Annotated in this window: 109 protein-coding genes and 5 tRNA genes (2 of these 114 running past the window's edge); 65 read left to right on the top strand and 49 right to left on the bottom strand. The window is 66.4% G+C overall.

Annotated elements, in window-relative coordinates; genetic code table 11:
* The 4 genes in view from QNO10_RS01695 to QNO10_RS01710 are tightly spaced (each overlapping or abutting the next) and all read left to right on the top strand, a layout consistent with a single transcriptional unit that may run on beyond the window.
* Positions 1 to 537, top strand: partial view of an ABC transporter substrate-binding protein gene (locus QNO10_RS01695; RefSeq protein ID WP_229951110.1) — the final stretch only. 612 nt of this gene lie to the left of the window's left edge; only the last 537 of its 1149 coding nucleotides appear in the window; its start codon lies off the left edge, out of view; the stop codon is at positions 535 to 537.
* A complete protein-coding gene (locus QNO10_RS01700) occupies positions 512 to 1672 on the top strand; it encodes a FecCD family ABC transporter permease (protein WP_229951108.1) in 1161 nt (386 codons plus the stop codon). Before QNO10_RS01695 ends, QNO10_RS01700 begins: the two co-directional genes overlap by 26 nt.
* Complete coding sequence (locus QNO10_RS01705) at positions 1669 to 2583, top strand: ABC transporter ATP-binding protein (protein ID WP_229951105.1); 915 nt, start codon at positions 1669 to 1671, stop codon at positions 2581 to 2583. The genes QNO10_RS01700 and QNO10_RS01705 overlap by 4 nt, the downstream gene beginning before the upstream one ends.
* The gene (locus QNO10_RS01710) at positions 2580 to 3992 is read left to right on the top strand and encodes a hypothetical protein (RefSeq protein WP_229951103.1); all 1413 of its coding nucleotides are present in this window, start codon (positions 2580 to 2582) and stop codon (positions 3990 to 3992) included. The genes QNO10_RS01705 and QNO10_RS01710 overlap by 4 nt, the downstream gene beginning before the upstream one ends.
* 43 nt (positions 3993 to 4035) lie before the next feature.
* Here the strand turns inward: QNO10_RS01710 and QNO10_RS01715 are convergent, their stop codons facing one another.
* Entirely contained in the window at positions 4036 to 4632 is a 597-nt protein-coding gene (locus tag QNO10_RS01715; RefSeq protein ID WP_229951101.1) for a LysE/ArgO family amino acid transporter, read from the bottom strand.
* 69 nt (positions 4633 to 4701) lie between these two features.
* Between QNO10_RS01715 and QNO10_RS01720 the strand changes: the two genes are divergently transcribed.
* Positions 4702 to 5568 carry a LysR family transcriptional regulator ArgP gene (locus QNO10_RS01720; RefSeq protein WP_229951099.1) on the top strand — a complete coding sequence of 289 codons (867 nt, stop codon included), beginning with the start codon at positions 4702 to 4704 and terminating at the stop codon, positions 5566 to 5568.
* A 51-nt stretch (positions 5569 to 5619) separates the two neighbouring features.
* Here QNO10_RS01720 and QNO10_RS01725 read toward each other — a convergent pair whose 3' ends face one another.
* From QNO10_RS01725 to QNO10_RS01750, 6 genes are all read right to left on the bottom strand, one after another.
* Complete coding sequence (locus QNO10_RS01725) at positions 5620 to 6414, bottom strand: Fpg/Nei family DNA glycosylase (RefSeq protein ID WP_229951097.1); 795 nt, start codon at positions 6412 to 6414, stop codon at positions 5620 to 5622.
* Between the two features lie 44 nt (positions 6415 to 6458).
* Positions 6459 to 11381 carry an ATP-dependent helicase gene (locus QNO10_RS01730; protein WP_229951095.1) on the bottom strand — a complete coding sequence of 1641 codons (4923 nt, stop codon included), beginning with the start codon at positions 11379 to 11381 and terminating at the stop codon, positions 6459 to 6461.
* Between the two features lie 69 nt (positions 11382 to 11450).
* Complete coding sequence (locus QNO10_RS01735) at positions 11451 to 12107, bottom strand: DUF4232 domain-containing protein (protein WP_229951093.1); 657 nt, start codon at positions 12105 to 12107, stop codon at positions 11451 to 11453.
* A gap of 126 nt (positions 12108 to 12233) precedes the next feature.
* Complete coding sequence (locus QNO10_RS01740) at positions 12234 to 12962, bottom strand: YcnI family copper-binding membrane protein (protein WP_229951091.1); 729 nt, start codon at positions 12960 to 12962, stop codon at positions 12234 to 12236.
* A 74-nt stretch (positions 12963 to 13036) separates the two neighbouring features.
* Positions 13037 to 13663 carry a hypothetical protein gene (locus QNO10_RS01745; RefSeq protein WP_229951089.1) on the bottom strand — a complete coding sequence of 209 codons (627 nt, stop codon included), beginning with the start codon at positions 13661 to 13663 and terminating at the stop codon, positions 13037 to 13039.
* 88 nt (positions 13664 to 13751) lie between these two features.
* Positions 13752 to 14207: a 23S rRNA (pseudouridine(1915)-N(3))-methyltransferase RlmH gene (locus tag QNO10_RS01750; protein WP_229951086.1), complete on the bottom strand. Its 456-nt coding sequence runs from the start codon at positions 14205 to 14207 to the stop codon at positions 13752 to 13754.
* A gap of 110 nt (positions 14208 to 14317) precedes the next feature.
* On the opposite strand from QNO10_RS01750, the gene QNO10_RS01755 reads away from it, so the two are divergent.
* The gene (locus QNO10_RS01755; protein ID WP_229951084.1) at positions 14318 to 15184 is read left to right on the top strand and encodes a patatin-like phospholipase family protein; all 867 of its coding nucleotides are present in this window, start codon (positions 14318 to 14320) and stop codon (positions 15182 to 15184) included.
* Between the two features lie 4 nt (positions 15185 to 15188).
* Here the strand turns inward: QNO10_RS01755 and QNO10_RS01760 are convergent, their stop codons facing one another.
* The 6 genes from QNO10_RS01760 to tadA all read right to left on the bottom strand — a co-directional run bounded on the left by QNO10_RS01760 (position 15189) and on the right by tadA (position 18140).
* Positions 15189 to 15512 carry a hypothetical protein gene (locus tag QNO10_RS01760; RefSeq protein WP_229951078.1) on the bottom strand — a complete coding sequence of 108 codons (324 nt, stop codon included), beginning with the start codon at positions 15510 to 15512 and terminating at the stop codon, positions 15189 to 15191.
* 63 nt (positions 15513 to 15575) lie between these two features.
* Positions 15576 to 15893, bottom strand: coding sequence for a hypothetical protein (locus QNO10_RS01765; protein WP_229951076.1), 318 nt, complete (start codon positions 15891 to 15893; stop codon positions 15576 to 15578).
* A 124-nt stretch (positions 15894 to 16017) separates the two neighbouring features.
* On the bottom strand, positions 16018 to 16833 hold the full coding sequence (locus QNO10_RS01770) for a GAF and ANTAR domain-containing protein (protein ID WP_229951073.1): 816 nt from the start codon (positions 16831 to 16833) through the stop codon (positions 16018 to 16020).
* 115 nt (positions 16834 to 16948) lie between these two features.
* Positions 16949 to 17038 (bottom strand) — tRNA-Ser (locus QNO10_RS01775).
* 76 nt (positions 17039 to 17114) lie between these two features.
* On the bottom strand, positions 17115 to 17600 hold the full coding sequence (locus QNO10_RS01780; RefSeq protein WP_229951071.1) for a pyridoxamine 5'-phosphate oxidase family protein: 486 nt from the start codon (positions 17598 to 17600) through the stop codon (positions 17115 to 17117).
* 69 nt (positions 17601 to 17669) lie between these two features.
* Complete coding sequence (gene tadA / locus QNO10_RS01785; RefSeq protein WP_229951069.1) at positions 17670 to 18140, bottom strand: tRNA adenosine(34) deaminase TadA; 471 nt, start codon at positions 18138 to 18140, stop codon at positions 17670 to 17672.
* Positions 18141 to 18236: 96 nt separating this feature from the next.
* On the opposite strand from tadA, the gene upp reads away from it, so the two are divergent.
* From upp to QNO10_RS01800, 3 genes are all read left to right on the top strand, one after another.
* Complete coding sequence (upp, locus tag QNO10_RS01790) at positions 18237 to 18869, top strand: uracil phosphoribosyltransferase (RefSeq protein ID WP_229951067.1); 633 nt, start codon at positions 18237 to 18239, stop codon at positions 18867 to 18869.
* A gap of 549 nt (positions 18870 to 19418) precedes the next feature.
* Entirely contained in the window at positions 19419 to 20276 is an 858-nt protein-coding gene (locus QNO10_RS01795) for a winged helix-turn-helix domain-containing protein (protein WP_229951065.1), read from the top strand.
* Between the two features lie 142 nt (positions 20277 to 20418).
* Positions 20419 to 20943, top strand: coding sequence for a SixA phosphatase family protein (locus QNO10_RS01800; protein WP_229951063.1), 525 nt, complete (start codon positions 20419 to 20421; stop codon positions 20941 to 20943).
* Here QNO10_RS01800 and QNO10_RS01805 read toward each other — a convergent pair whose 3' ends face one another.
* Positions 20944 to 22368, bottom strand: a complete 1425-nt coding sequence (locus QNO10_RS01805; RefSeq protein WP_229951061.1) for a dihydrolipoyl dehydrogenase family protein — start codon at positions 22366 to 22368, stop codon at positions 20944 to 20946.
* Positions 22369 to 22515: 147 nt separating this feature from the next.
* Positions 22516 to 22591: transfer RNA gene (locus QNO10_RS01810), tRNA-Arg, on the bottom strand.
* Between the two features lie 314 nt (positions 22592 to 22905).
* Between QNO10_RS01810 and QNO10_RS01815 the strand changes: the two genes are divergently transcribed.
* Positions 22906 to 24792, top strand: coding sequence for a phosphoenolpyruvate carboxykinase (GTP) (locus tag QNO10_RS01815; RefSeq protein ID WP_229951059.1), 1887 nt, complete (start codon positions 22906 to 22908; stop codon positions 24790 to 24792).
* 85 nt (positions 24793 to 24877) lie between these two features.
* Here QNO10_RS01815 and QNO10_RS01820 read toward each other — a convergent pair whose 3' ends face one another.
* Together QNO10_RS01820 and QNO10_RS01825 are read right to left on the bottom strand one after the other, a co-directional pair.
* Positions 24878 to 25336, bottom strand: a complete 459-nt coding sequence (locus QNO10_RS01820) for a hypothetical protein (RefSeq protein ID WP_229951054.1) — start codon at positions 25334 to 25336, stop codon at positions 24878 to 24880.
* A gap of 2 nt (positions 25337 to 25338) precedes the next feature.
* Entirely contained in the window at positions 25339 to 26745 is a 1407-nt protein-coding gene (locus QNO10_RS01825; protein ID WP_229951052.1) for a phosphomannomutase/phosphoglucomutase, read from the bottom strand.
* A gap of 95 nt (positions 26746 to 26840) precedes the next feature.
* Here QNO10_RS01825 and QNO10_RS01830 point away from each other — a divergent pair, with 95 nt between their 5' ends.
* Both QNO10_RS01830 and QNO10_RS01835 read left to right on the top strand, forming a co-directional pair.
* Complete coding sequence (locus QNO10_RS01830; RefSeq protein WP_442860287.1) at positions 26841 to 29000, top strand: RecQ family ATP-dependent DNA helicase; 2160 nt, start codon at positions 26841 to 26843, stop codon at positions 28998 to 29000.
* Between the two features lie 217 nt (positions 29001 to 29217).
* Complete coding sequence (locus QNO10_RS01835; protein WP_229951048.1) at positions 29218 to 30201, top strand: LysR family transcriptional regulator; 984 nt, start codon at positions 29218 to 29220, stop codon at positions 30199 to 30201.
* Here the strand turns inward: QNO10_RS01835 and QNO10_RS01840 are convergent.
* The 10 genes from QNO10_RS01840 to QNO10_RS01885 form a co-directional block, all read right to left on the bottom strand.
* Positions 30168 to 31367: a thiolase family protein gene (locus tag QNO10_RS01840; protein WP_229951046.1), complete on the bottom strand. Its 1200-nt coding sequence runs from the start codon at positions 31365 to 31367 to the stop codon at positions 30168 to 30170. The two genes, QNO10_RS01835 and QNO10_RS01840, sit on opposite strands and share 34 nt — an antisense overlap.
* 45 nt (positions 31368 to 31412) lie before the next feature.
* Positions 31413 to 32633, bottom strand: coding sequence for an acyl-CoA dehydrogenase family protein (locus tag QNO10_RS01845; protein WP_229951045.1), 1221 nt, complete (start codon positions 32631 to 32633; stop codon positions 31413 to 31415).
* Positions 32634 to 32674: 41 nt separating this feature from the next.
* Positions 32675 to 34075 carry an MFS transporter gene (locus tag QNO10_RS01850; RefSeq protein WP_229951042.1) on the bottom strand — a complete coding sequence of 467 codons (1401 nt, stop codon included), beginning with the start codon at positions 34073 to 34075 and terminating at the stop codon, positions 32675 to 32677.
* On the bottom strand, positions 34072 to 34587 hold the full coding sequence (locus QNO10_RS01855; protein WP_229951039.1) for an acyl-CoA thioesterase: 516 nt from the start codon (positions 34585 to 34587) through the stop codon (positions 34072 to 34074). Before QNO10_RS01855 ends, QNO10_RS01850 begins: the two co-directional genes overlap by 4 nt.
* Complete coding sequence (locus QNO10_RS01860; protein WP_229951036.1) at positions 34584 to 35795, bottom strand: CaiB/BaiF CoA transferase family protein; 1212 nt, start codon at positions 35793 to 35795, stop codon at positions 34584 to 34586. The genes QNO10_RS01855 and QNO10_RS01860 overlap by 4 nt, the downstream gene beginning before the upstream one ends.
* A gap of 37 nt (positions 35796 to 35832) precedes the next feature.
* On the bottom strand, positions 35833 to 36720 hold the full coding sequence (locus tag QNO10_RS01865) for a 3-hydroxyacyl-CoA dehydrogenase family protein (protein ID WP_229951034.1): 888 nt from the start codon (positions 36718 to 36720) through the stop codon (positions 35833 to 35835).
* Between the two features lie 89 nt (positions 36721 to 36809).
* Positions 36810 to 37607, bottom strand: coding sequence for an enoyl-CoA hydratase/isomerase family protein (locus tag QNO10_RS01870; RefSeq protein ID WP_229951032.1), 798 nt, complete (start codon positions 37605 to 37607; stop codon positions 36810 to 36812).
* An 18-nt stretch (positions 37608 to 37625) separates the two neighbouring features.
* Positions 37626 to 39659, bottom strand: coding sequence for a TRAP transporter permease (locus tag QNO10_RS01875; protein ID WP_229951030.1), 2034 nt, complete (start codon positions 39657 to 39659; stop codon positions 37626 to 37628).
* Positions 39649 to 40797 (bottom strand): TAXI family TRAP transporter solute-binding subunit, encoded by a 1149-nt coding sequence (locus QNO10_RS01880; RefSeq protein WP_229951028.1) that lies wholly within the window; start codon positions 40795 to 40797, stop codon positions 39649 to 39651. The genes QNO10_RS01875 and QNO10_RS01880 overlap by 11 nt, the downstream gene beginning before the upstream one ends.
* Positions 40798 to 40850: 53 nt before the next feature.
* Entirely contained in the window at positions 40851 to 41651 is an 801-nt protein-coding gene (locus QNO10_RS01885; RefSeq protein ID WP_229951026.1) for an enoyl-CoA hydratase/isomerase family protein, read from the bottom strand.
* A 181-nt stretch (positions 41652 to 41832) separates the two neighbouring features.
* On the opposite strand from QNO10_RS01885, the gene QNO10_RS01890 reads away from it, so the two are divergent.
* A complete protein-coding gene (locus tag QNO10_RS01890; RefSeq protein ID WP_229951024.1) occupies positions 41833 to 43011 on the top strand; it encodes an acyl-CoA dehydrogenase family protein in 1179 nt (392 codons plus the stop codon).
* A gap of 131 nt (positions 43012 to 43142) precedes the next feature.
* On the opposite strand, the gene QNO10_RS01895 is transcribed toward QNO10_RS01890, so the two are convergent.
* Positions 43143 to 43985, bottom strand: coding sequence for an alpha/beta fold hydrolase (locus tag QNO10_RS01895; RefSeq protein WP_229951023.1), 843 nt, complete (start codon positions 43983 to 43985; stop codon positions 43143 to 43145).
* A gap of 95 nt (positions 43986 to 44080) precedes the next feature.
* Between QNO10_RS01895 and QNO10_RS01900 the strand changes: the two genes are divergently transcribed.
* Complete coding sequence (locus tag QNO10_RS01900) at positions 44081 to 44650, top strand: TetR/AcrR family transcriptional regulator (RefSeq protein ID WP_229951022.1); 570 nt, start codon at positions 44081 to 44083, stop codon at positions 44648 to 44650.
* Between the two features lie 102 nt (positions 44651 to 44752).
* On the opposite strand, the gene QNO10_RS01905 is transcribed toward QNO10_RS01900, so the two are convergent.
* Positions 44753 to 45589 carry a crotonase/enoyl-CoA hydratase family protein gene (locus tag QNO10_RS01905; protein WP_229951021.1) on the bottom strand — a complete coding sequence of 279 codons (837 nt, stop codon included), beginning with the start codon at positions 45587 to 45589 and terminating at the stop codon, positions 44753 to 44755.
* Positions 45590 to 45679: 90 nt separating this feature from the next.
* Between QNO10_RS01905 and QNO10_RS01910 the strand changes: the two genes are divergently transcribed.
* Positions 45680 to 46252 (top strand): hypothetical protein, encoded by a 573-nt coding sequence (locus QNO10_RS01910; RefSeq protein WP_229951020.1) that lies wholly within the window; start codon positions 45680 to 45682, stop codon positions 46250 to 46252.
* A gap of 68 nt (positions 46253 to 46320) precedes the next feature.
* Here QNO10_RS01910 and QNO10_RS01915 read toward each other — a convergent pair whose 3' ends face one another.
* From QNO10_RS01915 to QNO10_RS01930, 4 genes are all read right to left on the bottom strand, one after another.
* Positions 46321 to 47355, bottom strand: a complete 1035-nt coding sequence (locus tag QNO10_RS01915) for an aldo/keto reductase (protein WP_229951019.1) — start codon at positions 47353 to 47355, stop codon at positions 46321 to 46323.
* Between the two features lie 78 nt (positions 47356 to 47433).
* Positions 47434 to 48009: a GNAT family N-acetyltransferase gene (locus QNO10_RS01920; RefSeq protein WP_229951018.1), complete on the bottom strand. Its 576-nt coding sequence runs from the start codon at positions 48007 to 48009 to the stop codon at positions 47434 to 47436.
* An 82-nt stretch (positions 48010 to 48091) separates the two neighbouring features.
* Positions 48092 to 48179: transfer RNA gene (locus QNO10_RS01925), tRNA-Ser, on the bottom strand.
* Positions 48180 to 48263: 84 nt separating this feature from the next.
* Complete coding sequence (locus QNO10_RS01930; RefSeq protein WP_229951017.1) at positions 48264 to 50378, bottom strand: prolyl oligopeptidase family serine peptidase; 2115 nt, start codon at positions 50376 to 50378, stop codon at positions 48264 to 48266.
* Between the two features lie 108 nt (positions 50379 to 50486).
* Between QNO10_RS01930 and QNO10_RS01935 the strand changes: the two genes are divergently transcribed.
* Positions 50487 to 52490, top strand: a complete 2004-nt coding sequence (locus QNO10_RS01935) for an FAD/NAD(P)-binding protein (RefSeq protein ID WP_229951016.1) — start codon at positions 50487 to 50489, stop codon at positions 52488 to 52490.
* Between the two features lie 124 nt (positions 52491 to 52614).
* Here QNO10_RS01935 and QNO10_RS01940 read toward each other — a convergent pair whose 3' ends face one another.
* Positions 52615 to 54108 (bottom strand): aldehyde dehydrogenase family protein, encoded by a 1494-nt coding sequence (locus QNO10_RS01940; RefSeq protein WP_229951012.1) that lies wholly within the window; start codon positions 54106 to 54108, stop codon positions 52615 to 52617.
* A gap of 273 nt (positions 54109 to 54381) precedes the next feature.
* Here QNO10_RS01940 and QNO10_RS01945 point away from each other — a divergent pair, with 273 nt between their 5' ends.
* Entirely contained in the window at positions 54382 to 55041 is a 660-nt protein-coding gene (locus QNO10_RS01945; RefSeq protein ID WP_229951010.1) for a hypothetical protein, read from the top strand.
* Between the two features lie 78 nt (positions 55042 to 55119).
* On the top strand, positions 55120 to 56094 hold the full coding sequence (locus QNO10_RS01950; protein WP_229951000.1) for a DUF2382 domain-containing protein: 975 nt from the start codon (positions 55120 to 55122) through the stop codon (positions 56092 to 56094).
* Between the two features lie 120 nt (positions 56095 to 56214).
* On the opposite strand, the gene QNO10_RS01955 is transcribed toward QNO10_RS01950, so the two are convergent.
* Positions 56215 to 57159: an alpha/beta fold hydrolase gene (locus QNO10_RS01955; RefSeq protein ID WP_229950998.1), complete on the bottom strand. Its 945-nt coding sequence runs from the start codon at positions 57157 to 57159 to the stop codon at positions 56215 to 56217.
* Between the two features lie 154 nt (positions 57160 to 57313).
* Here QNO10_RS01955 and QNO10_RS01960 point away from each other — a divergent pair, with 154 nt between their 5' ends.
* A complete protein-coding gene (locus tag QNO10_RS01960; RefSeq protein ID WP_229950996.1) occupies positions 57314 to 58423 on the top strand; it encodes a carboxylate-amine ligase in 1110 nt (369 codons plus the stop codon).
* Between the two features lie 82 nt (positions 58424 to 58505).
* Here QNO10_RS01960 and QNO10_RS01965 read toward each other — a convergent pair whose 3' ends face one another.
* A complete protein-coding gene (locus QNO10_RS01965) occupies positions 58506 to 62993 on the bottom strand; it encodes an ExeM/NucH family extracellular endonuclease (RefSeq protein ID WP_229950982.1) in 4488 nt (1495 codons plus the stop codon).
* Between the two features lie 482 nt (positions 62994 to 63475).
* Positions 63476 to 63563: transfer RNA gene (locus QNO10_RS01970), tRNA-Ser, on the bottom strand.
* 61 nt (positions 63564 to 63624) lie between these two features.
* Here QNO10_RS01970 and QNO10_RS01975 point away from each other — a divergent pair.
* From QNO10_RS01975 to QNO10_RS02000, 6 genes are all read left to right on the top strand, one after another.
* Entirely contained in the window at positions 63625 to 64602 is a 978-nt protein-coding gene (locus QNO10_RS01975) for an NAD(P)H-quinone oxidoreductase (RefSeq protein ID WP_229950979.1), read from the top strand.
* Positions 64603 to 64776: 174 nt separating this feature from the next.
* A complete protein-coding gene (locus QNO10_RS01980) occupies positions 64777 to 67071 on the top strand; it encodes a carbon starvation CstA family protein (protein WP_229950978.1) in 2295 nt (764 codons plus the stop codon).
* The gene (locus tag QNO10_RS01985) at positions 67068 to 67268 is read left to right on the top strand and encodes a YbdD/YjiX family protein (RefSeq protein WP_229950975.1); all 201 of its coding nucleotides are present in this window, start codon (positions 67068 to 67070) and stop codon (positions 67266 to 67268) included. The genes QNO10_RS01980 and QNO10_RS01985 overlap by 4 nt, the downstream gene beginning before the upstream one ends.
* 210 nt (positions 67269 to 67478) lie before the next feature.
* Complete coding sequence (locus QNO10_RS01990) at positions 67479 to 68171, top strand: bacterial proteasome activator family protein (RefSeq protein WP_269437882.1); 693 nt, start codon at positions 67479 to 67481, stop codon at positions 68169 to 68171.
* A 7-nt stretch (positions 68172 to 68178) separates the two neighbouring features.
* The gene (locus tag QNO10_RS01995) at positions 68179 to 68655 is read left to right on the top strand and encodes a hypothetical protein (RefSeq protein WP_229950973.1); all 477 of its coding nucleotides are present in this window, start codon (positions 68179 to 68181) and stop codon (positions 68653 to 68655) included.
* Positions 68656 to 68754: 99 nt separating this feature from the next.
* Entirely contained in the window at positions 68755 to 69591 is an 837-nt protein-coding gene (locus QNO10_RS02000; RefSeq protein ID WP_229950971.1) for an aldo/keto reductase, read from the top strand.
* Positions 69592 to 69652: 61 nt separating this feature from the next.
* Here the strand turns inward: QNO10_RS02000 and QNO10_RS02005 are convergent, their stop codons facing one another.
* Genes QNO10_RS02005 through QNO10_RS02020 form a run of 4 tightly spaced genes read right to left on the bottom strand, consistent with a single transcriptional unit; the run spans position 69653 to position 72841 of the window.
* On the bottom strand, positions 69653 to 70045 hold the full coding sequence (locus tag QNO10_RS02005; RefSeq protein WP_229950969.1) for a flagellar assembly protein FliW: 393 nt from the start codon (positions 70043 to 70045) through the stop codon (positions 69653 to 69655).
* Positions 70042 to 70932 carry a flagellar hook-associated protein FlgL gene (gene flgL, locus QNO10_RS02010; RefSeq protein ID WP_229950968.1) on the bottom strand — a complete coding sequence of 297 codons (891 nt, stop codon included), beginning with the start codon at positions 70930 to 70932 and terminating at the stop codon, positions 70042 to 70044. The genes QNO10_RS02005 and flgL overlap by 4 nt, the downstream gene beginning before the upstream one ends.
* 3 nt (positions 70933 to 70935) lie before the next feature.
* Positions 70936 to 72336 carry a flagellar hook-associated protein FlgK gene (flgK, locus tag QNO10_RS02015; RefSeq protein WP_229950967.1) on the bottom strand — a complete coding sequence of 467 codons (1401 nt, stop codon included), beginning with the start codon at positions 72334 to 72336 and terminating at the stop codon, positions 70936 to 70938.
* A gap of 19 nt (positions 72337 to 72355) precedes the next feature.
* Positions 72356 to 72841, bottom strand: coding sequence for a flagellar protein FlgN (locus tag QNO10_RS02020; protein WP_229950957.1), 486 nt, complete (start codon positions 72839 to 72841; stop codon positions 72356 to 72358).
* 286 nt (positions 72842 to 73127) lie between these two features.
* Here QNO10_RS02020 and QNO10_RS02025 point away from each other — a divergent pair, with 286 nt between their 5' ends.
* The 30 genes from QNO10_RS02025 (at position 73128) to csrA (ending at position 98320) form a co-directional block, all read left to right on the top strand.
* Positions 73128 to 73994: a sigma-70 family RNA polymerase sigma factor gene (locus QNO10_RS02025; RefSeq protein WP_269437881.1), complete on the top strand. Its 867-nt coding sequence runs from the start codon at positions 73128 to 73130 to the stop codon at positions 73992 to 73994.
* A 133-nt stretch (positions 73995 to 74127) separates the two neighbouring features.
* The gene (locus tag QNO10_RS02030) at positions 74128 to 75021 is read left to right on the top strand and encodes a flagellin N-terminal helical domain-containing protein (protein WP_229950954.1); all 894 of its coding nucleotides are present in this window, start codon (positions 74128 to 74130) and stop codon (positions 75019 to 75021) included.
* A 225-nt stretch (positions 75022 to 75246) separates the two neighbouring features.
* On the top strand, positions 75247 to 76581 hold the full coding sequence (gene fliD, locus QNO10_RS02035) for a flagellar filament capping protein FliD (RefSeq protein ID WP_229950952.1): 1335 nt from the start codon (positions 75247 to 75249) through the stop codon (positions 76579 to 76581).
* A 2-nt stretch (positions 76582 to 76583) separates the two neighbouring features.
* Positions 76584 to 77021, top strand: coding sequence for a flagellar export chaperone FliS (gene fliS / locus QNO10_RS02040; RefSeq protein ID WP_229950950.1), 438 nt, complete (start codon positions 76584 to 76586; stop codon positions 77019 to 77021).
* A complete protein-coding gene (locus QNO10_RS02045; RefSeq protein ID WP_229950948.1) occupies positions 77011 to 77355 on the top strand; it encodes a hypothetical protein in 345 nt (114 codons plus the stop codon). The genes fliS and QNO10_RS02045 overlap by 11 nt, the downstream gene beginning before the upstream one ends.
* 185 nt (positions 77356 to 77540) lie before the next feature.
* A complete protein-coding gene (locus QNO10_RS02050; RefSeq protein WP_229950946.1) occupies positions 77541 to 77882 on the top strand; it encodes a flagellar basal body rod protein FlgB in 342 nt (113 codons plus the stop codon).
* Positions 77882 to 78274 carry a flagellar basal body rod protein FlgC gene (gene flgC / locus QNO10_RS02055; protein WP_229950944.1) on the top strand — a complete coding sequence of 131 codons (393 nt, stop codon included), beginning with the start codon at positions 77882 to 77884 and terminating at the stop codon, positions 78272 to 78274. Before QNO10_RS02050 ends, flgC begins: the two co-directional genes overlap by 1 nt.
* Positions 78274 to 78579, top strand: a complete 306-nt coding sequence (gene fliE / locus QNO10_RS02060) for a flagellar hook-basal body complex protein FliE (protein ID WP_229950942.1) — start codon at positions 78274 to 78276, stop codon at positions 78577 to 78579. The genes flgC and fliE overlap by 1 nt, the downstream gene beginning before the upstream one ends.
* Positions 78579 to 80171, top strand: a complete 1593-nt coding sequence (fliF, locus tag QNO10_RS02065) for a flagellar basal-body MS-ring/collar protein FliF (protein ID WP_229950940.1) — start codon at positions 78579 to 78581, stop codon at positions 80169 to 80171. Before fliE ends, fliF begins: the two co-directional genes overlap by 1 nt.
* Before the next feature lie 59 nt (positions 80172 to 80230).
* A complete protein-coding gene (fliG, locus tag QNO10_RS02070) occupies positions 80231 to 81268 on the top strand; it encodes a flagellar motor switch protein FliG (protein WP_229950990.1) in 1038 nt (345 codons plus the stop codon).
* Entirely contained in the window at positions 81258 to 81869 is a 612-nt protein-coding gene (locus QNO10_RS02075; protein WP_229950938.1) for a FliH/SctL family protein, read from the top strand. Before fliG ends, QNO10_RS02075 begins: the two co-directional genes overlap by 11 nt.
* A complete protein-coding gene (locus tag QNO10_RS02080; protein ID WP_229950934.1) occupies positions 81866 to 83197 on the top strand; it encodes a FliI/YscN family ATPase in 1332 nt (443 codons plus the stop codon). Before QNO10_RS02075 ends, QNO10_RS02080 begins: the two co-directional genes overlap by 4 nt.
* The gene (locus tag QNO10_RS02085; RefSeq protein ID WP_229950932.1) at positions 83197 to 83628 is read left to right on the top strand and encodes a flagellar FliJ family protein; all 432 of its coding nucleotides are present in this window, start codon (positions 83197 to 83199) and stop codon (positions 83626 to 83628) included. Before QNO10_RS02080 ends, QNO10_RS02085 begins: the two co-directional genes overlap by 1 nt.
* Complete coding sequence (locus QNO10_RS02090) at positions 83628 to 84281, top strand: C40 family peptidase (RefSeq protein WP_229950930.1); 654 nt, start codon at positions 83628 to 83630, stop codon at positions 84279 to 84281. Before QNO10_RS02085 ends, QNO10_RS02090 begins: the two co-directional genes overlap by 1 nt.
* A complete protein-coding gene (locus QNO10_RS02095; RefSeq protein ID WP_229950928.1) occupies positions 84278 to 85804 on the top strand; it encodes a flagellar hook-length control protein FliK in 1527 nt (508 codons plus the stop codon). The genes QNO10_RS02090 and QNO10_RS02095 overlap by 4 nt, the downstream gene beginning before the upstream one ends.
* A gap of 14 nt (positions 85805 to 85818) precedes the next feature.
* Positions 85819 to 86265, top strand: a complete 447-nt coding sequence (locus QNO10_RS02100; RefSeq protein WP_229950926.1) for a flagellar hook assembly protein FlgD — start codon at positions 85819 to 85821, stop codon at positions 86263 to 86265.
* A 40-nt stretch (positions 86266 to 86305) separates the two neighbouring features.
* Positions 86306 to 87502, top strand: coding sequence for a flagellar hook protein FlgE (locus QNO10_RS02105; RefSeq protein ID WP_229950923.1), 1197 nt, complete (start codon positions 86306 to 86308; stop codon positions 87500 to 87502).
* A gap of 168 nt (positions 87503 to 87670) precedes the next feature.
* Positions 87671 to 87976: a flagellar FlbD family protein gene (locus QNO10_RS02110; RefSeq protein ID WP_229950922.1), complete on the top strand. Its 306-nt coding sequence runs from the start codon at positions 87671 to 87673 to the stop codon at positions 87974 to 87976.
* The gene (locus QNO10_RS02115) at positions 87976 to 88797 is read left to right on the top strand and encodes a motility protein A (protein WP_229950920.1); all 822 of its coding nucleotides are present in this window, start codon (positions 87976 to 87978) and stop codon (positions 88795 to 88797) included. The genes QNO10_RS02110 and QNO10_RS02115 overlap by 1 nt, the downstream gene beginning before the upstream one ends.
* The gene (locus QNO10_RS02120) at positions 88794 to 89612 is read left to right on the top strand and encodes an OmpA/MotB family protein (RefSeq protein WP_229950918.1); all 819 of its coding nucleotides are present in this window, start codon (positions 88794 to 88796) and stop codon (positions 89610 to 89612) included. The genes QNO10_RS02115 and QNO10_RS02120 overlap by 4 nt, the downstream gene beginning before the upstream one ends.
* A gap of 74 nt (positions 89613 to 89686) precedes the next feature.
* Positions 89687 to 90556, top strand: a complete 870-nt coding sequence (locus tag QNO10_RS02125) for a flagellar motor switch protein FliM (RefSeq protein WP_229950917.1) — start codon at positions 89687 to 89689, stop codon at positions 90554 to 90556.
* A gap of 2 nt (positions 90557 to 90558) precedes the next feature.
* Entirely contained in the window at positions 90559 to 91260 is a 702-nt protein-coding gene (fliN, locus tag QNO10_RS02130; protein WP_229950915.1) for a flagellar motor switch protein FliN, read from the top strand.
* The gene (gene fliO / locus QNO10_RS02135; protein ID WP_229950913.1) at positions 91260 to 91766 is read left to right on the top strand and encodes a flagellar biosynthetic protein FliO; all 507 of its coding nucleotides are present in this window, start codon (positions 91260 to 91262) and stop codon (positions 91764 to 91766) included. Before fliN ends, fliO begins: the two co-directional genes overlap by 1 nt.
* A complete protein-coding gene (gene fliP, locus QNO10_RS02140; RefSeq protein ID WP_229950910.1) occupies positions 91763 to 92614 on the top strand; it encodes a flagellar type III secretion system pore protein FliP in 852 nt (283 codons plus the stop codon). Before fliO ends, fliP begins: the two co-directional genes overlap by 4 nt.
* Positions 92614 to 92889, top strand: a complete 276-nt coding sequence (fliQ, locus tag QNO10_RS02145; RefSeq protein WP_229950908.1) for a flagellar biosynthesis protein FliQ — start codon at positions 92614 to 92616, stop codon at positions 92887 to 92889. Before fliP ends, fliQ begins: the two co-directional genes overlap by 1 nt.
* Positions 92890 to 93648: a flagellar biosynthetic protein FliR gene (locus tag QNO10_RS02150; RefSeq protein WP_229950906.1), complete on the top strand. Its 759-nt coding sequence runs from the start codon at positions 92890 to 92892 to the stop codon at positions 93646 to 93648.
* Positions 93649 to 94776 carry an EscU/YscU/HrcU family type III secretion system export apparatus switch protein gene (locus QNO10_RS02155; protein WP_229950904.1) on the top strand — a complete coding sequence of 376 codons (1128 nt, stop codon included), beginning with the start codon at positions 93649 to 93651 and terminating at the stop codon, positions 94774 to 94776.
* Positions 94773 to 96830 carry a flagellar biosynthesis protein FlhA gene (locus QNO10_RS02160; protein ID WP_229950902.1) on the top strand — a complete coding sequence of 686 codons (2058 nt, stop codon included), beginning with the start codon at positions 94773 to 94775 and terminating at the stop codon, positions 96828 to 96830. The genes QNO10_RS02155 and QNO10_RS02160 overlap by 4 nt, the downstream gene beginning before the upstream one ends.
* Positions 96805 to 97980 (top strand): hypothetical protein, encoded by a 1176-nt coding sequence (locus QNO10_RS02165; protein ID WP_229950899.1) that lies wholly within the window; start codon positions 96805 to 96807, stop codon positions 97978 to 97980. Before QNO10_RS02160 ends, QNO10_RS02165 begins: the two co-directional genes overlap by 26 nt.
* A gap of 88 nt (positions 97981 to 98068) precedes the next feature.
* Positions 98069 to 98320: a carbon storage regulator CsrA gene (csrA, locus tag QNO10_RS02170; protein WP_229950897.1), complete on the top strand. Its 252-nt coding sequence runs from the start codon at positions 98069 to 98071 to the stop codon at positions 98318 to 98320.
* A gap of 244 nt (positions 98321 to 98564) precedes the next feature.
* Here csrA and QNO10_RS02175 read toward each other — a convergent pair whose 3' ends face one another.
* The 5 genes from QNO10_RS02175 to tmk form a co-directional block, all read right to left on the bottom strand.
* Positions 98565 to 98900: a hypothetical protein gene (locus tag QNO10_RS02175; protein WP_229950895.1), complete on the bottom strand. Its 336-nt coding sequence runs from the start codon at positions 98898 to 98900 to the stop codon at positions 98565 to 98567.
* Between the two features lie 182 nt (positions 98901 to 99082).
* Positions 99083 to 99155, bottom strand: a tRNA-Thr gene (locus tag QNO10_RS02180).
* Between the two features lie 95 nt (positions 99156 to 99250).
* Positions 99251 to 100807 (bottom strand): alpha/beta hydrolase, encoded by a 1557-nt coding sequence (locus QNO10_RS02185; RefSeq protein ID WP_229950893.1) that lies wholly within the window; start codon positions 100805 to 100807, stop codon positions 99251 to 99253.
* 62 nt (positions 100808 to 100869) lie between these two features.
* A complete protein-coding gene (locus QNO10_RS02190; protein ID WP_229950892.1) occupies positions 100870 to 102012 on the bottom strand; it encodes a DNA polymerase III subunit delta' in 1143 nt (380 codons plus the stop codon).
* Positions 102009 to 102611: a dTMP kinase gene (gene tmk / locus QNO10_RS02195; protein WP_229950988.1), complete on the bottom strand. Its 603-nt coding sequence runs from the start codon at positions 102609 to 102611 to the stop codon at positions 102009 to 102011. Before tmk ends, QNO10_RS02190 begins: the two co-directional genes overlap by 4 nt.
* 172 nt (positions 102612 to 102783) lie before the next feature.
* Between tmk and QNO10_RS02200 the strand changes: the two genes are divergently transcribed.
* Positions 102784 to 103929: a trans-sulfuration enzyme family protein gene (locus tag QNO10_RS02200; protein ID WP_229950890.1), complete on the top strand. Its 1146-nt coding sequence runs from the start codon at positions 102784 to 102786 to the stop codon at positions 103927 to 103929.
* Between the two features lie 18 nt (positions 103930 to 103947).
* Entirely contained in the window at positions 103948 to 104271 is a 324-nt protein-coding gene (locus QNO10_RS02205) for a DUF2516 family protein (RefSeq protein ID WP_229950986.1), read from the top strand.
* 132 nt (positions 104272 to 104403) lie between these two features.
* Here the strand turns inward: QNO10_RS02205 and QNO10_RS02210 are convergent, their stop codons facing one another.
* Complete coding sequence (locus QNO10_RS02210; protein ID WP_229950889.1) at positions 104404 to 105165, bottom strand: class I SAM-dependent methyltransferase; 762 nt, start codon at positions 105163 to 105165, stop codon at positions 104404 to 104406.
* Between the two features lie 155 nt (positions 105166 to 105320).
* On the opposite strand from QNO10_RS02210, the gene QNO10_RS02215 reads away from it, so the two are divergent.
* Positions 105321 to 106073 (top strand): phosphoglyceromutase, encoded by a 753-nt coding sequence (locus tag QNO10_RS02215; protein ID WP_229950888.1) that lies wholly within the window; start codon positions 105321 to 105323, stop codon positions 106071 to 106073.
* 92 nt (positions 106074 to 106165) lie between these two features.
* On the opposite strand, the gene phoU is transcribed toward QNO10_RS02215, so the two are convergent.
* Complete coding sequence (phoU, locus tag QNO10_RS02220; protein WP_229950887.1) at positions 106166 to 106828, bottom strand: phosphate signaling complex protein PhoU; 663 nt, start codon at positions 106826 to 106828, stop codon at positions 106166 to 106168.
* A 208-nt stretch (positions 106829 to 107036) separates the two neighbouring features.
* On the opposite strand from phoU, the gene QNO10_RS02225 reads away from it, so the two are divergent.
* Both QNO10_RS02225 and QNO10_RS02230 read left to right on the top strand, forming a co-directional pair.
* Entirely contained in the window at positions 107037 to 108197 is a 1161-nt protein-coding gene (locus tag QNO10_RS02225; RefSeq protein ID WP_229950885.1) for a sensor histidine kinase, read from the top strand.
* On the top strand, positions 108194 to 108874 hold the full coding sequence (locus QNO10_RS02230) for a response regulator (RefSeq protein ID WP_229950883.1): 681 nt from the start codon (positions 108194 to 108196) through the stop codon (positions 108872 to 108874). The genes QNO10_RS02225 and QNO10_RS02230 overlap by 4 nt, the downstream gene beginning before the upstream one ends.
* A 75-nt stretch (positions 108875 to 108949) precedes the next feature.
* Here QNO10_RS02230 and QNO10_RS02235 read toward each other — a convergent pair whose 3' ends face one another.
* Complete coding sequence (locus QNO10_RS02235; protein ID WP_229950880.1) at positions 108950 to 109492, bottom strand: hypothetical protein; 543 nt, start codon at positions 109490 to 109492, stop codon at positions 108950 to 108952.
* A gap of 256 nt (positions 109493 to 109748) precedes the next feature.
* Between QNO10_RS02235 and QNO10_RS02240 the strand changes: the two genes are divergently transcribed.
* The 5 genes from QNO10_RS02240 to rlmB form a co-directional block, all read left to right on the top strand.
* Entirely contained in the window at positions 109749 to 110231 is a 483-nt protein-coding gene (locus tag QNO10_RS02240; RefSeq protein ID WP_066300159.1) for a CarD family transcriptional regulator, read from the top strand.
* A gap of 87 nt (positions 110232 to 110318) precedes the next feature.
* Positions 110319 to 111077: a 2-C-methyl-D-erythritol 4-phosphate cytidylyltransferase gene (gene ispD / locus QNO10_RS02245; RefSeq protein ID WP_229950878.1), complete on the top strand. Its 759-nt coding sequence runs from the start codon at positions 110319 to 110321 to the stop codon at positions 111075 to 111077.
* Position 111078: 1 nt separating this feature from the next.
* Positions 111079 to 111576, top strand: coding sequence for a 2-C-methyl-D-erythritol 2,4-cyclodiphosphate synthase (ispF, locus tag QNO10_RS02250; protein WP_229950875.1), 498 nt, complete (start codon positions 111079 to 111081; stop codon positions 111574 to 111576).
* A 29-nt stretch (positions 111577 to 111605) separates the two neighbouring features.
* Positions 111606 to 113030 (top strand): cysteine--tRNA ligase, encoded by a 1425-nt coding sequence (gene cysS, locus QNO10_RS02255; RefSeq protein ID WP_229950873.1) that lies wholly within the window; start codon positions 111606 to 111608, stop codon positions 113028 to 113030.
* 81 nt (positions 113031 to 113111) lie between these two features.
* A protein-coding gene (gene rlmB, locus QNO10_RS02260; RefSeq protein WP_229950871.1) for a 23S rRNA (guanosine(2251)-2'-O)-methyltransferase RlmB crosses the window boundary here: on the top strand, positions 113112 to 113129 show its start. The gene runs 987 nt beyond the window's last position; only the first 18 of its 1005 coding nucleotides appear in the window; it begins with the start codon at positions 113112 to 113114; its stop codon lies off the right edge, out of view.

Raw genomic sequence — 113129 nt, forward strand, 5'->3', positions numbered from 1 at the left:
CGACTGGAGGATGAGCTGGCCGCTGTTCCCACCCGCGTCCGGGTCGTCCACCTCGGCCAGTCCGGCGACGGCTATTCGGCGTCCAACAAGTCCTCCTACATGCACTACTGGATGGAGTTGGCCGGTGGGCAGAACATGGCGGCGGAAAACCTTTCAGCCGAGAACGTGGTCAGCGCCGAGCAGCTGATCGAATGGGATCCCGAAGTCATCACCCTGGGCGGTTTCGATACCCGCACGCCGGCCGACGTCTATGCGGATCCGTCCCTGGCGTCCGTGTCCGCCGTTCAAAACCGCCGGGTCTACAAGGCGCCGCTGGGCGGGTACCGCTGGGAGGTGCCCTGCGCCGAATCCCCGCTGATGTGGCAGTGGGCCGCCGAGCTATTCCATCCGGGCCGCGCCAGGAACACCCTGCGCACCGATATGAAGGAAAAGATTGCGTACCTCTACGGGTACGACGTGAGCGAAGCCCAGATTGACGCCGCCCTGCGCCTGGACCTGAACGGGGCCAGCCTTGGCTACGACGTCTTCCGGGGCTGAGATGGCGGCTCTTCGCCGGTCCGGCGCCGGTGCACGCACCCGGCCCGCCGGACCGTCGTCGTCGGCCAGGCCGTCGTCTGCCAGCGCTCCGCCGTCACCGGCGCGGCGCCGACTGATCCTGCCGCTTTGCGTCCTGATCCTGTGCGCGGTGGCCCTGGTCTCCATGGCGGCCGGCCGGTACTGGGTGCCGCCGAACGAAATCCTGCGCATCCTCTTCAACGAAGTCACCGCTCTCTTCGGCGGCGAAGGCATCGTCCGCCGGACCTGGACCGAGCAGGAAGCCACCGTGGTCCTGGATGTACGGCTGCCACGCGTGCTCCTGGCCTTCCTGGTGGGCGGTGCGCTGTCGCTCGGCGGTGCGTGCCTTCAGGCGTTGTTCCGCAATCCGCTGGTCAGCCCGGACATCATCGGCGTCACTGCCGGTGCGTCCTTCGGCGGCGTACTGGTACTGACCCTCGGGCTGTCCGGCGGCTGGATGGTCGGGGGTGCCTTCGGGTTCGGGCTGGCGGCCCTCGCCGGCGTGCTGCTGCTTGGCCGGCTGGGCGGACGGGACAACGCCATGCTGATGATCGTCCTGGGCGGGATCGTGGTGGCGGCGTTCTTCAACGCCCTGGTCTCCTTCATGACCTACCTGGCCGACCCGTACTCCGAACTGCCCTCGATTGTGCACTGGCTGCTCGGTTCCATTGCCGCGGCCAGTTACGACAAGGTGCTCACCGCCCTGGTCCCGGTGGCCATCGGCGCGGCGGTCGTCCTGGCCCTGCGCTGGCGGCTGAACGTCCTGTCGCTGGGGGACGACGACGCCGCCGCCCTGGGCGTGAACCCGCACCGCTCCCGGGTGGTGCTCTTGTGCGCCGTCGCCCTGATGACTGCCGGCACGGTCGCCGTGGCCGGGGCCGTCGGATGGGTGGGACTGGTGGTTCCGCACCTTGCCCGGCTCTGGGTGGGGCCGGACCACCGGACCCTGCTGCCGGCGTCGTTGCTGCTGGGCGGCACCTACCTGATGCTCATTGACACGATCAGCCGCTCCATCAGCAGCAGCGAACTGCCGCTGGGCATCCTCACCGCCATCATCGGCGCCCCCGTTTTCGTGGTGCTGCTGGCCCGTTCGCAGAAGAAAGCCGAGCTCTCATGACCGTCCTTTCCCGGGCACGCCCTGTTTCGAATGCTCCGGTTCCGTCTGCTCCGGTGCCGGACAGCCCGGCCGCGGGCTCCGGACCCCTGATGCAGGCCACCGGCCTCGGTTTCCGCTATTCCCGGCTGCGTCCGTGGCTTTTCCGGGACCTCGGCTTTTCGCTGGAGCGCGGGGAAATCCTGTCCATCCTGGGCCCCAACGCCCGCGGTAAAACCACGCTGCTCAAGTGCCTCTCCGGGCTGCTTGCCCCACGCGAGGGAACGGTTCACGGCGCGCCGGGCATCGGCTATGTGCCGCAGGACCACGGCGCAGGCCCGTCCTTCACCGTCGCCGACATGGTGCTGATGGGCTGCACCCGGCACCTGCGCACCTATCAAACCCCGCGCCCCGAGGACCACGCCGCCGCCGATGCGGCGATGGAACGGGTGGGCGTGGCGGACTGGGCCGCACGCGACTATTCCACCCTCTCCGGCGGGCAGCGGCAGCTGGTGCTGATTGCCCGGGCCGTGGCGTCCGGCTGCGAACTGCTGATCCTGGACGAACCGGCGTCGGCACTGGACCTGAACAACCAGTCCCGCGTACTGAGCGTGCTCACCGGACTGGCCGCGGAGGGCATGGGCGTCATCATGACCACCCATCATCCCGACCATGCCCTCCATGTATCCCGCAACGCACTGCTGTTTGTCGGCAGCCACGACGTCCGCTGGGGCCCCACCGAGGAGCTGCTGACCGGTCCGGCCCTCTCCGAGGTCTATGGACTGCCGATCTGCACCCCGACCGTGGGCACGGTGTCCGGTGACCGCGTCATCGCGGTGCCCGACTTCGGTCCGTCCTGCCGTGCCTGCCCGGTCCCGGAAGCCGTTGGGGCACCGGCTGTATCCCTCCACGAATCCCGAAAGGACCATCCGTGATTGTCCGCTTGATCGGCGGGACGCCGATGCTTGGCCAGACCGACACCACCTGGCGCGGCGCCTTCGAGGACGTCGACGCCTATGACCTCGACGACGACGCCGCCCGCGCCCGGATCTTTTCGGCCGACGGCCTGGTGATCGGCGGCGGGGTGGACCATCTCCTGCTGGGCCGGCACCGCGAAGCGCTCACCGGATTTGTCCGCGCCGGCGGACGGGTGCTGGTCAACGGCCAGGTAGTCCGGCCGTTCATCGACGGACTGGCGGTCTGGCGGAAGCTGGAATTCCGCGGCGCGCAGGACGTCCGCCCGCATCCGGTCTCACCGCACCCGGTGTGGGACGGCATCGACTACCGGGACCTGCACTACCGCACCGGGGTGCCCGGAATGCACAGCTACGAGCGGTTGGAGGAGATCGGCGTCGCCGGTTTCTACGGCCGCGGCTACCACCTGGACCTGCCCGAGGGCGCGACCGTGGTGACGGGCATCGGCCAGTACCGGCTCCCGCTGGACTACAGCTACCGGCTGGGGGACGGGGAGGTGCTGGTGCACGGCGGCAATGACCTGGAGAGCTTCAGTGACGATCAGTATTCCACCCGGGTGCTGGGCCCGAACCTGGTGCAGTGGCTCGAAGGCGGAACGCGGCCGGCTGCTGAACCGGTGTCATGGGCTGCGGGCGTCACCGTGCCCCCTGCGGCCGCTGCCACCCGTGCCGCTGCCCGCCCTGTGGCCGCCGGCGCTGGGGCTGCCGGCCCTGCTGGTTCAGCCCCGCGTGCCGCTGCCCCCCGGATCGGGTTGCTGCACTGCGGCACGTTCCAGCCCCTGCGGACCCTGGCCGACCCGGCTCTGGCCCCGTACCGGCTGGAATCCGTTTATCTTCCGGACGCTGATCCCGCTGTGCTCGCGGACCTGGACGTGGTGATTGTCAGCGACCGGCTGCATCAGGGCCAGCTGGCCCGCTTTGTTCCCGCGCTTCTGGAGGCTTTGTCGGACCCGGGGAAAACCGTGATCGTGCTGGGGGAGAACAAGGTGGAACAGTGGCTGCCCGGCGTCGGCTACAGCTTCCGCCCCACGGTGTTCTGGATGTGGCGCACCGGCGAGGACAACGGCACCCGGCTGCGGCTGCCGGAGGACCCAATGTGGGAATTCCTCACGCCGTGGTCCGTGTCCTGGCATCACCACGGGCTGCTGCATCCGCGCCCCGGTGCCCGTTCGCTGGTGGTGATGGAAGAAGACGGCGCCGAGTCCGGCTCGCTGCTGTATCTGGACGAGGTGAACCAGCCGGCCCGCCTGCTGGTGACCACGATGGACCCGGTCTACCACCACGGATCCGGCTTTATGCCCGGTGCTTCGCAGCTGCTGTACTCCCTGCTGCGCTGGGCCACGGCTACACACGCAACCGGCGGGCGCTAGCGGGGCCGGACGGCAGCAGAAGATCAAAAGGGACTGAGGCCGGTCAGCCGAGCACCAGGCGGACGGCCAGAACCAACATGACGACGCCGATGAGCAGATCAACCACCTGCCAGGTCCGTGGCCGGTTCAACACTCCAGACAGCGAGCGGGCACCGTAGCCCAGGGCCATGAACCAGAGGAAGCTTCCGACGGCGGCGCCGGCGGCGAAGATCCAGCGGGTGTCCGGACCGTACTGGTTCGCCAGGCTGCCCAGCAGCACCACCGTGTCCAGGTAGACGTGCGGGTTGAGGAAGGTCAGGGCAAGGGTGGTCAGGATGACGGTGCCCTTGGCGCGCGGTGCCTGTGCTTCCAAGACGGAAGGCTTAGTCGCGGAGATCAGGGAGCGGATGCCCCACCAGGTGAGATACGCTGCCCCGCCCCAGCGGAGGATTTCCAGTACTGCCGGGAAGCGGGACACCAGTGCCCCGATCCCGGCGGTGCCGCCGAAGATCAACAGGGCATCGCTGATGATGCAGAGGGCAACTACGACGCCGATGTGTTCCCGCCGCAGGCCCTGCCTCAGCACAAACGCATTCTGCGCCCCGATGGCGACAATCAATCCCAGTCCGGTGACCATGCCGGTCGCCCAAATACTTCCCATTCCTCGACGGTAACCAGCTCAAAGGGTTCAGACAAACGAATGATTCGAAGGATGCATTAGGTTTGCTTCATGAACTTCGAGCATCTCCGCGCGCTGTCCGCCGTCGTCGACGAGGGAACGTTTGAAGCAGCGGCGGATCGGCTGCACATCAGCCCGTCGGCCGTCAGCCAGCGCATCAAGGCACTGGAAAGTTCCGTGGGCCAGGTCGTCGTCCGCCGCGGGATGCCCTGCACGCCGACGGAGGCTGGCGCGGTTCTGCTGCGCATGGCCCGGCAGGTAGAGCTGCTGGAGGGGGAAACCCGGTCGGCGCTCTCCGGCGGCATGTCACCGCGGACGCCGACGCCGGTGGCCGTCAACGCGGACTCCCTCGCCACGTGGTTCGTGCCGGTCCTTGCCGACGCAGCCGGGTGGACGGACAGCACCCTAAACCTGCACGTGGAAGACCAGGACCACAGTGCCCAGCTGCTGCGCCAGGGGGACGTCATCGGCGCCGTCACTGCCGATCCGGCACCGGTCAACGGCTGCAGGGTTGAGGCGTTGGGTGCCATGCGCTATCTCCCGGTCTCGACGCCGGGCCTGCAACAGCGCTTCACGCGGGACGACGGCGTCGACTGGGCAGCCATGCCGGTGGTTCAGTTCAACGCCAAGGACGATCTGCAGCGCCGCTTCCTGCAGGCGCGGGGCGTCGGCGGGCATCCGCCCCGGCACACCATTCCATCCTCGGAGGCATTCCTGGCGGCGGTCCGTGCCGGACTTGGCTGGGGCATGCTGCCGGAACTGCAGCTGGGCAATGACCTCAAGGACGGGACGTTGGTACTGCTCGACGAGCATGCGTATGAGGACGTGCTGCTGTACTGGCAGGCCTGGAAACTGGACTCGGAACGGCTGGACCGCATCCGTGCTTCCGTCCGGCGGGCCGGCGGGCAGCTCAGGTAAGGAGGTCTGAGCCCGGAGCAGGGAGGCCTGAGCCAGGAGTGGTCGAGGGTTTTAGGGGAACGGCTGGCAGTGCGGGCAGTAGTACAGGTCCCGCATTTCCATTTCGTTGTCGCCGAGCAGCTCGTGGGCCACTTTGGTGCCGCAGCGCAGGCAGCCCCGCCGTTCCCGGTTATAGACCCAGAGCTGGTCCCGTCCCATGGCGCCGGTGGTGATCCGGCGGGACCGGGCCTTGTTGACCTCCAGCAGGCGCTTGGACAAGTCCACCAGCCGCGGCAGGTCCGGCACATCGGAGACCGGGGTCAGCGGGTGGATGCCGGCCAGGAAGCACAGCTCGCACCGGTAAATGTTGCCGATCCCAGCGAGGTTCCGCTGGTCCAGAAGTGCCAGACCGATGGGCCGCTCCGGCTGGGCCGAAATCCGGCGCAGCGCCTCGTCCGCGTCCCAGTCTGGTCCCAGCAGGTCCGGGCCGAGATAGCCGACAGCGTCGTTCTCCTCCGGGCGGGACAGCACCCGGAGGAACCCGAGGTCGAATCCCACCACCTGGTGGGTAGCGGTCTCGAGGATGCAGCGGGCCTTGAAGGCCGGGCGGCGCCACTTCTCTCCACGCGCGTACACGTGCCAGAGTCCCTCCATTTTCAGGTGGGAATGCAGGATCCATCCGTCCACGGGGTCACCGCCGCGGATCAGCAGATGCTTGCCGCGGGACACGACGTCCTGCACCGTGGACCCGGTGAAATCGGTGGTGGCGAACTTCGGGACCCGGATATCGCACCGGGTCAGCTCCTGGCCGGCCAGGACAGCGTTGAGGTCCCGTGCCGCCCGCCAGATGGTATCGCCCTCAGGCACGGCTCCTCCTCACTCCGTCGGCACCGAGGTGCGGGGTCCGCAGCTCACACACGGTAACGCAGCCCCTTTGGCGTGGTGTAGAAACCGGCGGCGGTCAGCGCCCGCGCCGCCTCCGTGTCGAGGATATCGGTTCCGTTGACCTTCTCGATGGCCATCTTCTCCGCCGCACCGCGTTGGATGATCCGGACCAGGGCGGCCGCGGACAGCTCCAACGCAGCGGGTTCCTCCGTGAAGGTCAGGAGGGTTTTGCCGCCACGTTCGGCGTACAGCGCCAGGTCGCCGTCGACCAGCACCACCAGCGCACCGGCCTTCCGACCGGGCCGGTGCCCGCCTTCCAGAGTGGGCCAGGGCAGGGCAGCGCCGTAGGGGTTCGCCGGATCCGTGGCAGCCAGCGCGACGGCGGTCGGTTCAGGCTGCTTCAACTGGGCGTCTTCGGAGAAGGAACGCAGCCGGTCCACCGTGGCCGGCACGGCAAACTGGGCGGCACCGAGCTGTTCAATAAAGTAGCCGCGGCGGCACCGGCCCATCTCCTCCAGCCGGGCCAATACCCGGTACAGCAGGGCGAAACCTCCCGGCGTTCCTTCGCTGGCCACGGACCCACGGGTCACTACTCCGTAGCGGTCCAGCATCAGCTCAGCCGTGGCATGGGCATGAAGAGTGGTGTCGGTTTCCACCTCGGGGAGCATGCTCCACCGCCCGGCGACCAGGGGCGGAGCGTTGCGCAGTGCGGGCGCCGACGCGCCGCCGGCGGCCAGACGCATGGAACTGCCCGTCAGTGATGCTCCGGGTGCCCGTCCGAGCCGTCCCATCCGTGCGGTGCGGGCACGGGGAGTTGCCGCCCGCTGCTTATGCGCGGTTTTCCCACCCGAGAGCAGGGACCGGACCGGAGTGAAGGTGTCATTGCTGATCCGCCCGGCCCAGACGAGTTCCCAAAGGGCGGAAATGATGTTCGCATCCGTTTCGGCCACGCCGTCTGCGGCCAGGCCGTCGCCGAGCTGGCGGAAGAAATACGCACCGCCGTTGCCCAGCAGTTCCAGGACCCGCTGGTGCAGGCCGGTGGGCTCGAAATCCGGGGAGGGATTAAGCGTCAGTGGGGCGTTTTCGGCCAGGTGCAGGGCAATCCAGCCGTCGTTTCCCGGCAGGGAGCCGCTGCCGGACCACACCACTTCCCCGGTGGCCGTCAGCTCGTCCAGCATGGCCGGGGCATAGTCCCGCACCCGGGAGCCCAAAATGAGCGGTTCCCAGGCCGAGGCCGGGATGGGCACGCCGGAAAGCTGGTCGATCACGGTGGCCACGCCGTCGAGCCCGCGCAGCGAGGAACCCACATTCTGCCAGGCCGGCAGGAACCGTCCGTAGGTGGCGGGGTCCACCGGTTCCACCTCGGAACGCAGGGCGGCGAGCGAGCTGCGGCGCAGCCGGCGCAGTACCTCGACGTCGCACCATTCGGTCCCGCCGGGAGTGCTGGGGACGGTGACGGTGGCCGGGGGAGTGGCGTCGACGCCGTCGGCCGCGTCCAGCGGCAGCGTTTCCGAGGGACGGAATTCGCCTTCAACCACCCGCCCTTCACCGGCCAGCCGCTGCAGGGTGCCGGTGACGACGGCGACGCCGAGTCCCAGCCGGGCGGCAGCTTCGGCTGCGGTGAAGGGCCCGTGGGTGCGGGCATACCGGCCCACCAGGTCCCCGAGGGGATCCGCAACAGGTTCGATGAAGGCCAGCGGCACGCCCATGGGCAGCGGTACGCCGAGGGCATCGCGCAGCCGGGCGGCGTCTTCGATGGCGGCATACCGGCTGCTGCCGGCGATGCCGGTCTTCAGGGCACGGTTGGACCGCACCAGTTGTTCCAGCAGCTCTTCGGCGTCGGCAGGGGTGGCGGTGGACGGTACCGGTTCCACCGCGCTCCCGGCCCCGTCCGTAAGGAGCTCCACCGGCTGCAGGCGGGCGGCGACCTCCGTAACGGACAACGGCCCGAGCAGCCGCAGCAGGTCCGCCACGCCTTCCAGTCCGCGGGCATGGCGGTCCGGCGCCAGGCGCTGGAGTTCACTCTCGATCCGGGCGATGATCCGCGCATCCAGCAGCTCGCGCAGTTCGGCCCGGCCCAGCAGCTCATTGAGCAGCGTCGGGTCCAGGGACAGTGCGGCGGCCTTGCGTTCGGCCAGCGGCGAATCGCCCTCGTACAGGAAGGCACCCACGTAGCCGAACAGCATGGAGCGGGCGAACGGTGACGGCGAGGGAGTGGTGGTTTCCACCAGCCGGATTTCACGCCGCTCGATTCCGGCCGCAATGTCTTTCAAGGCCGGCAGATCGTAGACGTCCTGCAGGCATTCCCGCACTGTTTCCAGCAGGATCGGGAACGTGGGGTACTTCTTGGCGACGTCCAGCAGCTGCGCCGACCGCTGCCGCTGCTGCCAGAGCGGGGAGCGCTTGGACGGGTTCTGCCGCGGAAGCAGCAGCGCGCGTGCCGCGCATTCCCGGAACCGGGACGCGAACAGCGCGGAGCCGCCCACCTCGGCGGTGACGATCGAGTCGAGCTCCTCGGGGTCGAAGAGGAACAGCTCGGCGCCGGGGGGTTCGTCCTCCATCAGCGGCACGCGCAGCACTATGCCGTCGTCGGAGGCCATCGCCGAACCGTCCAGGCCGTACCGTGCGTGCAGCCGCGCCCCGACGGCGAGGGCCCAGGGCGCGTGGACCGGCATGCCGTAGGGGCTGTGCAGGACCACCCGCCAGTCACCGAGTTCGTCGTGGAAGCGTTCCACCACCAGCGCGCGGTCGTTGGGCACCACGTCGGTGGCCTGCTGCTGGTCGCGCAGATAAGTGATCAGATTGCCGGCGGCCCAGTCGTCCAGCCCGACGGCGGTGAGCCGTTCCCGCGCCGCGGCGTCATCCGCTGCGGCCATCTCGCGGACGAACGCGCCCAGGGCGCGGCCCAGCTCCACCGGACGGCCCAGGGTATCCCCGCGCCAGAACGGCAGTTTGCCCGGCTGCCCGAAGGCGGGGGAGACGAGCACCCGGTCGTGGGTGATGTCTTCGATCCGCCAGCTCGTGGCGCCCAGGGCGAAGATGTCCCCGACCCGGGACTCGTAGACCATTTCCTCATCGAGTTCACCGACCCGGCGGCTGTTTTTACCTTCGGAATCGCCCACCAGATAGACGCCGAACAGGCCGCGGTCCGGAATGGTGCCGCCCGAAGTCACGGCCAGGCGCTGCGCCCCCGGCCGGCCGGTAATGGTGCCTTCGGTTCGGTCCCAGACAATGCGCGGCCGCAGTTCCGCGAATTCATCCGACGGGTAGCGTCCGGACAGCAGGTCAAGGGTGGCGTCGAATGCAGAACGCGGCAGGCCGGCAAACGGCGCGGACCGGCGGACGACGTCGAACCATTCCTCCACATCAATGGAGCCCAGTGCGGCGGCGGCCACGGTCTGCTGGGCGAGGATGTCCAGCGGGTTGGCCGGGATGGCCAGCGGCTCGATCTGCCCGGCGAGCATCCGTTCGGCGGTGACGGCGGAGTTCAGCAGGTCCCCGCGGTGCTTGGGGAACATGACACCCTGGGAGATTTCCCCGACCTGGTGCCCGGCCCGGCCCACGCGCTGCAGGCCGCTGGCCACCGACGGCGGCGATTCGACCTGCACCACCAGGTCCACCGCACCCATGTCGATGCCCAGTTCGAGGGAACTGGTGGCCACCACGCAGCGCAGCCGCCCGGATTTCAGGTCGTCTTCGATCAGTGCGCGCTGGTCCCGGGACACCGAGCCGTGGTGCGCCCGCGCCAGCACGGGATTGTCGTCCTCGACCGCGAGGTCCGCACGCCGCAGCACGGACACCCCGGCCTGGGCCATGACCTGGGCCGGCGGATGCGCCGGTGCTGCTGGCGCTGCCGGAGCTACCGGCACGGAGGTTCCGTCGGTGCCCGTCGCGGCCTGTGCAGATTCCAGCCGGAAGGCGTGGATCTCGTTCAGGCGGGCGGTAATGCGTTCGGCCAGGCGCCGGGAATTGGCGAACACAATGGTGGAGCGGTTGGCCTCGATGAGGTCGACGATCTTCTCCTCCACATGCGGCCAGATGCTGGCCTGCGGAGCGTAGCCGCCCTCCACGGTGTCCTCGGTGGTGGGCGCGTTGCCCAGATCCGTCATGTCCTCCACCGGGACGGTGACGGTCAGGTTCCAGTTCTTCCGGGACTGGGGTGCCACAATCCGTACCGGTGCGTTGCCGCCCAGGAACCGGGCCACGGTTTCATGCGGCTCCACCGTGGCAGAGAGTCCGATCCGCTGGACGGGCTTCTCCAGCATGGCGTCCAGCCGGGCCAGGGTCACGGCCAGGTGTGCGCCGCGTTTGGTGCCGGCCACGGCGTGGACCTCGTCCACAATGACGGTTTCCACCTCTGACAGGGTTTCCCGTGCCTGAGATGTGAGCATCAGGAACAGCGATTCCGGTGTGGTGATGAGGATGTCCGGCGGCCGGGTCAGCAGGGCACGGCGCTCGTTCTGCGGAGTGTCACCGGAACGGACACCCACGGTGATGGACGGCGCCGGAAGGCCCAGCCGTTTTGCGGTCTGGGTAATACCGATCAGCGGGGAACGGAGGTTGCGTTCCACGTCAACGCCCAGCGCCTTCAACGGGGAAATGTACAGAACCTTGGTCTTGCGTTTCGGTTCCGTATTCCGCTTCCGGCGCGGAGGTTTCGACCCGGGTTCCGTCAGCTCCGGCAGGGGCAGCTCCGCCGGAACCGCAGGAACCGCAGGGCCTGAGGCGGCGGAAGCGATAAAGCTGTCCAGCGCCCAGAGGAACGCTGCCAGGGTTTTACCAGAACCGGTGGGAGCGACCACCAGGGCATTGGCCCCCTCGGACACGGCGTCCCACGCCCCGACCTGCGCGGGTGTGGGCGCGGCAAAAGCCCCCTCGAACCATTCCCGAGTGGCGGGGGTGAACTTGCCGAGCACCAATTGTTCCTGCACCGAGGACGCCGATGTCATGGCACTATTCTTCCCCACCCCGGTGACACTTTCTCCGCGGCCGTGGGAGGTTCGGCTGCAGGCCGAAAATCAGCGGGCCTGCAGGATCCCCACGTGCAGCAGTTCGATGTCCGCGTTCGTGCATCCCGTGGAGGGGTAGGCAATGGTCAGGGAAGCGGTGTCCTCAGGCGGGTACACCAGCAGGGACGCTGTGCCCTGGACCTGGCAGTCTCCGTACTTCTGGGCCACGGTTTCCTGCAGCTCGGCGGCCGCGGCCTGGCCCGGTGCCAGCGTGACGGGAATTGCTTCGCCGCCTTCGGCCCGCGCAGCCGGCGCTCCCACCTGTGCACCGGAGGCATCGAGGTAGGAGACTCCGGGGTAGCCGGTGACGGTGCAGGTGCCGTCGGCGGACGTGTTGGTCAGTACCAGGGCACGGTAGACGCCGCCCGGAGCAGCACCGCCGGGAACGTCTTCGACGGAGCCGGCCAGCATGCCGGCCGTGCAGGGAAGGGGGCCGGTGGCCGCGCCGCCCGTTGCTGCGGGCGGGGTGGACGACGCCGATGACGACGCCGATGTTGACGGTGATGCGGATGGTGCAGTCTCACTCGCCGAGGGGGACACCGAAGCGTCATCATCGTCCCGGGAACCGCATCCGGCAAGCGCCGATCCGGAGAGGGTCAGCAAAGCCACAAGGGCGAGGGCCCGGCGGGCCGGGGAGGGTGTTCGGGAGGCTGAGACAGTGATCATGCTCTCACCCTCCCCGCCGGGCGGGGGCGCGTCAATCCGCCCCGCCCGGCGGAACGGATCGACGCAGAACCGTTACGGGGCGCCGGCCCGGCGGAAACGAGCCCGGCAGGGACAGCCGGTCAGTGACTAGGCCTTGCTGCGGCCCCGCGTACGGATCAGGGCGGTTACGCCTGCGGCCAGGCCCAGCAGGCCCGCACCCAGACCCACGTAGCCCGCGATTTCGGCGGCCTCGCTGTCGTTGTCGTCCTGCCGGTCGGAAGCGCGTTCCTGCGACGCGCCGGCGGCGCTGCCGTGACCCGCGCCGTCCCCGTGCCCGTCGTCGTCCGCTTCAGTGATGGTCACGGCCGGTGCGGGGGAATCAAGGTCATGGCCGGACTGGCCTTCGGCGGGGATCTGGGACCAGTCCGTTTCGCCTTCCGCGCAGGTCTGCCGGACGGGGAAGGCGAGGGTGGTGTCTTCGGCGTCGGGCAGGACCACACTCAGTGCGATGGTGTCCCGGACGCCGTCAGCCAGGGGTTCCTTGGCGGTGTAAACAATTTCACTGGTCCGCGAGCTGACCTGCGAGCCGTTGGGCAGGGTCTGCGGTTCTGCCAGTTCCTCGGTGACCTTCTTGATCTCCCAGCCCGCATGCGCCGTGGGGGTGGCGTCCACGAGTGCGTCCGGGAGGGTGAAGGTCAGGGCGGTGGTGGGTGAGCCCTCGCAGCCGTGCGAGAGATCGAAGGTCAGCAGTGCGGTCTCGCCGGCGCCGGTGGTGTCGGGCGTGACGTGGACGTGGGCGGCGGCAGGTGCCAGGCCGAGTGCCATCAGGGCGGCGGTGCCGCCGGCGGCAAGGAGGATGGAGGAGGAATTGCGCATGGAAGAGCCTTTCGATGGCATGGTGCCACGTAACCGCGCTGGAGGCGGTCAGGAGTGAAGTGCAGGGAAAGTGATCAGGCCAGTGCGAGCGACGGCGGCCCACGCAGCGGAGTTGCGGGGCAGTAGCGCGTGCGGGTGGTTCCGACGGCTGGACGGGGAGCCGCGGTGGGGCGGACGGTCCGGAACCGCACCGGCGCGGGCACCGTGAACAGCGGCCGCAGCCAGGCCGCCGTGGCGTGCAGGGCGTCCTCGCCGCGCGCCAGAGCCAGCGCCGAGAGCACCACGGCGGCCAGATGGGCGAGGAAAAGTGCCGTGCCGGCGTCGTGCTGGAGAGTGTGGAGGCCGGACAGCTGGTGCGCTCCAAGCTCCTGCACCCCCGCAGCCGGGGCCGGGCAGACCATGGCAACGCCGTGGTGGGTGGAGGCGCCCGGCAGGCAGCGGACACCGGAGGTCAGGACGCGGAACGCGCCGTGCAGGCCGAGCTGGGCGGCCGCAAGCACCAGGAAAAGGCTGCCGGCAGGCAACCGGCGTCCGGCGGAGGCACTGGTGCCGGCCAGGGTAAAGGCGGCCAGGGCCAGCAGCAGGACCGGTTCGGGCAGGACTCCGCCGCCGGCCACATGGGCACCGGCCGCCAGCGCGAAAATCACCGCGGCAACGACGGCGGAGCGCAGCAGGCGGAAGGGGTCGGTGCGCTGGGGCATGCTTCCCTTCCCGGTCCCGCCGGCCGTGGCCTGGACCCGCCGGACTGCTGAAAAACTGCTCCTACTTTACCCGTACGCGGGCCCTGTCCTATTCGTGGTGGTACGGGCGTCCGCCGGCGATCTCCTGGGCCCGGTATACCTGTTCGGCAAGGATCAGGCGGACCAGCTGGTGCGGAAAGACCAGGGGGGAGAGGGACCAGATGAAGTCGGCGCGGTCGTGGACGCTCGAGTCCACGCCGTAGGCCCCGCCGATGATCAGGGTGACGTTGCGCGAGGAATCCAACGGCCGCTGCAGGGTCTGTGCCAGTGCCGGCGAGGTGATGGCCTTGCCGCGCTCGTCCAGCAGGATGACGTAATCGGATCCGACCTTCGCCAGCAGGCGTTCGGATTCCTCGCGGCGGGCGGCGTCCCCCTCGCGTGCCGAATGCGGAATCGGCACCCAGGTCAGGTCGAAGGGCTTCTTCAGCCGCTTTTCGTACCGGCGGATGCCGTCCACGACCCAGTCCTCGTGCTTGCGTCCGACCATTAGAACTTTCAATGCCATAGGACCATTCAAGCCCGGAACGGGTCCGGTCCGGTAACCGGACGCAGTGCGGGCCTACACTGCGGGGACAGGGAACAGCACTTCGATGGCGTCAGCCAGGGGGTAACAACGTGTTCGAATCGCGGGCAGTGGTATTGGGTGGCGGCGGAGTTGCCGGAATTGCGTGGGAAATCGGTCTCCTGGGAGAACTGCTGGACCAGGGCATCGACCTGAACGAGGCGGATCTGGTGGTGGGGACCTCTGCGGGGTCGGTGGTCGGCGCGGCGCTGCGTTTCGGCCAGGTCGCCGCGGCGGTGGCCGCCCAGCAGGGTGCAGCGGACCGCACTGCGTCACCGGATTACCAGGAGCCCGACACGTTCGACGGCGAACGGTTTATGAACCTGATCGGCGCCGCAGGTTCCGGCGGGGGCGGAGAGAAAGCTGCCCGGGCACGGCTGGGGCAGGTGGCGCTCAAAGCTGACACTGCGCTCAGCGAAGACGCCTGGGTGGGCAGCATCCGGTCGCTGGTGCCTTATCCGGTCTGGCCGGACCGGGCCTTCGGAGTCACTGCCGTGGATGCCGAAGACGGCAGCTTCCGGGTGTTCGACGCCGGCTCCGGGGTGGATCTGGCGCTCGCGGTGACGGCCAGCTGCACGGTGCCCACGGTGTGGCCGCCGGTGCATATCGACGGCCGGGCTTACATGGACGGCGGGATGCGGTCGGGGACCAACGCCGACGTAGCCGAGGGGAACGACAGGATTTTGGTTATTTCCTGCGGCATCGAGGCACCGCAGAGCCCGTTTGGGCCAACGCTGCCGCAGGCCATAAAAACACTGGAAAAGAACGGCCAGGTGTTCCTCATCGAAGCGGATGCGTACGCACTGCAGGCCTTCGGCACCAACATGCTGCTGGATTCCACCCGCCGGCCCTCGCTGGAAGCCGGCCGGCGGCAGGCCAAGGGGATTGCCGAAGCCCTGCGGAGGTTCTGGGAGGGGTGAGCGGCTAGCGGTTGTCGCGGTCGACGTCGGCCTCGAGATCGGAACCCGGCTCAATCACCACGCCGTCCTCACGCTGCTCGACGCCGTCGGCCTGCGGTGCCGTGTCTCCGGAGGGGGAGGGAGAGGGGGCGGCAGCTGAGGCGGGGGCTGCAGCCGCAGCGGCGGCCTCGGCCTCTTCGCGTTCCTTGATGTATTTGACGAGGTACTCGAGTTCGTCGCTGTACTGCTGCAGGCGGTCGGTGCGGGACTCGGTAGCCAAAGCCATCACGAGGTCGGTCTGCCGTGCACGCAGCTGGGCGATAGTGGGCTGTGATTCGTTGGTGTCCATGCTTCATCCTACAAAGGCCTGCCCGCCCTTAGTCGCACGGCCGGGACGGGAACCGTAGCGGCACTAGTCCCCGCCAGCGTCTCCCGGGTGCCGCTTCGAGGTGTCATCTTCGCCGGGGGTCCGCCTCACGTCAGCGCCATACGGTGCCCGCCGGCGCGGAGGCAGTAAGTCGATGAGTTCGTTCGCGGCATGGGCCAGGATGTCCCGCTGCAGGAGAGGGAGGGAGAGGGAGCCATTGATATAGGCGTCCACCTCGTATTCACCGGCTGCACCGCCGAAACGGAAGTATTGCAGCCAGACCTCGGGCACACTCAGCTGCGCGTCATCCAACGCCTTTTTGAGCAACTGCCGTTGCTGCGGCTCAACTGCCTCGAAACCCATGATCCATCCCTCATCATGTACGCACGTGTATCCGCCCAAGTGTTTCCTGCTTAGCGTCATCCTATTACTAAGTTTGCTTATAAGTGACCTGCTGCGAATGTCGTGGAAAAGGTTTGCAGGCGGCCTACTGCCGGAAATGCGTCTGTGCTTCGGCCTCCGAGACCGAAGCCACGACCTGCTCGGCTATCTGCCGAAGTTTTATGTTCCGGCTGCCGGAAGCGGAAACCAGAATATTGAACGCCTCATCCTGGTTGCACCGGTTCTGCGCCATGACTATCCCGACAGCCAGGTCAATGACCGTTCGGGAATCCATCGCGGCACGAAGGTTCGCGGAGTGCTCGCCGCCGGACACCAGACGGGCAGCGAGGCGAAGAGGCTTGGTGATGCGCCGGGAATAGTCCCGAACCTGTTTTATTGTCGCTGCGTCGAAATAACCCGGTCGGGTGCTGTAAAGGCTGAGGGTGGCCGCGCCGTCCGACTCCAGATCCATCGGAAACACGAGCACGGAATGCAGGCCGGCCTGGTTCAACATCTCTACGTACTGCGGCCACCGCTTTTCCCGCTGCAGGTCCGGAATGTGCACCGCGGCCTGCTCCAGGACCGCGGTGGGGCAGGGTCCCTCGATGAAGTCGTACTTGATGTCTCCCAAGGAATGGGCGGCGGCGATGCTGGAGGCCGCAAGTACAGGTTTACGCTCCCGAAGAAGGGTCATCGCGCACTGCACAGGGCTGTCCGGGAGGGAAAACGCCTCGGCCGTCAGGCAGGACAAATCGTGGAGGAACTCCTGGACGGTGACGCTGGCGAGAGTCAGATCCTGCAGGCGCTCGACGAGGAAGAGGTCCACCTCGTCCGCAGTGCTCTTCCGGTCCACTGCGGAACGGCCCGTGGGGGTTTCCGGTCGAGCTTTGGCGTCTTGTGCACTTGCTCCGGTTCCGGTCATCCCTACTTTGTACACCATCCGGCAGTGGTAAGTTGGCTTGCTATTTCTGCCCCGTTCCCCGCAAAGCAAAAGGCCCCGATTTCCTTGGATTCCAAGGGAAACGGGGCCTTCTAGTTGGCGGTGACGGTGGGATTTGAACCCACGTTGGCTTTTACACCAAACAACATTTCGAGTGTTGCACCTTCGGCCGCTCGGACACGTCACCAACGCGTCAACCTTACCGGGTTGAAGGCCGAACCCCCAAAAGCAGTCCCGCCGGCACCCCGGGGTGCACACCGGAACTAAAGGTCGACGACGTCGTTCTTGCCGATGTCGGGGGTGCCGCCGGTCACCGCGGCCTTGCCGATCTTGAACAGGCTGGCGACCTTGGGTTCATCCGACGCCCAGTACTCGGCAGTGTGGGAGTCCACCTTCAGCAGCGCCACGGAGGGGTCTTCGCGGCCCTTCTCGAACCAGCCCTCCACGGAGGTCTTCCACAGGGAGGAGATCTTGCCCTGATCCTTTGTCAGCGTGGCGGTGCCGCTGATGGACAGGAAGCCCTCGGAGTCGTTGATGGCCACATTCACGTGCGGATTCGCACGGACCTCGTCGGCCTTGGGGGAGGGGTCCGGAGTGAAGAACCACAGGTTGCCGTCCGCATCGGCCTCCTGCAGCTGCAGGGGCCGGCTGACCAGGTTGCCCTGCAGGTCCACAGTGGTCAGCGTGGCGATCTTGGCCTTTTCGAGAATCTTGACGACGGTGTCGCGTCCATCCTGCTCTGATGCCATTACGGACTCCTTCAGTCGTAGCGTTCCGGAGTTAGTAAGCCTACGTACAGATGATCGCGGGCGGAACGGTTAGGAGTTGCGCTTTGAGCCGAAGAAGTCCCGCAGCAGGCGGGCCGATTCCTCCTCGCGGACCCCGGGAAAAACCTCCACCCAGTGATTCAGGCGACGCTCGCGCAGGATGTCGAACACAGAGCCGGACGCGCCGGCCTTCTCGTCCCAGGCTCCGAAGACCACCCGGGGCACCCGCGCAAGGACTATCGCACCTGCGCACATTGCACAGGGTTCCAGTGTCACCACGAGGGTGCAGCCTTCCAGCCGCCATTCCCCGACTGCAGCCGCGGCCGCCCGGATGGCCAGGACCTCGGCATGGCCCGTGGGATCCCCCGTGGCCTCACGCTCGTTGCGCCCGGTTCCCAGCACCTCGCCGTCGGGCCCCAGGACGACGGCGCCAATCGGCACGTCGCCGGTCTGCAGTGCCTTACGTGCCTCGGACAGGGCAAGGTCCATCCAGGCCTCATGTGTTCGGGAAAGGGACTCCATGCCTGCCATCGTCCCCCATCCGCGCACACGCGGGCGAACGCAGGCGAACGCAGCCGAACGCAGAGAGAGGGCAGGGGGCAATGGTAGTTTTGAAGCATGCGCGTACTTGTAGTGGATCACCCCCTCGTTGCCCACAAACTCACCGTTCTCCGCGACAAGGACACCCCGTCACCGATCTTCCGGCAGTTGACGGAAGAACTGGTTACCCTGCTGGCCTACGAAGCCACCCGGACCGTCCACGTGGAGCCGGTTCCGATCGAGACTCCCGTCACCTCCGCCGTCGGCACGGGTCTGGTCAAGCCGACCCCGCTGGTCGTCCCCATCCTGCGTGCCGGTCTCGGCATGCTCGAAGGCATGACCCGCCTGGTCCCCACCGCCGAGGTCGGATTCCTGGGCATGGCCCGGAATGAAGAAACACTCGAAGCAATCACCTACGCCGAGCGTCTTCCGGATGACCTCACCGGCCGTCAGGTCTTCGTCCTGGATCCGATGCTGGCCACCGGCGGCACCCTGCGCGAAGCCATCAAGTTCATGTTCCAGCGAGGCGCGGCGGAGGTCATCTGCATCTGCCTGCTCGCCGCTCCGGAAGGACTCTCGGTGCTGAAGGAAGAGCTGCAGGACGCCAACGTCACCATCGTGCTGGCCTCCATTGACGAGCGCCTCGACGAGAACGCCTACATTGTTCCGGGCCTGGGTGACGCCGGCGACCGGCTCTACGGCATCGTCTAAACGCATCGAACGACGGCGGCTCCGCCGTCACCATTCCGCCCCCGCACGGACCCCGCGGTCTGTCCAGCATGTGGACAGACCGCCGCTACGGTAAACGCACCCGCTCTGTAGGCACCCTTACAGAGCGGGTGTTCTTTTTCCTGGACTGTATCCATGTGGACCGCCTGGACTCCGAATCTACGCGAAATTTATTTAGGGCTTATACATATTCACGCATAGCTATTCATCGTCGTTTTATGTGAACTGCGTCACAAAACGACACTTTTCGTCCACAATGTGAGACGACGGGCCCATTGTTACTTGCGCTTATCCCTTTGTTACATGCAATAATCCGAAGTGTGAACACCAACACGACAGCATCAGTCGCAGTCTTTCCGGGTGGCCTCCGCGCCGCGCAGGAGACTGGCTGCTGTCGAACGCATGCCTCTGGAACCACCCCCATCCAGAGGTAAGACTCAGGCCCAAGCATGGGCATAATAGGCGCCGTCTCGACCGGGCACACCCCCAGCAATCGAGCCGTGATGACGTCAAGTCACGATGAGGTCCCACATGTCAGTAGCATCCGGTTACGTCCACATCTCACTGCGCAACGCGCAGAACCGCGCCGGATCAGGTTCCCAGCGCCAGCCCGCAGCCGGCCGCTCCTACGGTGTCCAGCCGTTCGGGAACCAGTCCTATGCACTTCAGGCCGCCAACGGAAGCGGAGAGCGTCCGCTCCGCGCCGTTACCGGCCAGGAGGCCAACCCCATGACCGCCCCCATGTCGGTGGTCACACCCAATGGCATCCCCGGACCGCAGGCGGTCAGCAGTGACACCGCTGCCCGAGGGTTCGTTATTTATGTGGGCCTCGATGAGGACACCGCAGCGGCCAACGGCACGTCCCTGAGCAAGCTGGCACAGGAGATCCGGGCACATGTCCAGACCCTCGTACCGTGCGCCCAGAGCCACGCAGCGGTGGCCCTTGCCCCCGCCGGCGCCAGCGGCTCGGACATTGACGTGGTCCGGCAGGCGCTGGGGGACCCCACCGTCGCCCGGCGGCAGCCCGCGCCCCAGCCGGTGCCGGCACCCGCCGCTGCCATCCGCCCCTCCGGCGTCCTGATCGACCTGTCCCGCCGCGAGGTGCACCTTGACGGGGACACGCTGAACCTGACGTTCAAGGAATTTGAGCTCCTGAACTACCTGGTCGAGAACGCCAGCAGGACCGTCGGGCGTGAAGAGCTGCTGGCGGGACTGTGGCGCAACGCCGAAGAGGTGCCCAACGAGCGCACCATCGATGTCCACATCCGGCGCCTGCGCTCCAAGCTGGGCCGGCTTGCCAACACCGTCCGCACGGTCCGCGGCCAGGGGTACCGCTTCTATGAGCACCCCGAGGTAGTTGTCTGGGCCGCGCCGGAATACAGCATCTAGCCGGAACGCAACATCCGGCAGTAGGCGGAGCAGCAAAGTTCGACCCAGGTGCCGGTCCGGAGGACCTCCTCCGGACCGGCACCGACTGCTCCTGCCACTCCTGCGGCGGAGCGGGGGCTGCGTCCGCGGCTAAACTGAGCCAATGACCGGCCACCACCTCAAAACACTCCAGCTCCTGCGCCATGCCAAGGCGGACTGGCCGCGCGACGTGGCAGACCACGAGCGGCCGCTCTCCGGCCGCGGGCACCGGGATGCACCGCTGGCCGGGGAATGGATGCGCGAGCACGGGACGATTCCCGACTTCATCCTGTGCTCCTCGGCCCTTCGCGCCCGGCAGACCTGCACCTGGGTCTGCAAGGAACTGGGGGACAAAGCGCCCACCGCCAAGCTCGAAGACCGGCTGTACGCCGCCTCGCCGGAACAGATCCTCAGCCTCATCAACCACGTGCCGGACACTGTCACCAGCCTGCTCGTTATTGCCCATCTTCCGGGGGTCCAGGACCTGGCCATGCGCCTGGCCTCGGCCGACTCGGATGAAGGCGCCGTGATGGAGATGGCCACCCGGTATCCGACGTCGGGCCTCACCGTCATGGAGCACGCACTGCCGTGGGCCGAACTGGACGGCCGCGACGCGAGGATCACCGACTTCGTGGTGCGCCGGGCCTAGCTACAGCCCGTATTTCTCCAGCAGTCGCAGCCATACTTCGCTGATCGTGGGGTAGGCGGGCACCGCATGCCAGAGCCGGTCCAGCGGGATCTCCCCGGTAACCGCAATGGTTGCCGCATGCAGCAGTTCGGAGACCCCGGGACCGGCAAAGGTCATCCCCACCAATGTGCGGCGGTCCTCGTCCACCACCATCTGCGCCCAGCCGCGGTAGTTGTCCGCATACAGCGAGGACCCGGCGACGGCGATCTCCAGGGACGTCTCGGATGCGTTGATGCCATCCGCCCGGGCCTGCTCGAGGGTCCTTCCGACCATGGCCAGTTCCGGATCGGTAAACACCACCTGCGGCACCGCGGAATGGTCTGCCGTGGCCGTGTAGCGGCTCCAGGCGGCCGGATCCGCACTGCCGGGTTCCTGCCGTGCCCGTGCGGCAATCGCGTCCCCCGTGGCCCGGGCCTCGTACTTGCCCTGATGGGTGAGCAGGACCTTCCCGGCGGCGTCCCCGACGGCATAGAGCCAGCCGCCCGCGCCGGCCACGCGCCCCGTATCGTCGATGTCCAGTCGATGCGGATCCAGTCCCAGGCCCTCCAGCCCCAGTCCGTCCAGGGCGGGCCGGCGTCCGGTGGAGACCAGCAGCCGGTCCCCGGCCACCGTGCCGCCGCCGTCGAGGCCCACCTCCACACCGCCGTCGTCGGACTTCCGCACCGACGAGGGGGAGGCGGACGTGCGCACGTCCACGCCGCTCTCCTTCAATCCTTCCTCCACCAGGGCGCGGGCGGGTTCCGGGAAGGACTTCAGGATGGAACCGCGGGCGAGCAGGGTGACTTTCGCGCCAAGCCGGGCATAGGCCTGGGACAGTTCGACGCCGGAGACTCCGCCGCCGATCACCACCAGCCGGCCGGGAATTTCGGTGGCGGACGTGGCGTCGCGGGTGCCCCAGTAATCCACGGTGTCCAGGCCGTCGATCGGGGGAGTGGATGGCGTGGAGCCGGTGGCGAGGACGACGGTGTGCCGCGCGGAAATGTGCACGCTCCGGCCGTCAGTGGTGGCCACTTCCACCTCGCGTTCACCGGTGAGCCGGGCCCGTCCGCGGACCAGTTCAATGCCGGCCCCTGCGACCCACTCGGCCTGGCCGGCGTCGTCCCAGTTTGAGGTAAACGACGTCCGCCGTTCCAGGACGGCGGAAGTGTCCAACCTGCCGGTGACGGCTTCGCGTGAACCCGCCAGCGACTGTGCCTCCTTCAGGACGGTGCCGGGCCGCAGCAGGGCCTTGGACGGCATGCAGGCCCAGTAGGAGCATTCACCGCCCACCAGGGCCGCTTCCACGAGGACGGCGGAGAGCCCGCCCCGGACCACACGGTCCGCGGCGTTCTCGCCCACGGCGCCCGCACCAATGACAACGACGTCGGTCTGCAGGGTCTCAGTCATGGACCCGAGCCTTGCACTTACCCCGGGGCGGGGCAACCGCAGCGCCCGTGGAGATCGCTTCCGCCGGCAGCGGCCGGCAGCGGAAAACCGGGTTAAACGAAAAACCCGGCCGGATCAGGATTTCTCCTGACCCAACCGGGTTTTCAGTGGTGCGCGCGAAGGGATTCGAACCCCCAACCTTCTGATCCGTAGTCAGATGCTCTATCCGTTGAGCTACGCACGCATAACAACTACTCTATCAAAACCGATTCTCACCGGTGTTTTTCAAGATGTTCTTCAAGTTGTTTCGTGGCTGTTTGGCCGTAGATAACTATAGCGGGCTTTTGGGGGCAGCGCCAATCGGGGTTGTGTCGCAAGGTAAACTAGACCGGTCTACGTGACCTTAGTCACATTGGTCCAACGGGCGGGCCCGGTTTCCCGTGGATTTGTGGGCGCGATCACGATTCCGACCCTAAAGGTGTGATCTTTCGAGCGAAAGCGATCCGGAGGCCGCAACTAGCATCAAAACACACCACTGACCCAACGAAGGGAAGAGTCATGGGCGATGACGCGCGTCAGCTAGTTCTCGACGAGAACGGCGACAAAGCTGCAAGCCAGCCGCAGCACAGCACCACCGGGGGGACAGCTGCCCCCACCACCCACCAGGCCCTCCTTGCATGGGTGAAAGACGTTGCCGAGCTGACGCAGCCTGAGCGCGTGTATTGGGTTGACGGGTCCGTAGAGGAAAACCGGATCCTCACCGATGAACTCGTGGATGCCGGCACCCTGGTGCGGCTCAACCCCGAAACCTTCCCGAATTCCTTCGCTGCCTTCTCAGACCCCAAGGACGTTGCCCGGGTCGAAGAGCAGACGTTCATCTGCTCCGAGAAACGCGAGGACGCCGGCTTCACCAACAACTGGATGGACCCGGGTGAGATGCGGTCCAAGCTCAACGGACTGTTCGCCGGGTCCATGCGTGGCCGCACCATGTACGTCGTCCCCTTCGTTATGGGCCACCTCGACGCGGAGGACCCGAAGTTCGGCGTCGAAATCACCGACAGCGCGTATGTGGTTGCCTCCATGCGGATCATGGCCAACATCGGTACCGATGTACTGCGCAAGATGGAGGAACTGGACGCATTCTTCGTTCCCGCCCTTCACTCCGTGGGCTACCCGTTGGCCGACGGCGCAGACGATGTGCCCTGGCCCTGCAGTGATGACAAGTGGATCGTGCACTTCCCCGAGGACCGGTCCATCTGGTCCTACGGCTCCGGCTACGGCGGCAACGCCCTGCTGGGCAAGAAATGCTATGCCTTGCGCATCGCGTCCATCATGGCCCGGGACGAGGGCTGGCTGGCCGAGCACATGCTCATCCTTAAGCTCACCAGCCCGGAGCGGAAGGACTACTACGTCGCCGCTGCGTTCCCGTCCGCCTGCGGCAAGACCAACCTCGCCCTCCTCGATCCGACCATCGACGGCTGGAAGGTCGAAACCCTGGGCGACGACATCACATGGATGCGGTTCGGCAAGGAAGGCGAACTGCGCGCGGTAAACCCGGAGGCGGGACTCTTCGGTGTCGCCCCCGGCACCGGCTGGAGCACCAACCCCAACGCCATGCGCGCCATCGCCAAGGGCAACTCCATCTTCACCAATGTGGCGCTCACCGAAGACGGCGGCGTCTGGTGGGAAGGCATGACGGACGACGCCCCGGCGCAGCTCACGGACTGGCTCGGCCAGGAATGGACCCCCGACGCCGGCCGCCCGGCCGCGCATCCGAATTCGCGCTTCTGCACCCCGATCGACCAGATCGACATGCTGGCCGACGAGTACCACTCCCCGAACGGCGTCCCCGTCTCCGCCATCCTGTTCGGCGGCCGGCGCAAGACCACCGTTCCCCTGGTGACCGAGGCCCGTGACTGGGCCAGCGGCATCTTCATGGGCTCCACCCTGTCCTCCGAGACCACCGCCGCCGCCGCGGGCCAGGTGGGTGTGGTCCGGCGCGATCCGATGGCCATGCTGCCGTTCATCGGGTATGACGCCGGCGACTACCTGCGGCACTGGATCGAACTCAGCGGCAAGGCCAACCAGGACCTGCTGCCGAAGATCTTCCTGGTGAACTGGTTCCGCCGCACCGCCGACGGCGGATTCGCCTGGCCGGGCTTCGGCGACAACGCCCGGGTGCTCAAATGGGTCATCGAACGGCTGGAAGGCACGGCCGGCGCGGTGGAAACCCCCATCGGCTTCGTCCCCACGGGTGAGTCCATCGACCTGACCGGCCTGGACATGACTCCCGAGGACGTGGAGCAGGCGGTCCGGGTGGATCCGCAGGAATGGGCCACGGAGCTGGACGGTATCGACGAGTGGTACGCCCGCTTCGGCTCCACCCTGCCGCGGGAACTCAAGGACCGGCTGGCGGAACTGAAGGAACGCTTCGCGACCGTCTAGCCGCTGACAGCACAAAAGGGGAGCCCCACCGGTACACCGGTGGGGCTCCCCTTATTTGTGGACTAACTGGCGGGCTAAGGCGCCGTTACGCCTCGGCGTCGTCGGCCCAGACGATGGGCTCTCCGCCCTCCCAGATGGGCTCGTTGAACGTCCATTCGCCGTCCTGTTCCGAGTAGGTCTGGATTGCGGAAATGCAGACCCCGTCGGAGTGTTCGGTGACAACGTGGATGGCGTCGGTGTCTTCCTCCGGCAGGTGGATGTCGGAGAACACGGCGACCGCTCGGTTCTCGCCCTTCTGCTCGGTCAGCACCGTGTACAGGTCCTCGATCATCGCATCTGCGTCGAGGTCCTCGTCGCTGTCCTCGGGAGAGACTGCGATCATCCGCAGCTCGCCGTCGTTCTGCACCACCAGGGCGGCAGGCAGGAAGGCGCCCTGCGCTTCAAGCTGCTCCTGGGTGACGCCAAGGGCGGTCCCAAGCAGGGAATTCAGGTCCTCCTGGACCTGGGCGGACGGCTCGGATCCGTTCAGTTCTACATCAGCCATTGTTATTTCCTTACTAGTGTCAGTACGTGGTCGCGGATGCGCTCCATGGTGGGCAGGTCCTCTGCCTCGGCGTTCAGCCGCAGGAAGGGTTCGGTGTTGGAGGCACGGAGGTTGAACCACCACGTGCCGTCGTTGGACGTGAACGTCACACCGTCGAGTGCGTCGACGGTGACGCCTTCGCGCTCGAACTCGGCGCGGACGCGTGCGACGGCGGCCGGGACGTCCTCCACTCGGGAGTTCACCTCGCCGGAGGAGAAATACGGCTCATACTCTCGGGCCAGGTCCGAGAGGGCGCGGGTCTGCTCACCCAGTGCGGCGAGCACGTGCATGGCGGCAAGCATGCCGGTGTCGGCGTTGTAGAAGTCGCGGAAGTAGTAGTGCGCGGAGTGCTCGCCGCCGAAGACGGCTCCTTCGCTGGCCATTACGGCCTTGATGAAGGAATGGCCCACGCGGGTACGGACCGCGCGGCCGCCGTCGTGCGCCACCAGTTCGGGTACGGCGCGGGAGGTGATCAGGTTGTGGATGATCACGGGTGTCTCTTCGCCGGCCGCCTTGGCGCGGGCGATCTCGCGGCGGGCCACCAGTGCGGTGACGGCGGAGGGGCTGACCGGTTCGCCCTTTTCGTCGATGACGAAGCAGCGGTCGGCGTCGCCGTCGAAGGCCAGGCCGATGTCCGCGCCGTGCTCGACGACGGCGGCCTGCAGGTCGCGCAGGTTTTCCGGCTCCAGGGGGTTGGCCGGGTGGTTCGGGAAGGACCCGTCCAGTTCGAAGTAGAGCGGAACAATGTCCAGCGGCAGCTCGGGCAGGATGGTGTTGCCCAGCACCGCGGGGGTGGTCATGCCGGCCATGCCGTTGCCTGCATCCACCACTACCTTCAACGGGCGGATTCCGGACAGGTCCACCAGGCTGCGCAGGTAGCCGGAGTAGTCGGCCAGGACGTCCCGGACGGAGATCGACCCCTGAGCCTCCGCGGCGGGGATGGCACCGTCGTTGAGGTACTGCTCGGCGAGCGCCTGGATTTCCTTCAGCCCGGTCTCGGAGGAAATGGGGACCGCGCCGGCCTTGGCCATCTTGATCCCGTTGTACTGGGCCGGGTTGTGGCTTGCGGTGAACGTCACGCCGGCGGCATTGAGCACACCACACGCGTAGTAGAGCTCGTCGGTGGAGATTAGGTCCAGCAGCAGGACGTCAGCGCCCCGGGCAGTGGCACCGCGGGCGAAGTCGCGGATGAACTCGGGGGAGGACGGCCGCATGTCACCGCCCACCAGGACAGTCTGGCCGGACAGTCCCTGAACGTCTACAAACGCGGCCCCTACGGCCTCGACGATCTGCGGGGTGATGGTCTCGCCTACGACGCCGCGGACGTCGTAGGCCTTGAAGGACGCGGAGAGGTCGAATGCATTGTTCACGTTGGCTAGTCTATAGGGGCATCCGCCGGCGCGGCCTTGTCCACAGGGCGAATCCGGTGCGGGGGACGTCCCGGCGGGCTGGGATAGTGGATGGTATGGAAAGCACCGATATGCAAGGCACTCCTTCCGGCGACGCTCCTTCCGGGCAGGCGTCCCCGCTGCACGGCGAGGCGGTCCAGCTGCTGCGGGCGCTGGTCGGCAACGACAGCGCCGAGTTCCACCAGGACCAGTTCGAAGCGATCGAAGCACTGGTTTCCGGTGGACGCCGGGCGCTGGTGGTCCAGCGCACCGGGTGGGGGAAGTCCGCCGTGTACTTCGTGGCCAGCCTGCTGCTGCGTGCCCGCGGTGCCGGTCCCACACTGATTGTCTCCCCACTGCTGGCCCTGATGCGGGACCAGGTGGCCGCCGCGGCACGGGCCGGGGTCCGCGCCGAAGCCATCAACTCCGCGAACCAGCTGGAGTGGCAGGACATCTCCGCCAAACTCGAGGCCGACCAGGTGGACGTCCTGCTGGTGTCTCCCGAACGGTTGAACAACCCCGGTTTCCGTGAACAGCACCTGCCGGAGCTGATCCGCCGCTCCGGGCTGCTGGTGATCGATGAAGCGCACTGCATCTCCGACTGGGGCCACGATTTCCGGCCGGACTACCGCCGCATCCGCAGCCTCATCGAGCAGCTGCCCTCCTCCGTGCCGGTGCTGGCGACCACGGCAACGGCGAACAGCCGTGTGGTGAAGGACATTGAGGAACAGCTCGCCGCCGGCGGGGAAGATGTCTTCACCATCCGCGGTCCGCTGGCCCGCAAGTCCCTGCGGCTGGGGGTGCTGCGGCTGCCCAGTCCCAAGGCGCGCCTGGCCTGGCTGCTGACACACCTGGACGAGCTGCCGGGCAGCGGCATCATCTACGCCCTGACGGTGTCCGGCGCCGAAGACACCGCCCGGCTGCTGCAGCAGGCCGGGCACCCCGTCCTGGCGTACACCGGCCGCACCGATCCCGCCGACCGGGAAGAGGCCGAAGCCGCCCTGAAGGAGAACCGGGTCAAGGCCCTGGTGGCCACCAGCGCACTGGGGATGGGCTTCGACAAGCCGGACCTGGGCTTCGTGATCCACCTGGGTGCACCCTCCTCCCCGGTGGCGTACTACCAGCAGGTGGGACGTGCCGGCCGCGGCACTCCGAACGCCGACGTGCTGCTGCTGCCCGGGGCCGAGGACCGCGACATCTGGCAGTACTTCGCCACCTCCTCCATGCCGTCCGAAGGTCCGGCCACAGCCGTGCTCTCCGAGTTGGCTTCCGGGGAAGTGCTCTCCGTCGGTGTGCTGGAAACCCGGGTCAACCTGAAGCGCTCGCCGCTGGAACTGCTGCTGAAGGTCCTGTCCGTGGACGGCGCCGTGGAAAAGGTGTCCGGCGGCTGGCGGGGCACGGGACAGCCTTGGCATTACGACCGGGAACGGTACGAACGCATTGCCGCTGCGCGGGTGAAGGAACAGCAGGCCATGCTCGACTACGAGAGCACCTCCGGCTGCCGCATGCAGTTCCTGTCCCAGCAGCTCGACGATCCGGCAGCCGCACCCTGCGGCCGCTGCGACAACTGCGCCGGGCGCTGGTTCGGCGACGACGTTGCGGCCGAAGCCTCCGACAACGCGGCCCGGGCGCTGGACAAAGTGGGTGTGGAGGTGGATCCACGCGGGATGTACCCCTCGGGCATGGACCGGCTGGGTGTTCAGGCCAAGGGCAAGATCAAGCCGGACCGGGTGGTGTCCGGCGGGCGTGCGCTGGCCCGCCTGACGGACCTGGGCTGGGGCGGCCGCCTACGTGAGATCTTCGCGCCGGGTGCCGAAGATGTTCCGGTGGATCCCGCACTGCTTCAGGGCTGCGTGCAGGTCCTGGCCCAGTGGGGCTGGGCCGAACGCCCGGTCGCCATTGTCTCCATTCCCTCACGGTCCCGGCCCCAGCTGGTGGATTCGCTGGCCCGCGGCCTCTCGGAACTGGGCCGGATTCCCTATCTGGGGGCGCTGCAGCTGCCGCACGGCGGACCCACCGGTGGCCCCGGCGGCAACAGCGCCTTCCGGCTGGCCGCCGTGTGGGACCAATTTGCCGTTCCCCCCGAAGGTGCGGCCTGGTTCGCCGCGAACCCGGGCCCGGTGCTGCTGGTGGACGACTTTGCCGACAGCCGCTGGACCCTCACCGAAGCCGGGCGGGTGCTGCGGGAAGCCGGGGCCGACGCGGTGCTGCCGTTCGTGCTCGCACTGAAGGCCTAGCGCCGCCCTGGGGTGCGCCAGCAGCGGGACGGGTCTCGGCCCGTCCCTCACCACCAAACGCCCCGACGTCAGGCCGTCGTCATTGCCGGCTGACCTGCTTTCCGGAGATGGGTCCGGCTAATCCTCTGGCCGGACCCATTTACCCTGAGGAACTCATCGGGGAATTCACGCGGTCACAAAACCTCCAACGCCAATACGCGGGTAATAGGATGTGGGGATGGAGGTACATAAGGCGGCGGCTTTCCTGGCAGTGGCCGAGGAACTGCACTTTGGGCAGGCCGCCCAGCGCCTGCATATGGCGCAGCCGCCACTTAGTCGTCTGATCCGTCAATTGGAGGCGGAACTGGGAGCGGATTTATTTATCCGCACTACCAGGCACGTCACCCTGACCCCGCAGGGGCAGGCGCTGCTTGAACCTGCTCGGGAACTTGTCCGCCTCGCAGACCAGATGAAGGACGTTGTCCTGAAATCTAAAAACGGGGAAATTGGACGTGTCCGGCTCGGTTTTGCCGGCGCATCCGTGAACCACGCGGTGGGTGAATTGGCCCGCAGGATACGCCGTCAGCGGCCCGGGATTTCCCTCGAGCTCTTCAGCTCGCAGTTTTCCCATCTGGGCCTGCAGAAAGTGCTCGATACCTCCCTCGACCTGGTCATTGGCCGTTGGGATTTCCTCCCTGCCGAAATCAACTCGCGGCTGCTGGCCTACGAGGAGCTGCTGATTGCCCTTCCGGAAAGCCATCGGCTGGCAGGCCAGGAGGACGTCGCGGCCGCGGAGCTGGCAGATGAACCCTGGCTGGTCCTTCCCGGCGGCGCCGGGGCTACCCTGCCGAACCGCCTCAACACGCTGGCCATGACCGCGGGGTTTGTACCCCGGATCGTGCAGGTTGCCCCAGATTCATGGACCCAGGTGGTCCTCGTCGGTGCCGAAATGGGGGTGGCCCTCACACTGTCGAGCGTCCGCGAATACGTTCCCTCGCGGGGCGTGGTCTACAAGCCGCTGCGGCAGGAGCAGAAGCACGTGGAAGTCAGGTTGATCTGGCGGCGTGGAGACCCCAACCCGGCCCTTCGAGCCGTGATCGAGATGTCGAGGAGCGTGTTCCCGAACCCCGAGGAACCCGAGGAGCAGGCAGTACCGGCCCCGGCTGATCCGCCGGGGCCGGTACCAGGTCAGGGACGCTCAAGTAGCAGCGCCGTCCCCTGACCCACCCCCACACACATGGTTGCCAGCCCCTTCTCGGCTCCTTCGCGCTCCATCCGTCCGAGCAGTGTCACCACCAGACGGGACCCGGAGGAACCTAGCGCGTGACCCAGGGCGATGGCTCCGCCGTCGCTGTTGACCACCGCAGGGTCAAGCCCCAGCTGGCGAACGCAGGCGACGGACTGGCTGGCGAACGCCTCATTGAGTTCCACCGCGCCCAGATCCTCCACCTTCCAGCCGGCACGTTCGAGCACCTTCCGGGTGGCCGGGACCGGGCCGATTCCCATAACCTCGGGCCGCACACCGACTGAGGCGCCCTGGACGATACGGGCCCGGGTCCGCAGCCCGTATTTGCGGGCCGCCCGTTCGGACACCACAAGGATCGCGGACGCGCCGTCGTTGAGGCTGGACGAGTTGCCTGCCGTCACCACCGAACCGCCGTCCACCACCGGACGCAGCCTGGCAAGCACCTCCGGGGTGGTGCCGGCGCGCGGACCCTCATCCGTGTCTACGAGGCGGGTGCTGCCCTTCGGACCCGGCACCGTCACAGGAACGATCTCGTCCCGGAACCGGCCCGCCTCGATGGCGGCCAGCGCCCGTTCATGGGAGCTGACGGCAAACGCATCAGCCTCATCCCGGGTCACCCCTTCGACCTCGGCGACCTCCTCAGCGGTCTCCGGCATCGAATACGTCAGCTTGTCCCGTTCCAGGAACCGGGGATTGGTGAAACGCCAGCCGATGGAGGTGTCGAACATCGCTCCGGGCTTGGCGAACGCCGTCGTCGGCTTCTCCATCACCCAGGGTGCGCGGGACATGGACTCGACACCGCCGGCCACCACAACGTCCGCGTCACCGCAGCGAACCATCTGCGAGGCAAGGATGATTGCGGACAGCCCGGAGGCACAGAGCCGGTTCACCGTGATTCCGGGGACGGTATCCGGGAACCCTGCCAGCAGCCAGGACATGCGTGCAACGTTGCGGTTGTCCTCACCGGCGCCGTTGACGTTGCCCATGATGACCTCGTCCACGTCATTCGGGTCGATTCCCGCGTCCTCGACCGCCCGCTGGATGACCAGGGCGGCCAGATCATCGGGGCGGACGCCGGCCAGGGAACCCCCGTAGCGGCCCACCGGGGTGCGGACGCCGCCGGCCAGATATGCTTCCTGCATTTTCGTTTCCAATCCTTAGGTTTGCGTGATGCGTTGGCGTCGGAATCAGTTGAAGGCGGAAATGCCGGTGATGTCCCGGCCAACCAGGAGCGACTGGACGAAGTCGGTGCCCTCGTAGGTGGAGACGACTTCCATGTCCGTCATGTGGCGGGCCACATGATGCTCCAGGAGCAGGCCGTTGCCGGCGAGCAGGTCCCGGGCCTCATTGCAGATCCACTTGCCCTTCTGGGCGGTGGCCATCTTCACCATCGAGGCCTGCGCACTCGTGAGCTGCCCGCGGTCCGCCAGCTCCGCCATGCGGTTGCAGAGCAGCTGCATGGTGGTGAGTTCGCTGAGCATGTTGGCGAGCCGGTTCTGGATTAGCTGGTAGCTGCCAATCGGGTTGCCGAACTGCACCCGGCTCGCGGCGTAGTCCCGGGCGATCTCGAAGGCGGCCATGGCGTGCCCAACGGCTTCCCACGACGCGCCGCCGCGGGTGGCCTTGAGTACGCGGGAGACTCCCTTGAAGGATTCGCACCGCTCGAGCCGGTTCTCCGCAGGGATCCGAAGGTCCTCGATCACGATGTCGGCCTGCTGGATAGCCCGCTTTCCAACCTTGCCGGTGATCACCTCGGGCCGGTAGCCCGCGGGGTGGCCGCCGTCCTCGTCCTTCTCCACCACGAAGGCGTTGACCTGCCCGTCTTCGGTGTTGCGGGCGAAGAGCACAACGACGTCGGCGGCGTGGCCGTTGCCGATCCACCGCTTGTGTCCGTTCAGGACCCAGGTGTCGCCGTCACGGCGGGCCGAGGTTTCCAGGGCCACCGAATCCGAACCATGGTCAGGTTCGGTCAGGGCGAAGGCGCCGGTTTTCTCGAGCCGGGCCATGGCGGGTAGCCAGCGGGCCTTCTGCTCGTCGCTGCCGAGCACATTGATCGCCCCCATGCACAGGTTCCCATGGACCCCGAGGAAGGTATTGATGCTGCCGTCCACACGGGACATTTCCCGTGCAACCATGCCGGCGGCCTTCCGGCTCATGCCAGGGCAGCCGTACCCCTCGATCGTGGTACCGATGATGCCCAGCTCCGCGAGCCCCGGCAGCAGTTCCCAAGGGAACTCGGCACGCTCCCAGTAGTCGTTGATCAGCGGTTTGACCTGCTCCTGGGCGAAGGCCCGCACCTTGTCCCGGATGGCCAGTTCATCAGGTGTTAGGTCCTGGTCCAGCAGGAAGTAGTCGGATGTTGCTGCACCGCGGGATACGGCAGGCGCGGCAGCGGAGAGGGAAGTCATGAAAGGGGTCCTTTCGTTAGGTTCAACAGAAACAGGGAAGGTCAGGGGCGGCCGGGCGCGGGCGGGGCGGTGATCCGCAGCGCGGACAGGAATCCCACGGCCGCCACGCACAGGGCCGGAAAGATGAGCAGGGGCAGGTCAGCGGCGTAGGCGAGCGAAACCAGCGAGTAGCCTGCGGCCATGGCCAGGAAGCGGATCATATTATGGATTCCCACAGCTGTTCCGGATCCTCCGGCGGGGGAGGAAACCAGTTCCGTCGCTGCCGCGCTCTGAGTAAACGCGATGCCGGCGCCGGCGAGGATCAGGCCGGTCAGAACCAGTGGGACGGTCCACTGCCCGCCGGGAACCTGCTTCTCCAGCAGCATCGCCGCAGTGAGGATGACGGCCGCCGCGGTCAGCAACCCCGTTCCGCGGACCAGCTGGCCGCTGGTGCCAACCCGTGCGCCAAGCCGCGCTGCGAGGGGTCCGGCCACGATCATCGTCAGCGCCAGAGGCAGGACCAGCACCCCGATTTCCCCCGGTTCCAGGCCTAGGTCCGAGGCGAGGAACAGGGGAACCGCGACGATGAAGACGGCCAGCGACGCCATGGACAGGCCGGCTCCGGCCGCAGCCAGGGCGTAGCTGCGCCCACGCAGGATGGCGGGATCCAGCAGCGGCCGCAACGCCCCCGGCAGGTCCACCAGACGCAGGCGGCGGCGGGTCAGGCGGGTAAACAGCGTCCAGCAGGCAACGGCGCCCAGTCCGAGCAGCACGGCTCCCAGCCAAACCGCGCCCTGTCCTGCCATGACTGTTGCGGTGGCTGCAGCGCCGCCGCCCGTCACCAGCCAGAACAACGCCGAGGCGTGCACCGGAGGACGCTGCCGCCGGACCGCGGGCACCGAGAGGGTGAGCAGTACCATCATGACCAGCACCGCGGCAGCGTGCAGGATGAAGACGTAGCGCCAGCCGGACGCCTGGGTGACGAACCCACCGAAGGGCGGTCCGATGGCCTGGCCCAGTCCGATCGCAGATGCCCAAGCGCCCATGATCGCCCCGCGCCGGTCCGGCCACAGATGTACAAGGACTGCCTGGACCGCGGGAGGAATGGCGCTGCAGGCTCCTCCCTGCAGGATCCGGGCGCCGATCAGCAGCTCGGTTCCGGTTGCCAGGGACGCCAGCACGTCTGCACTGACCAGCACCCCCAACGCCGTGACCAGCAGCCTGCGGGGGCCGAAGCGGTCGCACAGCCAGCCCGCGAGGGGCACCATCGTGGCCATGGCGACCGTGAAGGCACTGACTGTCAGGACTGCTTCCGGTGCAGTCATGCCCAGCTCGTTCTGGATGCGGTACAGCGGGGCGTTGATCATGTTTGCCGAGAGCGTGCCCAGAGCCGTAGTGGCCAGGAGTGCCGGATAAGCGATGCGTCGTCGCCCCTCCTCCGGCACCCAGTGTGGCCTGCTCATGCACGGCTGGCCCCGGCGTCGGCGGCTACTGCGGAAGCACCGCCGTCGGTTCCCTCCGCGCCGTCTACTTCGTCGGGAACGTTCCCGTCTCCTCCGCCGGATGCGGACGTCCGTGCGCGGAGCCCGTCCAAGGCCACGCGGAGGTGTTCGGGCAGCGGCCGCGGGCGTCCGGTCTGCGCATCCATCTGGACGAGTACGGTGCGGGCCCGGGCAGCTGCCTGGCCGTGTTGGAGCAGGTCGCAGTCCAGGGTGTAGGAAGAGCGGCCGACGGCACCCACTGTCACCTGTGCGGTCAGCTGGGGGCCGTGGTTTATGGGCCGCAAATAGTCCAGGTGCAGTGAGACCACCACGCGGGGCTGGGCCGGGTCGGGAATGCCCTCTGTTCCAAGCCAGTGTCCGAGTGCCGCGAGGCGCGCCTCCTCAATGAGGGTGACTATCCGGGCGTTGTTCACATGGCGGTTGATGTCCTGGTCCGACCAGCGCACGGCTATGTCGGTGGTGAAGGGGTTCATGATGCCTTGGGGACGGCGGTCCGGCCGTCGGCGAGCCAGGCCAGGACCCGGTCCCGATCGCCGTCGAGAACGGGCGGGGCCTGTCCGTAGTCCACCGGCGTCCTGCTGAAGTCCACCGGATGCCGGACAGTGGGAATCCTGCGATCCCCGGACCCCGCGACAGCAACCGGGCGCAGGCCAAGATCCTCGGCCAGCCGGACTCCCTCGTCCACGTTCAGGATCGGGGCGCACGGAACCTTTACGGCCTTGAGCCGCTCAAACCAGTCCTCCGCGTCGCGGGTGCGCAGCTGCTCGATCAGAAGTTTCCGCAGGTCGATGCGGTTGGCGTTTCGGGCTGCGGGGGTGCTGAAACGGCCGTCCGCAGCGAGTTCCGGCACGCCGAGGCAGGCGCAGAGCCGGCCGAACTGGCCGTTGTTGCCCACCGCGATGACGATGTCCTTGTTGCGCGCGGGAAACGGTTCATACGGATAGAGGCTGGGGTGCTCGTTGCCCATGCGGGTGGGCACCGTGCCGCCGGCAACGAATGCCGCCGTCTGGTTGACTAGCCCCGACAGTGCGGAGGACAGCAGGTTCAGCTCGACGTGCTGTCCGAGGCCGGACTCCTGGCGCTCATGGAACGCTCCCAGCACCCCGATGGCCGCATGCAACCCCGTGATCACGTCAAACAACGCGACGCCGGCGCGATACGGTTCGCCATCCTGGCTCCCTGTCAGGCTCATCATCCCGGACAGGGCCTGCGCCAGCAGATCATAGCCGGGCAGCTCGGCGCCGCCGGCGGTGCCGAACCCGGTGATGGATGCATATACAAGGTCCGGGCGCCACGCGCTGACCGATTCATAGTCGAGCCGGTAGCGGGCCAGCCCACCGGGCTTGAAGTTCTCTACCAGGATGTCGGCCCGGGCAATGATTGCCTCGGCAATGTCCCGTTGGCCAGGATCGGTGAAGTCCAGCGCAATGGAGTGTTTGTTGCGGTTGACCGAGAGGAAGAACGTGCTTTCGCCGTCCCGCTGGGGCGGGGTCCAGGCACGTGCGTCGTCTCCCTCCGAGCTCTCGACCTTGATTACGGTAGCGCCCATATCTGCCAGCAGCATGGTGCAGTAGGGACCGGCCAGGACCCGGGTGAAATCCGCCACCACCACGCCGGAGAGCGGCCCCGTGCCGCGCCGGCCAAAGATGGCATGCAGGTCTTCTGCCGCGGAGCTGGGCATGTCAGGTTCCTTCCTTCGAGCGGACGGTGAGAGGGGTTCAGGGCTGGGCTTCGTAGTCATACCAGCCCCGCCCTGTCTTGCGGCCGTAATGCCCCTGTTCGTACATCTTCTTCAGCGACGGGTGCGGCAGGTCCGCCGGGTTCCCGGTCTGCTCGTGTTCGGCAGCCCGGACAAGATAGGCGACGTCGATCCCCACGAGGTCCATCAGCTCGAAGGGGCCCATCGGGTGGCCGAGGGCCGTACGGGCAGCAACGTCGATGTCCTCGAAGCTGGCGATTCCGGCTGCCTCAAGTTCCAGTGCCTCGGCGCGCAGGGCGCGCAGCAGCCGGTTAGCGACAAAACCGGGAATCTCCCGGTTGATGCGGACCGGCTGCTTGCCCAGCTTCTCGGCGAGGGCGACCGTGGTGTCCACCGTGGCGTCCGACGTCTCGGGATTGCGCACGACTTCGACGCAGGCCATGACCAGGGCCGGGTTGAAGAAGTGCATGTTGCACACCCGGTCGGGCCGGGTAGTTGCGTCCATGAGCACTGACGAGGGGATGGTCGAGGAATTGGTGGCCAGGATGGCGTGGTCCGGCGCGGCCGCATCCAGATCCGCGAAGAGCTTCCTCTTGATGTCGATCCGCTCCACGGCGGCTTCAAGGATGAAGTCCGCTTCGCGTGCGGCTGCGAACGAATCCGTGGTGTAGCTCATCCGGGCCAGCGCTGACTCGACCTCTTCGCTGCTGCGCCGGCCCTTCTCGGCGAGCCTGCCCAGGCGGCGGCGCACTTCCTCCCGCGACCGGTCCAGGGCGCTGGCATCCAGGTCGCTCGTGGTGGCGTCGTAGCCGGCCAACGCAAAAAGTGCACCGATCTGGGTTCCCATGGCACCGGACCCCACCACGAGGATGCGGCGGATGGCGTCGATGTTCGGCTGGGGATTCATGTTTCTCCTTGCAATGCGTGTGCGCGTGGTTGGGTGGTGAAGCCTGCACCAGGGGCAGGCCGGAAGTGGGACTGGGTGGCGCTGCGGACTCAGGCGGTGCCGTTGAACCTGGCCGGACGTTTTTCCAGGAAGGCCGCGGCGCCCTCGGACTTCTCATCGGCGGCGTACAGGAGCGATTGGGCGAGGCGCTCCAGCAAAAGGCCGGTGCGCTGGTCGGTTTCCGCGCCGCCGCTGATGACCAGCTTGGCCAGGCGGACTGCCAGGGGGCCCTTGGCGAGGATGGTGCGGGCCGTGTCCCTGGCACTGTCCAGCAGCTGCTCGCCCGGTACGACGCTGGTGACCAACCCGATGCGCAGTGCTTCCTCGGCGTCGATAATCCGACCCGTGAGGATCAGCTCCTTCGCCCGTCCCTGCCCGACCAGCCGGGACAGCCGCTGGGTTCCACCGGCACCGGGGAGGATGCCCAGGTTCGCTTCGGGGAGCCCGAACCGGGCGGTGGTGGAGGCGATGCGGATGTCGCAGGACATGGCCAGTTCGTTGCCGCCGCCGAGCGCGTACCCGTTGACGGCAGCGATGGTGGGCTTATCGAAATCCTGGACGCGGTCATAGAGCCGTTGCATCCGGGCCCGGAGCCCGTCCTGCAGGGTGTACCCGGCAAGCTGGGTGATGTCCGCGCCTGCAACGAAGGCCTTCGTGCCGGCGCCGGTGAAGATGACCGCGCCGACATCGGAGTCGGCCTCAAGGGTGTCCAGTGCGGCGTCGAGGCCGTCCAGCACTGATCGGTTGAGTGCGTTGCGCACATCGGGACGGTTGATGGTGACGACGGCTGTGCGCTCGCTGATCTCGGTGAGTACCGGCGAGCTGGCGCCTGGGTTGGTGTCGGTCATGGTGGATCCTTTCGCGTGTCAGGTGACGGTGCTGGCGGGCGGTGTCGGTATCGGCGCAGTGACGGCCGCTTCGGGGTCGGCATCGTCCCGCGTTTCGGTCTCCGGTGCCTTGACTGGGAGGAGGCTCAGCACCACGCTCGCGGCCACCAGGACAATGCCGCCGACGGCGGTCAAGACCGTGGGCAGGAACAGCAGGAACCCGCCGACCGCGCCAACCAGGCGCAGCGGAATCGGCATCCGCCGGTCAAACCCGACCACCCAGCCTTCTATCGCCGACGCGAGGCCGTACACGCCAGCAATGCTCAGGACGAAGGCCAGCAGGATCCGGCCAGGCGAATCCTGGGCCACCAGCGCCGGGTTGAGCGCGAAGCCGAACGGGACGACGTATTTCACCGCGCCCAGCTTCATGGCCGCGATGCTGGTTGCCATGGCCGGCGCCTTCGCCAGGCCCGCTGCCGCGAAGGCTGCCAACCCCACCGGCGGGGTGATATAGGAAACGGAGGCCCAGTAGATAACGAACAGGTGGGCGGCGAGCGGGTTCACGCCGAGGTCCACCACGGCCGGAACCATAACGATGGCCAGGAAGACGTACGCGGCGGAGATGGTCATGCCCATGCCTAGGATGAAGCAGGTGATGGCCCCGGCGATCAGGATGAGCACTACGTTGTCACCGACCAGCGCCACCAGTTCGCGGGCCAGGGAGAGGCTCACACCGGTCGCGGTGAGCCCACCGACGATCAGCCCAACGCCGGCGATGATGCCGATGATGTTGCTCAGGGTCTTGCCGGAGTCGACGAGAAATTCGGTGAATTCACGGAAACCGAACTTCTGCCCAGGCCGCAGGACGGCCACGAGGAGGAGGAAAAGAATCACCCAGTAGGGAACCTTGGTTTCCGAGTTGGTGATGAACAGCATCCCCGTGAGCAGGACGAGTGCGAGCACATAGGGCCAGCCGCGAAGGAGCGTGGGCAGGGTCCGGGGAAGCGTGTCCACCGGGGCGCCTTTAAGGCCGTTGCGGGCGGAATAGCCGTCCACCTGCAGGTAGATACCCAGGAAATAGAGGAAGGCGGGGATTGTCGCGGCGACGAGGATCTCGGTGTACGGGACCCCGACGAAGGAGACCATCAGGAAGGCGGCAGTGCCCATGATCGGGGGTGTGATGGATCCGCCGGAAGAAGCGGTGGCTTCAACGCCGCCGGCGTAGGTGGCACTGAAACCGCTGCGCTTCATAGCCGGGATGGTCATGGGGCCGGTGGTCAGGACGTTGGAGACGGCGCTCCCGCTCATCATGCCCATGGCGGCGCTGCTGGCCACCGAGACCTTGGCCGCGCCACCGCGGTAGCGGCCGAAAATGGACATCGAGAGGTTGTGGAAAAAATCGGCGCCGCCGGTGTGCTGGAGCGCAACACCGAAAATGAGGAAGCCGATGAGGATGGTCCCCGCGGTCTGCAGTGGAAGCCCGAGGATGCCTTCGGCTCCCATGACGTGAACCTGTGCGAGAGTGGGCAGGTCGTAGGTGACGCCCTGCAGGACCGGGATCGGCAGGTATTTGGCCACCAGTGGGTAGAGCGAAAAGATCAGGGCGATCAGGGTGACCACCAGCCCTCCGGTGCGGCGAAGCGCCTCAAGGGCCACCAGCCAAAGGAGGAAGCTGGCGACCGTGGCGGCATCAGGGGCCATGTACTCCCAGCCGAAGGTCTTGATGCGCGTTCCGTTCACTGCCAGGTAAATGCACACTGCGGCGGTGACCAGCATCAGGGCGACATCGAACCACCGCACCGGGGCCTCGGCGGACGTGTCCGGGTCTTCGGCCTGGGGGCCTTCCGCTTTCTTAGCGACTTTCTCTAAGAGGGGAACCTTCCTGACGGGGTTGACTATGAACACCACAGGCAGGAATACGGCCAGGATCAGGTAGAGGTAGGCGTTAGTCAGCAGCGAGAGGCCGCCCACGTTCCAGAAGAAAACCTGGTTCATGGTGAGCAGCACGCCCAGCAGGGTGAGGGCGATGACCGTGCCTCGCCACGGCGGGGTGAGGCGGGTCTCAGCTTTCATCGTTCTCCCCCTCGGCGTCGAGCTCAGTCTTTTTCCATTCGGTCCAGTTACGTTCCAGCTCCTCCGGCTCGGAGGATTCGAGGATGCCGGGCCATGCCTCGCGCATCCTTTCTCCGCGTTCGATCAGCTCGTTGTTCTTCCGTTCCAGCTCCTCGGTCCAGGCGCCCTGCTCCTCGAAGTAGCGAACGGTTCCCTCATGGAAGGGAACCACCAGGGGTTCTTTCAGGACGGCCTCAAAGGAGAACTGGCTGGCGTCCGGAGTGGTCGTCTCATAGTGCTCAAAGTTGTCCACCATGGCCTTTACGAGGTTGTACACCTCGTCGGCGTCGCGGGAGCCCATGGTGGTGAGTGGAATGGTGTATTCGAGCACACGGGCCGTCTCGCCTTCCGGCACACCGGGGGCATCGCTCACCTCACCAACCGTGGCCATAGGCATCAGTTCCTCCCAGGTTTCGTAGCGGGCGGTATCCGGGTCGTCGAAGGTCAGCCATTTGACGTCCACCTTGGATGCGAGCTCGTTGATGTTGGAACCGACGACGTTCTGGTACAGGGCATCGATCTGTCCCGATTCCAGGCCGGCAAGCTGCTCGCCGTAGGCGATGGGCACCTTCTGCACGTCCTCTCCGGTGAGGCCGCCATAGTTCAGGAAGCCCTCCATCTTGTTATTGATTGAGGTGTTTGCCGTCAGATTCGGAAACCGCTTGCCCTTCAAATCGGCAAAGGTGTCGATTCCGCTGTCTTCGCGGACCAGCAGGCCGTAGTTGCCGAGCGGAGCCCAGACCAGGCGCAGGTCCTGCGGACCCCATTCAGCGGTCGCATACTCGTAATCGCCCTCGAACGCGTAGTAGTACTCATCCCCGGCGCGGGAATAGTCGATGGTGCCGTTGACCAGCGGAGCCAGGCGGCCGATGCCCGTATCGGCGGTCATCAGCCTCACCTGGACGTCCTCTTCAGCAGTCAGGGTGTTGGCGATGGCAGCGAGATCGTTGTAGGTGCCGGTTCCGACGTTGTACGTGGACCACACCAGCTGTTTGGGGAGGCCGTTCGGACCGACCTCGTCACCGCCGGCAGCGCAGCCGGTCAGCGCAAGCAGCGCTACGGCGGTCCAGGCGCCGCAGCGCGCTTTCCTTGTCCTCATAATGACCTTTCGACATTGAAGGGTTGAGTTGAAATCGTGGTGATACGGATGAGTCATTGCCCGGAAAAGGCAGGATCGCGGCGCTCCTGGAAGGCGGCCTTGCCCTCACGGAAGTCGGATGTCTCGAACAGGGCCGGCTGGCGTTCCTGCTCGAACCGGAGGGCGGCGTCCAGCGATCCGGAAAACTGTAGGAGCCCCCGTTTTACGGCCGCGACGGCGAGCGGGGCCCGATCACCCAGATCTGCGGCCCGCAGGATTGCGTGTTCCAGAACGGATTGTGCCGGAACCACCTCATCTGCGAGACCGGCCGCGAGGGCACCTTGTGCGTCGAGGGGGTCCGCCTGCAAAAGGATGCTCCTGGCTCGAGCCGTACCAACGCGCTGGGCCAGTGAATGGAGCAGACCGCCGTCGGGAACCAAGCCAAGCCGCGTGAACGGGAACAGGAACCGCGCGTCATCGCCGGTGATGACGAGGTCGCAGACGCAGGCCAAGCCGACGGCTACACCGGCAGCAGGGCCTCTCACAGCCGCGACAACGGGTTTCTCCAGAGAGGCGAGGAGGGTGATGAGCGAGCCGACATCCACCATCCGTGCCCGCCCTTCCGCCTGTGAGGGCGGGGGCATGGCTCCCAGATCGCCGCCTGCACTGAAGGCCTCACCCGAGCCGGTCAGGACAACTGCACGGATCCGCGGATCGGCAGCGGCACTTTCCAAGGCCTTCTGCAGCTGGTCCCTGATCTCAGATCCAAGGGCATTTCGGTGACGCTCGTCGGTGAGGGTCAGGACGGTTACCGGCCCCCTCACGCTGATATCCACGCGGGGGGAGCCTGATGTATCGAGGATCGAGCGGCTCACGGAAACCTCCAGAGGGTCATTTTTTGTCGTCTAAGTCACATTTACACGGCTCCTTGAAGACTTCAAATACATAATTTGCCTTCCATTGATACCTAGAAGGTAAATATCAATCCGGTGTGCACTAAAACAGCCGCAAGTGGGGGATTCTCGTCAGGAGACTTGTTTGCCCAGAGGAGGATTTATGACCGTCACCCCTACCGACTTGCTCAATTTGGACGCAGATCTCCAGCCGGAGGAACTGGAGACGAGGGCAGCGGTCCGCGAATTTGTGGATCGGCGAATACGTCCCAACATCTCCGAGTGGTATGAAAAGGCTGTTTTTCCGCTTGAGATCGTGCCCGAAATGGCGGAGCTTGGCCTGTTGGGCATGCACATCCAGGGATACGGCTGCGCTGGGAAGACAGCGGTGCAGTACGGCATTGCCATGCAGGAACTGGAGGCAGGGGACTCGGGCCTGCGCACCTTTGTCTCCGTGCAGGGATCACTGGCGATGTCCGCGATCGCCAAGCACGGATCGGAAGAACAAAAACAACGCTGGCTGCCGGGCATGGCGCGAGGGGAGCTGATCGGCTGCTTCGCCCTGACAGAACCCACGGCCGGATCGGACCCCTCCACGATGGCCACCACTGCGGTGCTGGACGGGGACACTTGGGTGCTCAACGGAGCAAAGCGGTGGATCGGATTGGCCTCGGTTGCCCATGTGGCCGTCGTTTGGGCCCGCGCTACGGAGGCGGACGGCACGGAGCGGGTCCGGGGGTTCCTTGTGCCCACGGACACCCCGGGATTCAAGGCGACCCCGATCGAGCCGAAGCTCTCCATGCGGGCCTCCATCCAGTGCGATATCGAACTCTCCGATGTCCGCTTGGAGCAGGACGCGATCCTTCCTCACAATCCAGGCCTGCGCGGCCCGTTCTCATGTCTGAACGAGGCCCGCTACGGCATCGTCTGGGGGGCCTTGGGAGCCGCGCGGGACAGTTTCGAAGCAGCGCTGGCTTACTCGCAACAGCGCGTTCAGTTCGATAAGCCCCTGGCCGCGTACCAGCTCTCGCAGGAGAAACTTGTCAACATGGCATTGGAAATCCAGAAAGGGCAACTCCTGGCCCTGCGGATCGGCAGGCTCAAAGATGCAGGCCGGCTGGAGAACCACATGATCTCCGCCGGCAAGCTGAACAACTGCCGGGTGGCCATCGAGATCTGCCGGCAGGCCCGCACCATGCTCGGCGGAAACGGAGTCACTCTCGAGTATTCGCCGCTGCGCCATGCCAACAACCTCGAATCGGTGCGGACCTATGAAGGGACTGACGAGGTACACACCCTCATCCTGGGCCAGCACCTGACGGGCCACGCCGCCTTCCGGTAGGGACGCAAGGTATAGGGGGGCGGGTATCGGACAGCCCGGTCGAAGGCCTAGCGCCGGCCTGGGATGCGCCAGCAGCGGGACGGGTTTCGGCCCGTCCCGCAGCTGTTTTCGCTCCGCTGTTTTCCCGCCGGTTATTTGCCAACGAATTCCAGCAGTGCCTTGTTGACCTCGCCGGCGTGCGTCCACAGCAGGCCGTGCGGCGCGCCGTCGATCTCCACGTAGTCCGCTGCGGGGACCAGCTTCCGGAAGCGGCGGGCGGTGGCGTCGATCGGCAGGATGTTGTCCGCCGTGCCGTGCAGGATCAGCACGGGCTTGCCGCTTTCGCGGACCGCATCGACGTCGGCCCTGAAGTCTTCGATCCAGGTGGGGACGACGGCGTAAGCGGCGACCGGCGCACTGGTGATGGCCACGTTCCAGCTGGCAGTGACGGCCTCCTGGCTGATCCGGCTGCCCAGGTTCTCCTCCAGGTTGTAGAAATCGGTGTAGAAATTCGTGAACCAGGCGTAGCGGTCTGCGCCTGCGGCTGCCGCAATGCCGTCGAAGACCTCTTGGGGAACGCCTTCAGGATTGTCGTCCCGGGCCACGAGGAACGGTTCGAGCGACGCGAGGAAGGCGAGCTTGGCGATCCGCTCGTGGCCGTGCCGGCTGACGTATCGGGCCAGTTCGCCGGTGCCCATGGAGAAGCCGACCAGGATCACGTCGCGCAGGTCGAGGGTTTCCAGCAGGGTGTTCAGGTCCGCAGCGAACGTGTCGTAGTCATACCCGGAGCCGGACTTGCTGGACTGCCCGAAGCCGCGGCGGTCGTAGGTGATGACGCGGTAGCCGGAGGCGAGCAGTTCGCGGGTCTGGCGCTCCCAGGAATGTCCGTCCAGCGGGTAGCCGTGGATCAGGACTACAGGCTGGCCGGCTCCCTGGTCTTCGTAGTAGAGGTGGGTAGTGGTGCTGTTTTCGGTGCCTACGGGGATGAAGCCCATGATGCTGTCCTTTTCTACTAAGTGAGAACGATCGTTCTCAGCTCGTGGAAGCGACTCTAGAGAACGACCGTTCTCACGTCAAGTACAATGGAGCTATGAGTCCTGAGGAAACAAACGAACGCATCCTTTCCGCGGCTGAGGAGCTCTATTACCGAAAGGGATATGCCGCCGTCGGGATGGACGAGCTACGCTCTGCCGCTGGTGTGTCGCTGCGGCGTCTCTATGCGCAGTTCCCGTCGAAGGACGACATTATTTCCGCAGTGCTCGGGCGTAAACACGAAGAATGGGAAGCGGCCGTCACAAAGCAGGTAGCTGCCGCCGGCCCCGAACCCAGGGCAAGGCTCCTGGCTGTCTATGACTTCCTGGAGAACTGGTTCTGCACCGGCAGTTTCCGCGGTTGTGCCTTTATCAATGCCTTTGGCGAGCTGGGTGGCACCAACCCGGAGGTGGCACGGCTCGTGAAGGAGCACAAAGAGTCGTTCCAGCGGTCCATGGCCGGGCTCGCACGTGAGTTGGGCGCTTCGGAATTGCTGGGGGTACAGCTGTCGATTCTCGCTGAGGGTGCGCAGAGTACGGCGGCCATTTCAGGTGATTCCGATGCAGCGGTGCAGGCCCGTGCAGCCGCCGAAGTGCTTATCGACGCAGCCCTCCGCACCGCCGCCTGACTTCTTCCGGCCGCGGGCGAAGGCCCCGAAGGAATCCATTCCACACGATTTACCGTTTTTCGGCGGAAAAACGGTAAATCGTGCAGACTCGATCCGGAACTCCTACTCCCCGCGGTAGACCGGGGGGCGCCGCTGGGCGAAGGCGGCAGTAGCCTCGCCGAAGTCATGGCTGGCCAGGAACGCGCTGTTCCAGACCTGCACGTAGTCCAGACCATCCTGGACCTGTGCCTGGGTCCGCCGGTTCAGGACGTGTTTGACGCCCTGCACCACCAGCGGGGGATTGGCAGCGACCTGCGCCGCGAGTTCGCGGCCGCGGACGACGACGTCGTCGGCCAGTTCCGTGACCAGGCCGAGGGAAGCGGCACGGTCGGCGTCGAAATCCTCGCCCGTGAGGGCCAGCTGCCGGGTGGCGCCTTCGCCGATGATGGCGGGCAGCCGCTGCAGCGACCCGAGGTCGGCCACAATGGCGACCCGAACCTCACGGACGCTGAAGCGCGCGGTGCGGGAGGAAATGCGGATGTCTGCGGCGGCAATAACGTCAATGGCTCCGCCGATGCACCAGCCGTCCACTGCCGCAATGACCGGCTTTGCGCAGCGGGCCAGCGACGTGACGGCGTCCTGGAGGTCCTGGATCTTCCGGCGGAAGCCCTCGCGCAGCTTGGCGTCCATGCCGCCGGCCGCGAGCAGCGGAGCGAACACCGGTGCCATGGCGGGCAGGTCCAGACCGTAGCTGAAGTTCCCACCGGATCCATAGAGCAGGACGGACCGGACGGCGTCGTCCGTGCTGAGCGCATCGAACACCACCGGCAGCTCGGTCCAGAAATCCGGTCCCATGGCATTGCCCTTGGCCGGTCCAATCAGCTGCACTTCGGCCACGCCGTCATGAATTTCGACACGCAGGGAGCGCAGGGAAGGCAGGGCAGTGGCGCTGGATGTCATGGCATCTCCGTTGATGTGGGGCGTGGTGGGGCTGGGCGTCAATATACCGGGCGTTTTAAGGCCCGGCGAAAGCAAAGCTAGGATCAAGGTATGGAGCTTGCGGTTATTCTTCTCTTCGTCTTATCCATCGCTGTTGTCAGCACGCTCTGGGGCAGGATTGAGAAGCGCCGTGCCGCCAATCCCACGTCGGAGGCAGGCACGTCCAGCGGCGCCGATGGTTCTGCCGGCGCCCGTCCCGCCACGGCGCGTCCGGCGCGCCCTGCACGTCAGGCCCAGGCGGGAGCCGGCACCTCACCCCAGGCCGCCAAGGAGGCTGCGTCCCTGCTCACTGCCGAACAGCACCGGCAGATCTACGCAGCACTGGGCCAGGGCCAGCCGGTGAAAGCGCTGAAGCTCTACGCCATGTTTACCGGCTCCGGCATCCGGGCTTCGGGGGCGGCCATCACCAACATGGCTGCCCACCCCCAGCCCTACGTGCGGCCGGCCGCGGATCCAGGAACACCGGCCGCACCGGACGCCGCGAAGCCCGGGTTGGCCCAGCCGGACGCAGCCAAGGCCGACGCGGCCAACCCCGGCGCTGGAGCAGAATCAGAGGCGGTCCGGGAGGAAGAGATCAGCAAGTGGGCCCAGCAGCTGCGGCCCGAAGACTTCCTCAAGCCTTAACGGGCAGCACTGACCAGAAGGGCCGGACCGGTAGCCGGTCCGGCCCTGTGCCTGTCCAGGCGCTGCCGTCAGCCCCGGCCGCCCTCAAGCAGGCGCGAACGCTGGTTCCGGCCGTCCGGGCCGTACGGATAGTTGCCGACCTGCGGGACACTCAGTTCGGTCAGGCGCTGCTTTTCCTCATCGGCCAGCACCAGGAACGCCGCCCCCAGATTGTCCGCCAGCTGCTCCGTAGTCCGTGCCCCCAGGATGACTGACGTCACCCCGGGACGCTCCGCCAGCCAGGCCAGGGCTACCTGGGCCGGGGTGGCCGAGTGGGCGGCCGCGACCGCACGCAGCTCATCGAGGATCCGCCAGGTGCGCTCGTTATGGCTGCGCAGGTCCCAGCCCTGGAACTGACGCGTGGGATTGTCACCCACGCGTGTGTTCCCGGCGGGCACCGTTTCGCGGTGATATTTGCCCGTGAGCCAGCCGCCGGCGAGCGGTGACCAGGGCAGCAGGCCCAGGCCGGCGTCGAGGGCTGCCGGCACAATCTCGGATTCGATCTCCCGCTCGAGCAGGTTGTACTGCGGCTGCAGCGTCACCGGAAGCGCCCAGCCGTGTTCCCGCGCCACGTACACGGCCTTGGTCAACTGCCAGCCGGTGAAGTTCGACAGTCCGTAATAGCTGATTTTCCCCGCCGTGATGGCGTCGTGGAGGAAGCCCAGGGTTTCCTCCAGCGGGGTGTAGGGATCCCAGGCATGCAGCTGGTACAGGTCGATGTGGTCCACGCCCAGCCGGGTCAGGGACTCGTCCAGGGCACGGCGCAGATGACGGCGGGAGGTGCCTAGATCGTTGGGTCCGCCGCCCATCGGGAAGCGGCCCTTGGTGGCGAGGACGACGTCGGCCGCTTCCGTGGGATGGGCATGGAGCCAGCGGCCGATGATCTCCTCGGACGCACCGCTGGTGTAGACATCCGCAGTGTCTACGAAGTTTCCGCCGGCCCGGACGTAATCATTGAGGATGGAGTGGGAGGCACGCTCGTCGGATTCGTTGCCGAAGGTCATGGTGCCCAGGGCATAGTTGCTGACCGATGTTCCGCTGTTGCCGAGCAGTCGCATTTCCATGGGCGTTTCCTTCACGGTAGGGGAGCTGGTGAACGGGCTGCCAGCTTATCCGGCGCTCGCCCCGAAAGCGCCCGGCGCTTACAGGGTCCGGTCCGCAGGCACCCGCTCCGGGCGGGACGAGTCCGGGTGCAGGGCGGCGAACAGCAGGGAATCCAGCCGCTGCCCGGCCACCAGCCGGTGGTCCCGGAGCCTGTCCTCGAAGGCAAACCCGTTCTTTTCCAGCACCCGGACCGACCCGGTGTTTTCCGGATGGCAGGTGGCCTGTACCCGCACCAGCCCCATCGGCCCGAAGGCGTGGTCCAGCAGGAGGGCTGCGGTTTCGGTGGCGAGGCCCCGGCCCCAGACGCTTTGATGCAGTGTGTAGCCCAGTTCTCCGCTGCTTTCGGAGCCGCTCGTGGTCCAGACCCCGGCGGTTCCGACCACCCGGCCTTCGAATACCACGGCCAGGGTGAACCGGTTCCTGGAGTCCGCAACGGGTTCGATGGCAGCGTCGTCAACAAAAGACTGCGTTTCGGCGCGGGTATTGGGCCCCCAGGTCGACCACTGCGTGACCACCGGGTCGGACGCGAAGCCGTGGACCGCGTCGACGTCGTCGGGCCTGACATCCCGCAGCGTAACGCGCGGACCCTGCAGAACGATGCTGTCCTGTTCCATGGCGGCGGTCCCTTCGAAAGCGGTTCGGTGGTGACTCTAGGGTAGACGCAAAAAAACCCCCGGTTTCCCGGGGGTTTCAGCGCGGAGACGGGGGGATTTGAACCCCCGGTGGGCTTTAGGCCCACACTTCATTAGCAGTGAAGCCCATTCGGCCGCTCTGGCACGTCTCCAGCTTGCATATCCAACACAACCGGCAACTTCCGCTGCCAGCCTGACAAGACTACCGGCAACCGGCCGGTTAGGGCAAAACCGGTTTAGGCCAGCCTTCCGGTGAGTGCCTCCCACAGGAATTCGTAGGACATGGCGTGCATCCGGGCCGACTGGCGGTTGTCCGCAGCGCCGGCGTGCCCACCTTCCAGCGCCTCGTGGAACCACACCTTTTCCGCGCCCAGCGCCTTCATCCGGGCGGCCATTTTGCGTGCCTGGACCGGGCCCACGCGGTCGTCGCTGGTGGCGGTCCAGATCAGCGTGGGCGGATACGAAACACCTTCCTTAATCAGGTGGTACGGGGAGAACGTCTTCACGAACTCCCACTGCGCCGGATCGTCCGGATCGCCGTATTCGGCAATCCAGGAGTAGCCGGCGGAAAGCTTGGTGTAGCGGCGCATGTCCAGCAGCGGCACCCCGCAGGACACGGCACCGAACAAATGCGGATAGGTGGTGAGCATGTTGCCCACCAGCAGTCCGCCGTTGCTGCGGCCGGTGCAGCCGAGGTGTTCACGGGACGTGACGCCGCGGGCCACCAGGTCTTCGGCCACGGCGGCGAAGTCCTCATACGCCCGGTGGCGGTTCTCCTGCAGCGCGGCCCGGTGCCATTCGGGTCCGTATTCGCCGCCGCCGCGGATGTTGGCCAGCACGTACACGCCGTGCCGTTCCACGCCGCCGGCGTCCGTGGTGCGCCGTTCCAGCCAGCCGCGGCCCACCACCCCGCTGTAGGCGGGGGTCAGGGAGGCTTCGAACCCGCCGTACCCGTTGAGCAGTGTGGGGTTGCCGCCGTCGAGCACCAGGTCCTGCGGAGCCACCTGGAAATACGGGACCTTCGTGCCGTCGGCGGAGACGGCAAAGTGCTGTTCGACCGTGAGGCCGCTGGTGTCAAAGAGTGACGGTGTGGTCTTCACGGCCTCGGCCCGGCCGGTGCTGCCCAGCGTGCCGCGGGAAAGGGTGGAGGGCGTGAGGAACCCGGTGCTGACCAGCCAGTAATCGTTGCCGGCTTCCTCATCTTCGTCATCCACTGCATACGCGTCCACCGAATGCAGCGGCGGGCAGGCGTCCAGGGGTTCCGCCCGCCATCCGTCCCCGGGAGCCAGCACCAGGATCTCGGAACTGACATCGCGCAGCAGGTTCAGCAGCAGGTAATCCCGGGTCCAGCTCCAGGACTGCAGCGAGGTGGACGCGTCCGGAGTGAAAAGGCGGTGGACGGTCCGGTTGCCCGCGGTGAACTCCGCCACCGGTGCGGCCAAGAGCGAACCGGCGGGGTGGGTGGCGCCGTCGAATTCCCAGTCCGTCCGCGGTCGCAGCAGCAGCCATTCGCGGTGCACGTCCACGTTGACGTCCAACGGGACATCAAGCTGCACCCACTCGCTGCCTTCGCGCAGGAAAGTCCGGGTGTTGTAGAAGTCGATGATGTCCACGGCGAGATCCCGTTCGAAACCCGGGGTCTGGTCCCGCTGCACCACGGCCATCATGTGCTCTTCGGGAACCTCGAAAAACGGTTCGGCGTCCTTCAGCTCCTGCCCGCGGCGCAGGATGCGGCTGGTGCGGGGGTAGGAGGACGTGGTCATGGAACCCGGACCGAAGTCCGTTCCCACGTAAAGGCTGTCTTCACCGGCCCAGCTGATCCGGCTCTTGGCGGCGGGAACGTCGAACCCGCCGGTCACAAAGGCCCGCTCGACGACGTCGAACTCGCGGTAGCGTGCCGCGTCGCCGCCGTCGGGGGAGAGCGCGACCAAGGCGCGGCGGTAGGAGACGCCGTCGGCCGGACGCAGGAACATGGATCCGCCCCACACCCACTCGGTGCCCTCGGCGGCACTGAGCCCGTCCAGGTCCAGCAGCACCTCCCACTCGGTGTCGGCGGCCGTGTAGCTCTGCCAGGTGGTGCGGCGCCACAGGCCCTTGGGGTGGACGGCGTCGCGCCAGAAGTTGTAGTAATGCTCCCCGCGCTTGGCCACCATGGGAATCCGGTCAGAGGAATCCAGGACCTCGAGCAGCCGCTCCCCGGTCTGTTCAAAACCGCTCCGCGAGAGCAGGTTTTCCGTAACGGCGTTCTCGGAACGGACCCAGTCCAGCTGCCGGTCTCCGTAGATGTCCTCCAACCAGAGGAACTCATCTGCTGGGGCTGGATCGACGGCGTCATGGTTCGGGGATGTCATGCGCCCATCCTAACTTCCGGGTCCTTCCGGCCCCGTTCCTATCCCCTGCGGGGGACCGTACCAACCGCCTGGAACCCGCGCTGCTCCGCCGCCGGATACCCTAGATGCATGGACCACACGCAGAGTTTCCGGGTAGCTGTCATTGGCGCAGGACCCCGCGGCCTCTCCGTTGTGGACCGGCTGCTCACCCACCGGCGTGCCTCCGCGCAGCGCCTGCCGCTGCGCATTGAACTCATTGACCCGTTTAATCCCGGCCCCGGCCACGTCTGGCGCACCAACCAGTCACGGTTGTTCCTGATGAACACTCCGGCGCTGTTTCCCACCGTCGTTCCGGCCGGCAACACCGTCCGGGACCTCCTTCCCTCGGTGGCGGGGCTTTCCTTCAACCAGTGGCGCGAGCTGATGAACGCCGGCACCCGGACCGCAGACGGTCTGTCCGCTGGCGACCGCGAGGAGCTGGCCGCCCTCGGGGCCGCGGATTTCCCCAGCCGTCCGCTCTACGGCCGGTACCTGGAATGGACGTACGGCCAGCTGCGGGCTGCCGCCGCCGAGGACGGCGTGGAACTGGTGCACCGCCGGACCGAAGCACTGGGCATCATCCGTGAAGCGGATGGACGGCTGGTTATTGAACTTGAGGGACAGCAGGTCCTGGCCGCGGACGCCGCCGTGCTGGCCCTGGGGCATCTGCCGGCTCTGCTTTCCCCGGAGCAGGCACGCCTGCAGGACGCCGCTGCCCGCCATGGCCTGACGTATTTCCCGCCCGCCGTACCCGCCGACGTCGACTTCTCCCGCTTGCCGGCCGGTGAGCCCGTGCTGGTCCGGGGGCTGGGCCTGAACTTCTTTGACGTGATGGCTGCCGCCACCGTGGGCCGCGGCGGACGGTACGTCTCCACCGGACTGCCTGCCGGCCGTGCCCTGCGCTACGAACCCTCCGGCCGGGAGCCGCAGCTGGTTGCGGCCTCACGCCGAGGTACCCCGTACCGGGCCAAGGCGAAGCTGGACTCCTATGTGCCGCGCGGTGTCCACCTGCGCTGGCTGACCCGCGAAACGGCGCTCGCCCTCCGGACGGACGGCCTGCTGCCGGGCTTTGACCATGACCTGTGGCCGCTGCTTCACCGCGACGCGGTCTGGGCGTACTACAGCACGCTGGCCCGGGTGGCCCCGGCGGAATTGAACGGCCCGGCCGACGAATTCTCTGACCGTCTGGAAGCTGCCCTGAACCTGCCCGGACCGGAGTGGAACGCCGCGATGGAATTGGTGCTGGATGCCTATGTTCCGTCGGCCCGCCGCACCAACCTTGAAGCCCTGGCCCAGCCCCTTGGACGCCGGCCCTTCAGCGGTGCCCCGGAGACGGACAACGCCGTCCTGGCGTATCTGGAGGCGGACGCCGCCGGGTCCGCCGCCGGGGAGGACGACCCGCTGAAGATGGCGATCGGCGCCCTGAACGCCGGACGCAGCCTGCTCAAAGCCGTGGTGGCCGACGGCGGCCTCGCGGAGGCGTCCTGGCTCAGCGAACTGCGGGGCTGGTTTGAACCGCTGGTGGAAGGCCTGGCCAGCGGCCCGCCGCCGGAGCGGATCGAACAGCTGGCGGCGCTGGTCCGTGCCGGCCTGGTGCACTTTGTGGGCCCGGATCCCCGGTTTGACGTGGACGAGGCCCGCGGAATGTTCACTGCGTCCTCCCCGTGGGTGGGCACCGAGTACGCCGCGTCCACCCTGATGGAGGCCATGATGCCGCCCAACCGGGTGGACCGCAGTGTTTCACCGCTGCTGGCAGGTCTTATCCGTGACGGCCTGGCCCGGCCGAAGGTGATGATGTCCGGCGACGGCACCCCCGTGCTGACCCCGGGCCTGGACGTCACGCTGCCGCCCTACCGGGTGGTCGGCGTCAGCGGCGAACCGGTGGAAAACCTGTTTGTGCTGGGCCTGCAGCTCTCCTCGGTCCAGTGGGGGACGGCGATTGCCGCCGAGGCGGGAGCTCCCGCGGCGGAAGGCTCGCGGACGCTGCAGGACGCGGACGGGATCGCGGCCGCGGTGCTTGCCGCCGCCACAGGGGGTTCCCGGTCCCCGTCCTCCCATCCGGTGTCCCCGGAGGCCGCGCCGGCGCAGACCTAGACCCTCAAGCGCGGGGGCAAGGCAGGGGCAGGCGAATAGATTTTCCAGCGTTAACGACGACGGCGGCCCGCACAGGAAAGGTGCGGGCCGCCGTCGGGCGTTTACCGGTTAGTGCGTTACCGGATTAGAACGGGTATTCGCGCGGGGCGTGCTGGACGCTGATGGTGTGGTCCGTGGTGAACTCGTCGATGGCCCACTCGCCGTTGAACCGGCCGAGGCCGGAGTTCTTCTCGCCGCCGAAGGCAATGTGCGCCTCGTCCTGGACCGGGAAGTCGTTGACGTGGGTCATGCCTGCCTTGATGCGGCGGGCGAACTTGACGCCTTCCTCCAGGTTGGCGGTGAAGACGGCGCTGGAGAGACCGAGGTCGGTGTCATTGGCCAGGGCCAGTGCATCCTCGGCGTCCTTGGCGCGCATGATTCCGGCGATCGGGCCGAAGATCTCCTCGCGGGCCAGTTCCATGTCCTTGGTGACGTCGGCGAAGACGGTCGGGGTGAGGACCTGGCCGTTGATTTTACCTTCGAGCATCAGGCGGGCGCCTTCGGACTTGGCGGTTTCGATCTTCGTCTTCAAGCCTTCGAGCTGCTTGGCGTTGATGATCGGGCCAACCACGTTCTTCGGGTCGGTCGGGTCGCCGGCGTTCAGCGTCTTGACGTGCGCGGTGAACTTCTCCACGAACTCGTCGTACACGGCGTCTTCGACGATGATCCGGTTCACGGCCATGCAGATCTGTCCCTGGTGCAGGAACTTGCCCATGGCGGCCGCGCGGACCGCCTGGTCGACGTCGGCATCCGCGAGAACCACGAACGGGCTGTTGCCGCCGAGCTCAAGCGCCGTGTACTTCAGTGTGGCGCCGGTGGCTGCCAGGGCGCCGATGTTCTTGCCCACCGGGGTGGAACCGGTGAAGGAGATCATCCGCGGGGTCGGGTGCTCCACGAAGGCGTCGCCGATTTCCGAACCGGCGCCGACGACGGCGTTCAGCACACCGGCGGGCAGGCCTGCCTCTTCGAAGATCTTGGCGATGATGAGCGCGCCCGTGACCGGGGTGTCGCTGGCGGGCTTCAGGACGACGGCGTTACCGAGGGCCAGTGCCGGCGCGACGGAGCGCTGGGAAAGGTGGAGCGGGAAGTTCCAGGGGCTGATCACGCCGACAACTCCCAGGGGTGCGCGGTAGACACGCAGTTCCTTGTGGGGGGTGTCTGAATCCATGATCTTGCCGGAAACGCGGTGCGGGAAGGTGGCTGCCTCGCGGGTAATGGAAGTGGCGGAGGCAACTTCAATGTTGGCCTTCAGCATGGTGCTGCCGGATTCCGCGTTGAGCCAGGCGATGATCTCGTCGCGGCGCTCTTCGAAGATTTCTGCGGCGCGGGCAATGACCCTGCGGCGCTCATTCGGGGTCCTGGCTGCCCAATCCTTCTGGGCTTCCTCTGCAGCGGCGTATGCGTCGTCCAGGTCTTCGCGGGAGGCCTGCTGCATGGTCATCAGCTGCGAACCATCAAAGGGGTTGGTGTCCGTGAGGGTCTTATCCGAGCGGCCGTCGCGCCACTGGCCGCCAATGAACTGCTGGGCGGGGATCCAGTCGGTGAGGGCCGGGGATGTTGATTCGAGCTGGGTGGTCATGATTTCTCCTAGATGAATCTTGACGGTGTATTAGTGGCTACAACCTGTGTGGGGGCGGATCAATTCCCGCTACCGGGGCCGCTCCGGGTTCCAGGGGTCTGGTTGCAGGGGCAGGCTAGACCGGCGCGTGGTGATGGACCAGAGAAGAATCGACTGTCAAGAGCTACCGATACTAAGTACCCTTTTTATTTTCCCTGGTTCAGCCTAGCGTTGGACGAACCAGTGGCCAAACGGGACTCTTCCCGGCTGCTCTTAGGGCAAAAGGACATCTTTATGAGTACGAGCGCCAGTGCAGCAGGAGACCATGGACGAAAAACACCGGGCCAGGATTCCGGCGATCGGCGGGCAGGCTCGGACCTGACGCCGGACGGCCGGCGCGGGAACGGCGTGGATGACACCAGCCGGCGGCGGGTGGTGGAACGCGAGAAGGCCACCTTCGGCGGAGTGAAGATCGGATCGGCCTTTTTCGGCTGGTTGACCGCAGTTGGCACCACGGTGCTGTTGAGTGCCCTGGCGACCGCCCTTGGGGCGGCAGTGCTGTCGAACGACGACAGCCCGGACACCACGGCCGTCACCGTCACCGGCACCATCGTCCTGCTGGTGGTCCTTTTCGTGGCCTATTACTGCGGCGGATATGTGGCGGGCCGGATGGCACGTTTCAACGGCATGAAGCAGGGCATTGCGGTCTGGGTCTGGGCAGTGGTGATTGCCATCGTGGCGGCCATCCTGGCGGCGATTGCAGGGGACCAGTTCAACATTCTGGTCGATCTGAACGGATTCCCGGCGATCCCGATGTTCGGTGACAACGCCACGGCGGGAACCATCGTCGCCGCGCTCATAGCGGCAGCTGTGGCTCTGGTCGGCGCGATCCTCGGCGGGCTGGGCGGCATGCGCTTCCACCGCCGCGTGGACAAAGCCGGACTGGGCGACTGAAAGTTCTGGGGGTAAGCGGGGGACGCAGTATCCAAAGCACCATCAGGCGCCTGCAGGGCGCGGAAACAGGAGAACAACGTGATCACCAGCGAACAAATCGACACCATCATGAACCACGGAACCGTGGAAGGCACTAACGGCGAGAAGATCGGCTCGGCGGGGGATATCTACCTGGACGACGAGACGGGCCAGCCCGCTTGGGTGACCACGAAGACCGGTCTCTTCGGTTCCAAGGAGACGTTTGTTCCGCTGGCAGAAGCCACGGTAGACGGATCTGTTGTGCGGGTGCCGTATTCCAAGGAGATGGTGAAAGACGCTCCGCGGGTGGACAAGGACGGGCACCTCAGCGACCAGGAGCAGGACGAGCTCTACAGCTACTACTCCATCGGCAGCTCGCGGAGTTCCGGAACATCCGGTACGACGTCCGGAACCTCCGGCACCACGAGCGGCCAGCGGTCCTCGTCGGGCGGAAGCGGCACGTCCAGCGGCTCCGGGACTTCACGCAGCTCCGGCTCGTCGGGCGGCTCCGGGACCTCGCGCAGCTCCGGCTCATCGGGCGGCTCCGGGACCTCCTCCGGCCGTACGGAAAGCAGCCGTGGTTCAGACCATGGCCAGGTGGGGCATGACACGTCCGGTCCGACGACGGATGACGCGATGACCCGGTCCGAAGAGCAGCTTCACGTAGGCACGCAGAGCCGGGAATCCGGCCGTGCCCGCCTGCGCAAGTACGTAACCACGGAGAACGTCACCAAGTCCGTTCCGGTCAGCCACGAGGAAGCGCGGATTGAGCGTGAGCCCATCACCGACGCCAACCGCGGCTCGGCAATGGATGGACCGGCCATCAGCGAGGAGGAGCACGAAGTGACCCTCCATGCCGAAGAGGCCGTGGTGGAAAAGGAGGCAGTGCCCGTGGAACGTGTCCGGCTGGACACGGAAACGGTGACTGAAGAAGCCACGGTGACGGAGGAAGTCAGCAAGGAGCAGATCGACATGGAGGGCGAAGGCGGCAGTGGCAGCGGCGGCAGTGGCAGCGGCGGCAAGCGCCGCAGCTGACCCTGAGCTGACCCTGAGCTGGACCCTGAGCTGAACAGGCTCCTGCATCGCCGGCCGCCGGAAACACCGGCGGCCGGCGGTGCCCGTTAAGCGGCGGTGTCCGAAAACCGGGGGCTCCGGTCAGCGGGCCTCGTGCGCCGCCATCCAGCGCGCCAGCCCTGCCGCGAACTCCGCGCTCTGTTGCTCGGGCCACCAATGCCCGGCATCCACCGTGGTGATTTCCACGCCGGGAAACCGGTTCTCCAGTCCGGACGTGAGCTTCGGGGAAAGGAACGGATCCTTCGTCGGAACGATCACCTGTACGGGTCCGTCGTATCCGGCGTCGGGAAGTGCCTTGCCGGGGGCGAACATGTTGGCGCGGTAGAGCTGGAGTCCCCGCACCCCGCTGTCCCCGATTTTCCGTCCGGCGGCCTTCTCATAGGGGGCCGTCAGCAGGCGCTTCCACGCGGCGTCGGGTAGGACAGGGAGCTGGAATGCGGCTACGTACCAGCTGCGCAGCGCCTGCATAAAGGCCTGCGGCCAAAGCCGGGGTGAGCGCAGCCGGGTCTTGAACCAGCGGTGGAAGTGCCCCAGGTCCGGTCCCGAGATGCTGGTGTAGCTGAGGATCCTGCCCTCGGCACGGGGATCCTGGATGGCAGCCCAGCCCTGGATGGATCCCCAGTCATGGCCCACCAAGTGCACTCGTCCGGTCCCGGTGGCATCGAGGACGGCGTACAGGTCTTCCACAAGCAGCTCCAGCCGGTAAGGCGCGAGCTGCTTCCCCTGGATCCCCGCCACCCGTGAGGCACCGGCGTTGCGGGTGTCGTAGGTGATGACGTGCCGGTCTGCAGCCAGCTTGGCCACCACCCCGTCGAAGACGTGGTGGTCATCTGGGTAGCCGTGCACCAATAAAACACTGGGCGGCGGCGTCACCGCGTTACCCGCTGTCCCCGCCGGACCGCACTCGTACACTGCCAGTTCCGCGCCCTGGCTCCGGACAGTGCTCTTCCGTTCCTCCAGGGCCGCTGCCGGCTTATTAATGCGCTCCGGCTGTTGCCCCGGCTGCGGCGGGTGGTTCTTGTCCATGCCGTGCCTCCTCTGGTGTCGCCGGGGTCCGCCTCTCGACTGCGCGGGCTTCTCCCCAGAATACTGTTTGCCGGAAGATACTAAGGAGCCTTATAGTGATGCTCCGGGTTGAGCAGCGGCCCCTAGGATACTTCGGCGATGAAGGGCAGGGGCCATGCGGACCTTCGGCATTGAAGAGGAATATCTGCTGGTGGACGGTGAAACCGGCGTGCCGCTGCCGGTGGGGCCGGAGATTGGCCGGGTGCTTCAGCCCGGCGGGACCTTGAGCACCGAGTTCAAGCAGGAACAGATCGAATCCGGCACACAGGTACACACGGTCCTCGAAGAGCTCGCGGCGGACATAGTGGCCTGCCGGGCCACTGCCGACCGGGCAGCCGCCGCCGCAGGGGCCCGCGCGGTGGCGCTCGCAACCTCGCCGCTGCCGTGCCGGCCCACCCTCACCGAGGACGAGCGTTTCAGCAGAATGGACCAGCGGTTCGCGCAGATTGCCCGTGAGCAGCTCACCTGTGGATGCCACGTGCATGTGGGTGTCGAATCGGATACAGAGGGTGTGGCCGTACTGGACCGGATCCGGTCCTGGCTGCCGCTGCTTGGGGCACTGAGCGCCAACTCCCCCTTCTGGAACGGAGCGGACACGGGCTTCGCAAGTTACCGCTCCCAGGTGTGGAGCCGCTGGCCGCTGGCCGGACCGTACCCGGTGTTTGGATCAGCGGAGAACTACCACCGGCTGGTGGACGGCCTGCTGGAAACGCAGGTACCTATGGACCACGGACAGATTTACTTCGATGCCCGGCTAAGCCGCACGCATCCCACCGTCGAGGTCCGGATAGCCGATGTGTGCCTGTATGCGGACGACGCCGTGCTGCTGGCAGCCTTGGTGCGTGCGCTGGTGGAAACCGCCGCCCGGGAATGGCGCAATGGTGTGCAGCCCAGCGGTGTGCCGGAGACCCTGCTTCGGCTGGCCGCCTGGCGGGCGGGCCGGTTCGGGATGGATGGAGAGCTGGTGGACCCGCTCGGGTCTACGGTTGCGGACACATTTACCGTGGCCAAATCCCTCCTGGAATACGTACGTCCGGTGCTGGAGGAACAGGGAGAGGCCACGCTGGTCGAGTCACTGCTCCGCCAACTCCTCGCCCGGGGAACCGGAGCCCGGCGCCAACGGGCAGTGCTGGCGCGGACAGGAAGCCTTCGCGAGGTGGTCGCCGACGGCGTCCGCATCAGTAATCTCCCGGCAGCCCCGATTACCGAGCGGCACGACTGCTGAGCTGACAGTATTACCGCACAGATAACAGAAGCGCCGCCCCGGTAAGCCGGGGCGGCGCTTCTGTTTTAGACCGTTATTTCGGTTACTTCCGTCCGGTCAGGCACAGGAGGTACTGCGCCAGCTCGTAGACGTACCGCGCCCACCCGCGCACGTCCCACCACTGCTTGGGAGCGACGGGCGCCTTGCAGACCGGAGCCGGAGCCGCAGCCTTCTCGACCGTGACCGGCAGGGTCACCGTGGTGCCGGATTCGGCGGCCGTCAGCACCAGGGATCCGGCGCCGGAAGCCGACGCGGGAAGGGTCACGGTAACTGTGGCGGAACCGGCGCTGACCGGTGTGGTGCCCAGTGCCGTGGAGGTGCCGGCGGCATTCACGAAGCTGACGGCCAGCGACGTGTTGGCCGGGCTGCCCAGGGAGGTCAGGTTCAGCTGGGCGACGGTGAAGCTTGCTGCCGTGCCTGCTTTGACCGTGGTGGGAGCGCCCTTGACCACTACGCCCTGACGGGCGAAGTCGGGTGACAGCGGACTGTTGGCCGAGATGTAGCTGATCCAGGCGTCGCGGTCCACCAGACCCGTGTCGCGGGTGTTCTTGCCTTCCATGAAGACGGTGAAGTTGTCGCCGCCCTGCGCCAGGAAGCTGAACGTGCCTACCCGGTAGTCCCGGGCCGGGTCCATGGCTGCACCGTTGATGGTGACGCTCTGGATCCGTGAGCCGCGCGGCTGGTCCGGGTCGAAGGTGTAGGTGATGTTGTCGGACAGGCCGAGGGCCAGGAAGGCGCGCGAACTGCCGTCCGGCTGCCACTGCTGCTCCAGCATCGTCTTCAGCTGGGCACCGGTGAGTGTGGTGGTCCAGAGGTTATTGACGAAGGGCAGGACGGCGTTGGCCTCGGCGTACGTGATCACGCCGTCGGGGCCGTAGTAGAGCTCGGCGCGCAGGCCACCCGGGTTGGTGACACCGATTTCGGCGCCTCCGCGTTCGGGAGCAGCGAGGGTGGACAGCAGGGAGTCGGCCACCAATGCCCCGAGGGTGGATTCGGAGCTGCGGTCATCGCGGGCAGTACCCACGAAGGCCGAGGTGATGTCCGCCGTGACGGAGCCGACGGGCTGGTTGCCCACCTCGGCCGAATTGGCCAAGGCTGCGTCGACAATCCGCTTTACCTCGGCGACCGCCGGGTAGGCGGCCACCAGTTCCGGCGCCGCGGTCTTGGTGCGGCCCACGTTGGCTGCGGTGTAGGACAGCACTTCGTCGGTTTCTTCGTTGTACTCGAGCCGGATCTGCCCGACGAATTCGCCGTAGGAACCGGTCTGGACCACGGGGCGGGTCTTCCCGTCCCCACCCGGGATGGGTGCATCCCAGGCGTACTGCTTGTGGGTGTGCCCGGTGTAGATGGCGTCCACCAGTTCGGTGGTCTCGTTGACGATCTCCGCGAAGGCACCGCCGGCCGCCAGCTCCTGGTCCAGGGTGGCGCCGTCGGGAGTGCCGCTGCCGGCACCCTCGTGGTACTCGGCGATGATGACGTCGGCGAGGTCCTGCTCCACAAGCTGCTCGGCGACGCGGTTGACCGCGTCCACCGGGTCGCCGAAGTCAAGGTTGCTGATCCCGCCGGGGCTGACCAGGCTTGCCGTCTCCTGGGTGATGGCACCGATGACGGCCACCTTGACCCCGTTGACGTCGAGGATCTCGTATTCCTGCAGGGCAGGAGTGGTGGTGCCCTTGGTGTAGACGTTGGCACCCAGGTAGGGGAACTGCGCGGCCGCGGCGACGCGTCCGGTCAGGTCCGCGAAACCGCCGTCGAACTCATGGTTACCGGCGGCCGAGGCCTGCAGTCCCAAAGCATTCAGGACATCAATGGTCGGCTGGTCCTGCTGCACCGAGGAGGCGAACAGGGAAGCGCCGATGTTGTCACCCGCGGAGAGGAACAGCGAGCTGCCCTCCGGAGCGCCGGCCTTGAGTTCCTCGACCGTTCCGGCGAACGGCACCGTGTTGGCGTCGATCCGTCCATGGAAGTCGTTGATGTTCAGCAGGTTCAGTGTCGAAGTGTCCGTACCTTCCGCGGTCAGGTCCATGCCCACAAGGATGGGGTCATGGTCCGAGGCCCGGTACGGATCCGGTGCGTAGAAGTTGGTGGCGTTGTAGTTGTAGCGGCTGTATTCGAAGGCCACCGACTCCACGGAGTTGATGTTCCAGATGTCGGTACCGGTCACCGCTTCGTTGGCCGCCGGGGAGGCCAGGATGTGGTCCAGGCTTCCAACGGTCCCGCCGAAGGCATACGAGTGCTTGCCGGTGGTCGCGCCGAGGTCAACGTAGCCGGCATCAACCAGCACCTTGATGGGGTCCTCCGCGTGGTAGGCATTGAAGTCGCCCAGCAGGAACACCTTGTCTGTACCGGCGGCTTCCGACTCGGTTCCGGCGAAGTCCACGAGGGCCTGTGCCTGGCGGACGCGGTCGGCGTTCCAGCCGCCCTGGCCCGTGTCGGCATTTTCACCGGAGGCCGGCGCTGATCCCTTGGACTTGAAGTGGTTCGTTACGGCGAGGATTTCCGTGCCGTCTTCGGCTCCGGCAGGCCGGAAGGCCTGGGCCAGCGGCTCGCGGGCGTTGGAGAAGACCTCTTCGTTATCGAGGATGCTGGATTCGCCGACGGGTTCGGCGGTTCCGGTGCGGTAGATGAAGGCCGAACGGATGACGTCTTCATCAGCGGGCAGGTCCGCGGGGGAGCGGACGTAGTCCCACGTCCCCGGTGCCTGTGCGTTGAGGGCGGCCACCAGGCGGGACAGCGCGTCATCGCGGTTCTTGCCGAACTTGGCTGAGTTTTCGACCTCCATCAGCGAGACCACGTCAGCGCCCAGGGCGTTGATCGCTGCCACGATTTTGGCCTGCTGGCGTTCCAGGTTCGCGGCGTTGGCGGCGCCGCGGGCGTCGCAGCCGCCGTCGACGGTCACGGGAGCGCCGCTGCGGTCCTTATAGAAGGAGCAGCCGGTGAGGCTGTCTCCGGTGGTGGTGAAGTAATTCAGCACGTTGAAGGACGCGAGCTTCAGGTTGCCGCCGACACTCTCGGGTGCTGCGGTGCGGGTGTTGGTGAACGACGCCGGTGAGGCGGTCGCGGCGTTGGCCTGCGTCAGCTCGGTCAGCGGCTGGAATTTCCAGGCACTGTTGCGGAAATCCAGGATGACGCCGGTGCTGAAGGTGGCAGCGGAGCCCACCCGGACCGGGTTTTCCGGAGTCAGGTACGGCAGGGGCTTGCCCTGGTTGGCTGCACTGAGGAAGTTGGTGCTGGAGCCGTCGTCGAGCTTTACGGCGCGGGCGGCGTTGTCCGCCACGACGGCAGCGTGTTCGGGGGTTCCGACGGCGGCTACCGCGGTGGGCTGGACGAGGACGGAGTTACCGGCAGCGAGGCCAATTTCCGCGTACTGGTTCAGGGAGAAGTTGTCGGTGACGGTGAATTCGCCCTGCGGCGCCAGCAGCATGCCCTCGAGGGTTTCGCGCTGTTCCTCGGTTGCCGGCCATGCGACGGCGGCGGGCTTGACCTCGGGCGCGGCTTCGCTGACCTTGGTCATGGCGCCGTCGGCGACGGTGAGCTGCGTGAGGTTGTAGTACTCGCCCACAGTGCCGGTGACCTCGACGTAGTCGCCTGCGGTCACCTGGCCCGCGGTGGCCGCGGAGAAGATGAAGATGCCCTCCGACGCGGTGTGCGTGGCGGGGTTGAGGTCCCCGCCGGTGCCCGGAGTCTGGATGTAGTAGCCGTTGAAGCCGCCGGTGGGGTAGACGCCAGTGACCTTGCCGCGCGTGGTGACCGTCTGGCCGATCATCGGACTGGCGGCGCCGGTGCCCTGGATCTGGGCGATCGGCACGACGTTGCCCGGCACCGGCACGGGGGCCGGCGTCGTCGGCGTGGGCGTGGGGGTGGGCACGGTGGGAGCCGCACCGCCGGTGGAGGTGGGTGTCACCGAGGTGCTCAGAGTGAAGTCGGAAGCGTTATTGTTCGAATCCGCGAAACCGGCCCGGTTCAGCGACTTTGGATCCGAGTTGCCTGCAGGTGCGGCCGCCCCTGCCGTCTCGAACGTGTTGGACGACCCGTAGCCCAGCAGGTCGACCACTCCGGGAGCGCCGATAACCGAGCCGGTGGGCAGGGGATCAACCCGGGTGCCCTGGTTCGAGAGGACCAGCGTGCCGCCGGTGCCGCTGAAGCTGGCACCGATGGTGGCGTCAGCGGCCGGGAGGGCAGCGCCGGTGGTGCCGTTGCTGGCGCCGGAGACCAGGTAATACCCGCCGGGAGCGATGCTGCCCGAAAGCGTGCCGATTCCGGTGGGAGCTGCTGTGGCGCCCGCGGCCCGGTACTGGAGGGACCAGCCGTCCAGGCTCACCGGTGCGCTGGTGGGGTTGTAGAGCTCGACGAATTTGGTGTTGAACGGGGCGTTGGCGCTGCCGCCGGACAGATACGCCTCGTTGATGATGATGCCGGGAACGGCAGCGGCGCCGTCCTGGGCGTAGGCCGGGAACGCGGTCAGCGGGGCGGCGAGCAGGCCGGCTGACAGGGCGGTTCCGAGCGCAGCTTTCCAGGGGAAAGGTCTCATGCCTCATACTCCTTGGTCAGCCGTTCGGGCCGACAGGTAATGGCCGCCGGTGAGGGCGGCGGGGATCCAGCGAGTGATGACGTTAGGTGATGCTAGTCGGGGCAGGTTGCGACCAGGTGAACGTCCGGCGTCGTCCGTCAGTGCACGTGCCGGCACGCTTCCGCCGCGTCCCCCGAGGAGGCGGAAAAGTGATCGCCACCACAGTGTACGGCCTTCCACCCCCACTTCCCGTCTGGCGGGTACTGATGAGTAACAAACGCGGGCGACGGCGGTAAAAAAGTGCCCCTGATCCTGCTCATCGCCTTCTGTACAGCAAATGCGGTCTGGGACCCACTTAGCCAGCATCAGCTGTACAGAAGGTGACGCTTAGCCAGCATCAGCTGTGGTGGCGCGGGGCGACGGGGACAGTGCGCCCGGGCGGAAAGTGGACCGGAAAACAAAGAAGCGGCCCCCGTTGTGGGGACCGCTTCTCGTTGTCTGCGCGGAAGGTAAGGGATTCGAACCCTTGGTACGGGGTTACCGCACACTGGTTTTCAAGACCAGCTCCATCGGCCGCTCGGACAACCTTCCTCACTAGTAGTCTGGCAGAAGGGATGAATTCACCAAAATTCCCTGAACCAGGAAGGACAGCATGAAAGCCATCGTTATTGGAACGCCCGGGGGCCCGGAAGCACTGGAACTGCAGGACGTTCCCGCACCCACGGCCGGACCGGGGGAAGTGCTGATCGACATCCTTGCCGCCGGCATCAACCGCGCAGACGTGATGCAGCGGCAGGGCCATTACCCGGTACCCGCCGGAGCGTCCGAGTATCCCGGCCTGGAAGTCTCCGGCCGGATTGCCGCGCTGGGCGAGGGCGTCGAGGGCTTTGCCGTCGGAACCGAAGTGGTGGCCCTGCTGAGCGGCGGCGGCTATGCCGAACAGGTGGCAGTGCCCGCCGGGCAGGTCCTTCCCCTGCCGGACGGCTTCGATGCCGTCACTGCCGCGTCCCTGCCGGAGACCGCGGCCACCGTCTTCTCCAACCTCTTTATGTCCGCCGGCGTGCAGGAGGGCGACTATGTCCTCATCCACGGTGCCAGCGGGGGCATCGGCACCATGGCCATCCAGATGGTCGCCGCGTTCGGCGCGGTTCCCATGGTGACTGCCGGTTCGGCGGAAAAGCTGGAGCTGGCCGAATCGCTCGGCGCAAAGGTCCTCATTAACTACAAGGAGCAGGACTTCGTCGAGGCAGTGCGGGAAGCCACCGGCGGCCACGGCGCGGACATCATCCTCGACGTCGTCGGCGCCAAATACCTGCAGCGGAACCTCGACGCGCTCGCCGTGGCCGGCCGGCTGGTGGTCATCGGCCTGCAGGGCGGCATCAAGGCGGAGCTGAACCTGAACCAGCTGATGACCAAGCGGGCGGCCGTCATCGGCACCACCCTGCGCGGCCGGCCCGTGGAGGAAAAGAGCGCCATCATGTCCGCGGTCGGTGAATACGTCTGGCCGCTGCTGGTCTCCGGCGAGATCCGGCCGCTCGTGGACCGCACCTTCCCGCTGGCCGAGGCCGCTGCGGCCCACGAATACTTCGATTCCGGCCAGCATGCGGGCAAGATCCTACTGACGCTCTAGCCAGGACCCAGCCACAGCCCCACGGCGACGGCGGCCGCACCCTTTGCGGCCGCCGTCGTTTTTTCTGTGACGCACACCTCACCCGCTGGTAACCTCGAGGGGCAGGGCACCTTCCTGCACCGTTCGGTACGTATGTCAATGAAGACAAGCCACCGCAGACCTAGAGGGATCATCATGAGCGAGAACGGTCGGCAGCCTGCCGATAGAGAAAAACCACTGGACGGCGACGTCCTGGAACAGGACCCGGCACTGCCGCCGGTGGCCGTGGATCCGGAAGTCCTCGAGGCGGAGGAGCGCCGCTGGACCCCGGCGAAGATCGCCATCTGGGCCGGCATTGCCTTGCTGGGCGGCTTCAGCTGGACCATGCTCGCCGTGGTGCGCGGTGAAACCGTCAACGCCATCTGGTTCGTGTTCGCGGCGGTGTGCACGTACCTCATCGGCTACCGCTTCTACTCGAAACTCATCGAGGCGAAGCTGCTGAAGCCCAATGACCGCCGGGCCACTCCGGCCGAGTACAAAGCGGACGGCAAGGACTTCGCCGCCACGGACCGCCGGGTCCTCTACGGGCACCACTTCGCCGCCATCGCCGGCGCGGGTCCGCTCGTCGGCCCGGTCCTGGCTGCCCAGATGGGCTACCTGCCCGGAACCATCTGGATCATCGTGGGCGTGGTGCTGGCCGGCGCCGTCCAGGACTATCTGGTGATGTTCTTCTCGATGCGCCGCGGCGGGCGCTCCCTGGGCCAGATGGCACGGGATGAGCTCGGGCTGATCGGCGGCACCGCCGCCCTGATCGCCACCCTGGTCATCATGATCATCATCGTGGCCATCCTTGCCCTGGTGGTGGTGAACGCCCTGGCCGAAAGCCCCTGGGGTGTCTTCTCCGTGAGCATGACCATCCCCATCGCCCTTTTTATGGGCGTGTACCTGCGCTACCTGCGTCCGGGCAAGGTCACCGAGGTCTCCATCATCGGCTTCGTCCTCCTGCTCGCCGCCATCATCGCCGGCGGTTGGGTTGCCGGCACCCCGCTCGGCGACGCCCTGACCCTGGAGCCGACCACCATCGCGTGGGGCATCATCATCTACGGCTTCATCGCCGCCGTCCTGCCGGTCTGGCTGCTGCTGGCCCCGCGCGACTACCTCTCCACCTTCATGAAGGTGGGGACCATCGTGATGCTCGCCGTGGCCATCATCATTGTCCGCCCGGAGATCAGCGTTCCCGCCGTCAGCGAATTCGCCAGCCGGAATGACGGGCCGGTGGTGGCCGGGCCGCTCTTCCCGTTCCTCTTCGTCACCATTGCCTGCGGTGCCTTGTCCGGCTTCCATGCACTGATCTCCTCCGGCACCACCCCGAAGATGCTGGAGAAGGAACGCCAGACCCGCTTCATCGGCTACGGCGGCATGCTGATGGAATCCTTCGTGGCCGTCATGGCGCTGGTGGCCGCCATCTCCATTGACCGCGGCATCTACTTCGCCATGAACTCCTCCGCCGGAGCCACCGGCGGCACGGTGGAAGGCGCCGTCGCCTTCGTCAACGGCCTGGGGCTGGCCGGTGTGAACCTCACCCCGGACATGCTCTCGTCCCTGGCATCCAACGTCGGCGAGGAATCCATCGTCTCGCGCACCGGCGGCGCACCCACACTCGCCGTCGGCCTGGCCACGATCATGCAGAGCCTGATCGGCGGTCCCGGCATGATGGCCTTCTGGTACCACTTCGCCATCATGTTCGAGGCCCTGTTCATCCTCACCGCGGTCGACGCCGGCACCCGGGTGGCGCGGTTCATGCTGCAGGACACGATCGGCAACGTTGCCCCGAAGTTCAAGGACATGTCGTGGCGTCCCGGAGCCTGGGTCTGTACGGCCATCATGGTCGCCGGCTGGGGGTCGATCCTGATCATGGGGGTCACCGACCCACTTGGCGGCATCAATACGTTGTTCCCGCTCTTCGGCATCGCCAACCAGCTCCTGGCCGCCATTGCGCTGGCCATCTGCATGGCGATCATTGCCAAGAAGAACGCGTTCAAGTGGCTGTGGATCGTGGCCCTGCCGCTGGCATTCGCCGCGGTGGTCACCATCACGGCGTCGTTCTACAAGATCTTCTCGCCGGTTCCCGCAGTGGGTTACTGGGCCAACCATGAGGCGTTCCAGGCTGCACTGGCCCGGGGTGAGACGAGCTTCGGGACGGCCAAGACCGTGGAGGCGATGGAAGCGGTGGTGCGCAACACACTCATCCAGACCACGCTCTCGGTGGTGTTCGTGACCCTGGCGATCATTGTCATCATCACCGCCATCATTGCCAGCATCCGGTCCTTCCGGTCGGGCGGTGCCCCCAGCGCCGAGGACCCGGCCGTTCCGTCGCGTACCTTCGCACCGGCCGGTTTCCTGGCTACGCCGGCGGAAAAGGAGATTCTGGCGCAGTGGGAGTCGCTGCCGGAGGCTGACCGGCCCGCAAAGAGGGCGGCGCACTCATGAGTGCCGCCGTCGCCGTCCGCCACGGTGTCGCCGGATTCGTCCGGTTCTTCCGCGACGTAATGGGGGAGGACGCCTACCGGAAGTATCTGGCTTTCCATGCGTCCTCCGGGTGCAGCTCGCCGCTGATGAGCGAGCGGGAATTCTGGCGGGACAAGATGGACCGGCAGGACAGCAACCCGCAGGGCCGCTGCTGCTAGCGCGGAATTGATTGACGGTATAAGTACGACGGCGGCACCGCAGCTGATTGCCTCAGCCGCGGTGCCGCCGTCGTTGTTTCCTTTTGTTGCTTCCCCGGCGGGTCCCCCGCACCCCGGAACCGGGGGAGCAAACCGTGAAAAACATAGGGCCTACCCGAAATCCGGACTCTCCGCGGGGCAACCCCGGGCAACCGTGAGAGCATTAATGCCATGACTGATCAGAACGGATCCTCCGACCGCCCCGAGGCGGCACCGGGCGTTCCTGTCGGGCAGAAGTCAGAGCAGACACCGGCCGGCGATGGAACGGCTGACACCGGCAGTCCGGCTGAGACCGCCGGACAGGTGGACCGGTCCACGGACACCACGGACACCGCCGCCGGCTCCAGCCACGGCAAGGCCAAGAGCGGGCCGGCCAAGCTCAACGAGCTGGTGGACGAACCGGCGAAAGTCATGCGGATCGGCACCATGATCAAGCAGCTGCTCGAGGAAGTGCGCAACGCCCCGCTGGACGATGCGGCGCGCAACCGGCTGGCGGAGATCCACTCCCGGTCCCTGAAGGAACTCGAGGACGGGCTGGCCCCTGAACTCGTGGACGAGCTGCACCGTATCAACCTGCCGTTCCTTGATGATTCCACCCCGACCGACGCCGAGCTGCGCATAGCGCAGGCGCAGCTGGTGGGCTGGCTCGAAGGGCTGTTCCGCGGTATCCAGACGGCCATCGCAGCGCAGCAGACCGCCAGCCATGCCGCAGGACGCCTGCAGCTGCGCCAGCTGCCGCCGGGAACCATCCTTGCCCCGGGTGTCGTCATTGGAGACGATGGGGAACCGCACCGTGCGCAGGGCCCCCAGGGGGCCGGCAGTCCGCGCCCGGAACCCCAATCAGGCCCCGGCCAGTACCTGTAGGACATTGATGGCACTTTTTGCAGCCGCCCGGCAGGGGCGGAAAGACGACGTGGAGCTCGGCAAGGGTGTGTGGCGCCGCGCCCACGACCGTTTCACCCGCGGCCTGGACCGGTATTACCAGATGCTCGAAGGCGTGGAGGATGACGCCATCTACAACGAGCTCGTGACCGTCGCCAATGAGCTTGCCGGGCTGCTGCCGCGCGTCCGGCAGGTCTGCTCGGACGCACAGCGCCAGCTGCCCAGCACCGGACAGAACATTCCCGGCGCGCTGACCGCCGTGCACCGCGCCCTGTCCCGCAGCGGCAATTCGCTGGCCGCTGCGGCCGAGGCCGCCGCCATGTCACGGCTGGAAGGTGAGCGCTGGGGGATCGCCTCCGCCGGACTGGACAATGTGCGGCGCCGGGCGGAACTGGTGCGGGAGGACGTAGCCGAGGCCGAACGGGCCCTGCTCAGTGCCCGGGAAACACGCCTCCCCGGAAAGTAGCAATTAAAAAACTTTCCCAATTCGGGAATATCGAATAACGCGTTTTCGCGGTGAGCATATCCGTTTTGTCCTCCGCGGTAACGGCGCAAGGATGAAGAGATGACTACATCACCGGTTCTGACTTTCAATGACGGCAACACCATTCCCCAGCTCGGCTACGGCGTGTGGCAGGTTGAGGACGAGGTTGCCGAAAAGGTAGTGGGGCAGGCCTTCGAGGTTGGCTACCGCCACATCGACACGGCCAAGATCTACGGCAACGAGGCCGGCGTGGGCCGTGCCATCGCCGCCACCTCCGTGGCCCGTGAAGACATGTTCATCACCACGAAGGTGTGGAACGCAGACCAGGGCTACGAAGAGACGCTGAAGGCCTTCGATGCCTCCATGGAGCGCCTTGGCCTGGAAACCCTGGACCTGTACCTGATCCACTGGCTGCAGCCGAAGCAGAACAAGTACGTGGACACCTGGAAGGCGCTCATCGAGCTGCAGAAGCAGGGCCGCGTTAAGTCGATCGGCGTCTGCAACTTCACCAAGGAAGCCCTGCAGGAAATCATCGACGCCACCGGCGTCGTCCCGGTCCTGAACCAGGTGGAGACCCACCCGTACCTGAACCAGGCCGACCTGCGCGCCTTCGAGGCCGAGCACAACATCCTGCACGAGTCCTGGTCCCCGCTGGGCTCCGGCAAGGGCCTGCTCGAGGATCCCAAGCTCGTGGAGATTGCGGCGAAGTACGACGGCGCCACGCCGGCCCAGGTGGTCATCGCCTGGCATCTGGCACTCGGCAGCATTGTCATTCCCAAGTCCGTCACGGAATCCCGCATCCGGGAAAACTGGGAAGCACTGAACCTGACGCTGACCAACGAAGATATCGAGGCCATCAATGCCCTCGACAACGGCACCCGTTACGGCGCGGATCCGGCCACGGCCGACTTCGCCTAAACCTTCGGGTTAAACCAAAAGGCGCACGTTCCGCGGAACGTGCGCCTTTTGTGTTGGAGTCCTACGCGGCGACCGGTTCCAAGGGGGCGCGGACCGGCCAATCCTGGCCTTCGAGGATCACCTGGGCGCAGCTGCCGGTGGTCACGTTCACCACGATCGGTGCCAGCAGGTTTACCGTGGTCCCCTCCAGTGTCGGGTTGGCGACCACCAGCACGGCCGCGTCCTCGGACGTCACCAGGTTCAGCTGGAGGCGCTGCTCATCGGTGATTTCCGGATGGTAGTCCGGAAGGTAGACAGAGGCGTCCAGGACGTAGAGGCGATGGGTGCCGCCGTCGGCGCCTGCGGCACTGGTCATGGCAAACAGCCCGGCCGCGCCTTCAACTTCGGCGAGGTCGAAGCGCACCTCGGGAGCCAATCCCGGCGGGGGTGTCAGGAAGGTCAGGCCGGTGCTCATCGGAGGAAGTCCATCAGGGTCGGCTGCAGTGCCTTGGCGGTGATGGCCAGGGCCGACTGATAGGCGACTTCCTGCAGCTTCATGTCCAGAATGACCTTGGCGGTATCCAGGTCCTCGATACCGGAGCGGCGCGTCTCCAGGCTGACAGACCTGTCAGCGAGGGTCTCCTTGGCATTGATCGTGGCCGCATGCCGGACGCCCAGGCTGGAGTGCTCCATCAGGACCGTATTGGCGGCCGCATCGATCTTGCCCAGGTAGCCGCTGACGTCATTGTTGGCGTTGAGGTCTGCGACCAGATTGTCCACCAGTCGAAAGACGGAATTGTCTCCGGCGCCGAATACTGCCTCGCCGTCGGTATCCACGCGGACCAGCGTGTTGCTGTCCACCCGGCGGGTAGTGGGGGTGCTGCTTCCACTGAAGTTGTACGAGCCTGCCGCATCTTCGGTGAAAGCCTTGCCGGTGTCCGAGGTTCCAGCAAAGACCGTCCGGCCCAGGTACGTGGTGTTGGCCTCGCGCAGCAGGTCCGTTTTGAGGCCGGCAAGCTCGGTGGCCACGGCCTTGCGGTCATTGGGAGACATGGTGCCGGTGGCCGCGCTCAGTGTGAGGTCCTTGACTCGACGCAGGATGTCCGTGGTGTTGGTCAGGGCGTCATCGGCGAGGGTAAGCCAGCCATCGGCGTCGCTCACATTGGATGTGTACTGCTCATTCGCTCTGATCTCGGACCTCACCTTGAGCGCGTTGGCGGTGCCCATGGGATCGTCGGACGGACGCGTGATGGCAGCGGAGGATGCCACCTGCTCCTGCAGCTTGGCCATCCGGGACATGCTGGACTGCAAATTCAGCTGGGCCGTCCGGGCCATGGTCTGGTTCGTGGTGCGGGTGATCACGGGTTACCTTCCAACAATTCCGGTGCGGTTAATAAGGGTGTCAAGCATTTCGTCAATGGCGCTCATAACCCGGGAGGCGCCCTGGTAGGCGTGCTGGTACATCAGCAGGTTCACATTCTCTTCATCCAGGTCCACTGAGGCATTGGAAAGCTGCAGGTCCACCGCGGAGGAGGACGCGACGTCGGCCAGGGTGGCCTGCTGCAGTTCGGAACGGCTCAGGGAACCGGTAGCTGTCACGAAGGTGCTCCACACCTTGTCCGCCGATCCGGCTTTGGATCCGAGCTGGGAAATCTCATCTGCCAGGCTGCCGTCCAAGGTGCCGGCGCCGGGGCGGCCGGCCGCAATACCGGAGGCGTCGGTGGGGATGGCCCTCAGCGTGGTTGCGGCCGGGTTACCGACGGCGAAGAAATCTCCGCCGGGTGTGCCGGCGGTCGTTGCGCCCTTGCTGTGCAGGTCGTTGACGCTGGATGCCAGTGCGGTGGCCACCTCGTTGTAGGAGGCAGCGGCCTTGGCGAAGACCCCGCCCTTGTCCGCTGCAGCGAGCAGCGAGATAGCACCGGCAATTTCACCCTTGCTGATGCCGGCGGAGCCTGCCCGGTCGCTCCAGCCGACGGTGGGTTCCGATGTGTCATCCATTGAGGTGCCGCCGGTGACCCGCAGCGAGCGGACATTGTCGCCGGTGACCAGTGCGTTGCCGTCAATGAGGACGTCGACCATGCCGTCGGAGGACTCCCGCACCGTGGCGCCGCTCAGGGCGGCGATGGTGGTGGCCAGGGCGTTGCGCTGGTCCACCAGCTCGTTTGCGGACGCCCCGGAGGCAAGCGTGGAGCGGATGGCGCCGTTGAGGTCGGCAAGCTGCACGGCACTGGCATTGAGTTCGGCGACCATGTCATTGAGGCCGCTGCGGGTGCTGTTCCACTGGTCGCGGACCGCGTTGTAACCGGCGGCGATCTGTGTGGCGACGCCGGATGCTTCGCTCAGGAGTGCGGCGGCGGCGGAATTGTCGCCCGGCTTGTGCGACACCCCCTGCCAGGCAGCGGAGAAGTTCTGCAGGGCAGCGGACAGGCCCGTCTTGCTCGGCTCGTTGAATCCATCCTCCAGCTCGATCAGCGCGTTAGCACGGACGGCGGAGTACCCGGCAACGGCAGCAGTGCTGCGCACGCGGGTATCCAGCTGCATGCTGCCCAGGCGGGCGATTGAATCCACCGACACGCCCTGGCCAACACCCGTGTTGGCGGCGAACCGGCCGGCGGGGGCAAGGGAGGGGGCGGCGGACGTGTTGAGGCGCTGGCGGGTATAGCCGGCCACGTTGGCGTTCGCCACGTTCTGGCCCACCACGTCCAGGCCTTTCCGTGCGGCGGTAAGGCCGGTGTATGCCGTGTTCAGGCCGCTGAAGGTGCTCATTGCTTGGGAGTCCCTATCGTCAAATGCTCTGGTCAACCAGCCGGGCGGCTGACATGGGAGTGGCTGAGGTGCCGGAGGCCGTGTAGGTGTTCGCCTCGGGATTCAATCCCGCCAGCGTTTCCTGGGCCGACCGGGCTGCGGTGCGCAGGAACTGTTCGTTAATGTCCCGCAGTTCGCGGATTTTCACCGTCAGCTCCGTCATGGCCTGCAGGTGCGCGTTGAAGATTTCCGTCCACGGACCGGCAGGTGCAGCAGCCACCAGCTCCCGGAGGGTTGCGTCTTCGGACGTACCCCATTCCGCGGCGAGGCCAGCTACAGCCACGGCGCGGCCAAGATCGGCGGCGCGGAGGCGTTCGAGGACTTGTTCAACCTCGCGTGTAGCGTGCGTGAGCCATTTGGTTTTTCCGGAGGTAAGCAGCAGTTGTTCTTCTTCGAGCTTGAACACAAGAAGTTCCAACAACTCGCGCTCTTCCCATAGAAGGGCCGAGAGTCTCTGGGTACCCATGCGTGGCTCACCTCCTAGGTTGGTGCACTGAATGTCTCTAAAGCGGAATAAGACGTCTGATTCCAGGCCCCAACCTGCGGCAAAAGTCTTCGGATTGGCAGACATATTGGAATATGTCCGCCAAAAAACACTATCGGCCGGGTCTTCTCCAATGTTAGTGGTATGTTTCAGCTAAAGCGCTCATGCGTGGATACCACAGCGGACTCAGCCACTGACCACGAGGGCAGCGCAAACAACTGATTATCAGTTGGGGGACAGTTGGGGAACAAGGGCTTGGGGGTCCATATTGAATCGCGCCGCACGTAATGCCATGGTGGTGGAAAATCTTCCACTGGTTGGTTATCTCGTATCCGAAGTCTGTGCCAAGGCCACGCATCTTTCGCGTGATGACCTGGCCTCCGCCGGATCTATTGCCCTTATAACGTCGGCGGATTCCTTCGACCCGGATCTGGGGGTGCCTTTCGGCGCCTATGCCCGGCGCCGGATTGTGGGTGCCTTTGCGGATGAAATGCGTTCCAATGACTGGGCGACCCGCTCGGCCCGTCGCCGGATCAAAGAGACCTTGGCAGTAAAGGAAACCCTTACTGCCGCCCTGGGCCGCACTCCGAACGTCGATGAGATTGCCTCCGCCTTGGGTGTGGACCGCACCGTGGCCGAGGATGCGCTCTCCGATGCCTCCCGCACTGTGTCCAGCCTGGATGAATCAGTGACGGACTTCCTCGTTGCGGACATGCCCTCTCCGGAAGGCTCCCTACTCGCGTCGGAACGCCTGAAGTACCTGCAGGCCGCCGTCGCCGCGCTGCCGGAGAAGATGCGGTATGTAGTGGAAGAGATTTACTACCACGACCGCACGGTCAAGGAAATTGCCGAAGAGCTTGGCAGTACACATTCAGCTGTGTCCCAGCAGCGGGCCGAAGCGGTCCGCCTCCTCCGCGACGGCCTGGGGACGCATTACTCCGACACCAGTGCGGCGCCGGAACTCCAATCCCGGATTGCCCCGGCCCGCCGGAATGCGTACCTCACCTCGGTGGGGGACCGCACTGCGGGCGGTATTACCCGACACCACCTGGCGCCGGCGCTGCCCGGAACCCGGGGTCTGATTCCAGGGCTGCCGGACGGTCGGCCGTCCTCTATTAACCCGGCTGCTTCCTAGGTCCTCCGTAGGAAAAGAATTTCTCAAATTCTTTTTCGAAACTCCTAACACCCATCGGTGCTCCGGCCGATAGCTATGGTTGCAGGCCCACGGATGGGCCTGTTAGTACAGCCCACTCACGGAGGAATACATCATGGGTTTCACAATCGCCACAAACGTTTCATCGCTCAATGCCATGCGCAACCTGACGCTCAACCAGAGTGCACAGGCAAAGTCGGTGGAGCGTCTCTCCAGCGGCCTGCGTATCAACCGTGCTGCCGACGACGCAGCCGGCCTGGCCATCTCCGAAGGCCTGAAGAACCAGGTCTCCGGCCTGCAGGTTGCCGGCCGCAACGCCCAGGACGGCATCAGCCTCGTCCAGACCGCTGAAGGCGCCCTGACCGAGGTGCACAACATCCTCAACCGCGTTCGCGACCTGTCCGTACAGGCAGCGAACGATACCAACAACACCGAGTCGCGTGCAGCCATCCAGAAGGAAATCACCGGCCTCGGTGAGGAACTCGGCCGAATCGCCAACAGCACCAACTTCAACGGCATCCAGCTGCTGGACAACACCCACGGTACGCCTGCTACGGGTGTAACGGCTTCGCTGAAGATCCAGGTCGGCGCTGACGGCGGTGCTCTCAAAACCGCCAACAACGAGATCACGATCAACCTCGCGAACGTTTCAGCGGTTGCTACCGCTGTGCAGGGAATTGACATCACCGGAACGGAGGCAGCTCCGCTCTCGAGCGTCGAAAGCCAGGCTGCCGCTTCTACTGCCATCGAGACACTGGATGAGCAGATCACGAACGTATCCACCGCCCGCGCTGACCTGGGTGCCACGCAGAACCGCTTGGAGTCCACCGCACGCTCCATCGCGGTCTCCGTGGAGAACCTCTCCTCGGCCAACTCCCGCATCCGCGACACGGACATGGCACAGGAAATGGGTAACTTCACCAAGTCCCAGATCCTGTCCCAGGCCGCTACCGCCATGCTGGCCCAGGCCAACCAGATGAACTCCGGTGTTATGCAGCTCCTGCAGTAGCAGATCGGGCAACACCTGATTCATCAGCAGTAAGAACCACCAGCAGTAACCGCAGTACCGGCAGGTGAATGGCCGCTGGCGGCGGGGAAACATGACTTGGACCTCACGCTTCCCGCTGCCAGCCCATTCCCTGCCTTCTGTTTGTCACGGCAGGACCAGGCAGGACCAGGTAGGGCCCCGTAAGACATCAGCAAGACTCGGCAGGACTTCTCAAGGAGCATTTCCATGGCGCTAGGCATTGACGGGCTGATCAGTGGCATCGACACCACCGCCATGATCGCTGACCTGATGAAGATCGAAGCCCGCCCGCAGAAGATGCTGCAGGACAAGGTGGCATCCAACCAGCTGTTCGTGACGGCACTGCAGAACCTCAACACCAAGGTCGCGTCCCTGACCGAGGCCGCTGGAAAGATCGCCAAAGCAGGCGGCACCGACCGGTACGCCGCCGTCACCGGTGCGGACAGCGTCAAGGCAACCGTGAAGGCGGGAGCCGCCGCCGGCTCGCTGGACCTCACCGTCAACAAACTGGCCACAGCCCAGGTATCCCTTTCAGCCGCCATGGCGGCCTGGCCCAACGGAGACGCCCTCGCCATTTCCGCAAACGGGACCATCACCGAACTGGATACCGCAGGCAAAAGCCTGGACGAAGTCATCAGCACGGTCAACAAGGCCAACCTCGGCGTCACCGCGGTCAAGATCGCCGCGGGGAACGTGGACGGCGTAGCCCAGTACCGGATGCAGTTCACCGCTGCGGAGACAGGTGTGGCCGGAGCGTTCACCGTGTCCCAGAACGGTAGCGACCTGGGTGCCATTCGGGCCGGACAGGATGCCGAAGTTACCCTGTGGGCCGGCGTCGCCGGTGCGGAAACGAAAATCACTTCTGCCACCAACACCTTCGCGAACCTGATGCCGGGCGTTGATATCACCGTCTCCGCGGTGTCCACGGATCCCGTCACCGTGGCTGTCAGCCGCGACAGCAAGGCGATTTCCGACGTAGCCGCCTCCTTGGTTGCCGGTCTGACGGACGTCTTCGGCTACATGGACCGGAACTCCGCCGTCAGTATCGATACCTCCGACGGCGTCACCAAGACCGTTGGGGGAGTCTTCACCGGGGACTCGAGTACCCGGTCCCTGAAGCAGTCCATCATGGATGCCGCCACCGGAGCCTTGGATGGACGCTCGACGTCGGACATCGGTATTACCCTGACCAAATACGGGACCGTCGAGTTCGATGCCGAAAAGTTCGCCGCTGCCCTCGCCGATGATCCCGAGAAAACCCAGGCAGCACTGCAGGCCATTGCCGGCCGGGTGGAGGCTGCGGGCAAGGCAGCCTCTGATAAGTACGACGGGTCCATTACCAAGCGGATCACGGGCCAGGAATCCACCGTGAAGTCCCTCAACAACCAGATCGAGGAATGGGACCGCCGGCTGGCCTCACGGGAATCCACCCTGAAGATGGTCTGGTCAAACCTGGAGGTCAAGCTGGGCTCCCTGAACAGCCAGATGGACTGGCTGACCGGCCAGCTGGACTCCCTCTCCGCTTCCTCGAGTAAGAAGTAGCCGTGAACACGTCGATGGCGGCTAAACGGGCCGAATATGCGCGCAATGCGGTGTTGTCGGCCTCGCCGGCCCGTCTGCTGACCATGCTGTATGACCGGCTGCTGCTGGACCTGGCCCGCGCCGAAACCGCGCAGCAGAACGAGGAGTGGCCTCTTGCCTCGGAGAACCTGCTCCATGCCCAGGCCATCATTACCGAGCTGCTGGGCACGCTGAAAACGGACGTGTGGGAGGGCGGGGAAAACCTGCACGCCATCTACACGTACTCACTTTCCACCCTGCTCAACGCCAATATCGGCCGTGACGCGAAGCTGACCCGCGAGTGCATCGACCTGCTTGAGCCCATCCGCCTGGCCTGGCACGAAGCATCCGCCCAGCTCCCCGCCGCCGGTGCCGCCCCCGCCGCAGCGGGATCTGCGGGAGGGGTCCTCGGTGTCGGCTGAATCAGTGGAGCCGTACCGCAGCCCTGCGGAGCTCGCAGGCTTCATGCTCTGGGAAGAAGTTCTCACCCAGCTTGAAGACAACCTGGAGTCCTTCCTTGAAGGACAGTCATTGACCGAACAGGCACGCGGGGTCGCCGCCGACTGGGAACCCCCGGCCGAACTCGGCCCGCTGCCGGAGGCCCTCATTCCGCGCGCCCGGATGCTCGCCAAAGCGCAGTCCCGGGCCTACGCGCAGCTGCGGAATGAGTCGCGGATCAACCGTAAACAATCCCAGTTGATTCGAAGTGTTCCCGGCCCGCCGCCGTCGGCTGTTTACCTCGAAGTTGATGGCTAGAAGCCGCTTAATACCAAGGCACCTTACTTTTCCATATAGCGCAGGCCGGTAAAAAACCGAAAAGATTAAGCGATTACCGCTTACCTGCCTGTCAATTAAGCCGATAAAGAATAATGAGCACGGATAGCTCAAATAAAAGGCCACGGATCGGCCGCACTGTCCCTTTAGCGAGAACTGGGTTCCACGTGTTCGATTCCGTATCCTCCATTGCACTTCAAAGTGCACTGGACGGTCTTGCTCTCCGTCAGCGGACCATCGCGAACAACATCGCGAATGTGAATACCCCTGGCTACCAGGCCCAGCGCGTCAGTTTCGAAGATGCCCTCGCCAAGTCAGTGAAAGCCGGTAACGGAGCGGCCGCCGCCACTACCGAGCGTTCCCTTGAACCCACCCGCCTGGACGGCAGCAACGTCAACCTGGACACGGAAACCCTGTCCAATATCGACACGGTGCTGCGTTACCAGTTCGCTACCCAGGCCGTCGGCGGGGAAGCGAATTCCCTCCGCACCGCGATGAGGACCAACTAATGACTTTCGATGCCATCGGCATTGCCGCAACCGGGCTGACCACGCACCGCAAGTGGCTGGACGCCGTCTCCGATAACCTGGCCAACGCCAACAATGTTTCCAGCACCGACGGTGCTGCCTTCCAGGCACGCTATGTCGTAGCTCAGGAAGGCCAGGAGGGCACCGGTGTCCGCGTTGCCGGCGTCGCATACGGCGACGCCGAAGGCCGGGTTGTCTACCAGCCCGACCATGCCCTTGCCGACGCCGAAGGCTACGTCCGTTACCCCGACATCGACCTGTCGGAGCAGATGGGCAACCTGATCCTCGCCCAGCGCGGCTATGAAGCCAACGCCGCCGTGGTTGACCGTGCCAAGAGCACATACGAAGCTGCACTCCAGATTGGACGCTCCTAATGCCCGTTCCCGCCATTGCCGCTGTCAGCAGCACCACGCCGACGGGCTACGTGGAAGCTCCAAAGCCGGCCGTCTCCACTGACGGTTCGTCCTTCGCCACCCAGCTCACCGGCGCCGTGGACAACGTCACGGAACTGCAGTCGACTTCCAAGACCCTCGCCGTGCAGGCAGTAACCGGGGACCTGGATGACATCCATGCCGCGACTATTGCCTCCACCCGTGCCTCCGTCACCCTGGAACTTGTCGCCGCCGTGCGGAACAAGGGTGTTGACGCGTTCAACGAGATCATGCGGATGCAGGCCTGATGCCCGGACCCATGAGCGCGATGACCGGACGGCTGGGCAAGACTGCCGGTCAGTTCACCCTGGCGCAGAAAACCATCGCCATTATCGGCATCGCCGTGGTGGCCCTGGGCATCGCGCTGCTCGCCTCCTGGCTGACCAAGCCTTCCTACACACCGCTGTTCTCCGGGCTTGAGGCTACGGATGCCAACAGCATTGTCGAACAGCTCAAGACCGACGGCGTTCCCTACGAGGTCGCCGACGGTGGTGGAACCATCATGGTTCCCGAAGAGCACGTGTACGACCAGCGGCTCAAGGCCGCCGGTGCCGGCCTGCCTTCCGAATCCACCGGCGGCTATTCGCTGCTGGATGAAATGGGCGTAACGTCCTCCGAGTTCCAGCAGTCCGTGACGTACAAGCGGGCGCTGGAAGGCGAAATCGCCAAGACCGTGGGGGCCATCGACGGCGTTAAGAATGCCTCCGTGCAGCTCGCCATCCCCGAAGACACCGTTTTTGTCTCGGAAAAGTCGGATCCAACGGCGTCGGTGTTCGTTGAAACCCAGAGCTCGAAGACCCTCAGCGCAGACCAGGTGTCCGCCATCGTGCATCTCACCTCGGCCTCAGTCGACGGCATGCAGTCCACCGACGTCGCCGTCATCGATGCCAGTGGCACTGTGCTGTCCGCAGTCGGCACCGGTGCCACCGGGTCAGCGGACAAACAAGCCACGGATTATGAGGAGCGGGTCTCCGCCTCCGTTCAGACCATGCTGGACCGAGTGGTCGGCCCGGGCAACGCGACCGTAGCGGTTGCAGCCGATATGAACTACGAGTCCGCCAACCGGGTGGAGGAATCCTTCACCGCGCCGCAGGACACCCCCGCGCTGAACGAAGCCACCAGCACCGAGGAATACACCGGCGGCGCCGGCGGTGCCGCCGGCATCCTCGGACCGGACAACATTGCCGTGCCTGGCGGAACCGGCGAGGACGGTGCCTTCCGCTCCGAGACGAGCACTAAGAACAACGCTGTGAACAAGGTGACCGAAACACGGGAAATCCCGGCCGGTTCCCTGAACCGCCAGACGGTCTCCGTGGCCTTGAACACCAACGCAGCCGCCGGATTGAATGTCGCGGACCTGGAAGCACTGGTCGGCACTGCCGCCGGCATCAATGCCGAACGCGGTGACGAGATCACCGTGGAGATGGTGTCCTTCAACGCGGACGGCGCCACCAGTGCCCAGGACGCCCTGGCTGAAGCACAGGCAGAGGAAGACGCTGAACGCCGGGCCCAGATGCTCCAGATGGGAATCATCGTGGCCGGCGTTGTCCTGATCGTCATCCTTGCCCTGGTCGCCTACGCCATGCGCTCCCGCCGGCAGAACCGGGAAGCCATTGATATCGGCGAACTCCCGGAACTGGATCCGCTGGCCCCGCCCGCTGCCCTGGCGATGCTCAATGAGCCCGCACCGGCGGTCTCCACGGATACCGCGTCGATGCAGATTGTGGCCGCAGCGGTGGACCAGGACCGCAAGCGTGCGGAAATCGACGCATTGGCCGCACAGGATCCGGTCCGTACCGCGGATTACCTTCGCAACCTCATGGAGGAAAGCCGATCATGACCGAGCTTGCCACCGCCCCGGCCGGGCTGTCCCTTGCCCAGGGCGCGCAGCCTTTTGCGATGGGCGGCGCCCCGGTGCAGGATGTCGACCCGGGCGAACTGACCGGAACCCAGAAGGCTGCCATCGTGCTGATGCAGCTGGAGACGTCCCGTGCAGCGGTGGTTATGCAGCAGTTCACCGAGGCGGAAGCGCAGTCGATTGCTGCGGAGATTGTCCGGCTCCGGCGGGTTGACGCCGCTGTGGCTGAAGATGCCATCAACGAGTTCTATGAAATGTCCATTGAGGGCCGCCGCCGTGCCCACGGTGGACGTGACGTCGCGATGGGGCTGCTCGAAGCATCCTTCGGTATTGAACGTGCCTCCGGCGTGATGGAACGGCTTGCCTCCTCCATGGCGGGCAAGTCATTCGAATTCCTCGAAACCGCTGAACCCACCCAGGTGATCGCGTTGCTGGACGGCGAACTGCCGCAGACGATCGCGCTGGTCCTTGCGCACATGCGGCCGCAGCGGGCTTCCGCCGTGCTGACCGGGCTGAGTGCGGATCTGCGCACCGACGTCGCGCAGGCCATCGCCACGATGGCCCGGGCCACCCCGGAGGCCGTGCGCGTGGTTGCCGAGACCCTGCGGGCGCGTGCTTCCGCCCTGGGTGCTGCGCGCGAAGCGTCCGATGCCATCGGCGGCGTGCAGCCCCTGGTGGAAATCATCAACCGCTCCGACGCGGTGACCGAGCGCGCCCTGCTTGAGGCCCTGGAGGACCGCGATCCGGACCTCGCCGAAGAGGTCCGCTCACGGATGCTCACCTTCGGCGACCTGGTCAAGCTCGAACGCCGCGACGTGCAGCTGGTGCTGCGCGGCATCGACGTGGGCACCCTGGCCCTGGCCATGAAGGGTGCCACCGAGGCTGTGCTGGATGCCATCCGCACGAACGTGTCCGAACGCAACCGGGAGCTGCTCGACGACGAGATCAAGAGTTCCGGGCCGGCCCGCCTCTCGCAGGTGGAAGAAGCACGGGCCAACATTGTCCGGGCCATCCGCGAGATGGAAGCCCAGGGCATCATCGAGGTGCACCACGCGGACGAGGAAGAGTATGTCTACTGACGAACAGACGTTCTCGCGCCTGATCTACACCTCGCTGGGCGCCAAGGACGAAGCACAGCTCGGTGCACAGGTGGAGGCCCGCGGCCACGCCGCCGGTTATGCCGCCGGCCTCCGCGCCGCCGCCGCAGACACCGATCTGCTGCGCCGCAGTCTGCGCGAGCAGTACGACGACGAAATGCGCCGGGGACAGGAACGCATGAACCGGAGCCTCACCGCGCTCAACTCCGCCGTTTTCAGCCTTGAAGGCCGCACCGTGGCCCTGATTACCGACCTCCAGGACGCGCTGGCGGCCTCCGCCATCGATTTGGCCGAAGCGCTGCTGCGCCGCGAACTGGAACATGGCGACGCTTCCGCCCGTTCGGCGCTGGCCCGCGCCTTGGAAGGCGTTGACATCGACCTGGTGCAGCGCGTGCGCATGCATCCGGTGGACCTCGCGTCCCTGGACGAAGACACCCTGCGCCGCGCCCGGGTGGAATTTGTGGGCGACGCCGGCCTGCAGCGGGGCGATGCCGTCACCGAATTCCCGGACGGCTACCTGGATGCCTCGCTGGGCTCCGCCGTCGAACGTGCCCGCACGGCTTTGCTGGGGGAGGACGCATGACTGCTACCACCTGGCGCCCCCGCCCGGCCCGCTTCGCCGCTGCCCTGCGGTCCGCTGCCCCGCAGCGGATCGGACGGGTGTCCTCCGTCCTGGGCCTGAGTATTGAAATCGCCGGGCTGGACTGCGGCGTGGGCGACCTGGTCTCCATTGGCCACCCCGGAGCGGAGGTGGACGCCGAAGTAGTGGCTGCCACCCGTGAAGGAATCCGCTGCATGCCCTTCGGCCGTCTTGCCGGACTGACCGCCGGAACACCGGCACGCTCCAAGGGCACACCTCTGCTGGTTCCCACCGGCACCGGACTGTTTGGCCGGGTGCTGGACGGCCTGGGCAGGCCCATCGACGGCAAGGGACCGCTGCAGGTCGAAGCCTTCGTCCCGCTGGACCATGAAACCCCCTCCGCCATGCTGCGCACCCGGATCGACACCCCTCTGCAGCTCGGCGTCCGCGCACTGGACACCCTCACTACCGTGGGACGCGGCCAGCGCATGGGCCTGTTCGCCGGCTCCGGCGTCGGTAAATCGTCGCTGCTCTCGATGATTGCGCGCGGTACGGATGCGGAAGTATCAGTCATCGCCCTGGTGGGGGAGCGCGGCCGTGAAGTCCGCGAGTTCCTCGAAGACGATCTGGGGGCCGAAGGCCTCGCCCGGTCCATCGTGGTCGTCTCGACGTCGGACGAACCGGCCCTGATGCGCCTGCGTGCCGCGTTTGTGGCCACCCGCATTGCCGAGTCCTTCCGGGACCGCGGCGCCGACGTCATGCTGATGATGGATTCCCTGACCCGTGTGGCCATGGCCCAGCGGGAAATCGGGTTGTCCGTGGGCGAACCGCCCGCCACCCGCGGCTACCCGCCCTCCACCTTCTCCCTGCTTGCCCAGTTGCTGGAGCGCGCGGGCACCGGAGAACGCGGATCCGTCACCGGCATGTACACCGTGCTGGTGGACGGCGACGACCACAATGAACCCATTGCCGACAGCGCCCGGTCCATCCTCGACGGGCACGTGGTCCTGGACCGCAAGCTGGCCGTGTCCGGCCATTTCCCGTCGATTGACGCCCTGGCCTCCATCTCCCGGGTGGCTTCCCGGGTGAACCCGCGCGAACGCAGCGACGCCGCTTCGACCCTGCGCCGGGTGATGGCCGCCCGCCGCGCTGCCCAGGACCTGCTCGACGTCGGGGCCTACCAGCGCGGCTCCAATCCACTCGTGGATGCGGCCGTAGACAACCAGGACGCCATAAACGCCTTCCTGCAGCAGCGCATGGATGAACAAACCCCGGCGGAGACCGCCTGGGCGCAGCTGCAGACCCTGACCCGGATGCTGGGGGTGTCGTGATGTCCCGTACTTTCCCCCTCGCGGGGCTGCTCCGCCTGCGCCAGCTGCAGCAGGACCGGGCCGCCGGTGAACTCGCGGCAGCCAATGTCCGCATGCGTGAAACGCGTGAGGCCCGCGCCGAGGCTTACAACACCCTTGAAACTTCCCTTAGTGAGGCGGTTGATGTGTCGACCATGAATGCGATCGCCGCCGCCCGCTCGTCTTCGCGCAGCATGCTCGCGGACCTGGCCGCACTGGGAACCCGGCACGCAGCGGAAGTGGAAGCGGCCCGCGCTGAATTCTCCTCCGCCCGGGCCCGTTCGGTGGGCCTGGAAAAGCTTGAAGGCAAGTTCGCTGAGGCTGAAGCCGCCGAGGACCTGCGCACCGAACAAACCATCCTGGATGAACTCGCCGGCACCGCCTGGCACCGCCGGCAGAAGGAAGCCAACTAATGAGCATGACGGACGCCCTTGGGCGGATCGACGAAATCCGGAGCACGCTGAGCCAGCTCTCCGGCGCCACGGCCGCGAACGCGGCCGCGGCTACCTCCACTTCTTCAGTGACCGGCTCCGACGCGGAATTCGCCTCCACCCTCTCCGCGCTGACTTCAGCGGCATCCGGGGGCACCGGCGGAGCTGCCGACGGCAAGGTACTCGACGCCGTCCAGAAGTACCTGGGCCTGCCCTACGTCTGGGGCGGCAACGACCCGGCGAAGGGCCTGGACTGTTCTTCATTTGTGCAGAACGTCTACAAGGACCTGGGCTATACCCTGCCGAGGGTCACCTGGGACCAGATGAACTCCGGCACCGAGGTTGCTTCGCTGGCCCAGGCGCAGGCGGGCGACCTGCTGTTCAGCCACGACGGCGGACACGTCGCCATCTACCTGGGCAACGGAAAGGCAGTGGATGCTCCGCAGCCGGGCCAGACCATTGCTATCCGCGATGCGTGGGAAACGGACGCGAACCTGACCACTATCCGGCGCATCCTGCCCACCGAAACCGCAGGAACCACCGGAACCGGCGGTGCTGCAGGCACCGCAGGCCTCTCCGACCTGGTGGCTTCCGCCCGCGCCGCACAGGCGGCAATGATGGGATCGGCAGCATGAGCGTCCCCACTGGAATGCCGCGTCCGGCCGCCCCCGCTGCTGCCCCGCGGACCGCTTCCACCACCGCCGACGCCGGGTTCGGCGCGGCCCGGTTCGGGTCCTCACTCGAGGACGCCTTGGCCGCTTCGACCCCGAACGCCGGGATGGGTACTGCCGAAAAGGAATCCGCCACCCCTGGTGCTTCTCCGGAACGTACTTCGGTTTCACCCACCTCACCGGCGCCATCCCTGGCCGCAGTTTTCGCGGGTCTTGCCGGTCTTGCCCTGCCTGCTGCCGGTACGCCGGCACCACCCGCCGGCGGGGTATCCGCGGACGAGGCCGCTCCGGAGGCACTCCCGCAGGAGACCGCTCCCGCCGTGGCATTCTCCGCCGGGTCCGGCTCTTTGGACGAAGCCGGCTTGGCACCGGAAACTGCCGCCGTCACTACAGGCCCCGCATCTCCGGCTTCCGCTTTCATGAGTGCCGGTTCGCCGGCAGCCATGGCAGCCGCGGCCGGCGGAGCCAATGTTCTTACCGCCTCGACCAGTGCCACCGCTGCGGTGCTCCCGGCAATGCCCGCGGCAGCACCGGCTTCCACCGGGCCCGTCTCTGTTTCGCCCGCAGCAACCGGAACTGTTCCGGCAGCGGCCGGCCTGGCCCGGCCCGCCGCGGCGCCCGGACCGGCCCGCCAGGCATCGGCGGCACCGGAGACCGGACGGACCGGAAACGGCCTGCCCACTGCCGTCCTGCCCGGCGCTGCTCCGGCCATCCCCGCCGGAACCGCACTTCCCTCGGCCGGCGCGGTTTCCGGCGGCGCAGCCAGCACCCCGGCTCACCCCGGCACCGGCACCGGTACGCCGGCCACTGCCGGGGCTTTCGCTGAGGCTTTTGCCGCGGCAGCTCCAGCCTCCGCGGCCACGGACACCGCTTCTCCCCCCGTCCCTGCGGCCACCATCCCTGCGGCTACCGCAGCGGCCGGCGTGGCCGGAACCCTCGCCGCTGCGGGCGAAGCCCCCGCAATGGTGCCGAACGTTGGTGCGGTTTCGCAGTCCACCATCGTGTCCAGCCCGGCGGCTGTGTCCGCGGCTGCCACTCCGGCACCCACCCCCACCCCGCTGCTGTCCCAGGTGTCCCAGCCGCTCTTCAGCCTCGCGGCGGCTCCTCAGGGGGAGCACACGATGACGCTGAGCATCACCCCGGACAACCTCGGACCGGTCACCGTCCGTGCCCATGTGGGCGCCGACGGTGTGCGGATTGAGCTTTTCGCTCCCTCCGACGCCGGCCGGGAGGCGCTGCGCACCCTGCTGACGGACCTTCGCCGCGATCTGGCCGGTTCCGGGATGAACGCGAACCTCTCACTGTCGTCACAGGATGCGCCCGGACAGGGCGCTGACCGCGGTGATGGTGACGGCCCTGCCGACCCGGGTGCTGCGGCTGAGGCAGGACAGCCTGCCTCGCGTGCCCTGCGCCCGGAGGACAACACACCCAAGACTTACCGCCCCGGATCCCCGGACGCGGCACTGACCATCGATTTCCTGGCCTAGAAAAGGAGACCACTGTGCCTATCGAAGCAGTTGTGGCAACCCCCGGCAGCAGTATCGCTGCCGAGCCCACCCGCACACCTAAGCAGAGCATGGACAGCGAGGTCTTTATGCACCTGCTGGTCACCCAGCTGCGCAACCAGGACCCAAGCTCGCCCATGGACACCAACGACATGATCGCCCAGACCACCCAGCTGGCATCCATGGAACAGCTCACAGCCATGGCCAAGATGGATGAGGAGAACTTCTCCCTGCAGATGCGCATCGCCGCCGCTGCGCTCATCGGCCAGAACGTCACCTACACCAACGACGAAGGCGTGGCCGTGACCGGAACCGCCAAGTCGGTGTCCTACGCCGCCGGCGTCCCCACCGTCAACATCGAGGGTGAAGACGTCCTCCTGGACCGGATCTCCGGAGTTGTATCCGCCGAGTCCACACCTAAAGCTCCCGCAGTAACCGCATAACCTCCTTCCCAGGCACCACCCAAGCTGAAAGGCGCCACCCATGCTTCGCTCCCTTTACTCCGGCATCTCCGGACTCCGCTCACACCAGACAATGCTTGACGTCACCGGCAACAACATTGCCAACGTCAACACCTCCGGCTACAAGGCCACGGCCGTCCAGTTCCAGGACACCCTGTCCCAGCTGACCCAGGGCGCCACGGCCCCCGGCGCCAACAACGGCGGCTCGAACCCCGCCCAGGTGGGCCTCGGCGTGCTCGTCTCGGGCATCACCACCAACTTCACCCAGGGTTCGGCGCAGTCCACCGGCCGCGCCACGGACCTGATGATTTCCGGTGACGGCTACTTCGTCACCAAACAGGGCACCCAGACCACCTACACCCGTGCCGGTGCCTTCGACATGGACGCCTCCGGACGCCTGGTCACCACGGACGGCAAAATCGTCCAGGGCTGGACCGGCGTCGACGGAGTCATCAACACCGGTGGTGCGGTCGGCGACGTCACCCTGCCCGACGGCGCGGTTTCCCCCGCCAAGGCGACGGCGAACGTCACCATGGGTGGAAACCTGCCCTCCGAGACCCTGCCTGCGGATCCGGCAGCTGTTCCTCCGCGGGCTGCCGGCACGATCGTGCGTGATATGACCGTCTACAACAACAACGGCGTCGCCAGCGTTATCCCGCTGACTTTCACCCGTACCGGCACCGGCTGGGACGTTTCCGCACCGGGAGCTACCACTGTTCCGCTGACCTTCACCGACGGCAAGCAGGCAGCCGGGAACGCCGCCTCCATCACGGTTGGGGGTGCTGCGGTGGACCTCACCGCCCTGTCCAGCTACGCCGGCGTGAGCACGGCGTCAGTGACCGGCCAGGACGGCCGCGCCGCGGGCACCCTGGAGTCCTTCTCCATTGCCAAGGACGGCACCTTGATCGGTTCCTTCACCAACGGCGCCAAGCAGTCCCTGGCACGCATCGCCGTAGCCACCTTCACCAACCCGGCCGGTCTGGAGAAGGCCGGCAACTCCGGCTACACCGCCACCGTCAACTCCGGCAATCCGGTACTCGGCGGCCCCGGCGATCCCGGCATGGGCAACGCCGTTGCGGGTTCCCTGGAAATGTCCAACGTGGACCTGTCCCAGGAATTCACCAACCTGATCGTGGCCCAGCGCGGCTTCCAGGCCAATGCCCGAATCATCACCACCTCGGATGAAGTGCTGCAGGAACTGACCAACCTGAAGCGCTAATCCGTTCCGCACCGGACGGCCCCGCCTGCACAGGCGGGGCCGTCCGGTGCGTTAAAGGCCCCGCCGGACAGGGTGCCCGTGGGCGGCGTTCCTAACGACGGCGGCGCAACGGCCGAAAGTAGGGGTGAGGACCTATCGGAGTCCTGTGGAACTAGCCAGGACGGGGCAATGATTGTTCTTACGCGTCTCAATGATGCTCAGTTCGCGATCAACCCTGACCTGATCGAGCGGATCCACGCCAATCCGGACACCACCCTGGTCATGGTTGACGGAGCAAAATACATCGTGACCGAGAGCCTGCCGGAGGTCATCGACAGGATTGCCGCCTACCGGGCGCAGGTCATCTCCATGGCCCGGGATATCCCTCCGCGGGTTCCGGGCCGCAGCCTGGGGCTCGTACCCGACACTTTTTCCGCAGACCCGGATAAGCCATCCGCCGTCAACACTGTGCCCCTTCGCCCTAGGAACGACTAATGGATCCAGCAACAATTATCGGCTTAGTCCTCGCCTTCGGGTCGCTTTACGCCATGATCACCCTCGAAGGTGCCCATGTGTCCGCGCTCCTGCTGCCCGCGCCGATGATCCTCGTGTTCGGAGCCACCATAGCCGTGGGCCTGGGCGGCAGCACCCTCAAGGACTTCCTCCTGTCCTTCAAATCCCTGCCGCGGGCCTTCGTAGGCAAGACCCCCAAACCGCAGGAGACCATTGACCGGGTGGTCCTGCTGGCTGAAAAGGCCCGCAGCGAAGGCCTCCTCTCCCTCGAGCAGGATGCCGCTGAAGCCGAAGACCCCTTCCTGCGCACCGCCCTGCAGAACATCGCCGACGGTACCGACGGCGAGGAGCTGCGGATGCTGCTCGAGGATGAAATTGCCACCAAGTCGGCCACTGACAAGATTGCGGTGAAGTTCTTCAACGGACTCGGCGGCTACGCGCCGACCATCGGCATTATCGGTACGGTCGTTTCGCTGACCCACGTCCTGGAAAACCTCTCCACACCCGACCACCTGGGACCCATGATCGCCACGGCTTTCGTCGCGACCCTCTGGGGCCTGCTTTCGGCCAACTTCATCTGGCTGCCCATCAGCACCCGGCTCAAGCGGCTGGCGGACCTCGAAGCCGAGGAAATGACGCTGGTCATGGAAGGCGTCCTGGCCCTGCAGGCCGGCAGCCAGCCCCGCCTGCTCGGGGAGCGGCTGCGCGCTATGGTCCCCGCCCACGCACTGGGCGGCAAAGCGGATAAGGCCGACAAGGCTGACAAGGCCGACGCCGCAGACAAGGTCCAGGACGCAGCGTGAGCACCAAACGCCGGCGTCCCAAGGTAGAAGAGGAGGAGCATCCCGACGAACGCTGGATGGCCTCCTACATGGACATGGTCACCGTGCTGATGTGTATGTTCATTGTCCTGTTCGCCATGTCGACCGTGGATGCGAAGAAGTTCGAACAGCTCAAGGAATCCCTGGCCACCGGATTCGGCGCGGAGGAGAGCAACACGGTGGACACCGCCGTCGGCATCATTGTGCCGCCGGACCAGGTGGACAGCGAGGAAGTCGTCGAACCCGAGGCCTCCCTGGCCGCACAGGCAGCCAAGGAGGTGGACGACCTCACGGCGCTGCAGGACGCCATCTACGCCGGGCTGCAGGAAAAGGGCATGGAAGACGCCGTCCGCTTCGAAATGGATGAGCGCGGCCTGACCATCCGCCTGGTCAGCTCCGAAATGTTCTTCGCCCCTGACCTGGCGGACCTCACCGACCAGGCCGTCCAGGTCCTGGACACGGTGGGACCCGCCCTGGCGCCCACTACCTACCAGGTCTCCATCGAGGGCCACACGGCCCAGGTCCGGCAATTCGCGGATAACGCCCTGGACTGGGAACTGTCCTCATCCCGTTCCGTGAACGTGCTCCGCTACCTGGTATCCAGCGGCGGGGTCCTCCAGGACCACATCAAGGCGGTCGGCTACGGGGAATCCCGCCCGCTGACGCCCGGCAGGGATGCCGCGGAACTCGCACGGAACCGGCGCGTCGACATCGTCGTCCTGTCCGGTCAAAGCGAGGACGTCCGCTCGCTCATCCCCGGAATCGTCGCGGAGCGCCAAGCCACCGCGGGCACCTAGCAGCCCTTCTTACGCGGACGGCGCAACTGCCGATAGTGCGGTATGTGATGGTCCAAGATTCACCCTCCTTAAGCATGCCCGTGAAAGCCAAGCCCGTAGAGGTCTATGACTTCAGCCGGCCCACCACGCTGGCCCGCGAGCACGCACGGGTGCTGGAAATGGCCTTCGATACCTTCGCCCGCCAGTGGGGCACCCAGCTGACCGCCAAGGTCCGGGTGCTCTCCCAGGTCACCTCCGAGCAGGTGCAGGTGCTCAGCTATGACGAGTACGCCGCCGCCCTGCCGGACAACACCGGCATGGTGCTGTTCAACATCTCCACCACATCCGCAAAAGCAGTCATCCAGTTTCCGATGGCCGCCGCGCTGTCCTGGGTGGGGCACATGCTCGGCGGCACCGGCTTCCAGACGGCCCCGGAGCGCAAGTTCACGCATATCGAGCAGGCACTGCTGGGCAAAATCATGGACGACGCCGTGGAGGACCTGCACTATTCCCTCGGCCACCTGCTCTCCGCCCCGCTGACCCTGGCCTCGGTGCAGTACAACTCGCAGTTCGCCCAGGCCGCCGCGTCCGGGGACCCCATGATTGTGGCCACCTTCGAGATGGTGGTCGGCGAAACCACCGCTCCCGCCACCGTGGCCATCCCCGCGGCCGCCCTGCTCCCGCAGCTGGACCCGCTGAGCACCCCATCCACCATCGCCACGCCGGCGGAACTTGTCCAGATGCAGATTGCACACGTGCCCGTAAAGGTGTGCCTGCAGCTGGAACCCATCACGGTGAAACCCGCCATGGTCCTAAACCTTGCCGTAGGGGACGTCCTGAATCTCGGGCATCCCCGCCACCGCCCGCTGAACGTCACCGTTGACGGACAGACGCTGGCGCAGGCAGCAGTAGGTGCCAGCGGGTCACGCCTCGCCGGCAGCATCGTCAGTATCGAGGAGAAGTAAACATGTCCAGCCCGCACAGCCTGCACGCCGACGCCGTTTCCGCCCTGGTGCGGGGTCTGCCCACCCCCCTTGTCCTGGAACCGATCCCGCATAACGGGGCCGGAGTGCCGGCGGCGCACACCGCGACGGCAGTCACCGCGTCCTTCGTGGGCACCGAATCGGCCGACCTGGCCCTGGTCCTGGACAGCTCCTCACCCCTGGCCGACGTCGCGGGCACCGATTCCGCGCTCGTCTCGGCGGCAGACGTACTGCGCCCCTCCCTCGAAGCCGCCAGCGCCACGCTGGGCATCGGCGTCCTCGGTGAGGCCCGCACCGAGGACGCATCAGCACTTTTCGCCGATCCGGCCAGCGTCGTTTTCGAACTCCGTTCCCCGGAGGGCACCGCCGGATGGTTCGCTATCCGGCTGCGGGACAACCCGGGCACCCAGGGCGGGCAGTCCAGCCCCTCGATCGTGGGCAAGATGGGCCGTATCAACAACATCGAGATGGCGCTGACCGTGGAAATCGGCCACACCCGGATGTCCGTGCGCGATGTCCTGAACCTGGAACCCGGACGCGTCGTGGAGCTGGACCGCTCCGCCGGAGCGCCCGCAGACATCCTGCTGAACGGCCGGTTGATCGCCAACGGAGAAGTTGTGGTCATTGACCAGGACTACGCGGTGCGGATCACGAAAATCCTGGACGTGGTCGAGGGGCTCAATTAGTGGATACCCTGTTTCTGGGACTCCGCGTCCTGGTTTCACTCGGCGCCGTCCTTGGACTCCTGTGGTTCCTCCAGCGCTACCTCACCCGTAACGCGCGTTTCGACGGAGCGAACCAGCCCGCGGTACGCGTCGTCAGCCGGCAGCCGCTGACCCCCAAAGCTTCCGTGGTGGTGGTCGAGACCGAAGGGCAGCGCTTCCTCCTGGGCGTCACCGAAGCTTCGGTGAACGTGCTGCATACCGCCGAGCTGCCCCCGGCACCCGAACCCCTGCCCACGTCGGACGACGGTTTCGCTGCCTCGCTGGAAGCCGCCAAGGCCGCCGACCCGTATCCGCAGTACGCCGGAGATCCTTCCGCCGGCCTGCCCTCACGCCGTGCCGGCCGCGGGGCGCATGCCCTTCCGCCGGTCCAGCCGGTACCCGCGAAGTCCGCGCTGTCCGGTTCCATCCTTGCCCCTGACACCTGGCGCCAGGCCGGCGCAGCACTCCGCCGGGGACGCAAAGGGTGAGCGCCGCCGTCGACGTGCGCAGGGTACGGCACACCCTCGGACTGGCTGTTGCGCTGTTCCTCGCTGTGGTTGGCCTGCTCCTGCTGGGCGCTGCCGCCGGCCATGCCACCACGTTTGATCCGGCGCCCCCCGTGGCACCCACCGATCCCGCCGCCCCCACCGAGCCCGACGACGGCGGCGGGCTGAGTATCGACATCAACGGCCAGGACGGCTCGCCGTCCACGGCTGTGACCACGCTGATCGGCATCACCCTGCTTTCGGTGGCACCGTCGCTGCTGCTGATGCTCAGCTCCTTCACCAAGATCTTCGTGGTGCTGGCCATGACCCGCAACGCGTTGTCTCTGCCCTCCATCCCGCCCAACCAGGTCCTCGCGGGACTGGCACTGTTCCTCTCGCTGTTCATCATGGCTCCGGTGATCAGCGAAATTAACACGCTGGCCGTGCAGCCGTACCTCAACGGTGAGCTCAACTTCGATGCCGCCCTCGACACCGGGTCCGGGCCGCTGCAGCAGTTCATGCTCGCGCATACCCGTGAAGAGGACATCGCGCTGATGACCCGCGCGGCCGGGCAGGAAAACCCGGAAACCCCCGAGTCTGTTCCACTGACCACGCTGATCCCGGCGTTTATGATTTCCGAGCTGAGGGCCGCGTTCATCATCGGATTCGTCATCTTCATCCCGTTCCTGGTCATTGACCTGGTGGTGTCCGCGGCACTGATGTCCATGGGCATGATGATGCTCCCGCCGGTGATGATCTCCCTCCCGTTCAAGATCCTGCTGTTCATCCTCGTGGACGGCTGGGGCCTGATCATTACCTCCCTGATCAACAGTTACCAGGGCGGTACCTAGTGGATACAAACGCCGTACTGGACATTGCGATGCAGGGGCTGTGGGTGTCGGCCAAGCTGTCCGCGCCGGTGCTGATCACGGCGCTGGTGGTTGGGTTCGCCATCTCGCTGATCCAGTCCATTACCCAGATCCAGGAAGTCACGCTGTCCTTTGTACCCAAGGCCCTGGCCGTGGCCCTCGCCCTGGTGGTGTGTGGACACTGGATGATTTCTGAAATCGTGGCCTTCACCCATGAGATGTTCCAGAGGATCCCGTCCCTGCTCGGCGGGGGTTAGATGGAGATTACCCTTGACCAGGAGTGGATCGAGGCGTTCCTGCTGGCCTCGGTGCGGATGGTGGCTTTCCTGATCGTCGCGCCGCCGTTCTCCTACAACGCCTTCCCGGCGCGCATCAAAGCCATGCTCGGGCTTGGCCTGGCACTCGCCATAGCGCCGCAGGTGAGCGAGGACTACAGCGCGCTGGGCACCGGAGCGTTCTTTATGGCCCTGGTCCTGGAGCTGCTGGTGGGTGCCATACTGGGGTTCCTGGTGCTTGTGGTGTTCTCCGCCGTCCAGTCCGCCGGCAACCTCATCGACACCTTCGGCGGCTTCCAGCTTGCCCAGGCCTTCGATCCGCAGTCCATGGTCAACGGTGCCCAGTTCACCCGCGTCTTCCAGATCACCGCCCTGGCACTGCTTTTCGCTTCGGACGGCTATCAGCTGATTATCGGCGGACTGCTGCGCAGCTTCACCGCGCTGCCGCTGACCGGGGGACTGGATCTGAGCGAACCGGCGTCGGCCTTGACCACCGCGGTCTCGCAGATGTTCCTGGCCTCGGTGCAGATTGCCGGGCCGCTGCTGGTGGTCCTCTTCCTGGCTGATGCCGGGCTGGGCCTGCTCACCCGCGTGGCTCCCGCCCTGAATGCCTTCGCCCTCGGTTTTCCGCTGAAGATCCTGCTGACCCTGTCGTTGGCTTCCGTTGTTTTCCTTGCCCTGCCCCGGATCGTCTCCGGGCTGGTCGACACTATCGTGCGCGGACTGACGGGGGTGGGATAGATGCCGGAGCAGGACTCAGGGGAACGGACCGAGCAGGCCACCGAGAAACGGATGAAGGAAGTCCGTTCCAAAGGCCAGCTTTCCCGTTCAGAAGACCTCACCGCGTGGGTGGGCGTGGGCACCGCTGCCCTGATGATGCCGTTCACCATTTCGCGCGGCAGCGAAGCCGCCGGGGATATCCTGGCAGGCGTTGCCACCACCATCGCGGACCCCGATCCGTTGCTGGCCCTCACCCAGATGAACGAGGGGCTGGGCACCCTGGCTTTCATCCTTGGCCCGCTGCTGGGTGTGGTTGCCGTCGTCGTCCTGCTGACCGCCGGACTGCAGGGCGGGATCCACGCGAAGAAATTCAAGGGCAAGTTCGAACAGTTCAACCTGATCACCGGTGTCAAGCGCGTCTTCGGCACCCAGGCCCTGTGGAACGGCGTCAAGTCCCTGCTCAAGACGGCAGTGGTGGGACTGGTCCTCTATGCGGTGATCCAGCAGCTTATGCCGGTGCTGATGTCCGCCGGCGGGCTGCCGGTCTCGGCCGTCCTGGAAGCAGCGGGCGGGGGCACCGCGCTGCTGCTGCAGGCCGCCGTTGCCGCCGGCCTGGTCCTGGCCGCCGCCGACATCATGGTGGTCATGAAACGCAACCGCAAACGCACCCGCATGACCAAAAAGGAAGTCAAGGATGAAAACAAGAACAGTGAGGGCGATCCGCTGATCAAGTCGCAGCGCCGGTCCCGGCAGCTGGCCATGAGCCGGAACCGGATGATCGCCGCTGTGGCGGATGCCGACGTCGTCCTGGTGAACCCTACGCACGTGGCTGTTGCCCTGAAATACGAGCCGGGCAAGTCCGCGCCCCGGGTCGTCGCCAAGGGGGCGGACAACATCGCCTCCCGGATCCGCGAAGAGGCGGAAAAACAGGGCGTCCCCATGGTCTCGGACATCCCGCTGGCCCGTGCCCTGCACAGCGCCTGTGAGCTCAACCAGGAAATCCCCGCGGAACTGTACAACGCCGTCGCCCGGGTCCTGGCCTTCGTTATGGCCCTGAAGCGGCGGGGCGCCGCCCGGGGCATGCACACCATGGCGGCCGCACCGCCCGAACCCGTTACCACCCCACAACACCGTAAGGCCGCGTCATGAACCGCAACCGCAACCTCCTGAAGCTCGCCGTCCCCATTGGCGTCATCGGCATCATCCTGCTGCTGGTGGTGCCCATCCCCGCGGGCCTGCTGGACGTGCTGATCATCATTAACATCCTGCTGGCACTGGTGATCCTGCTGACCACCATGTTCGTCCGCAAGCCGCTGGACTTCTCGGTGTTCCCGTCCCTGCTGCTGGTCGCCACACTGTTCCGGCTGGGCCTGAACGTGGCGTCCACCCGGCTGGTGCTGGGGGAGGGGTATGCCGGCCAGGTGATTGAGGCGTTCGGCCACGTGGCCGTGGGCGGCTCGCTGATCATCGGCGCGGTGATCTTCCTGATCCTGGTGGTGATCCAGTTCGTGGTCGTGACCAAGGGTGCGGAACGCGTGGCCGAAGTAGGTGCGCGGTTCACCCTTGATGCCATGCCGGGCAAGCAGATGGCGATCGACGCGGACCTCAACGCCGGACTGATTACTGACACCCAGGCCCGGGAGCGCCGCGCGGAGGTCTCGGCGGAAGCGGACTTCTACGGCGCCATGGACGGTGCATCGAAGTTCGTCAAGGGTGACGCAATAGCCGGCCTGATCATCATCATCATCAACCTCATCGGCGGCATCGCCATCGGGATGCTCCAGCGCGGCATGACCGCCGGCGAAGCAGTGAACACCTACAGCCTGCTGACCATCGGCGACGGCCTGGTCACCCAGATTCCCGCGCTGCTGATGGCCGTCTCCACCGGCATGATCGTCACCCGCTCCAATGCCGAGGCGGACATGGGGTCCACGGCCGGCGCGCAGCTGGGCCAGTCCCGGAACGCGCTGATGATTGCGGGCGGCGCGGCGATAGTGATGGGCATGATCCCCGGCATGCCGATCGCCCCGTTCCTGATCATCGGCGCACTGCTGCTCTTCATTTCGCAGCGGATCAAATCCAAGGAGACAAGCGATCAGGCTGAAAAGGACTCCGCCCAGGCGGCCCTGGACGCACCCGCCAGCTCGGAGACCACTGAGGACCTGATTGAACAGATGCGCGTCCATGCGCTCGAGATCCTCCTGGCACCGGATCTGGTGGACATTGTCACGGGCGGGTCCGACGATCTCCTGGCCCGGGTACGGGCGCTGCGCCGCAAGATCGCGATGGAACTGGGCATCGTGGTGCCTCCCGTGCGGACACGCGACAGCGTGGAACTGCCGCTGTCCACCTATGTCATCCGGATCTCCGGTGTGGAGGCGGGACGCGGGGACGCCCCTGCCGGCCGGATCCTGGCGCTGGGGGACTACCTTGACGGGCTGCCCGGCACCGCCACGGTGGAACCGGTGTTCGGCCTGGCCGGCAAGTGGGTTCCGGCGGAAATGCAGCACGCCGCCGAAATGTCGGGGGCCACGGTCATTGACCGGGTGTCCGTACTGGTCACGCACCTGTCCTCCGTCATCACCGCCAACGCTGCGAGGCTGCTCACCCGCGAGGACGTGCGGGTGCTGACCGAGGGCGTCAAGCAGGTCAATCCCTCCGCCGTGGACGAACTGATTCCCAACGTGCTCTCCCTGGCGGAAGTGCAGCGGGTGCTGCAGGGACTGCTGGCGGAACAGATTCCCATCAACGACCTGCCCCGGATCTACGAGTCCCTGCTGCTGCGGGCCAAGGTCTCCCAGGATCCGGAGGGGCTGATTGAGACCGCAAGGACCGCGCTGGGTCCGGCACTGGCCGCACAATACGTCGCCGACGGGGTCCTCCGGGTGATCATGATCGACCCGGCACTGGAACAGTCCATGCTCGAAGCCCTGCGTCCCTCCGACCAGGGCAGCCAGATCCTGCTTGATCCGGCCAGGGTCGATACCGTGCTGGCCTCGCTGAAGAACGCCGTCGCGGGAGCCGAGAATGCCGGTTACAACGCGGTGCTGGTCTGCGCCCCGGCCCTGCGCCCGGGCATGCGCCGGCTGCTCTCCGCCCAGACCGGTGGACTGCCGGTGCTGTCCTACCAGGAAGCAACAGCGGGTAATGTCGGTATCGAGACTGTAGGGGTGGTGCGTGGAACCGAGACGATTTCAGCTTGAGGGGCCGTCGCTTGACGTCCTGAAAGCCCAGGTATTAGCCGAACATGGCCCGAAGGCGCGGATTATTGCTGCGGAAAAGGTGACCATCGGCGGGATTGGCGGTTTCCTTTCCCGCCAGCATTACGAGGTGACCGTGGAGCTGCCGCCCAGCGGCCGCCGCCGGGCGCCGGTGGAACCGGATCTGCCCGCCGGGACGGTATCCGGCCGGGCGGGTATTTCGGCGCTCCTCGAAGAGGCGGAACGGGCCGAGTCGACCCTTCACCGGTCCGGCCCCGCAGGCCAGGCCGTTGTCCAGGCGGCCCCCGTTGTACAGCCCCTGGCTATCGAACCTGTGCCTGCCCCCGAGACGCATGCCCCGGCTCCGCCTGCCCCGAGCGCACCTGCCCCGAGCGCACCAGCCCCGGCCCCACTGCCTCCTGCCGTGCTTCCCGCGGACGCACCGGCTCCGGCCGTCTCGACCGACTCCACGGCGTTCGCACAGCTGATGGATACCCTCGCAGCCAGTACCGGCGCCCCGGCGTCGGGCTCCGCCGCCTTCACGCCCGGGCTGCAGCAGCAGTCAATGCAGCTAATGAACCAGGGCGTTCCCGGCCAGCCCGTGTTGGGCCGCATCAACCAGAGCCTGGAACCGGCCCAGCGCAGTGCCGTGCCGATGGCTCCTGCTCCTCTCACAGGCGCAGGAGACCTGGTGATGGTGGTTGGCCTCGGCGACGACGCGCTGGAGGTCTGCCGTTCCATGGCTGACTCGTCCGGTGCCGGCGCGGCAGCCGTCCGGATCGCGGGAGTCCTGGAGACCGACGGCGTGGGCCGGGCGGCGGACCGGCGTGCGGTGGCAACAGCCCGTGCAGCCGGCGTGATGGCGGGCCACAGCATCTTCCTGGCCTACGGCCTGGGCCGGACCGGCACCGAGATGGGGCGGCACACCACGCTGATCTCCGCCCTGGCCGCCGATCAGGTCTGGGTCGCGGTCGACGCCAGCCGGAAGTCCGAGGACACCGCTGCGTGGGTGGGTGCGGTCCGGTCAGCGGCGGTGGTGGACGCCGCAGCCGTCGAAGGCATCGACACCACGGGTACGCCGCAGTCCGTCAACGAGCTGGGCCTGCCTATCGGCTGGCTCGACGGCGGCCCCTCGCCCACTCCAGTGCTCTGACCCCTCTGATCCCCGGAGAGGAAAACCCGCCGTGCTGAACGGTTCCGCGCTTCCCGCCCTTCGCCCCGCCGTGGGGTAGAGTGGGCGGATGCTGGTGCTAACACGCAAGTCCGGGGAGCAGATCCTGATCGGGGATGACATTGTCATCACTGTTCTGGATTCACGCGGTGACGGCGTGCGCATAGGCATCGACGCACCACGCGGGGTCAAGATCCAGCGCAACGAAGTAGTGCGCGCTGTGGAAGAGGCCAACGTAGCTGCCAGTACTTCAGCCCTGCCGGATGCCGAAGACCGCATCAAAGCGCTGCTGGCCGGCAGGATGCCCCCGGCGCAAAACTGACCGGGCGGTTCCCGCATAGGGACCTGGACGCAGTATCTTTCAAACGCAGTATCTTTCAAGCGCAGCAGCTCTCAATCGTGGCTGCCCGCAACCGCAGCAGCTGAACCCAGCACTTTTGAACCGCGGAACTCTGTCAACCGCGGAACGGCTCTTAAAACAGAAACCCCCGCCGCTTCTTGGGGAAAACGACGAGGGTTCCTGGTCAATTACCCGGGGACGGCCGGGCGTATCAAGGGACCTGTTGCTAAGCGAGGGTACGCTGTGCGCGTTTGCCGCCCAGCCCCAGGAACCGGCTGCCGGCGTGGGGGCGCCGCGCAGACGTTGTGGTTTCCCGCCGCATTTGCGAACCTTCGGCAGGAACATACTGGGAGATCCCGAAGTACTCGGGAAGGACGCGGCGCTCGTGGCTGCTGCAGCGCACGCCCGGGTAGCGGAAACCAGTGATGACCCAGCGGCCCCTGTCCTCCACCCAGTCGGGGACCATGCGGCGGTTGCATTCGTTGCAGAACGGTGCCAGGAAGAAATCGCGCTCGACCATGGTGTAGCGGCGGGTAGTGTGACCCGTCAATGCTGTGTCCATGAGTATCCCCTTCGTCCGCAGGCATTCTGCCCGTGCAGTTCCTCTTCGAGGCTACGGTGGCCCCCAACGGAAAATCCCAAATTCCGGCGCAAGGAAGCTGGAATTTAAGCGCAGTATTTCCCCTATTCGCAAGGCGCGGACAACAGAAAACCCCCGGCACGAAGGTGCCGGGGGTTTAGCTGAGCCTCCTGCCAGAATCGAACTGGCGACCTTCTCATTACGAGTGAGACGCTCTACCAACTGAGCTAAGGAGGCGGGCTTCACCTGACCGGTTACGGCCAGAATCCACAAGAAACTACTTTATACGTCCCGGGGGTGCGGGTCAAAATGGCGGCCGCAGTCGGAGCTCATCAGCAGACCGTGTTGTCCTTGGGCACGGTTCCGTCGATGAAGTAATCGTCCACGGTGTCTTCGACGCACTGGCTGCCGCGCCCATACGCCGTGTGTCCTTCGCCCTCCCAGGTCACCAGCACCGCGGATTCCAGCTGTGCCGCGAGCGCTTCCGACCATTCATACGGGGTGGCGGGATCGCCCGTGGTTCCGATCACGAGCAGGTCCGCCGCACCGGAGGCCTTGATGGGGTGCGGTTCATTCACGGGTCCGTGCGGCCACGCCTCACAAGTGACGCCGCCGTAGGCGAGGTATTTGCCGATGGTGGGGGACGCCGCCGCCAGCTCCAGGGCGTCGGCTGCCATCTGTGCGTCGTCGCTGACCATGGGGTAATCGAGGCAGTTGACCGCGTTGAAGGCCACGGTGCTGTTGGACCGGTAGGTGCCGTCTTCGGCGCGGTCCGCGCTGATGTCCGCCAGGCGGAGCATGTACGTCGGGTCGTCGCCCTGCAGGGCGCTCTCCAGTGCCTGCGACAGCACCGGCCAGTTCGCGTCGTCGTACAACGGGAGGATAAAGCCGCTGACAAAGGTGGAGACAGTGACCAGGCGCCCGTCGCCCGCCGTCATCGGGCGGGCCTCGACAGAGGCCAGGAGGTCCCGGATGGCCGCGACGCCGTCGTCGGCGCTGCCGTCGAGCGGGCAGCCGCTGCCTGCCACACAGTCCTCGACGTAGGCGCGGATGGCCTTTTCGAAGGCCCGGGCCTGGCCGAGCGTGATGTCCTCGTTGCTGGAGGAGGGGTCGAGGGCGCCGTCGAGCACCAGGCGGCCCACCTTCTCCGGGAATAGCTCGGCATACGTGGCGCCCAGATAGGTGCCGTAGGAGAAGCCGAGGTAGTTCAGCTTCTCATCACCCGCGACCGCCCGCAGGATGTCCATGTCGCGGGCAGCGCTGGCCGTGTCGACAAACCCGAGGAGTTCGCCGGTCTCGGCCGCGCAGGCATCCGCGAACTCCTTCGCACTCAGCCGTGAGGCAGCCAGGCCCTCCGGGGTGCTTGCATCGATGTATTCAGCCCGGGCCTCATCCATCTCCTGATCGCTCAGGCACTTTACCGGTGTGGACCGGCCGACGCCGCGCGGATCGAACCCGAGCAGGTTGAAGTTATCCCGCAGCCGGTCGCTGGTGATGCTTTCCATGGACTGGCTGACGGCGTCGTAACCGGATCCGCCGGGACCGCCGGGATTGATCAGGACCGTGCCCCGGGCGTCCCCGTCCGCCTCCGCCATGATCACTGACAGCTCCACTGTTCCTGCGCCAGGGTCGGCATAGTCCATGGGCACGGTGACGGTGGCGCAGCGGAAGTCGTCCTCGCAGCCGGTCCAGTCGACGTCCTGGCTGTAGAACTCCCGCAGCTCGCCGGGGACGTCGCCAATGACGTCGGCTGCTGCAGTGCTGGCGGAGTCTCCGCCGTCGTTCTCGTCAGTGCCCGGTGCGGAGGTGCAGCCGGAGGCCAGCAGCAGCACCGAAGCGGCGGCGGCGGCCAGCCGTGGAAAACGGCGGCGGGCGGTGGCGGTGGTCATGCTGACTCCTGGAGCGGCTTGCGGATCGGACCGGCCGGGCCGGCGGAAGGACGGCTGCGGCATTACAGCAGGCTCACTGCCATGGCTTCGATGGCCAGCAGCGGGGCCACATTGGTGGTCACCAGGCGGCGGCGCACGGTGTTGATCTCCTCCATGCGCATCAGTGTCTGTTCCGGAGAGCCGTAGGCCGCGAACTCGTCCAGCTCCCGGCGGAGTCCCTCATTGACCAGGGGGCCGGAGCTGCCCAGCTGGATCATCAGTACGTCCCGGTAGAAGGAGAGCAGGTCCGTCAGCGCACGGTCGAAGTAATCGTTCTTGGAGCGCTTGGCCCGGCGGACCTGGTCCTCCTCCAGGCGTTTCACCTGGCTGCGGAGCGACGGCGGCAGGGTCCCGCCGGCGGGCGCGCCCAGGGACGCGAGCAGCGCTTCCTTCTCCGCCGCGTCCCGCTGTTCAAAGGAACTGGCGGCTTCCGCTTCGGCCAGGGCCACGAGATCGGCCGCGGCCTTCATGGCGCCGGAGACATTCCGCAGCGACAAGGGCAGCCGCACAATGCTCTCGCGGCGCTGGCGTGCGCCGTCGTCGGTGGCCAGGCGCTTGGCGACGCCGATGTGGCTCTGCGCGGCCCGCGCCGCGTGCAGCGCGACATCCGGGTCGATGCCGTCACGCCGGACCAGGAGATCGGCGACATCCTCAACCGGCGGCAGCCGCAGCCCCACGGGACGGCAGCGGGAACGGATGGTGACGAGGACGTCACCCGGGCTGGGCGCGCAGAGCAGCCAGATGGTCCGGGGCGGCGGCTCTTCGATGGCTTTGAGCAGCACGTTGGTGCTGCGTTCCTGCATCCGGTCTGCGTCCTCCACGATGATGACGCGCCACCGGCCGGTGGACGGCTTGTCCTGTGCCTTGCGGACCAGGTCACGGGCCTCGTCGATGCTGATGGTGACCTTCTCCGTGGTCACGGACATCACGTCGGCGTGTGAGCCGGCCAGCACCGTCCGGCAGGCCTTGCATTCGCCGCAGCCGCGGAGCGCCGGCTCCTGCTGTTCACAGACCAGCGCGGCGGCAAAGGCACGGGCGGCATTGGAGCGGCCGGACCCGGGCGGGCCGGTGAAGAGCCAGGCATGGTTGGGCCGGGCATCGGAGGCACCGCGGCGCAGCTGCTCCACCACCGGATCCTGCCCCTGCAGGTCATCCCATACGCTCACGGCAGCAGCTTTTCCACACGCTGCAGGATGGTTTGCGCCAGTTCCTCCACCGGCCGGCCCGCGTCGAGCACCAGATACCGGTCGGGGGCAGCGGCGGCGGTTTCCAGGAACGCCCGGCGGATCTGCAGGTGGAAGGTATCCGGTTCGGATTCGAGCCGGTCCTCGGGGGCGTTGCCGGCCGTCCGCCGGTCCCGGCCGCGTTCGGGGTCGACGTCGAGCAGGACGGTGAGGTCCGGTTCCAGCCCTGACGTGGCCCAGGTGTTCAGGCTGCGCACCGCCTCGGTACCCAGTCCCCGACCGGCCCCCTGATAGGCGACGGAACTGTCGATGTAGCGGTCGCAGACCACCACGGTCCCGGCGGTAAGTGCCGGCTCGATGACCTGCTGCACGTGCGCGGCCCGGGAGGCGGCAAAGATCAGCGCCTCGGTGCGGGCGTCGATGTCGCCGTTGCCGTGTTCAAGGACCAGTGCCCGCAGCTGCTCGCCGACGGGAGTTCCGCCGGGTTCGCGGGTACGCAGGACCGTCCGGCCGGTCTCCTGCAGCGCGGCCGCCAGCCGGCGCGCCTGGGTGGACTTCCCGGCGCCGTCTCCGCCTTCCATGGCAATGAACAGGCCGCGGGTTTCGGGGAGATTAGAATTGCTCACCCGCCTAGCCTACCCAGTTCGGTGGACCCGCACGGAGCCCTTCCACCGCCGCCCCGCCGCAGCCGCTGCCGGGGAGGGGAACAACACAGCGCGGCGGTGCTGCCGCCGGGAGTCTAGGCTGTTGCATATGAGCCATACCCCTGCGCATGGGCACCCTGTTTCTCCGGAGACCCTGGTGGTGTCCGCCGGCCGCCCGCCCCGCGAGCACGATGCCCCGGTGAATCCGCCCATCGTGCTGTCTTCGACCTATTTCGGCACCGGAACGCCCGTCCCGGGGGAGCGCGGCTATGGACGGTATTCGAACCCCACCTGGGATCCCTTCGAGCAGGCGCTCGCCGAGCTTGAGGGTGCGGAGCTGCCGGCGCTGGTCTTCGCCTCCGGGCTGGCGTCCGTCATGGCCGCCCTGTCCCTGGTGCCGGCGGGCGGCGTGGTGGTGATGCCGCGTCACAGCTACCAGGGATCGCTGCTGCTCGCGGCCGAGGAGGCAGCGAACGGCCGGTTCTCCGTGCGGACAGTGGATATTGCCGAGACTGAAGAGGTGGTTGCGCAGCTCGACGGCGCGTCGATGCTGTGGGTGGAAAGCCCCACCAATCCCATGCTGGAAGTGGCGGACATCGCGGCGCTGGTAGAAGCCGCGCACGCCGCCGGCGCCCTGGTGGTTGCGGACAACACGTTCTCGACGCCGCTGGTGACCCGTCCCCTGGACCTCGGCGCCGACGTCGTTGTCCACTCGGTGACCAAGTACCTGGCCGGACATTCCGACGTCGTCCTGGGCGCGGCCGTGACATCCGATCCCGGGCTCCGGGACCGCCTGCTCCGGTACCGCTCCCTGCATGGGGCGGTCGCGGGGCCGTTTGAGGTGTGGCTGGCGCTGCGGGGGCTGCGTACCCTGGCCCTGCGGATGGAGCGCTCGCAGGCCACCGCCGGGGAACTGGCCCGCCGGCTGCAGCACCTTCCCCAGGTGGAGCACGTGCGGTATCCGGGCCTGCCGGACGATCCCGGGCATGCCCGGGCCGCCGCGCAGATGTCCGGGTTCGGATCCATCCTCTGCATTGAGGTCGACGGCGGTGCAGCCGCGGCGGAGAAGGTTGCCGAAGCCGTCGAGCTGTGGCTTCCGGCCACTTCGCTCGGCGGGGTCGAATCACTGATCGAACGGCGGCGCCGCCAGCCCGGGGAGCCGCACACCGTCCCGGAAGGGCTGCTGCGCCTTTCCGTCGGCATCGAGAATGTTGAGGACCTCTGGGGGGACCTTGAACAGGCACTTACACGGTAGGCTAGCGCTGTGGCCCTAATGATCCTGATTCAGTACTACCTCTACCTGGCCCTGGGCCTGGTAGCCCTCGGCATTGAACTGTGGGCGCTCTTTGACTGTGCCCGGCGCAAGCCCGCCGATTTTGAGCGTGCCTACAAGCGGACCAAGGGATTCTGGCTGGGGCTCACGGGTGGGGCCGCGGCAGTTGGCGTGCTGTCCGCAGTGATCCCGTCGCTGAGCCTGATCCTGTTCCAGCTGGCCGCCGTCATCGCAGCGTGCGTTTACCTGGCGGATGTGAAGCCGGCCATCGGAAGCTCGCGCGGCCGCGGCAACAGCAACCAGGGCCCGTACGGCCCCTGGTAACAGCTGCCAGCTACTGATTTTCGTCCGCCCCGGACCGGCCCGCAACGGCCGTCCGGGGCGGATTGCTTTAACCGGGACGGATTGTTTTGCCCGCGCAGGGCAGGTCGCTGTGGATCGGGAGGCGCACCCGGCCTACAAGGGCCGGACGGCCTCCCAGGCCACGGTGATTTCCCCCAGCCGCCAGCGGGACGGCCCGGTCAGCAGCGGCATTCCGTCCGCCTTCAAAGCGCTGCACATCGCCAGCCAGCGCTGCCGGTTCCCATAGGACGCCATCGGTGTGGCTTCCTCCCAGGCCCGGTCCATGGCCTGCAGGAAGGCGTGGATCCGCTCCCCGGGAACATTGCGGTGGATCAGCGCCTTGGGCAGGCGTTCGGCCACATCGGACGGGCGCTCGAAGGCCCCGAACCGCAGGGAAATGCTCAGCGAGAGCGGACCGTCCGCGTCCAGCTCCACCCAGGTGGCACGGCGGCCGATTTCGTCGCAGGTGCCGTCCACGAATATCCCGCCCGGTGCCAGCCGCGAGCAGACCATGTCCCAGTGGCGGGCATAATCCTCCTCCGCATATTGGCGCAGGACGTTGAAAGCCCGGACCATCACGGGCCGGCGCCCGTCAACCGGCAGCTCGAAGCCGCCCTGGCGGAAGCTCAGGCCGGAACGTTCCAGGGGCTTGGCCGCCAGGACGCGGGCCGGGTCGATTTCAATTCCCATCACTTCCACGTCTGCCCGCACCTGCCCGAGGCGGCCGTGGAGCTCGACGGCGGTGGTAGGCGCGGCGCCGTAGCCCAGATCCACGATCAATGGGTCGGCTGCCTGCCGCAGGCGCCACCGTGCCGGTCCTGCCAGCCAGCGGTCCACCCGTCGAAGCCGATTGGGGTTTGTAGTGCCCCTGGTCACAGTTCCTACGGGTTTAAGCGGCTTTTGCACCAGACAATGCTAGCTGCCGCTGAGGGATGCCCCTGCACGCAGTGCTCCGGGGAAACCCCGGGTGCGGCCCGGTCCACACCGGCTCCGCCCTCCCTGCCGGGTACGCTCTCCGATACCATGCTTATATGACCTACAAACTGATCCTTCTGCGCCACGGGCAGAGTGAATGGAATGAAAAGAACCTCTTCACGGGCTGGGTGGACGTGGATCTGACGGACCTCGGGCGTGCGGAAGCCCTCCGCGGGGGAGAGCTGCTGGTTGAGAACAACGTTCTCCCGGACATTCTCTACACCTCCCGGCTGCAGCGGGCCATCAACACCGCCAACCTGGCACTTGGTGCCGCCGACCGCATCTGGATCGACGTCAAGCGCAGCTGGCGCCTGAACGAGCGCCACTACGGTGCCCTGCAGGGCAAGGACAAGGCTCAGACCCTGGCCGAATACGGTGAGGAGCAGTTCATGCTCTGGCGCCGTTCCTATGACACCCCGCCGCCGCCCCTGCCGGATGACAGCGAGTTCTCCCAGGCCCACGACCCCCGCTACGCGGACCTCGGGGCCGACGAACTGCCGCGGACGGAGTGCCTCAAGGACGTCCTGGAACGGTTCCTGCCCTACTGGGAGTCGGACATCTCCAAGGACATCCGCACCGGCAAGACCGTGATGATCGCCGCGCACGGCAACTCCCTGCGTGCCCTGGTCAAGCACCTGGACGGTATCAGCGACGCAGACATTGCCTCCGTGAACATCCCCACCGGCATCCCGCTGGTCTACGAACTGGATGAGGACCTCAAGCCGGTCAAGGCCGGCGGCACGTACCTCGATCCCGAGGCCGCCGCTGAATCCATCAAGGCCGTGGCCAACCAGGGCAAAAAGAAGTAGCGCCTGCGCCGGAGGGCTCCGGCCAGGGTTTTTACATAGGAAAGGGCGGTCCCCCCAACGGGACCGCCCTTTCCTATGCCAGCCGGGTCCGGCTAGACGCCGCTTTCGGAGAGCGGGTGCCATTCGCCCGTCACGAGGTAGTTGACCTTGCGCGTGACGGACACGGCGTGGTCCGCAAAACGCTCGAAGTAGCGGCTCGCCAGGGTCAGGTCCACCGTGCTGACCGCGGGAACGTTCCACTCCGGGGAGGCAATGGACTTGAAGACCCCGGCGTGCAGCTCATTGATCCGGCTGTTGGCGTCGTAGATGTCCTTGCTCATCTCCAGGTTCCGGGTCTCCAGCAGCTCGGTCAGCTGTTCGGAGATGCGGAGGTCCAGGCGCGCCATTTCCCGGAATGTTTCAACCATGTTGTCCGGGACCACGTTGGCGGGGTACCGCAGCCGGGCAAGCTGGGCGATATGCCGGGCCAGGTCACCCATGCGTTCAAGGGAGGCGCTCATCCGCAGCGATCCCACGATCATCCGCAGGTCACTGGCGACGGGTCCCTGCAGGGCGAGGACATCGATGGCCCGCTCGTCCAGGTCATTCTGCAGGAAGTCGATCCTCGCGTCGGCCGCGATGACATCCTGCGCGAGGTCGATGTCGGCCCCTTCGAAGGCGAGGGTGGCTTTCCGCATCGCCTCCGTCACGAGCTGGGATATCTGGGTCAGTTCTTCACCGATTTGGTGAAGCTCGGCCTGGAAAACCTTGCGCACTTAAAGGGTCCTCTCGAAAAGCGGGTGGGTCAGCTGCTGTGCGGGGCGGTCCGGCCGGGCCGGAAGGGCCGACCGGCATTGGCCGCTCCTGCAGGATGCCAGCCGGAGATGAACCGGCCGGACCCCTTAGATGAACGTTAGTTTAACGAATGATGCAAAGCCACCGGCTTTTCCTTCAACGGGTTACGGTCCGGCCTAAGCTATGAGGGTGAATCCTGTACTGCTGGCCTTGCTTGCCGGCGTCCTCGGCCTGGCTGTCGGTGCCTTCGGTGTCCTCGCCTACGTGGCCAGCCAGCGCCAGCGGCGGGAGTTGGCTGAAATCTCCGAGCCCGCCGTCCCGGAAGGCGCGGCCGAAGTCCTGGGGGTCATCGGACGGGCCTACATTGTTGCCGATGCCATCGACGGCGTCGTCCGGGCCAGTCCCGGCGCGTACGCCTTCGGCCTGGTGCGCGGGCACACCATCGTCAACGACCGGCTGCTGGATATCTGTGCCCGGGTCCGGCGCGACGGCGTCATCGAAGAGGCCCGCATGGAGCTTCCCCGGGGACCGCTCGGTGAAGGCTCCCTCATCCTCCAGGTCAGGGTGGCGACCGTGGGTGAGGAGTACGTCCTGGTCCTGGCCGATGACCGCACGGAGATGACCCGCACGGAGGAAGTCCGCAATGACTTCGTGGCGAATGTTTCCCACGAACTCAAGACGCCGGTGGGCGCTATCTCGCTGCTTTCCGAAGCGCTGGCCGATGCCGCCGGAGACGAGGACGCCGTCCGCCGGTTCGCCGGACGCATGCACCGGGAATCCGTGCGCCTCAGCGCCCTGGTGCAGGACATTATTGAACTCTCCCGGCTGCAGGGCACCGATATCGTGGACCGTGCCAGGCAGGTGGACCTGGACAGGGTCCTCGAGGATGCGGTCGAGGCCAACCGGCTCAATGCCGAGAACAAGAACATTGAAGTGCTCCTGCGCGGAAGTTCCGACGCCGCGGTTTACGGAGACGCCGCCATGCTCACCACCGCTTTTCGTAACCTCATCGACAACGCCATCCGGTACTCACCCGAGGGCAGCAGGGTGGGGATCGGGCTGCAGTCCCGTAACGGCATGGCCCAGGTGGCCGTAACCGATCAGGGCCCCGGCATCGCCCCCGAGGAACAGGAACGGGTCTTTGAACGGTTTTACCGGATCGATTCCGCCCGTTCGCGGGACACCGGTGGAACCGGACTGGGACTGAGTATCGTCAAGCATGTGGTGGCCAACCACGGCGGGGAAGTGGACCTGTGGTCCCGTCCGGGGCATGGATCCACTTTCACCGTGCGGCTCCCGGAACTGGACCCTGCGGATATCCGCGAATCGAAGCAAGGAGTTACCGCTTGACCCGCATCCTGATAGTCGAGGACGAGGAGTCCTTCAGCGATCCCCTTTCCTATTTGCTGGGGAGGGAAGGGTTCGACGTTGCCGTAGTGGATAACGGTGCCGACGCCGTTGCCGCCTTTGAGCAGACCGGGGCTGACCTGATCCTGCTGGATCTGATGCTGCCGGGGATGTCGGGGACGGAAGTCTGCCGCCGGATCCGCCAGCGCTCGGACGTACCCGTCATCATGCTCACTGCCCGGGATGCGGAGATCGACAAGGTGGTGGGGCTCGAGATCGGTGCGGATGACTACGTCACCAAGCCGTACTCCGCGCGCGAACTGCTCGCCCGGGTCCGGGCGGTGCTGCGGCGCCGGGGCGAGGGCACGGATTTTGCCGGGGCGGCATTGGAAGCGGGGCCGGTGCGCATGGACGTTGACCGGCATGTGGTGCAGGTCAACGGCACCAGGGTCCCCTTCCCGCTGAAGGAGTTCGAGCTCCTGGAACTGCTGCTTCGGAACTCGGGCCGCGTCCTGACCCGCGGTCAGCTGATCGAACGGGTCTGGGGGGCGGACTACGTGGGGGATACCAAAACGCTGGATGTCCACGTCAAACGGCTACGGGCAAAAATCGAGGACAATTCCTCCGCGCCTCAGCATCTGGTGACCGTCCGCGGGCTGGGGTACAAGTTCGAGGCCTGACCGGAGCGCGGATGCAGAAGGGGGCCGGCGCCGCAGCGCCGACCCCCTTCGGGATCTTGAGGAAAGACCGGGCTGTCAGTGCCCCTCTGAGGCCCCGCCGGTCTCTTCAGCGGTGGCTGTTTCCGACGGCGGGGCGGTCGACCCTGCCGGCAGGTACGGCCGGTAGTCCGCCTGGTCGCCGTTGACCACGGGAATGTTCAGGGCGGTGGTCTCGCCGCTGACCTTCAGCTGGGCGTCGATGCCGGTGCCGGGTTCGTCTTCAACGGTGGAGACATTGACCTTGTCTTCGGACTCGTCTTCGAAGATCACCTTGTCACCGGCCGGAAGGCTCCAGGAGAGGGTGGAGCCGCCCACGGCAAGGGTGAATGCCTGGGTGTTGTCCGAGTCGTTGACTACTGTGCCGATCAGCCGGCCGGGCTCGCCGAATCCGTGGCTGACCACCAGGATGTTGCGCAGCTGGAGGTCTCCGACATCCTGCACGATCCCGTCGGAGGGGGAGTACTCACGGGTGGTTGCCTGCTCGTTCACAGCGCTGCAGCCAGCCGATCCCAGCATGGCCAGCGCGATGGCACCGGCCGCAGCGGTGCGCCCGACCCGGTTCTTGGGTGTGAATCTCACAGCACAAACTCCTGAAGTATTGCGGTCTAGCGACCTGAGGCTATCTTTGCTGCCTAGCCTATCGGCAAAACACCGAAAAACTGGTTTTAACGGCCGGTTCAGGCAGGGGTGGGAGGACGGTGCCGGGACGCTTCGAATACCTGCGGAAGGCGGCATACTACCTACACCAAGGCCCATGCAGTACCTGACCTGCGAAAACTCTACTCGGCGTGTCGCAACTCTGATAAACTGAGGGCCGGGAAAGGGGAAAGACCACATGGTTTTTGAGGTTGGCGAAACAGTTGTTTATCCTCACCACGGTGCCGCGAAGATCGAAGAGATCAAGATGCGGACCATCAAGGGCGAAGAGAAAATGTATCTCAAGCTTAAGGTGGCACAGGGTGATCTGACCATAGAAGTACCGGCTGAGAACGTCGACCTCGTAGGGGTGCGCGATGTAGTGGGCAAGGAAGGTCTGGAGCACGTCTTTGACGTCCTGCGGGCCGAGCTCACCGAAGAGCCCACGAACTGGTCGCGCCGGTACAAGGCAAACCTGGAAAAGCTCGCGTCAGGTGATGTCGTCAAGGTAGCCGAGGTCGTCCGCGACCTCTGGCGCCGTGACCACGACCGCGGGCTGTCCGCAGGCGAGAAGCGAATGCTCGCCAAGGCACGCCAGATCCTTATTTCGGAACTGGCGCTTGCTGAGAAGACGGATGAAGACCAGGCGGCAGCTGTCCTCGACGAGGTTCTCGCGAGCTAGGCAGCATTTTTTGGTTCCTTCGATTGCCGGTCCCTCGGGGCCGGCAATTGTTGTTTGTGCACCATCCGCGGGCATTAGGGTGGAGCTGTGTCTCCCTCTTCTTCCCGCCCGCCGCGGATCGGCGTCGTCGTAGTAGCCGGAGGATCCGGCCAGCGGCTCGGTTACGGCATGCCCAAGGCCCAGGTGCCGCTTGCGGGTGAACCGATGCTTCTCCACACCCTGCGTGCCGTCCAGGCGGCGGACATCGCTTCGGCCATCGTGGTTGCCGTGCCGGCCGGCGACACCCTCATGCGCGGCATCTGCGCGGAGTTCGGGGCGGCGGTCCGTGCGGTCGACGGCGGTGCCACCCGGCCCGAATCCGTCCGCGCCGCCCTCGCGGTTCTGCCGACGGACCTGGATGCCGTACTGGTCCACGATGCCGCCCGTGCGCTGACCCCGCCGGAGGTGTTCCACCGTGTGGCGGCCGCGCTGGCAGCCGGTGCCACGGCCGTCATCCCGGCCGTACCCGTGGTGGACACGGTCAAGGACACCGCCCCCGTGCCGCCGGCAGAGAGTGCCGCGGCCGAACGCCGCGTAACCGGCACCCCGGACCGTGCCCGGCTCCGCGCCGTCCAGACCCCGCAGGGCTTCGATGCTGCCCTGCTGCGCCGGGCCCACCAGGCCGCCCTGTCCTTTGACCCCGCCGCTGCGGCAGCCGTCACCGACGATGCCATGCTCGTGGAGTCGCTGGGGGCCGAGGTCTATGTGGTCGAGGGCTCACAGCTGTCCCTGAAGATAACTACTCCGCTGGACCTGGTGCTCGCCGAAGCGATCCTGGCCGGCGGACACCACCGCCAGGAGAACTGACATGGCCCTGCCACGCACCGGAATCGGCGTAGACGTCCACGCCTTCGCCCCCGAAGACACGCCCCGCCCACTGTGGGTCGCCGGCCTGCATTGGGACGGTGAACGCGGCCTGGCCGGCCATTCCGACGGCGATCCGGTGGCCCACGCCGCCGCGGACGCCCTGTTTTCGGCCGCAGGCCTCGGTGACCTGGGCACCCACTTCGGTACCGACCGGCCAGAATACGCCGGCGCCGCCGGTACCGTGCTGCTGCGGGAGGCTGCCCGCATCGTGCGGGCGGCGGGCTTCGAGATCGGTAACGTGGCGGTCCAGCTGATCGGCAACCGGCCCAAATTCAGTCCCCGCCGGGCGGAGGCTGAAGCCGTCCTGAGCGAAGCGGCCGGCGCGCCCGTCAGCGTCTCGGCGACCACCACCGACTCCCTGGGCTTCACCGGCCGCGGCGAGGGGATCGCCGCCGTGGCCACCGCCGTCGTCGCTGCCGCCGGCACCCCCGCTGACTGACCGGACGCGGTTTCGGCTAGCCTAGAGCAGTGAGCTTGAGATTCTATGACACGGCAACAGCGCAGGTCCGGGACTTCGTTCCCCTGGTGGAAGGCAAGGCCAGCCTCTACTACTGCGGTGCCACCGTGCAGGGGCTCCCGCACGTGGGGCACATCCGCTCCGCCATCGCCTTCGACCAGCTCACCCGCTGGCTGCGCTACCGCGGACTGCAGGTTACCGTGGTGCGCAATGTGACGGATATTGACGACAAGATCCTGGCCAAGGCAGCCGATTCCGTGGGCGCCGAGCCGGCACCCGGCGTCGTTCCGGACGAACCGTGGTGGGCACTGGCGTACCGCTTCGAGCAGGAATTCGCCAAGGCCTATGACACCCTCGGCGTCCAGCGGCCCACCTACGAACCGCGCGCCACGGGCCACATACCGGAGATGCACGCGCTTATTACAGCCCTGATCGAGCGCGGGCATGCCTACCCGGCCCTGGACCATTCCGGCGACGTGTACTTCGATGTCCGGTCCTGGCAGAAGTACGGTTCGCTGACCCGGCAGAACATCGACGACATGCAGGCAGCGCCCGACGCCGGCCCGCGCGGCAAACGCGATCCCCGGGACTTCGCGCTCTGGAAGGGTTCCAAGCCCGGCGAGCCGGAGACGGCGTCCTGGGACAGCCCCTGGGGCCGCGGCCGGCCAGGCTGGCACCTGGAGTGCTCGGCCATGGTCACCAAATACCTCGGCACCGAGTTCGACATCCACGGCGGCGGCCTGGACCTGCGCTTCCCGCACCACGAGAACGAGATGGCCCAGTCCCAGGCCGCCGGCCACGGGTTCGCTAACTTCTGGATGCACAACGGCATGGTCACCTTCGAGGGCGAGAAGATGTCCAAGTCCATCGGCAACACCATCAGCCCGACCGAAATGCTGGAACAGGCCAGCCCCCGCGTGGTCCGGTATTACCTGGGCCAGGCGCACTACCGCTCGGTGCTGGACTACCGCCCCACGTCCCTGCAGGAGGCCGCGTCCGCCGTCGAGCGGATTGACGGGTTCATTTCCAAAGCTGCAGCCAAGGCCGACGCCGGGCCGGCCTCGGTGCCGGAGGCTTTCGGGGCCGCCATGGATGATGACCTGAATGTTCCGCAGGCGCTGGCCGTGCTGCACGAAACCGTACGGGCAGGCAATACGGCACTGGCCGCCGGCGATCCGGAGACGGTGCGGCGCGCACTGGGTGAGGTACGGGCGATGACCGCCGTCCTGGGCCTGGATGACGCACGGGACGCCGCGGCACAGGCCGGCCCGGCGGACGCCGCACTGGACGCCCTGGTGCAGGACCGCCTGGCCGAGCGGAACGCTGCGCGGGCCGCCAAGGACTGGGCCCGCGCCGACGCGATCCGCGACGCGCTGGCCGCTTCCGGCATCACCGTGGAGGACGGCGCGGACGGCGTGAGCTGGAGCCTCGCCTGAGCTTGGCGGCCTTGTCAGCCAACCGGTCCGCGGACTGCGTAAACTGGAAGTGAATGCTTTCTTCTAGTAAAGGTGTAACCGATGGCCAACAATGGACGT

The sequence above is a fragment of the Arthrobacter sp. zg-Y919 genome (assembly GCF_030142045.1).
Taxonomy (GTDB): Bacteria; Actinomycetota; Actinomycetes; order Actinomycetales; family Micrococcaceae; genus Arthrobacter_B.

Bases quoted from the DNA above. Each gene is read 5' to 3' on its own strand.
- QNO10_RS01705 (WP_229951105.1), top strand. From the start codon at position 1,669: ATGACCGTCCTTTCCCGGGCACGCCCTGTTTCGAATGCTCCGGTTCCG.
- QNO10_RS01715 (WP_229951101.1), bottom strand. From the start codon at position 4,632: ATGGGAAGTATTTGGGCGACCGGCATGGTCACCGGACTGGGATTGATT.
- QNO10_RS01720 (WP_229951099.1), top strand. From the start codon at position 4,702: ATGAACTTCGAGCATCTCCGCGCGCTGTCCGCCGTCGTCGACGAGGGA.
- QNO10_RS01730 (WP_229951095.1), bottom strand. From the start codon at position 11,381: ATGACATCGGCGTCCTCGGTGCAGGAACAATTGGTGCTCGGCAAGTTC.
- QNO10_RS01735 (WP_229951093.1), bottom strand. From the start codon at position 12,107: ATGATCACTGTCTCAGCCTCCCGAACACCCTCCCCGGCCCGCCGGGCC.
- QNO10_RS01740 (WP_229951091.1), bottom strand. From the start codon at position 12,962: ATGCGCAATTCCTCCTCCATCCTCCTTGCCGCCGGCGGCACCGCCGCC.
- QNO10_RS01745 (WP_229951089.1), bottom strand. From the start codon at position 13,663: ATGCCCCAGCGCACCGACCCCTTCCGCCTGCTGCGCTCCGCCGTCGTT.
- QNO10_RS01750 (WP_229951086.1), bottom strand. From the start codon at position 14,207: ATGGCATTGAAAGTTCTAATGGTCGGACGCAAGCACGAGGACTGGGTC.
- QNO10_RS01760 (WP_229951078.1), bottom strand. From the start codon at position 15,512: ATGGACACCAACGAATCACAGCCCACTATCGCCCAGCTGCGTGCACGG.
- QNO10_RS01765 (WP_229951076.1), bottom strand. From the start codon at position 15,893: ATGGGTTTCGAGGCAGTTGAGCCGCAGCAACGGCAGTTGCTCAAAAAG.
- QNO10_RS01770 (WP_229951073.1), bottom strand. From the start codon at position 16,833: ATGACCGGAACCGGAGCAAGTGCACAAGACGCCAAAGCTCGACCGGAA.
- QNO10_RS01780 (WP_229951071.1), bottom strand. From the start codon at position 17,600: ATGGCATCAGAGCAGGATGGACGCGACACCGTCGTCAAGATTCTCGAA.
- tadA (WP_229951069.1), bottom strand. From the start codon at position 18,140: ATGGAGTCCCTTTCCCGAACACATGAGGCCTGGATGGACCTTGCCCTG.
- upp (WP_229951067.1), top strand. From the start codon at position 18,237: ATGCGCGTACTTGTAGTGGATCACCCCCTCGTTGCCCACAAACTCACC.
- QNO10_RS01795 (WP_229951065.1), top strand. From the start codon at position 19,419: ATGTCAGTAGCATCCGGTTACGTCCACATCTCACTGCGCAACGCGCAG.
- QNO10_RS01800 (WP_229951063.1), top strand. From the start codon at position 20,419: ATGACCGGCCACCACCTCAAAACACTCCAGCTCCTGCGCCATGCCAAG.
- QNO10_RS01805 (WP_229951061.1), bottom strand. From the start codon at position 22,368: ATGACTGAGACCCTGCAGACCGACGTCGTTGTCATTGGTGCGGGCGCC.
- QNO10_RS01815 (WP_229951059.1), top strand. From the start codon at position 22,906: ATGGGCGATGACGCGCGTCAGCTAGTTCTCGACGAGAACGGCGACAAA.
- QNO10_RS01820 (WP_229951054.1), bottom strand. From the start codon at position 25,336: ATGGCTGATGTAGAACTGAACGGATCCGAGCCGTCCGCCCAGGTCCAG.
- QNO10_RS01830 (WP_442860287.1), top strand. From the start codon at position 26,841: ATGGAAAGCACCGATATGCAAGGCACTCCTTCCGGCGACGCTCCTTCC.
- QNO10_RS01835 (WP_229951048.1), top strand. From the start codon at position 29,218: ATGGAGGTACATAAGGCGGCGGCTTTCCTGGCAGTGGCCGAGGAACTG.
- QNO10_RS01840 (WP_229951046.1), bottom strand. From the start codon at position 31,367: ATGCAGGAAGCATATCTGGCCGGCGGCGTCCGCACCCCGGTGGGCCGC.
- QNO10_RS01845 (WP_229951045.1), bottom strand. From the start codon at position 32,633: ATGACTTCCCTCTCCGCTGCCGCGCCTGCCGTATCCCGCGGTGCAGCA.
- QNO10_RS01850 (WP_229951042.1), bottom strand. From the start codon at position 34,075: ATGAGCAGGCCACACTGGGTGCCGGAGGAGGGGCGACGACGCATCGCT.
- QNO10_RS01855 (WP_229951039.1), bottom strand. From the start codon at position 34,587: ATGAACCCCTTCACCACCGACATAGCCGTGCGCTGGTCGGACCAGGAC.
- QNO10_RS01860 (WP_229951036.1), bottom strand. From the start codon at position 35,795: ATGCCCAGCTCCGCGGCAGAAGACCTGCATGCCATCTTTGGCCGGCGC.
- QNO10_RS01865 (WP_229951034.1), bottom strand. From the start codon at position 36,720: ATGAATCCCCAGCCGAACATCGACGCCATCCGCCGCATCCTCGTGGTG.
- QNO10_RS01870 (WP_229951032.1), bottom strand. From the start codon at position 37,607: ATGACCGACACCAACCCAGGCGCCAGCTCGCCGGTACTCACCGAGATC.
- QNO10_RS01875 (WP_229951030.1), bottom strand. From the start codon at position 39,659: ATGAAAGCTGAGACCCGCCTCACCCCGCCGTGGCGAGGCACGGTCATC.
- QNO10_RS01880 (WP_229951028.1), bottom strand. From the start codon at position 40,797: ATGAGGACAAGGAAAGCGCGCTGCGGCGCCTGGACCGCCGTAGCGCTG.
- QNO10_RS01890 (WP_229951024.1), top strand. From the start codon at position 41,833: ATGACCGTCACCCCTACCGACTTGCTCAATTTGGACGCAGATCTCCAG.
- QNO10_RS01895 (WP_229951023.1), bottom strand. From the start codon at position 43,985: ATGGGCTTCATCCCCGTAGGCACCGAAAACAGCACCACTACCCACCTC.
- QNO10_RS01900 (WP_229951022.1), top strand. From the start codon at position 44,081: ATGAGTCCTGAGGAAACAAACGAACGCATCCTTTCCGCGGCTGAGGAG.
- QNO10_RS01905 (WP_229951021.1), bottom strand. From the start codon at position 45,589: ATGACATCCAGCGCCACTGCCCTGCCTTCCCTGCGCTCCCTGCGTGTC.
- QNO10_RS01910 (WP_229951020.1), top strand. From the start codon at position 45,680: ATGGAGCTTGCGGTTATTCTTCTCTTCGTCTTATCCATCGCTGTTGTC.
- QNO10_RS01915 (WP_229951019.1), bottom strand. From the start codon at position 47,355: ATGGAAATGCGACTGCTCGGCAACAGCGGAACATCGGTCAGCAACTAT.
- QNO10_RS01920 (WP_229951018.1), bottom strand. From the start codon at position 48,009: ATGGAACAGGACAGCATCGTTCTGCAGGGTCCGCGCGTTACGCTGCGG.
- QNO10_RS01930 (WP_229951017.1), bottom strand. From the start codon at position 50,378: ATGACATCCCCGAACCATGACGCCGTCGATCCAGCCCCAGCAGATGAG.
- QNO10_RS01935 (WP_229951016.1), top strand. From the start codon at position 50,487: ATGGACCACACGCAGAGTTTCCGGGTAGCTGTCATTGGCGCAGGACCC.
- QNO10_RS01940 (WP_229951012.1), bottom strand. From the start codon at position 54,108: ATGACCACCCAGCTCGAATCAACATCCCCGGCCCTCACCGACTGGATC.
- QNO10_RS01945 (WP_229951010.1), top strand. From the start codon at position 54,382: ATGAGTACGAGCGCCAGTGCAGCAGGAGACCATGGACGAAAAACACCG.
- QNO10_RS01955 (WP_229950998.1), bottom strand. From the start codon at position 57,159: ATGGACAAGAACCACCCGCCGCAGCCGGGGCAACAGCCGGAGCGCATT.
- QNO10_RS01960 (WP_229950996.1), top strand. From the start codon at position 57,314: ATGCGGACCTTCGGCATTGAAGAGGAATATCTGCTGGTGGACGGTGAA.
- QNO10_RS01965 (WP_229950982.1), bottom strand. From the start codon at position 62,993: ATGAGACCTTTCCCCTGGAAAGCTGCGCTCGGAACCGCCCTGTCAGCC.
- QNO10_RS01975 (WP_229950979.1), top strand. From the start codon at position 63,625: ATGAAAGCCATCGTTATTGGAACGCCCGGGGGCCCGGAAGCACTGGAA.
- QNO10_RS01980 (WP_229950978.1), top strand. From the start codon at position 64,777: ATGAGCGAGAACGGTCGGCAGCCTGCCGATAGAGAAAAACCACTGGAC.
- QNO10_RS01985 (WP_229950975.1), top strand. From the start codon at position 67,068: ATGAGTGCCGCCGTCGCCGTCCGCCACGGTGTCGCCGGATTCGTCCGG.
- QNO10_RS01990 (WP_269437882.1), top strand. From the start codon at position 67,479: ATGACTGATCAGAACGGATCCTCCGACCGCCCCGAGGCGGCACCGGGC.
- QNO10_RS01995 (WP_229950973.1), top strand. From the start codon at position 68,179: ATGGCACTTTTTGCAGCCGCCCGGCAGGGGCGGAAAGACGACGTGGAG.
- QNO10_RS02000 (WP_229950971.1), top strand. From the start codon at position 68,755: ATGACTACATCACCGGTTCTGACTTTCAATGACGGCAACACCATTCCC.
- QNO10_RS02005 (WP_229950969.1), bottom strand. From the start codon at position 70,045: ATGAGCACCGGCCTGACCTTCCTGACACCCCCGCCGGGATTGGCTCCC.
- flgK (WP_229950967.1), bottom strand. From the start codon at position 72,336: ATGAGCACCTTCAGCGGCCTGAACACGGCATACACCGGCCTTACCGCC.
- QNO10_RS02020 (WP_229950957.1), bottom strand. From the start codon at position 72,841: ATGGGTACCCAGAGACTCTCGGCCCTTCTATGGGAAGAGCGCGAGTTG.
- QNO10_RS02030 (WP_229950954.1), top strand. From the start codon at position 74,128: ATGGGTTTCACAATCGCCACAAACGTTTCATCGCTCAATGCCATGCGC.
- fliD (WP_229950952.1), top strand. From the start codon at position 75,247: ATGGCGCTAGGCATTGACGGGCTGATCAGTGGCATCGACACCACCGCC.
- flgC (WP_229950944.1), top strand. From the start codon at position 77,882: ATGACTTTCGATGCCATCGGCATTGCCGCAACCGGGCTGACCACGCAC.
- fliE (WP_229950942.1), top strand. From the start codon at position 78,274: ATGCCCGTTCCCGCCATTGCCGCTGTCAGCAGCACCACGCCGACGGGC.
- fliF (WP_229950940.1), top strand. From the start codon at position 78,579: ATGCCCGGACCCATGAGCGCGATGACCGGACGGCTGGGCAAGACTGCC.
- fliG (WP_229950990.1), top strand. From the start codon at position 80,231: ATGGGCGGCGCCCCGGTGCAGGATGTCGACCCGGGCGAACTGACCGGA.
- QNO10_RS02075 (WP_229950938.1), top strand. From the start codon at position 81,258: ATGTCTACTGACGAACAGACGTTCTCGCGCCTGATCTACACCTCGCTG.
- QNO10_RS02080 (WP_229950934.1), top strand. From the start codon at position 81,866: ATGACTGCTACCACCTGGCGCCCCCGCCCGGCCCGCTTCGCCGCTGCC.
- QNO10_RS02085 (WP_229950932.1), top strand. From the start codon at position 83,197: ATGTCCCGTACTTTCCCCCTCGCGGGGCTGCTCCGCCTGCGCCAGCTG.
- QNO10_RS02090 (WP_229950930.1), top strand. From the start codon at position 83,628: ATGAGCATGACGGACGCCCTTGGGCGGATCGACGAAATCCGGAGCACG.
- QNO10_RS02095 (WP_229950928.1), top strand. From the start codon at position 84,278: ATGAGCGTCCCCACTGGAATGCCGCGTCCGGCCGCCCCCGCTGCTGCC.
- QNO10_RS02105 (WP_229950923.1), top strand. From the start codon at position 86,306: ATGCTTCGCTCCCTTTACTCCGGCATCTCCGGACTCCGCTCACACCAG.
- QNO10_RS02110 (WP_229950922.1), top strand. From the start codon at position 87,671: ATGATTGTTCTTACGCGTCTCAATGATGCTCAGTTCGCGATCAACCCT.
- QNO10_RS02115 (WP_229950920.1), top strand. From the start codon at position 87,976: ATGGATCCAGCAACAATTATCGGCTTAGTCCTCGCCTTCGGGTCGCTT.
- QNO10_RS02125 (WP_229950917.1), top strand. From the start codon at position 89,687: ATGCCCGTGAAAGCCAAGCCCGTAGAGGTCTATGACTTCAGCCGGCCC.
- fliN (WP_229950915.1), top strand. From the start codon at position 90,559: ATGTCCAGCCCGCACAGCCTGCACGCCGACGCCGTTTCCGCCCTGGTG.
- QNO10_RS02150 (WP_229950906.1), top strand. From the start codon at position 92,890: ATGGAGATTACCCTTGACCAGGAGTGGATCGAGGCGTTCCTGCTGGCC.
- QNO10_RS02155 (WP_229950904.1), top strand. From the start codon at position 93,649: ATGCCGGAGCAGGACTCAGGGGAACGGACCGAGCAGGCCACCGAGAAA.
- QNO10_RS02160 (WP_229950902.1), top strand. From the start codon at position 94,773: ATGAACCGCAACCGCAACCTCCTGAAGCTCGCCGTCCCCATTGGCGTC.
- csrA (WP_229950897.1), top strand. From the start codon at position 98,069: ATGCTGGTGCTAACACGCAAGTCCGGGGAGCAGATCCTGATCGGGGAT.
- QNO10_RS02175 (WP_229950895.1), bottom strand. From the start codon at position 98,900: ATGGACACAGCATTGACGGGTCACACTACCCGCCGCTACACCATGGTC.
- QNO10_RS02185 (WP_229950893.1), bottom strand. From the start codon at position 100,807: ATGACCACCGCCACCGCCCGCCGCCGTTTTCCACGGCTGGCCGCCGCC.
- tmk (WP_229950988.1), bottom strand. From the start codon at position 102,611: ATGGAAGGCGGAGACGGCGCCGGGAAGTCCACCCAGGCGCGCCGGCTG.
- QNO10_RS02200 (WP_229950890.1), top strand. From the start codon at position 102,784: ATGAGCCATACCCCTGCGCATGGGCACCCTGTTTCTCCGGAGACCCTG.
- QNO10_RS02205 (WP_229950986.1), top strand. From the start codon at position 103,948: ATGATCCTGATTCAGTACTACCTCTACCTGGCCCTGGGCCTGGTAGCC.
- QNO10_RS02215 (WP_229950888.1), top strand. From the start codon at position 105,321: ATGACCTACAAACTGATCCTTCTGCGCCACGGGCAGAGTGAATGGAAT.
- QNO10_RS02240 (WP_066300159.1), top strand. From the start codon at position 109,749: ATGGTTTTTGAGGTTGGCGAAACAGTTGTTTATCCTCACCACGGTGCC.
- ispF (WP_229950875.1), top strand. From the start codon at position 111,079: ATGGCCCTGCCACGCACCGGAATCGGCGTAGACGTCCACGCCTTCGCC.